Source organism: Devosia sp. GW821-FHT12F11 (assembly GCF_058806655.1).
This window is the reverse complement of the sequence record NZ_JBXAPX010000005.1, coordinates 1-108,646: the sequence shown is the minus strand read 5'-3', so window position 1 is coordinate 108,646 and position 108,646 is coordinate 1. Positions and strand designations below refer to the sequence as shown.

The 108,646-nt window shown below is 64.2% G+C and carries 120 protein-coding genes and 1 tRNA gene; 68 read left to right on the top strand and 53 right to left on the bottom strand.

The features are described from left to right. Positions 1-203 precede the first annotated feature (203 nt). Positions 204-386 carry a DUF3606 domain-containing protein gene (locus AC1ROK_RS15995; RefSeq protein WP_492848622.1) on the top strand — a complete coding sequence of 61 codons (183 nt, stop codon included), beginning with the start codon at positions 204-206 and terminating at the stop codon, positions 384-386. Positions 387-444: 58 nt separating this feature from the next. Here the strand turns inward: AC1ROK_RS15995 and AC1ROK_RS15990 are convergent, their stop codons facing one another. After that, entirely contained in the window at positions 445-672 is a 228-nt protein-coding gene (locus AC1ROK_RS15990) for a DUF2188 domain-containing protein (RefSeq protein WP_492848620.1), read from the bottom strand. Positions 673-848: 176 nt separating this feature from the next. Further along, entirely contained in the window at positions 849-1,109 is a 261-nt protein-coding gene (locus AC1ROK_RS15985) for a hypothetical protein (protein ID WP_492848618.1), read from the bottom strand. A 639-nt stretch (positions 1,110-1,748) separates the two neighbouring features. Here AC1ROK_RS15985 and AC1ROK_RS15980 point away from each other — a divergent pair. After that, positions 1,749-2,411: an outer membrane protein gene (locus AC1ROK_RS15980; RefSeq protein WP_492848616.1), complete on the top strand. Its 663-nt coding sequence runs from the start codon at positions 1,749-1,751 to the stop codon at positions 2,409-2,411. Between the two features lie 410 nt (positions 2,412-2,821). Here AC1ROK_RS15980 and AC1ROK_RS15975 read toward each other — a convergent pair whose 3' ends face one another. Continuing rightward, positions 2,822-2,977 (bottom strand): hypothetical protein, encoded by a 156-nt coding sequence (locus AC1ROK_RS15975; RefSeq protein ID WP_492848614.1) that lies wholly within the window; start codon positions 2,975-2,977, stop codon positions 2,822-2,824. A 317-nt stretch (positions 2,978-3,294) separates the two neighbouring features. On the opposite strand from AC1ROK_RS15975, the gene AC1ROK_RS15970 reads away from it, so the two are divergent. Continuing rightward, entirely contained in the window at positions 3,295-3,612 is a 318-nt protein-coding gene (locus tag AC1ROK_RS15970; RefSeq protein ID WP_492848612.1) for a hypothetical protein, read from the top strand. On the opposite strand, the gene AC1ROK_RS15965 is transcribed toward AC1ROK_RS15970, so the two are convergent. Beyond that, the gene (locus AC1ROK_RS15965) at positions 3,593-3,988 is read right to left on the bottom strand and encodes a low affinity iron permease family protein (protein ID WP_492848610.1); all 396 of its coding nucleotides are present in this window, start codon (positions 3,986-3,988) and stop codon (positions 3,593-3,595) included. The two genes, AC1ROK_RS15970 and AC1ROK_RS15965, sit on opposite strands and share 20 nt — an antisense overlap. A gap of 106 nt (positions 3,989-4,094) precedes the next feature. Between AC1ROK_RS15965 and AC1ROK_RS15960 the strand changes: the two genes are divergently transcribed. The 7 genes from AC1ROK_RS15960 (at position 4,095) to AC1ROK_RS15930 (ending at position 7,389) form a co-directional block, all read left to right on the top strand. Continuing rightward, positions 4,095-4,304, top strand: a complete 210-nt coding sequence (locus tag AC1ROK_RS15960) for a hypothetical protein (protein WP_492848608.1) — start codon at positions 4,095-4,097, stop codon at positions 4,302-4,304. 221 nt (positions 4,305-4,525) lie between these two features. Beyond that, positions 4,526-4,888 (top strand): hypothetical protein, encoded by a 363-nt coding sequence (locus AC1ROK_RS15955; RefSeq protein ID WP_492848606.1) that lies wholly within the window; start codon positions 4,526-4,528, stop codon positions 4,886-4,888. A gap of 145 nt (positions 4,889-5,033) precedes the next feature. Next, positions 5,034-5,219 (top strand): hypothetical protein, encoded by a 186-nt coding sequence (locus AC1ROK_RS15950; RefSeq protein ID WP_492848603.1) that lies wholly within the window; start codon positions 5,034-5,036, stop codon positions 5,217-5,219. 10 nt (positions 5,220-5,229) lie between these two features. Next, positions 5,230-5,490 (top strand): GlsB/YeaQ/YmgE family stress response membrane protein, encoded by a 261-nt coding sequence (locus tag AC1ROK_RS15945; protein WP_492848601.1) that lies wholly within the window; start codon positions 5,230-5,232, stop codon positions 5,488-5,490. A 429-nt stretch (positions 5,491-5,919) separates the two neighbouring features. Continuing rightward, positions 5,920-6,396 (top strand): SH3 domain-containing protein, encoded by a 477-nt coding sequence (locus tag AC1ROK_RS15940; RefSeq protein ID WP_492848599.1) that lies wholly within the window; start codon positions 5,920-5,922, stop codon positions 6,394-6,396. Positions 6,397-6,509: 113 nt separating this feature from the next. Further along, the gene (locus tag AC1ROK_RS15935) at positions 6,510-7,079 is read left to right on the top strand and encodes an SH3 domain-containing protein (RefSeq protein WP_492848597.1); all 570 of its coding nucleotides are present in this window, start codon (positions 6,510-6,512) and stop codon (positions 7,077-7,079) included. Between the two features lie 64 nt (positions 7,080-7,143). Next, a complete protein-coding gene (locus AC1ROK_RS15930) occupies positions 7,144-7,389 on the top strand; it encodes a hypothetical protein (protein ID WP_492848594.1) in 246 nt (81 codons plus the stop codon). A 118-nt stretch (positions 7,390-7,507) separates the two neighbouring features. On the opposite strand, the gene AC1ROK_RS15925 is transcribed toward AC1ROK_RS15930, so the two are convergent. The 6 genes from AC1ROK_RS15925 to AC1ROK_RS15900 form a co-directional block, all read right to left on the bottom strand. Then, positions 7,508-7,717, bottom strand: coding sequence for a hypothetical protein (locus AC1ROK_RS15925; RefSeq protein WP_492848592.1), 210 nt, complete (start codon positions 7,715-7,717; stop codon positions 7,508-7,510). Next, positions 7,717-8,199 (bottom strand): response regulator, encoded by a 483-nt coding sequence (locus tag AC1ROK_RS15920; RefSeq protein WP_492848589.1) that lies wholly within the window; start codon positions 8,197-8,199, stop codon positions 7,717-7,719. Before AC1ROK_RS15920 ends, AC1ROK_RS15925 begins: the two co-directional genes overlap by 1 nt. Before the next feature lie 907 nt (positions 8,200-9,106). Then, complete coding sequence (locus AC1ROK_RS15915; RefSeq protein WP_492848588.1) at positions 9,107-9,424, bottom strand: hypothetical protein; 318 nt, start codon at positions 9,422-9,424, stop codon at positions 9,107-9,109. Between the two features lie 84 nt (positions 9,425-9,508). After that, positions 9,509-9,751 (bottom strand): hypothetical protein, encoded by a 243-nt coding sequence (locus tag AC1ROK_RS15910; protein ID WP_492848586.1) that lies wholly within the window; start codon positions 9,749-9,751, stop codon positions 9,509-9,511. Positions 9,752-9,793: 42 nt separating this feature from the next. Continuing rightward, positions 9,794-10,102: a hypothetical protein gene (locus tag AC1ROK_RS15905; protein ID WP_492848584.1), complete on the bottom strand. Its 309-nt coding sequence runs from the start codon at positions 10,100-10,102 to the stop codon at positions 9,794-9,796. A gap of 83 nt (positions 10,103-10,185) precedes the next feature. Beyond that, complete coding sequence (locus AC1ROK_RS15900; protein WP_492848582.1) at positions 10,186-10,845, bottom strand: DUF6766 family protein; 660 nt, start codon at positions 10,843-10,845, stop codon at positions 10,186-10,188. 209 nt (positions 10,846-11,054) lie between these two features. On the opposite strand from AC1ROK_RS15900, the gene AC1ROK_RS15895 reads away from it, so the two are divergent. Further along, positions 11,055-11,942 (top strand): DUF72 domain-containing protein, encoded by an 888-nt coding sequence (locus AC1ROK_RS15895; RefSeq protein ID WP_492848580.1) that lies wholly within the window; start codon positions 11,055-11,057, stop codon positions 11,940-11,942. Between the two features lie 127 nt (positions 11,943-12,069). Here AC1ROK_RS15895 and AC1ROK_RS15890 read toward each other — a convergent pair whose 3' ends face one another. Beyond that, entirely contained in the window at positions 12,070-12,288 is a 219-nt protein-coding gene (locus AC1ROK_RS15890; RefSeq protein WP_492848579.1) for a hypothetical protein, read from the bottom strand. Between the two features lie 100 nt (positions 12,289-12,388). Beyond that, positions 12,389-12,598 (bottom strand): hypothetical protein, encoded by a 210-nt coding sequence (locus tag AC1ROK_RS15885; RefSeq protein WP_492848577.1) that lies wholly within the window; start codon positions 12,596-12,598, stop codon positions 12,389-12,391. Between the two features lie 301 nt (positions 12,599-12,899). On the opposite strand from AC1ROK_RS15885, the gene AC1ROK_RS15880 reads away from it, so the two are divergent. Beyond that, entirely contained in the window at positions 12,900-13,118 is a 219-nt protein-coding gene (locus tag AC1ROK_RS15880) for a hypothetical protein (protein WP_492848575.1), read from the top strand. Positions 13,119-13,422: 304 nt separating this feature from the next. On the opposite strand, the gene AC1ROK_RS15875 is transcribed toward AC1ROK_RS15880, so the two are convergent. From AC1ROK_RS15875 to AC1ROK_RS15860, 4 genes are all read right to left on the bottom strand, one after another. After that, positions 13,423-13,665, bottom strand: a complete 243-nt coding sequence (locus AC1ROK_RS15875) for a hypothetical protein (protein ID WP_492848573.1) — start codon at positions 13,663-13,665, stop codon at positions 13,423-13,425. Positions 13,666-14,395: 730 nt separating this feature from the next. Further along, on the bottom strand, positions 14,396-14,614 hold the full coding sequence (locus tag AC1ROK_RS15870; RefSeq protein WP_492848572.1) for a hypothetical protein: 219 nt from the start codon (positions 14,612-14,614) through the stop codon (positions 14,396-14,398). Positions 14,615-15,125: 511 nt separating this feature from the next. Continuing rightward, positions 15,126-15,905, bottom strand: a complete 780-nt coding sequence (xth, locus tag AC1ROK_RS15865) for an exodeoxyribonuclease III (protein WP_492848570.1) — start codon at positions 15,903-15,905, stop codon at positions 15,126-15,128. Between the two features lie 45 nt (positions 15,906-15,950). Continuing rightward, positions 15,951-16,355, bottom strand: a complete 405-nt coding sequence (locus tag AC1ROK_RS15860) for a low affinity iron permease family protein (protein ID WP_492848568.1) — start codon at positions 16,353-16,355, stop codon at positions 15,951-15,953. Positions 16,356-16,526: 171 nt separating this feature from the next. Between AC1ROK_RS15860 and AC1ROK_RS15855 the strand changes: the two genes are divergently transcribed. After that, positions 16,527-17,492: an SDR family oxidoreductase gene (locus AC1ROK_RS15855; protein WP_492849245.1), complete on the top strand. Its 966-nt coding sequence runs from the start codon at positions 16,527-16,529 to the stop codon at positions 17,490-17,492. Between the two features lie 17 nt (positions 17,493-17,509). Here AC1ROK_RS15855 and AC1ROK_RS15850 read toward each other — a convergent pair whose 3' ends face one another. Together AC1ROK_RS15850 and AC1ROK_RS15845 are read right to left on the bottom strand one after the other, a co-directional pair. Continuing rightward, positions 17,510-18,367, bottom strand: coding sequence for an alpha/beta fold hydrolase (locus AC1ROK_RS15850; RefSeq protein WP_492848566.1), 858 nt, complete (start codon positions 18,365-18,367; stop codon positions 17,510-17,512). 32 nt (positions 18,368-18,399) lie between these two features. Continuing rightward, on the bottom strand, positions 18,400-18,588 hold the full coding sequence (locus tag AC1ROK_RS15845; RefSeq protein WP_492848564.1) for a hypothetical protein: 189 nt from the start codon (positions 18,586-18,588) through the stop codon (positions 18,400-18,402). Between the two features lie 325 nt (positions 18,589-18,913). On the opposite strand from AC1ROK_RS15845, the gene AC1ROK_RS15840 reads away from it, so the two are divergent. From AC1ROK_RS15840 to ku (AC1ROK_RS15825), 4 genes are all read left to right on the top strand, one after another. Further along, positions 18,914-19,114, top strand: a complete 201-nt coding sequence (locus AC1ROK_RS15840) for a DUF2934 domain-containing protein (RefSeq protein WP_492848562.1) — start codon at positions 18,914-18,916, stop codon at positions 19,112-19,114. Positions 19,115-19,434: 320 nt separating this feature from the next. Further along, complete coding sequence (locus AC1ROK_RS15835; protein WP_492848560.1) at positions 19,435-19,743, top strand: hypothetical protein; 309 nt, start codon at positions 19,435-19,437, stop codon at positions 19,741-19,743. A gap of 276 nt (positions 19,744-20,019) precedes the next feature. Beyond that, entirely contained in the window at positions 20,020-20,208 is a 189-nt protein-coding gene (locus AC1ROK_RS15830) for a hypothetical protein (protein ID WP_492848558.1), read from the top strand. Positions 20,209-20,641: 433 nt separating this feature from the next. Next, positions 20,642-21,466: a non-homologous end joining protein Ku gene (gene ku / locus AC1ROK_RS15825; protein WP_492848556.1), complete on the top strand. Its 825-nt coding sequence runs from the start codon at positions 20,642-20,644 to the stop codon at positions 21,464-21,466. Here ku (AC1ROK_RS15825) and ku (AC1ROK_RS15820) read toward each other — a convergent pair. After that, the gene (gene ku / locus AC1ROK_RS15820; protein WP_492848554.1) at positions 21,463-22,332 is read right to left on the bottom strand and encodes a non-homologous end joining protein Ku; all 870 of its coding nucleotides are present in this window, start codon (positions 22,330-22,332) and stop codon (positions 21,463-21,465) included. The two genes, ku (AC1ROK_RS15825) and ku (AC1ROK_RS15820), sit on opposite strands and share 4 nt — an antisense overlap. Positions 22,333-22,818: 486 nt before the next feature. On the opposite strand from ku (AC1ROK_RS15820), the gene AC1ROK_RS15815 reads away from it, so the two are divergent. Together AC1ROK_RS15815 and AC1ROK_RS15810 are read left to right on the top strand one after the other, a co-directional pair. Next, positions 22,819-23,133: a hypothetical protein gene (locus tag AC1ROK_RS15815; RefSeq protein ID WP_492848552.1), complete on the top strand. Its 315-nt coding sequence runs from the start codon at positions 22,819-22,821 to the stop codon at positions 23,131-23,133. Between the two features lie 294 nt (positions 23,134-23,427). Next, positions 23,428-23,688 (top strand): DUF6894 family protein, encoded by a 261-nt coding sequence (locus tag AC1ROK_RS15810; RefSeq protein WP_492848550.1) that lies wholly within the window; start codon positions 23,428-23,430, stop codon positions 23,686-23,688. A gap of 45 nt (positions 23,689-23,733) precedes the next feature. On the opposite strand, the gene AC1ROK_RS15805 is transcribed toward AC1ROK_RS15810, so the two are convergent. Next, positions 23,734-23,883: a hypothetical protein gene (locus tag AC1ROK_RS15805; RefSeq protein ID WP_492848548.1), complete on the bottom strand. Its 150-nt coding sequence runs from the start codon at positions 23,881-23,883 to the stop codon at positions 23,734-23,736. Between the two features lie 180 nt (positions 23,884-24,063). After that, a complete protein-coding gene (locus AC1ROK_RS15800) occupies positions 24,064-24,384 on the bottom strand; it encodes a hypothetical protein (protein ID WP_492848546.1) in 321 nt (106 codons plus the stop codon). Positions 24,385-25,021: 637 nt separating this feature from the next. On the opposite strand from AC1ROK_RS15800, the gene AC1ROK_RS15795 reads away from it, so the two are divergent. From AC1ROK_RS15795 to AC1ROK_RS15765, 7 genes are all read left to right on the top strand, one after another. Next, a complete protein-coding gene (locus tag AC1ROK_RS15795; protein ID WP_492848544.1) occupies positions 25,022-25,405 on the top strand; it encodes a response regulator in 384 nt (127 codons plus the stop codon). 24 nt (positions 25,406-25,429) lie between these two features. Then, a complete protein-coding gene (locus AC1ROK_RS15790; protein ID WP_492848542.1) occupies positions 25,430-25,831 on the top strand; it encodes a hypothetical protein in 402 nt (133 codons plus the stop codon). Positions 25,832-26,078: 247 nt separating this feature from the next. Continuing rightward, positions 26,079-27,254: an alpha/beta fold hydrolase gene (locus AC1ROK_RS15785; protein ID WP_492848540.1), complete on the top strand. Its 1,176-nt coding sequence runs from the start codon at positions 26,079-26,081 to the stop codon at positions 27,252-27,254. Between the two features lie 279 nt (positions 27,255-27,533). Then, positions 27,534-29,093: a PAS domain-containing sensor histidine kinase gene (locus AC1ROK_RS15780; protein ID WP_492848538.1), complete on the top strand. Its 1,560-nt coding sequence runs from the start codon at positions 27,534-27,536 to the stop codon at positions 29,091-29,093. Between the two features lie 403 nt (positions 29,094-29,496). Continuing rightward, positions 29,497-29,880 (top strand): response regulator, encoded by a 384-nt coding sequence (locus tag AC1ROK_RS15775; protein WP_492848536.1) that lies wholly within the window; start codon positions 29,497-29,499, stop codon positions 29,878-29,880. A 29-nt stretch (positions 29,881-29,909) separates the two neighbouring features. Continuing rightward, a complete protein-coding gene (locus AC1ROK_RS15770) occupies positions 29,910-30,275 on the top strand; it encodes a hypothetical protein (protein ID WP_492848534.1) in 366 nt (121 codons plus the stop codon). 138 nt (positions 30,276-30,413) lie between these two features. Beyond that, positions 30,414-30,560 (top strand): hypothetical protein, encoded by a 147-nt coding sequence (locus AC1ROK_RS15765; RefSeq protein ID WP_492848532.1) that lies wholly within the window; start codon positions 30,414-30,416, stop codon positions 30,558-30,560. 53 nt (positions 30,561-30,613) lie between these two features. Here AC1ROK_RS15765 and AC1ROK_RS15760 read toward each other — a convergent pair whose 3' ends face one another. Beyond that, complete coding sequence (locus AC1ROK_RS15760) at positions 30,614-31,354, bottom strand: Crp/Fnr family transcriptional regulator (protein ID WP_492848530.1); 741 nt, start codon at positions 31,352-31,354, stop codon at positions 30,614-30,616. A 1-nt stretch (position 31,355) separates the two neighbouring features. Continuing rightward, complete coding sequence (locus tag AC1ROK_RS15755; RefSeq protein ID WP_492848527.1) at positions 31,356-31,610, bottom strand: DUF6894 family protein; 255 nt, start codon at positions 31,608-31,610, stop codon at positions 31,356-31,358. Between the two features lie 147 nt (positions 31,611-31,757). On the opposite strand from AC1ROK_RS15755, the gene trhA reads away from it, so the two are divergent. Further along, a complete protein-coding gene (trhA, locus tag AC1ROK_RS15750) occupies positions 31,758-32,432 on the top strand; it encodes a PAQR family membrane homeostasis protein TrhA (protein ID WP_492848525.1) in 675 nt (224 codons plus the stop codon). On the opposite strand, the gene AC1ROK_RS15745 is transcribed toward trhA, so the two are convergent. Next, a complete protein-coding gene (locus AC1ROK_RS15745) occupies positions 32,429-32,803 on the bottom strand; it encodes a response regulator transcription factor (protein ID WP_492848523.1) in 375 nt (124 codons plus the stop codon). The genes trhA and AC1ROK_RS15745 overlap by 4 nt on opposite strands. A 158-nt stretch (positions 32,804-32,961) precedes the next feature. On the opposite strand from AC1ROK_RS15745, the gene AC1ROK_RS15740 reads away from it, so the two are divergent. Both AC1ROK_RS15740 and AC1ROK_RS15735 read left to right on the top strand, forming a co-directional pair. Beyond that, a complete protein-coding gene (locus AC1ROK_RS15740) occupies positions 32,962-33,750 on the top strand; it encodes an alpha/beta fold hydrolase (protein ID WP_492848521.1) in 789 nt (262 codons plus the stop codon). Positions 33,751-33,753: 3 nt separating this feature from the next. Beyond that, positions 33,754-34,887 carry a PAS domain-containing sensor histidine kinase gene (locus AC1ROK_RS15735; protein ID WP_492848519.1) on the top strand — a complete coding sequence of 378 codons (1,134 nt, stop codon included), beginning with the start codon at positions 33,754-33,756 and terminating at the stop codon, positions 34,885-34,887. Between the two features lie 27 nt (positions 34,888-34,914). Here AC1ROK_RS15735 and AC1ROK_RS15730 read toward each other — a convergent pair whose 3' ends face one another. From AC1ROK_RS15730 to AC1ROK_RS15715, 4 genes are all read right to left on the bottom strand, one after another. Further along, positions 34,915-35,409 (bottom strand): YciE/YciF ferroxidase family protein, encoded by a 495-nt coding sequence (locus AC1ROK_RS15730; RefSeq protein WP_492848517.1) that lies wholly within the window; start codon positions 35,407-35,409, stop codon positions 34,915-34,917. Between the two features lie 156 nt (positions 35,410-35,565). Next, entirely contained in the window at positions 35,566-36,534 is a 969-nt protein-coding gene (locus AC1ROK_RS15725; protein ID WP_492848515.1) for a DUF3618 domain-containing protein, read from the bottom strand. Then, a complete protein-coding gene (locus AC1ROK_RS15720; RefSeq protein ID WP_492848513.1) occupies positions 36,534-36,950 on the bottom strand; it encodes a phage holin family protein in 417 nt (138 codons plus the stop codon). Before AC1ROK_RS15720 ends, AC1ROK_RS15725 begins: the two co-directional genes overlap by 1 nt. Beyond that, positions 36,937-37,572, bottom strand: coding sequence for a hypothetical protein (locus AC1ROK_RS15715; protein ID WP_492848511.1), 636 nt, complete (start codon positions 37,570-37,572; stop codon positions 36,937-36,939). The genes AC1ROK_RS15720 and AC1ROK_RS15715 overlap by 14 nt, the downstream gene beginning before the upstream one ends. A gap of 190 nt (positions 37,573-37,762) precedes the next feature. Here AC1ROK_RS15715 and katE point away from each other — a divergent pair, with 190 nt between their 5' ends. Beyond that, a complete protein-coding gene (gene katE / locus AC1ROK_RS15710) occupies positions 37,763-39,859 on the top strand; it encodes a catalase (protein WP_492848509.1) in 2,097 nt (698 codons plus the stop codon). Positions 39,860-40,005: 146 nt separating this feature from the next. Here katE and AC1ROK_RS15705 read toward each other — a convergent pair whose 3' ends face one another. Further along, positions 40,006-40,899 (bottom strand): LysR family transcriptional regulator, encoded by an 894-nt coding sequence (locus tag AC1ROK_RS15705; RefSeq protein ID WP_492848508.1) that lies wholly within the window; start codon positions 40,897-40,899, stop codon positions 40,006-40,008. A 246-nt stretch (positions 40,900-41,145) separates the two neighbouring features. On the opposite strand from AC1ROK_RS15705, the gene AC1ROK_RS15700 reads away from it, so the two are divergent. From AC1ROK_RS15700 to AC1ROK_RS15685, 4 genes are all read left to right on the top strand, one after another. Beyond that, positions 41,146-42,345 (top strand): MFS transporter, encoded by a 1,200-nt coding sequence (locus tag AC1ROK_RS15700; protein WP_492848506.1) that lies wholly within the window; start codon positions 41,146-41,148, stop codon positions 42,343-42,345. A gap of 92 nt (positions 42,346-42,437) precedes the next feature. Then, positions 42,438-42,785 carry a cyclophilin-like fold protein gene (locus AC1ROK_RS15695; RefSeq protein WP_492848505.1) on the top strand — a complete coding sequence of 116 codons (348 nt, stop codon included), beginning with the start codon at positions 42,438-42,440 and terminating at the stop codon, positions 42,783-42,785. A gap of 290 nt (positions 42,786-43,075) precedes the next feature. Then, positions 43,076-43,732: a hypothetical protein gene (locus tag AC1ROK_RS15690; protein ID WP_492848503.1), complete on the top strand. Its 657-nt coding sequence runs from the start codon at positions 43,076-43,078 to the stop codon at positions 43,730-43,732. A gap of 6 nt (positions 43,733-43,738) precedes the next feature. Continuing rightward, entirely contained in the window at positions 43,739-44,464 is a 726-nt protein-coding gene (locus AC1ROK_RS15685) for an iron-containing redox enzyme family protein (RefSeq protein WP_492848502.1), read from the top strand. A 561-nt stretch (positions 44,465-45,025) separates the two neighbouring features. Here AC1ROK_RS15685 and AC1ROK_RS15680 read toward each other — a convergent pair. Next, a complete protein-coding gene (locus AC1ROK_RS15680; RefSeq protein WP_492848500.1) occupies positions 45,026-46,465 on the bottom strand; it encodes a lipopolysaccharide biosynthesis protein in 1,440 nt (479 codons plus the stop codon). 265 nt (positions 46,466-46,730) lie between these two features. On the opposite strand from AC1ROK_RS15680, the gene AC1ROK_RS15675 reads away from it, so the two are divergent. From AC1ROK_RS15675 to AC1ROK_RS15665, 3 genes are all read left to right on the top strand, one after another. After that, a complete protein-coding gene (locus AC1ROK_RS15675; RefSeq protein ID WP_492848498.1) occupies positions 46,731-47,828 on the top strand; it encodes a glycosyltransferase family 4 protein in 1,098 nt (365 codons plus the stop codon). Positions 47,829-47,923: 95 nt separating this feature from the next. Next, complete coding sequence (locus AC1ROK_RS15670; protein WP_492848496.1) at positions 47,924-48,919, top strand: lipid II:glycine glycyltransferase FemX; 996 nt, start codon at positions 47,924-47,926, stop codon at positions 48,917-48,919. Positions 48,920-48,935: 16 nt separating this feature from the next. Continuing rightward, the gene (locus AC1ROK_RS15665) at positions 48,936-50,399 is read left to right on the top strand and encodes a phenylacetate--CoA ligase family protein (protein WP_492848494.1); all 1,464 of its coding nucleotides are present in this window, start codon (positions 48,936-48,938) and stop codon (positions 50,397-50,399) included. Between the two features lie 221 nt (positions 50,400-50,620). On the opposite strand, the gene arsK is transcribed toward AC1ROK_RS15665, so the two are convergent. Genes arsK through AC1ROK_RS15650 form a run of 3 tightly spaced genes read right to left on the bottom strand, consistent with a single transcriptional unit; the run spans position 50,621 to position 53,632 of the window. After that, a complete protein-coding gene (gene arsK / locus AC1ROK_RS15660) occupies positions 50,621-51,835 on the bottom strand; it encodes an arsenite efflux MFS transporter ArsK (RefSeq protein ID WP_492848492.1) in 1,215 nt (404 codons plus the stop codon). 14 nt (positions 51,836-51,849) lie between these two features. Further along, a complete protein-coding gene (locus AC1ROK_RS15655; RefSeq protein ID WP_492848490.1) occupies positions 51,850-53,253 on the bottom strand; it encodes an NAD(P)-binding domain-containing protein in 1,404 nt (467 codons plus the stop codon). A 52-nt stretch (positions 53,254-53,305) separates the two neighbouring features. Continuing rightward, positions 53,306-53,632 (bottom strand): ArsR/SmtB family transcription factor, encoded by a 327-nt coding sequence (locus AC1ROK_RS15650; RefSeq protein WP_492848488.1) that lies wholly within the window; start codon positions 53,630-53,632, stop codon positions 53,306-53,308. A gap of 113 nt (positions 53,633-53,745) precedes the next feature. Between AC1ROK_RS15650 and AC1ROK_RS15645 the strand changes: the two genes are divergently transcribed. The 4 genes from AC1ROK_RS15645 to arsC are packed head-to-tail and all read left to right on the top strand — an operon-like array spanning position 53,746 to position 55,718. Further along, a complete protein-coding gene (locus AC1ROK_RS15645) occupies positions 53,746-54,105 on the top strand; it encodes an ArsR/SmtB family transcription factor (RefSeq protein WP_492848486.1) in 360 nt (119 codons plus the stop codon). Beyond that, positions 54,095-54,625 (top strand): arsenate reductase ArsC, encoded by a 531-nt coding sequence (locus tag AC1ROK_RS15640; RefSeq protein WP_492848483.1) that lies wholly within the window; start codon positions 54,095-54,097, stop codon positions 54,623-54,625. Before AC1ROK_RS15645 ends, AC1ROK_RS15640 begins: the two co-directional genes overlap by 11 nt. Further along, positions 54,622-55,293 carry an aquaporin gene (locus AC1ROK_RS15635; protein WP_492848480.1) on the top strand — a complete coding sequence of 224 codons (672 nt, stop codon included), beginning with the start codon at positions 54,622-54,624 and terminating at the stop codon, positions 55,291-55,293. The genes AC1ROK_RS15640 and AC1ROK_RS15635 overlap by 4 nt, the downstream gene beginning before the upstream one ends. Next, positions 55,290-55,718, top strand: a complete 429-nt coding sequence (gene arsC, locus AC1ROK_RS15630; RefSeq protein ID WP_492848478.1) for an arsenate reductase (glutaredoxin) — start codon at positions 55,290-55,292, stop codon at positions 55,716-55,718. The genes AC1ROK_RS15635 and arsC overlap by 4 nt, the downstream gene beginning before the upstream one ends. A gap of 54 nt (positions 55,719-55,772) precedes the next feature. On the opposite strand, the gene AC1ROK_RS15625 is transcribed toward arsC, so the two are convergent. Beyond that, positions 55,773-57,014: a glycoside hydrolase family 5 protein gene (locus AC1ROK_RS15625; protein ID WP_492848476.1), complete on the bottom strand. Its 1,242-nt coding sequence runs from the start codon at positions 57,012-57,014 to the stop codon at positions 55,773-55,775. Positions 57,015-57,130: 116 nt separating this feature from the next. Between AC1ROK_RS15625 and AC1ROK_RS15620 the strand changes: the two genes are divergently transcribed. Both AC1ROK_RS15620 and AC1ROK_RS15615 read left to right on the top strand, forming a co-directional pair. Beyond that, positions 57,131-59,008: a heparinase II/III family protein gene (locus tag AC1ROK_RS15620; RefSeq protein WP_492848475.1), complete on the top strand. Its 1,878-nt coding sequence runs from the start codon at positions 57,131-57,133 to the stop codon at positions 59,006-59,008. Between the two features lie 224 nt (positions 59,009-59,232). After that, positions 59,233-59,309, top strand: a tRNA-Met gene (locus tag AC1ROK_RS15615). Here the strand turns inward: AC1ROK_RS15615 and AC1ROK_RS15610 are convergent. After that, positions 59,288-59,677 carry a hypothetical protein gene (locus tag AC1ROK_RS15610; RefSeq protein WP_492848473.1) on the bottom strand — a complete coding sequence of 130 codons (390 nt, stop codon included), beginning with the start codon at positions 59,675-59,677 and terminating at the stop codon, positions 59,288-59,290. The genes AC1ROK_RS15615 and AC1ROK_RS15610 overlap by 22 nt on opposite strands. A gap of 25 nt (positions 59,678-59,702) precedes the next feature. Here AC1ROK_RS15610 and AC1ROK_RS15605 point away from each other — a divergent pair, with 25 nt between their 5' ends. From AC1ROK_RS15605 to AC1ROK_RS15595, 3 genes are all read left to right on the top strand, one after another. Continuing rightward, a complete protein-coding gene (locus AC1ROK_RS15605; RefSeq protein WP_492848471.1) occupies positions 59,703-59,855 on the top strand; it encodes a hypothetical protein in 153 nt (50 codons plus the stop codon). An 863-nt stretch (positions 59,856-60,718) separates the two neighbouring features. Beyond that, positions 60,719-60,877: a hypothetical protein gene (locus AC1ROK_RS15600; RefSeq protein WP_492848469.1), complete on the top strand. Its 159-nt coding sequence runs from the start codon at positions 60,719-60,721 to the stop codon at positions 60,875-60,877. A 304-nt stretch (positions 60,878-61,181) separates the two neighbouring features. Further along, a complete protein-coding gene (locus AC1ROK_RS15595) occupies positions 61,182-61,655 on the top strand; it encodes a hypothetical protein (RefSeq protein ID WP_492848467.1) in 474 nt (157 codons plus the stop codon). 332 nt (positions 61,656-61,987) lie between these two features. On the opposite strand, the gene AC1ROK_RS15590 is transcribed toward AC1ROK_RS15595, so the two are convergent. Then, positions 61,988-62,218 carry a hypothetical protein gene (locus tag AC1ROK_RS15590; RefSeq protein WP_492848465.1) on the bottom strand — a complete coding sequence of 77 codons (231 nt, stop codon included), beginning with the start codon at positions 62,216-62,218 and terminating at the stop codon, positions 61,988-61,990. A gap of 1,296 nt (positions 62,219-63,514) precedes the next feature. Between AC1ROK_RS15590 and AC1ROK_RS15585 the strand changes: the two genes are divergently transcribed. Then, entirely contained in the window at positions 63,515-63,712 is a 198-nt protein-coding gene (locus AC1ROK_RS15585) for a hypothetical protein (RefSeq protein WP_492848463.1), read from the top strand. 18 nt (positions 63,713-63,730) lie between these two features. Here AC1ROK_RS15585 and AC1ROK_RS15580 read toward each other — a convergent pair whose 3' ends face one another. Further along, positions 63,731-63,988: a hypothetical protein gene (locus AC1ROK_RS15580; protein WP_492848461.1), complete on the bottom strand. Its 258-nt coding sequence runs from the start codon at positions 63,986-63,988 to the stop codon at positions 63,731-63,733. Between the two features lie 128 nt (positions 63,989-64,116). Here AC1ROK_RS15580 and AC1ROK_RS15575 point away from each other — a divergent pair, with 128 nt between their 5' ends. Beyond that, entirely contained in the window at positions 64,117-64,341 is a 225-nt protein-coding gene (locus tag AC1ROK_RS15575) for a hypothetical protein (RefSeq protein WP_492848459.1), read from the top strand. A gap of 221 nt (positions 64,342-64,562) precedes the next feature. Then, positions 64,563-64,979 carry a hypothetical protein gene (locus AC1ROK_RS15570; protein ID WP_492848457.1) on the top strand — a complete coding sequence of 139 codons (417 nt, stop codon included), beginning with the start codon at positions 64,563-64,565 and terminating at the stop codon, positions 64,977-64,979. Positions 64,980-65,120: 141 nt separating this feature from the next. On the opposite strand, the gene AC1ROK_RS15565 is transcribed toward AC1ROK_RS15570, so the two are convergent. Continuing rightward, the gene (locus AC1ROK_RS15565; protein ID WP_492848455.1) at positions 65,121-65,888 is read right to left on the bottom strand and encodes a hypothetical protein; all 768 of its coding nucleotides are present in this window, start codon (positions 65,886-65,888) and stop codon (positions 65,121-65,123) included. A 437-nt stretch (positions 65,889-66,325) separates the two neighbouring features. On the opposite strand from AC1ROK_RS15565, the gene AC1ROK_RS15560 reads away from it, so the two are divergent. The 5 genes from AC1ROK_RS15560 to AC1ROK_RS15540 all read left to right on the top strand — a co-directional run bounded on the left by AC1ROK_RS15560 (position 66,326) and on the right by AC1ROK_RS15540 (position 72,506). After that, positions 66,326-67,582 carry an ABC transporter substrate-binding protein gene (locus AC1ROK_RS15560; RefSeq protein ID WP_492848453.1) on the top strand — a complete coding sequence of 419 codons (1,257 nt, stop codon included), beginning with the start codon at positions 66,326-66,328 and terminating at the stop codon, positions 67,580-67,582. A gap of 72 nt (positions 67,583-67,654) precedes the next feature. Beyond that, positions 67,655-68,587, top strand: a complete 933-nt coding sequence (locus tag AC1ROK_RS15555; RefSeq protein ID WP_492848451.1) for a carbohydrate ABC transporter permease — start codon at positions 67,655-67,657, stop codon at positions 68,585-68,587. Further along, the gene (locus AC1ROK_RS15550; RefSeq protein ID WP_492848449.1) at positions 68,587-69,423 is read left to right on the top strand and encodes a carbohydrate ABC transporter permease; all 837 of its coding nucleotides are present in this window, start codon (positions 68,587-68,589) and stop codon (positions 69,421-69,423) included. The genes AC1ROK_RS15555 and AC1ROK_RS15550 overlap by 1 nt, the downstream gene beginning before the upstream one ends. Before the next feature lie 12 nt (positions 69,424-69,435). Beyond that, positions 69,436-71,361 (top strand): glycoside hydrolase family 127 protein, encoded by a 1,926-nt coding sequence (locus AC1ROK_RS15545; protein WP_492848447.1) that lies wholly within the window; start codon positions 69,436-69,438, stop codon positions 71,359-71,361. A gap of 122 nt (positions 71,362-71,483) precedes the next feature. Then, entirely contained in the window at positions 71,484-72,506 is a 1,023-nt protein-coding gene (locus tag AC1ROK_RS15540) for a LacI family DNA-binding transcriptional regulator (protein WP_492848445.1), read from the top strand. Positions 72,507-72,833: 327 nt separating this feature from the next. Here the strand turns inward: AC1ROK_RS15540 and AC1ROK_RS15535 are convergent, their stop codons facing one another. The 6 genes from AC1ROK_RS15535 to AC1ROK_RS15510 form a co-directional block, all read right to left on the bottom strand. Further along, positions 72,834-73,547: an outer membrane protein gene (locus tag AC1ROK_RS15535; protein WP_492848444.1), complete on the bottom strand. Its 714-nt coding sequence runs from the start codon at positions 73,545-73,547 to the stop codon at positions 72,834-72,836. Between the two features lie 239 nt (positions 73,548-73,786). Then, on the bottom strand, positions 73,787-74,692 hold the full coding sequence (locus AC1ROK_RS15530; protein ID WP_492848442.1) for an N-acetylglucosamine kinase: 906 nt from the start codon (positions 74,690-74,692) through the stop codon (positions 73,787-73,789). Then, complete coding sequence (locus AC1ROK_RS15525) at positions 74,689-75,798, bottom strand: ABC transporter ATP-binding protein (protein WP_492848440.1); 1,110 nt, start codon at positions 75,796-75,798, stop codon at positions 74,689-74,691. Before AC1ROK_RS15525 ends, AC1ROK_RS15530 begins: the two co-directional genes overlap by 4 nt. A gap of 10 nt (positions 75,799-75,808) precedes the next feature. Continuing rightward, positions 75,809-76,660, bottom strand: a complete 852-nt coding sequence (locus AC1ROK_RS15520; protein ID WP_492848438.1) for a carbohydrate ABC transporter permease — start codon at positions 76,658-76,660, stop codon at positions 75,809-75,811. Continuing rightward, positions 76,657-77,544: a carbohydrate ABC transporter permease gene (locus AC1ROK_RS15515; RefSeq protein WP_492848436.1), complete on the bottom strand. Its 888-nt coding sequence runs from the start codon at positions 77,542-77,544 to the stop codon at positions 76,657-76,659. The genes AC1ROK_RS15520 and AC1ROK_RS15515 overlap by 4 nt, the downstream gene beginning before the upstream one ends. Positions 77,545-77,611: 67 nt before the next feature. Next, the gene (locus AC1ROK_RS15510) at positions 77,612-78,886 is read right to left on the bottom strand and encodes an ABC transporter substrate-binding protein (protein ID WP_492848434.1); all 1,275 of its coding nucleotides are present in this window, start codon (positions 78,884-78,886) and stop codon (positions 77,612-77,614) included. A 218-nt stretch (positions 78,887-79,104) separates the two neighbouring features. Between AC1ROK_RS15510 and AC1ROK_RS15505 the strand changes: the two genes are divergently transcribed. The 4 genes from AC1ROK_RS15505 to ilvD all read left to right on the top strand — a co-directional run bounded on the left by AC1ROK_RS15505 (position 79,105) and on the right by ilvD (position 86,381). After that, entirely contained in the window at positions 79,105-80,115 is a 1,011-nt protein-coding gene (locus AC1ROK_RS15505; protein WP_492848432.1) for an SIS domain-containing protein, read from the top strand. A gap of 339 nt (positions 80,116-80,454) precedes the next feature. Further along, positions 80,455-81,633 (top strand): ROK family protein, encoded by a 1,179-nt coding sequence (locus AC1ROK_RS15500; RefSeq protein ID WP_492848430.1) that lies wholly within the window; start codon positions 80,455-80,457, stop codon positions 81,631-81,633. A gap of 135 nt (positions 81,634-81,768) precedes the next feature. Further along, the gene (locus AC1ROK_RS15495; protein ID WP_492848428.1) at positions 81,769-84,066 is read left to right on the top strand and encodes a Tex family protein; all 2,298 of its coding nucleotides are present in this window, start codon (positions 81,769-81,771) and stop codon (positions 84,064-84,066) included. 467 nt (positions 84,067-84,533) lie between these two features. Next, the gene (gene ilvD, locus AC1ROK_RS15490; RefSeq protein WP_492848426.1) at positions 84,534-86,381 is read left to right on the top strand and encodes a dihydroxy-acid dehydratase; all 1,848 of its coding nucleotides are present in this window, start codon (positions 84,534-84,536) and stop codon (positions 86,379-86,381) included. A 208-nt stretch (positions 86,382-86,589) separates the two neighbouring features. On the opposite strand, the gene AC1ROK_RS15485 is transcribed toward ilvD, so the two are convergent. Continuing rightward, positions 86,590-86,922 (bottom strand): ArsR/SmtB family transcription factor, encoded by a 333-nt coding sequence (locus AC1ROK_RS15485; RefSeq protein ID WP_492848424.1) that lies wholly within the window; start codon positions 86,920-86,922, stop codon positions 86,590-86,592. A 75-nt stretch (positions 86,923-86,997) separates the two neighbouring features. Between AC1ROK_RS15485 and AC1ROK_RS15480 the strand changes: the two genes are divergently transcribed. From AC1ROK_RS15480 to AC1ROK_RS15470, 3 genes are all read left to right on the top strand, one after another. Then, the gene (locus AC1ROK_RS15480) at positions 86,998-87,213 is read left to right on the top strand and encodes a YgaP family membrane protein (protein ID WP_492848422.1); all 216 of its coding nucleotides are present in this window, start codon (positions 86,998-87,000) and stop codon (positions 87,211-87,213) included. Positions 87,214-87,380: 167 nt separating this feature from the next. After that, the gene (locus tag AC1ROK_RS15475) at positions 87,381-87,716 is read left to right on the top strand and encodes a protein tyrosine phosphatase family protein (protein WP_492848420.1); all 336 of its coding nucleotides are present in this window, start codon (positions 87,381-87,383) and stop codon (positions 87,714-87,716) included. Positions 87,717-88,038: 322 nt separating this feature from the next. Continuing rightward, a complete protein-coding gene (locus AC1ROK_RS15470; RefSeq protein WP_492848418.1) occupies positions 88,039-88,740 on the top strand; it encodes a VIT1/CCC1 transporter family protein in 702 nt (233 codons plus the stop codon). 163 nt (positions 88,741-88,903) lie between these two features. On the opposite strand, the gene AC1ROK_RS15465 is transcribed toward AC1ROK_RS15470, so the two are convergent. Beyond that, positions 88,904-89,422, bottom strand: coding sequence for a Dps family protein (locus tag AC1ROK_RS15465; RefSeq protein WP_492848416.1), 519 nt, complete (start codon positions 89,420-89,422; stop codon positions 88,904-88,906). A gap of 26 nt (positions 89,423-89,448) precedes the next feature. Further along, complete coding sequence (locus AC1ROK_RS15460; RefSeq protein WP_492848414.1) at positions 89,449-90,510, bottom strand: cupin domain-containing protein; 1,062 nt, start codon at positions 90,508-90,510, stop codon at positions 89,449-89,451. Between the two features lie 183 nt (positions 90,511-90,693). Here AC1ROK_RS15460 and AC1ROK_RS15455 point away from each other — a divergent pair, with 183 nt between their 5' ends. The 6 genes from AC1ROK_RS15455 (at position 90,694) to AC1ROK_RS15430 (ending at position 95,969) form a co-directional block, all read left to right on the top strand. After that, positions 90,694-91,383: a YoaK family protein gene (locus tag AC1ROK_RS15455; protein WP_492848412.1), complete on the top strand. Its 690-nt coding sequence runs from the start codon at positions 90,694-90,696 to the stop codon at positions 91,381-91,383. A gap of 156 nt (positions 91,384-91,539) precedes the next feature. Beyond that, the gene (locus AC1ROK_RS15450) at positions 91,540-93,069 is read left to right on the top strand and encodes a sensor histidine kinase (protein ID WP_492848409.1); all 1,530 of its coding nucleotides are present in this window, start codon (positions 91,540-91,542) and stop codon (positions 93,067-93,069) included. Further along, on the top strand, positions 93,066-93,719 hold the full coding sequence (locus AC1ROK_RS15445) for a response regulator transcription factor (RefSeq protein WP_492848407.1): 654 nt from the start codon (positions 93,066-93,068) through the stop codon (positions 93,717-93,719). Before AC1ROK_RS15450 ends, AC1ROK_RS15445 begins: the two co-directional genes overlap by 4 nt. A 129-nt stretch (positions 93,720-93,848) precedes the next feature. Further along, a complete protein-coding gene (locus tag AC1ROK_RS15440; protein ID WP_492848405.1) occupies positions 93,849-94,208 on the top strand; it encodes a response regulator transcription factor in 360 nt (119 codons plus the stop codon). Between the two features lie 102 nt (positions 94,209-94,310). Continuing rightward, positions 94,311-95,147 (top strand): alpha/beta fold hydrolase, encoded by an 837-nt coding sequence (locus tag AC1ROK_RS15435; protein ID WP_492848402.1) that lies wholly within the window; start codon positions 94,311-94,313, stop codon positions 95,145-95,147. Positions 95,148-95,513: 366 nt separating this feature from the next. Continuing rightward, positions 95,514-95,969, top strand: coding sequence for a PH domain-containing protein (locus AC1ROK_RS15430; RefSeq protein WP_492848400.1), 456 nt, complete (start codon positions 95,514-95,516; stop codon positions 95,967-95,969). A gap of 73 nt (positions 95,970-96,042) precedes the next feature. Here the strand turns inward: AC1ROK_RS15430 and AC1ROK_RS15425 are convergent, their stop codons facing one another. The 6 genes from AC1ROK_RS15425 to AC1ROK_RS15400 form a co-directional block, all read right to left on the bottom strand. Continuing rightward, a complete protein-coding gene (locus AC1ROK_RS15425) occupies positions 96,043-96,357 on the bottom strand; it encodes a hypothetical protein (protein WP_492848398.1) in 315 nt (104 codons plus the stop codon). A gap of 10 nt (positions 96,358-96,367) precedes the next feature. After that, positions 96,368-98,233 carry a DUF262 domain-containing protein gene (locus AC1ROK_RS15420; RefSeq protein ID WP_492848396.1) on the bottom strand — a complete coding sequence of 622 codons (1,866 nt, stop codon included), beginning with the start codon at positions 98,231-98,233 and terminating at the stop codon, positions 96,368-96,370. Positions 98,234-98,275: 42 nt separating this feature from the next. Continuing rightward, positions 98,276-99,811 (bottom strand): AAA family ATPase, encoded by a 1,536-nt coding sequence (locus AC1ROK_RS15415; RefSeq protein ID WP_492848394.1) that lies wholly within the window; start codon positions 99,809-99,811, stop codon positions 98,276-98,278. Continuing rightward, positions 99,808-103,938, bottom strand: coding sequence for an Eco57I restriction-modification methylase domain-containing protein (locus tag AC1ROK_RS15410; protein WP_492848392.1), 4,131 nt, complete (start codon positions 103,936-103,938; stop codon positions 99,808-99,810). Before AC1ROK_RS15410 ends, AC1ROK_RS15415 begins: the two co-directional genes overlap by 4 nt. Beyond that, positions 103,931-107,245: a helicase-related protein gene (locus tag AC1ROK_RS15405; protein ID WP_492848390.1), complete on the bottom strand. Its 3,315-nt coding sequence runs from the start codon at positions 107,243-107,245 to the stop codon at positions 103,931-103,933. Before AC1ROK_RS15405 ends, AC1ROK_RS15410 begins: the two co-directional genes overlap by 8 nt. A gap of 332 nt (positions 107,246-107,577) precedes the next feature. Beyond that, positions 107,578-107,976 carry a hypothetical protein gene (locus AC1ROK_RS15400; RefSeq protein WP_492848388.1) on the bottom strand — a complete coding sequence of 133 codons (399 nt, stop codon included), beginning with the start codon at positions 107,974-107,976 and terminating at the stop codon, positions 107,578-107,580. A 71-nt stretch (positions 107,977-108,047) separates the two neighbouring features. Here AC1ROK_RS15400 and AC1ROK_RS15395 point away from each other — a divergent pair, with 71 nt between their 5' ends. After that, entirely contained in the window at positions 108,048-108,401 is a 354-nt protein-coding gene (locus AC1ROK_RS15395) for a hypothetical protein (protein WP_492848386.1), read from the top strand. Positions 108,402-108,646 lie beyond the last annotated feature (245 nt).

Here is a 108,646-nt window from a genome sequence, read left to right as displayed (position 1 = left end):
GACCCCGGCCATCGAGGGATGCCGGGGTTAAAGCTCAATGCGTCAGGTTGCCTACCCAAAGACAATCTGGCTTCAGCCGGTTCGTTCCCGAGCCATGAACCCGAGATGCAGAGCCCGCTGCCCCTGCCTTCTTCGACTGGAGTTGGAGAAACTGATCCCCGATCCCGACGTTGTGCGTCCCATCATCAACGAGGGAGGCCGCGATGGCGGACGACAAGAAGAAGGTGGGCCGCTCAGACCGGACGCGTGTGGCGCAGAGCGAAGACTATGAGGTGAACGACTTCGCCCATAGGCACGGGATAAGTGCGCAACGCGCCCTGGAAATCATCGCCGAAGCGGGCGGCAGCCGGGACCGGGCCGATGAGATTGCCCGCCGCTCCAGCTGACGGGGCCTCAAGAGTGGCGACGCGATGCGCCCACCAAGGATAACGCCAAGGCGGCGGCTTAAGCCTGAGGTGCCTGGTCGGCATCCGGCCGCCACACCATCTCCTGCTTCATGTCCGCGTCCTGCACGATCACCTGAACATCCGGCTCGTTGGTGGCGCGAGCAGCTTCGATCGCCGCGTCGATAGCCTCCTGGCGCGAGGTGAAATGCGCGAAGATGCTCCCGCGAAATGTGTACTGCCAGATGTCGTCGCGGTGGTTGACGATGAAGTGGTGCTGGTTGGCCATCTTGGGTTCTCCTCAGCCCACTTGAACGTCGGGAAGCCGACCTTGTTGCTCCAAGGGTGATACATGCGTGGCAACGACATAGCGCGGCGCAGAGCTTCGAGGGCAGGAACGGATGGCCCAGCGCGGGGCCTGCGCCTGTGGATCCTCGATCGGATATGCCGTGATCGCCACGCCAGTCAGGCGACCTGGTGTGAGCCCCATCGCGCGAGGTTGGTCGGTATGCCTGCCAGCTTATCGATGTCGACGGTCTGCGCCTGATCAACCAGCACCCTGCCTGCCAGCGTGAGAAGGGCGCTGCCGTCTGCGGTGATCATGATCCAGCCCTTGGAAATCAGCGGCAGGGTCAAATGCGGCGGCACACCCGACCCGTGCTCGGCCAACCTGACCAAGGCAACTACTTCAGCCGGGGTTGGTCCAGCGAGAACCGCTTCACGCATAGTCAATCTCCTGTTTGCAGGAGACCAGAATGTTCTTGTTGGTGGCGGGTTCCATGAGCCGGGCGACCACCAGCAAGGTTGCATCGGTGCGAACCGGAAGCGGGACAGGCTAACCGAAGAAGACGAGCAAAGGCGGCGACCAGATGGGCTCTCCGAGACACCGCGCGGATCGCAGCGCTATCCTTCTGCACCCCCGATGGGCGGTTTATTCCCAGTCCGCGGCGACAGCGATCTGCCTTCCCTCCGCATCAAAGACTTGCGATATCCGAGGCCGCCAGACGCAGTTCCGTGGTATACGTCCGCATCCTGCAAGCCAAGCAAGCCACCAGGCGATGGATTGCTTGACGGCGGGATCGCGGGGGCCGTGGACGCAGGTGCGACCCCGCCGGCAACCAAGGTTGCCAACTAGATACGACAGCTGGTCGACGCAAGTTTCGTCTCGAGGTGATGGTGCACCCGTCTCCAAGACTCAGCGCCCCGCTGAGGTGTGTCGCACGCTGGTTTGGCCTGTCCTGACTGCATTCAATGTGGCGACATCGCAACAACTCGTCACAGTTGCGGCAGGATCACGACACAATTGATTAGACTTCGTACGATTTGGCACATATGCGATCCACCATTGTTTTTGGGAGTTTATCTATGTGGACCAAGACTATCGCGCTCTCCAGCGTTCTGCTGATCGGCGCCGCCTGTGCCGCAAATGCGGCAGACCTCATCATTGAAGACGCTCCGGCCGCAGACCTCGCAGTGGTTGGCGACTGGACCGGCGCTTACGTCGGCGGGCACCTCGGTTGGGTTTCTGGCAACGTCGACTGGGAGCTGGTTCCCCCGACCGACGAGGGCAGCTACGGTATCGACGGCTGGCTGCTCGGCGCCCAGGCGGGCTACAATTGGCAGATGGACACCTTCGTCCTCGGTCTCGAAGGCGACGTCTCGCTTGGCGACGTGACGAGCGACCTTGACGAAACCGGCTTCATCGAGCGCCAGATCAACTGGGAAGCTTCGCTGCGTGCTCGCGCCGGCGTTTCGCTTGACGCAATTCTGCTGTATGCGACTGCAGGTGTCGCTGTGGCGAACTCGACCACCGAGATCTTCGGATTCGCCGACGACACGCAGACCCACATTGGTTGGACTGTCGGCGTCGGCGCTGAAGCCATGGTTTCCGAAAACGTGTCGGTCAAGGCAGAATACCGCTACAGCGACTTCGGCGCGGCGGACTATGAGCTTCTCCCTACCCCGCTCGTTTCGGATTCGACCATCACCTCGCACAGCATCACTGCCGGCGTGAACTTCCACTTCTAATTGACCGCGTCATTCGTGACGTTCGGAGCCCCCCGATTTCTCGGGGGGCTTTTTGCTGTTCGCCTCAGATGACCGGCTTCGCCGATTGCCTGCAATTTCCCTGAGATGCTCGTCAGGCGGGTATCAGCGCTTGCCTGCTAACGTCCTGCTGCTCGGGCCTTAACCCTCGCCCGATTGGCGGCACCGCATTAGTTCATCTCCGCCCCACGCGGTGCCGCCGCTTTCTCCCCTAAAGACACAAACCTCGCGCCATGCGACGCCCCGGCTCGCGATATGCACGCGCTTCTGTCGCCCGATGGTCGACCGCTCGCCCTACGAGGACCCGGAACTCGGATCCCCCAACGACGTCGACCGACGTCTTAGGACGGGCGGAGACCATCGATGGGCGAACGCAGCGCTGAGCATGAAGATCACGCCGGCATGCCGGTCGGGTTTTCAGCCATGATGACACCCACGTGAGCCAATTGAGACTCGGTGGGCGGTTTCGTCAGCAACTGAGCGGCTTGCAATAACAAAGTGAAATGCAGGCGCCGGAGCGGGGCGGCAAAACCCGCGGCAACGATCACTCGGCCATGGCTTCCGCGCCTGAAGCACGAGCATCCGGTCGATGTGCACGACATCACAACGAGGCGATGATCAACAGAAATGTATGACGACTCTATCCCTCGGCCGTCCGCCTCGGGCAGCCGGTGGTTCGACGGAAAGCTCGATAGCAAGCGGTTGGACCAGCACGCCGGCGCCGCCGCTACGTCCGATGTTCCCCATCCTTGCGGGTTCGGGAAAGACCCTGCCCGCAATCGAGGCCTGACCACAACCTGTCTCCAGCGCTGGCGCGGCCGCACGGAAACACTGCTGCCGATGAGAAACCTCGAGGGCAATGCCCATGCCTGAGACGCGCCGATCTCCTGATGGGGTCGTGCGGCGACGGGCAGAGCGGAAACTGGTTGAGCCATTTACGCGCGACCTGTCCGCCTGGCAGCATCGACTTTCCCTGCTTCGCTCGCGCAAGCACGCCGCCGCTTCCACCGCCGACGATCGGCTCAACGCCACCATCGAACTCAGCAAGCTGCTTGAGGAGGTGCAGTCCACCACGCTGCTCTTTGACAGCACTACTGCGGGTCACCAGCTTGGCGGCGCGCTTCGGGACGTACGGATGGCGCTGCAGCGGCTCGCCGACCAGATCAGCCAGGAACTTCGCTAGATGAATGGAGTGCTTCCGCGGCCTCCGCTTCGACACGCTTGCGCTCCTCTTCGATCTCGCGCGCGTCGAGATGCTCCAGTCCCACCACCTTGTTGGTCGCCTCGGAGTGCTCGATCAGATAGTCGAGCTTGACGTGCAGCGCTGCCTCGCTGCGCGCACCGGCAACGAGGATCACGCCGCTGATCACTATGGCTGCAATCGACAGGAAGATGTTGAAGCCGAACATGAAGCCTTCGTTGAACTGCAATGCAGCGCCGATGCCGATCCCAGCCATGAGGGCGATGAAGGTGGCGATGAAGCCGCGCCAATCCGACAGGAAGTCGGCGAGGCGGTAGATCAGGCCGCTGACGCGGCTGGATTTGTGAGTTGGCTTCATGTTGGCAGCCACAACGTGGCCGAGGCGATTTGGATGCGCGAAAGCCGCCGCGCGATAGGGAACGACGCGGGCCGCGCGAAGTTTGCTCTCCATCAAGGAGGTTCAAATGCCGCAAGATTCCACTCGAGACGGTTTGCCGACCGGCGAAGGAACGTCTGCCACGAACGACGTCAGCGACCCTCACCCTGCCAACGAAGAACGCTACGACCGGCAGAAGCGCCCCGGCGGGGCCCATCCGCCCGAAAGGGACTTCGGCCCCAACGACGCCGTTCACGACGGCAGCCCCAAGCAGCGTCCACGCAATGCCGAGGATTGAGCTACTGGCGGTAGCCCTGGAGCTCGCCGCATCAGACCCTCGCAGTACGATGAGCAAACGAACCAAAAAGCACCGCAAAGACCCACTCCCCGTGGCCGAGGAGTTCGCGGCCCGGCACGGCATCAGCCTCGACACCGCCTGCGCTATCCTCGAGGCATTCAGGCCCCCCAACAAGGGCGAACAAACTGCACCGACCCCCGACTGGAAGCCAACGGAACCCCTTGGGACCGCTGAAGTTTGAGGCGGCAAACTGGAGCCTCGCTATGTATCAAGAACAATCGCCGCGACGCCGCGCTTCCAATCCCGCCATTGCTCGCCGCAAGCTCGCCCGGGAGCGCGTAGCGCCGTATCTCGCCGAGTTGCAGCGCTGGCGGAACAAGCTGCTGCATTTGCGAGCCCTGCAGAATTCCCGGCGCCAATTGCCGGAGGCGCTGCAGGTGAGCAACCTGCAATCGAAAGCCTTGAAGGTAGAGATCGAAATGGCGCGTCAGGCCTTCATCCTCGAGATGGACGACATTCGCGATACGCCGGCCATCATCGACTACCTCGCGGCGCTTGATAACCTGCTCTTGTCCTTCAGGTGAATTGTCCTTTCCGCAGGCCGCTTCCTGCAAAACTGCTGACACGCAGTATCAGCGTCCTGTAAGCTATTTAAATTATTCATCTTTTTGGAACTGAAGGCAAATGGACGACGTTCATTGAGCAGTCCATTTTTGAGGAGTTTCCAGAATGGCTGATCGCGAAACAATCGTCACCGGCGGCGGTGGCAGCGGCGGAGTCATCGCCGGTATCCTGATCGTCGCTCTCGTGGTGATCGTCGCTTACTTCGTCTTCTTCAACGGCAATGGCGGCTCCCGCCCGGTGGATGTCGACGTGCCGGCGGTGAAGGTCGATGTCGTGCCGGACGGACAGTAAGGAGAGGATCATGGAAGGCATTGGATGGATCATGGCGATCATCATCGGCGCACTTGCCGGGTGGATCGCTGAAAAGATGATGGGCTCGAACCAGGGCCTGCTCATGAACATCGTCATGGGCATTGTCGGCGCAGTGGTCGGCAACTTCATCCTGATGCTGGTGTTCGGGGCCACCATGGGTGGCATCGTCGGCCAGCTGATTGTCGCCGTCGTCGGCGCCTGCCTGCTGATTGCGATCTGGCGGGCCATTCGCGGCCGCCGCGCCGCCTAGCCGATACTCTCGCTGTGCGTCGGCGAGCTTCGCCGACGCACGCCCCCCGCAACGCCATGGAGCCCGCGAATGCGCGCGATCAGTTTATTGACCCTCTACGCCTGCTCGATCTCGGTCTTCTTCGCGGCTTACAGCTTTTTCGGTTAGCCCTGTTGGGGCGGACCAAAGTCCCTGCCCCCTTCTTTCCAGGCCTAGGTAAAAGCGCCCCCAAGAACGCGAAGCCGGCCCATAGCCCCGTTCTCACCGCGTGAGACGGGGCTTTTTTCTTAGCCTGTCATAGACATCGGCTGCTGCAGCGAGCTGAAACCAAGCGATCGGTTTCGGCAAAAACGCTGACTTTCGGGATCAGGGGGGTATCAGGCACTGGGTGCTAGGCTTGAGGGGTGGAAAAAGGTGCGCAACGTCGCGCCCAAGAACATGGAGCTGTAAATGGCCCGCTTCATTCTGCCTGCCCTCATGCTGGGCAGCGTTGCTCTGCTTTCCGGCGCGGTGACCTATGCCGGCGCGAGCTTCACCCTGAACAAGATTGCCGAGGTCGCGCAGGCGGCTCCAATCAAATCCGACCTGAAACCAAGCTATGTCGCGGCGCTCGCGGCAGCCGATGCCGAGGCGCTCGATGTCGCTCGGTCAGTGCCCGTGGTGGTACGCGGCGATCCCGCTGAGGCCCTGCAAGCGAGGCATGCGGCCCAGCCTGTGACCCATACGGTGGCGGTGCAATCGCTCCGGGTTCGCAGCGGTCCGCACAAGAGCACGCCACAAGTGTTTGCCCTCAAGGGCGGCTCGCTGGTGACCGTCACCCGTGAGGAGCGCGGCTGGGTGCTGATCGACGCCGGCAACGGCCGCGTCGGCTGGGTCTATTCCAGGCTGCTCCGACCGGCTGAGGCCCGCGTCGCAACACAGGGATAGCGGGCAAGGCCCCGCCAATGCTCGCGAGAGCACGTCACTGGCGGCAGTTGGAACTCATCGGGTGATGGGGCCGGCCGCTGTCGACTGCAGCAGAACAACGAAAAGGATAGAACATGAAACCGCTTCTGCTCTCTGGACTCTTACTGCTGACCGCCTTCGCGGCGGTCCCTGCCGCCAGCGCCGCCGAGGCCGTCGGCTCGGTCAACGTCCGCTCCGGCCCCGGCACCTCCTATCGCGTCGTCGATCGGCTGGCGCGCGGGGAAAACGTCAACGTGCAGCGCTGCCGCTCCAGCGGCTGGTGCTACATCACGCACCCGGGCCCCGATGGCTGGGTATCAGCCCGCTATCTCGTCTCCAACGAATTCGCGGACGATTACCCCTCCAGCCGCCGGATGCGTCCCGACATCAGCTTCAGCATCATCATCGGCGGTGGCGGCTTCGGCGGCGGCAGTGGTGGCGGAGCCGGAGGCGGAGGACCGCGCGGGGAGCTGGTCTGCCTCGTCACCTTCTTTGACCGAGCAGATGTTGAGGCCGGCGCCGACGCAAATGTGGAACGCGCCAGGGTGCTGCCGCGCAGCGAAGCCGAGCGGCGTGACGGGCCCAACGATCGGCAGGCCATCTTCGACTACGGAACGGACCGGCAGACCCGCGAGACCTGCGCGTATCTCGACAAGCTGAACTAGGTCAGGCGTCACCTTCTCGGGTCGGAGCTTCGGTGCCCCGGCCCGCTCTCTTCAGGGACTATCCATGCTCAAAGCGATCACGATCCCACCCGAGCGCGCCGAAGAGACCCTCGCTACCGTTCAGGGCCTCGTGGAACTTTCCACCCAGCAACTGGAAATGTGCACCCAGGTGCTGGAAGAGCTGGAGTTCTCCGGCGAGTTGCAGAAGGATTTCATGAAACGGCTGGTCCGTATCCAAAGCGACATACGCAAGGCACGCGCCCAACTGAAGGAATTGGCGACAGCGCCGCCGGTTGGGGAAGAGTCGTGATGTGGTGATGAAGCTGCTGTTCTGGATTCTGGTCGCGGCAGCGATCCTGACGCCGATCGCATTGCTGCTCGGCTGGAGGTAGGACGATCAGCCGCCAGGCCGATCCAGAAGGACCCTTCTATCCCTGCTCCATCTTGTTGGGCAGCAACTCGTCCGGGGTCCGGTGGCCGTCGAGGTAGCTCCTCAGCACCTTGCCGGCGGCAAGAGCCTCCGCGTCAGCGGGCCCGAGTTCCATCAGTGCGCGCCGTGCCTCGGCCATCGACAGGTGATGGCGCCTCGCAAAATGCGGCACCAGCAGGCGTTGGTCGAAGGTAAGCGTAGCAGACATCAATCGGTCTCGCCTGGTGCAACAGGGAGCGGCCCGGCTCGCATGGCGGTCTGCTGCAGCTTTGACTTGATCTGGTCTATTTCCTCCTGGCGGGTCGCTTCCACGTCGCGCTCGGACCAACGATCCGGCAGTTCCGTATCGGGAGCCTCCAGCACGGCCTCGATGCTCAGAGCGGTCAACGGCTTGCGCAGGAAGGCAGCGCCCGGAAACAGGACCGGGTCGATGCGATCGCCCGATCGGATGATGAAGGCAAAGCGCACCCCTGCCGCCGAGAGCATTTCGGCGATCGGCGTTGCGTCGGTACCGTCGCCCAGGTCACGCTCGAGCAGTGCGAAATCCAGGGCCTCGGGTTTCAGCTTTACTGCGTCCTCAAGGCCATGGGCGACGCCTGCGACCTGGTGGCCGCACTGTTCGATGAGCGATGCAACCGCCCCGGCTTCGACGCGATCGCGTTCCAGGAGGAACACCCTTTTGCTTGCCATCTGACAACCCGGCTCCGTGATACCTGAGAGCTAACTTGCTCGCTCTGCACCAGTTCCGAAGGCTGCCTGATGCGGGGGCGTCATGCGCTCTCGTGCGCCGCTGCATCGTCGCCGCTCGGCACCTGTTCGCATCGGGGAACGGGATGGCCTCTGCCAGCTTCAGAGCGCCGGGTCATCGATTAACAAACTGAGATGCAATGTCGGCCGCGTCGTGACAGGCTCCAGCCAAACGGGAGGATATCAATGAACAGCGAGTGGTGGATTGGCAGGGTACTGCCGGGGTTTGTCGGAGCAGCGATCTTCTTCGTCCTGCTGCTGATCTGGAATAGCATGACCGGTGGCACCATTGTGGACGCCTTCGGCGGTGCCCGCTCGTCGCAGATCGATGCAGTGCAGTTGATCCCCGGCCCCGCTGGGCCAAAGGGTGATACGGGACCCGCGGGGGCCAAGGGTGACGCCGGTGCGCCGGGGCCGGCCGGGCCTGTTGGCGAGGCGGGCCCGGTCGGGCCCGCAGGCAGCACGGGACCTGTTGGTCCTGCCGGACCCAAGGGAGATTCCGGACCAGTCGGCCCCAAAGGCAATACCGGTCCGACCGGGCCTGCAGGTCCGAAAGGCGACGCTGGTCCCATTGGTCCGAAAGGTGATGCCGGCCCGGTTGGACCGGCCGGGCCCAAGGGGGACCCAGGTCTTCCTGGTCCAAAAGGTGATGCGGGCCCCGCTGGCGCCAAGGGTGACCCAGGCCCGATGGGACCTGCCGGTCCGATGGGGGAGATTGTCCCGGCAGCTCCGTCGCCATAAGCGGGGCAAAGCCGACGGTGCAATGCTGCACCGGCGACAGGTCGGTTGGGGGGCGGCCGCAGCTCCCAACCCGGTCCGAAGGGCGGCGTTGTCGGCGCCCCCGCGGAGCTCAGTCGATCTTCAGCCCGTCATAGTCGAGCGGAAACAGGAATTCGCCACGAAGCACCCGGACCGGGCCTGCATCTTCGAAGGCGCCGCTGTCATCCTGCCTGACGGTGTAGAGCTTCTCATTGCGGAAGGCGCTGGCGACCACCTGCGTCGTGGTAGGCGGAACGCCATGCGCCCTGATGCTGGCTTCCTCCAGCGCCGCAACGGCGCGAGCCTCGCCGCTGGAATGCGCGCGCACCACGACTTCTCCGTGGTTGAGGGCAAGCTGCCAACCGGCATCCTCCGGCGGCGCTGACGGTACGAGCCGATAGATGGTCATTTGGTCACCTGGTTTGTTGAGTTGGTACCGCCCGCCCGAGGGCAGCTGCGGCGGCGAGATCGAGCTGCGTCGTGTAAACCGCCATCAATGCCAGCGGTCGACGTCGCGGGGGTTACGTCGTTGCATTTCCCGCTCGTAGATTTCGAGCGCCAGTGGGCTTTCGATGATCTCGAGCAGCCGGTCGATCGCTTCCTTGCGACTGATGCCGCCCTCGGGCGGCAGGTAGTCGTAGAGCACGTCCGATACCATCACGACGATATCGTCGGCGTTGACCGGCAGGTGGCCAAGCCTCCGCTCGGCTTCAGTGTAATGCTGCATGTGGGGCATCCGAGCCTCCTTGCGGTGAACCCTTGTGAACGGTGGGCCAGGTCACCTCTGATCGTTGTACGGCTGCTTGGTCTCGCCAACCATTCGCGCCAGCTCGCTGAAGGGCGGCACCTCGCGCCCGCCGGCCATGTTGTTGGCGAGGCGCAGCAGGCGAACCGGAAAGACGATGGCGTCGCGGTTCGCCGGGGTCAGATCTTCGGCAACGCGATAGTCGCCCAGGGCGCTTTCCTCTGCGATGGCGAGCACCCGATCCACCTCATCTGTGCCGACCAGGCCTTTGCTCACCAGCAACTGGTGCATCAGCGCCATCGCCATGACCAATCCTTCAAGCTGCAGGTTGGCAGTGTTCATTCGGTCACCTCTCGGGCGTTGAGATTGAGCAACGTGCGGGCGCATCGTCAGTTGCTTGCAAGGGGCCGTGTCCCGCGTGGGATTCAACTTCCCGTCTTTCCGTGCGGGGCGGCAACCGGCTTGGACTCCGGCGAATAGCGGAAGCGGAGAAAGATCGAGAGGACGACGATTACTGCGGTCGACAGGAACTCCGACTGCCAGTTCTGGAAAGACTCGAACCACAGTTGCGCGCTGAACAGGTGCTCGATCAGCGAAGCGCGAGCCTGCCCGTGCAGGGCGGCTTCCGCATTTGCCGCTGCCGCGCTGCCCATCCAGTGGGCGACGAACGAGACGAGGAACAGCGCCACGAGCACGATGCCGAGCGAGTAGGAATAGAGCCACAACCACAGCCCGCCGACCCGGACAGGCCAAGGCGCTCGCTTGTCGCGCCGCTTGCCGGCCGGATTCTCATCGACCTCCTCCTCGGCATGAGGATCTTTCGATTCCGACGACCCACGCTGGAACAGAAATGCGGTAAGCACGACGTAGAACGACATCTGGAGAAACTCGCTCTCCCAGTTTTCGAACACCGCCGAGACAAAACTGCCGCTGACAAGGTACGACCACAGGTCGGTTGTCGGAGCGCCGTGCTCAGCCAGGTTGCTGTTCTCCACTTGCAGCCCCGCCAGCGCCATCCCCCACAGCGAAAGCGTGGTGAGCACTAGAAGAACGATAGTCAGGCCGTTGTTTCGTAACCAGCTCATGGCGCGGCGATATCCTCGGGAGGGACCCAACTTGGTCAGCTGATCGAGGTTCCCCGGCACCCGATTGGAGCGGTCGGAACTGGTCGCCCAGGTGCGGCGCGCAATTCACTGCAACTGAATGCGTTGCGAGAGGTTGGGTTCTTCCCCAAGGAGAAACCGATGCTCACGCTGCCGATCACCGCCGTTCGTTTCCGCCGTCGACGCGACGCTTGACCGAGGTCGACATGTCCGTGGCGACAAGTGCCGACGAGCGCCGCGCCAGAAAAGCCGAAAAGCGCCTGAAGCAGCGGGAGATGACGCTGGTGCGGGCAGCAAAGATGCACGAGGCGCGCCTGCGTGCCGAAGCCACCGGCCATGTCCCGAAAGTTGCAACCCCGCCGGCGTTGAATATCGGGTGCTCAGGCTGGTTCTACTGGCACCTCAAGGGCAGCTTCTATCCCAGCCAGATGCCGACCAAGGAGTGGTTTGCCCACTATGCCGAGCACTTCGGCACGGTTGAACTGAATGCACCGTTCTACTCCTGGCCAACGCTGGCGACAGTCGAGACCTGGCGCAGACAGGCCGAAGGCCTGCGGATGATCTACACCGTCAAGGCATCGGAACTCATAACCCATATCAGGAAGTTTGAGGACACTGAGACACTGGTGCGGGACTTCGGCCATATCGCCGATCTGCTCGGCCCGCTGATGGGCTGCCTGCTGTTCCAGCTGCCACCCAGCTACCACTACTCCCGCGAGCGCCTCGACAGCATCCTGCAGCAACTGGAGAAAGCGCGCCGAAACGTCGTGGAATTTCGCCATTCGAGCTGGTGGAACGACGACGTCTATCAGGCATTCCAGGCGGCCGGCGCTATCTTCTGCTCCTCGAGCGCGCCCCGCCTGCCTGACTCCGTCATCAGGACGGCCGATGACATCTATGTCCGCTTTCACGGCGTCGAGAGGTGGTACCGCCACGACTACAGCCAGGCGGAACTGCTCGATTGGGCGCAGCGCATCCGCGCCGTCGGGGCAAAGCGGGTGTGGATCTATTTCAACAACGACTTCGACGGTTACGCGATCAAGAACGCCACCATGTTGTCGAAGCTGCTGTGCGACTGAGGCGGCAAAACCGAAAGACAGAAGGCAGCGGTCCCAATAGCGACCGCCTCCCTCCCATCCTGGGAGCAATCTTCAGGTCCTGAACTCAAGCTCGTGCACCTGCCTGGATTGCGCCGCTGCCCGTTCGTCAGATGTGGCCATGGGCCTGCAGCAGCGTCCGCAATGCCTGCCCCTGCGGGGTGTTCTGTTCGCGCGGCAGGTACTCCTCAAGCGGCATATCTCGAGAGTTGCCGCCCGACGAAGCGTTGGGCTGGTGGCGCACCGTGGAGCCGTCATGCCCCCCGACGAGCAGCCACTGGTCGCCGTTTTCGCTGCTGTAAAAAACTAGGTCATTCTCAATAGACATCAGAGGTCTCCTCGCGAGCGCACTGTCGCATCAGATGCAACGTGCGAGAGTGCAGATGGTGACAGGGGGCTATTTGGAGCGGTGCCTCCCGGGCGAGCGCTCAGTCGAAGCGGTTAGCGGCCGGCGGATCGCTGGCCGGGAACGACTCGTCGGAGGCTTCATCGGTCGGCGTCCACGGGCGCCTGGGGCGATCGCGCATCTCTTCAGGACCAGCCGCGCGCACCTGCACCTCGCTTTCGCGGGTGCCGACGGCCCTGCCGTCGCGAAACGCGGCCTTGGGTTTCTTGGGCGGGGGAGCGTGAAGTCGCATCTTGTCATCCTTGCTGTTGAACATCCCCAATGGCGCGGCCGTGCAAAAGGTTGCCGCCGTCGTTCGATGACTGATGGCAGTGCATGGGCAGTTCTATCGCGGTAGCGGCAGTGTTTCGCTCCAACCGAAATATTTCCAAACTTATCGCTGGTAACAATGGGACATGGGCGTACAGTTCTCCCGTCGGCTTCCCGCCGTTTGGCCCGCACCTCCGGGGTGCTGGCGTCATGCTCGTCGGCACCCTTTGCGGCGTGCGTCGTTCCCGCCCCTGACGTGGGCATCATCGGATCGGACCAACATCATGCTTGATATGCGCTTCGCCGGCCGGCTGCGTTTCATTGCCGGCGCCGGCTCCATGACGTTGCCCGACAACTTTGACGCGCCCATCCAGATCGAAGCGGCAGCGATGGTTGGGTTTGCCACCGCCTCAGCCGACGGTGTCCACTGGACGGGCCATAAGCGCCCGCCCCGGCCCAAGGGACCCGCAAGGTCTCGCAAGCACCTGAAACTGGTAAAGTGACGACCGCCGTCGCCTGCGCGCCCTGGTCGGCCGAAGCTGCTCTGCTGGGGGTAAGAGCCGGACCCGGCCGGGAGGCGCAGCGGGTCCGGCGCTCAGTCGCCTGAGGTTGAGGGAGACTTCCACCCAGGCTCCGTCTCAATCCAGTCTCGCACGGATGGTTCCACGGCCCTTTCGCCAACCCGCTCCTGGCCGCTCCGTCAATATCAAATGACATGTTGGACGTAATATTTCGCCGGGAACGAACACGACTGGCGCAGGTTGCTTCGGCCTAAGGATGTTCTTAGGAGAAGCAATAAATGGCCAATCAACCGAGTTCCGGCACCAGCAAGTCCTCGTCCGGAAACAAGCCGACCTCATCAGGATCGCCCGGCAAATCCGGCTCGGCCAGCGCAAAAAGCGCCAGCTCCAGCAAGAGCGACAGCGGCAACGACAAGTCGGGAGCCACTCGAGGCGGGACCCGCGAACAGCACGCCGAGGCCGGCCGGCAAAGCCACAAGAACGACGACAAGAAGTAAGCGCCGGCAAAGGCGGTCGTGACTTTGTTCACGACCGCCTTCTGCAATCTGGCAAGCCGAATGCCGAATAGGGAGCCGCGCTCGACTCGTGCCCTTCGCTATTTGTGCGACCTTGGACGGCCCGCCACCAGGCCGCGCACCAATGCTCATCGTCGCCAATGAGGCCGCAGTACTACCGCCGCACCCGGAAGGTCACCAGTGGTGCTGGGTGATGACCTCGAGCGAGGAGGCGAGCAAAGCCCTTGTGGGCCGCGGGTTGCTCCGCAGTCTCGCCGCCAGGGGACAGGTGATAACGCCCTTGCCGCTGGAGTCTCTGCTACGCGTCCGCAGCCCGGCTTTTTCTGGTGGCACGCCGGTGCTTAGATAGCCCTGCCTGGGCGGAACACCAGCCCCATGACATCGATGGAGACGACGAGGAAGTAGGACCTCAGACGAGTTCGGGCTTTGTACCGCAGCCAGCGTCGAGGAGGTGTTCGAGCATTTCCCCAACGTGCCGGTGATGCTGAAGCCCTTCAGCGATGAGGAATTGCTCGCTGCGGCTGCCGCCCTGGTGTCCGATACTGGCACTCATTTTGGTGCCTGAGCTTCAAATCGACGGAGAACCACCATGCAAAGCCACGACACCATGCAACATCGCAACACCCAGACGAGCGTGCTGGAGCAGCGGCGGCCTCGGGCCTCGCGCGCGAAATTTCACGACTGTCAGTGAAACCAGGTCAGTCGCGGCGCGCCAATTCGGCGCCCGGCAGGCAGACGAGCGGTTCACTTCGATCGCGCGTCGATTGTGGTCTGCCGCTCCTCCGAATCAAAGACGACGATGTCCGAAGCTCCGGCCAAACGCAGTTCTCGAACCAGTTCGGCAGCCTGCGCCTGGGATTTCACCTCTATTCTGCCCATACCAGTCTGCATTCGGTAGGTTACTACACAGGCAGCCGAACGCTGCTTGGTGGCACGCCCGATCTTTCTGGAAACAAACCACATACGTTCCCACCCTTGTGGCTCGCATCTCGCTGATACCACCGAAATGCTTTCATCGGATTAATCTGGCCGCCGTTGCGGCACCCTTCCGGATGACGAGATGACGGCCGCCTTAAACGCAGTGGCGAGCCTGCCGGCGACGACCGCCGTCCCGATGATCCAGTGATCACCGCGCATTGGTCGAACCTGCAATTTCGCTGAAAGCAACGTCAGTGGCCCGTCACCCATATAGGCTATGACGCTGCTGCTCGGTTGATCAAACCCTCATCCGGCACGACGGCACCGCGACAAACTACTTCGCCCCACAGCGGTGCCGTCACCCCCTCGTTGACGGCCCTGGCTCGGCACGCGATCTCTCACAGGGTGAGGCAATGGGTGGGCTTTTTCCGACATTCCTGTTCCTGATGATCGCCGCTGCCGCCATCGGCGTTGGGCTCGGGGTGCCTATTCAAGGCACCTGATTGCGACGCCGGCGGCGTTCCGGCTGTGCCAGCTTCGGACCTGTCTCCATCGCTCAAGCGGTAAGTTCTATCCAAGCCGGCGCATGGTCACTGGGCTTGTCCCAACTGCGTGTCTCGACGTCGACACCGGCGTCGCGGAGCGAGCCACGCAATGACGGGCTGATCAGCACGTGGTCCATCCGCAGGCCCGAGCTTCGGTCGTAGCCGCCTCGGTATGAAAAATTCCAGTAAGTGTAGATGCCCTTGTCAGGGTGGATGACCCTGAGAGCGTCGATCCAGCCCTGTTCGAGGAGCCTCGCATAAGCTGTTCGCGCTTCCGGGAACATCACCGCGTCCCAAACCCATCGGCCAGGCACGACTGCATCGATGTCCGTTGGCACCACGTTGAAGTCGCCACAAAGCACGCTCGGTGCGCCAGCCGCCAGCAGCGCCCGAGCATGGTCGAGCAGGCGTTCGAACCAGCGCATCTTGTACTCGAATTTCGGTCCGGGGGCGGGGTTGCCATTGGGCAGGTAAAGGCATCCGACGATGAGATCACCGACCTGGGCCTCGAGATAACGGCTGTGAGCATCGTCTGGATCTCCGGGCAAGCCGCGGCGGCGTTCGATGGGCGCGGTCCCGCGAGCCAGGATGGCGACCCCGTTGTAGGATTTTTGTCCGTGCCAGATCGAGTGGAACCCCGCCTCCGTGATGGCAGCTTCGGGGAACTTCTCGTCAGAAGTCTTCAGCTCCTGCAGGCACACTACATCCCTCTTGGTTTCGGCCAGCCACCTCAGCAGCACCGGCAACCGTCCATTGACGCCATTAACGTTAAAGGTGGCGAGTGTAGTCATTGCCGAGGATCCTTCGATTGGCCGGTGGCCCACGCATAGGGACGGTCAGTGTCGCTTCAGGCCAGCGTCTTCCATCGCCTCGTCGATCGCTTCCGCAGCTTCTCGCTCGACGCGCTTTCGCTCTTCCTCGATCTCTCGCGCATCGAGGTGCTCGAGCCCGACGACCTTGTTGGTGGCGGGCGAGTGTTCGATCAGGTAGTCGAGCTTGACGTGCAGGGCCGCCTCGCTGCGCGCGCCGGCGACAAGAATAACGCCGCTGATGACGATAGCCGCGACCGACAGGAAGATATTGAAGGCGAACATGAAGCCTTCATTGAACTGCACTGCGGCCCCAATCCCGATGCCCACCATCAAAGCCACAAACGTGGCGACGAACCCCCGCCAGTCCGACAGGAAGTCGGCGAAGCGGTAAATCAGTCCGCTGATGCGGCTGGAAGGTGCTTGCTTCATGGTGGCATCGATAACGTGCCTGGTGCGATTTGGATGCGGGCCCGCGGGAGGGCGATCAGCCCGGCGCGATTGCCAGTGATCGCGATCTTGACGCGACGACGTCGGTTTATGTCGCGTGGCAACCTTGCCCTGCTCGCCGAAGTTGACCTCCTCAGCATCAAGGAGAGCACCATGGCATCCAAAGCTACAGCTCGGCGGCAGCGGGACATTCAGGCAGAGGTCGCGACAGCCGATGCCGCCACCCCAAAAAAACGGGAAGTGGCCATGCAGGCGGGCGCCCGCCCCTACCCTGAACCGCCATTTCCGAAGCAGCATCAGCCCAAGCCGGGAGCCGAGTTCAAACTGGATCCCGCCCCGCTCTATGACGCGCCGTTCTATCTTGGCTCGAAGAAGCTCGCCGGAAAGGTAGCGTTGATCACCGGCGGCGACTCCGGCATCGGTCGGGCGGTTGCCGTGCTATTTGCCCGCGAGGGCGCCGACGTGGTGATCGCACATCTCTCCGAGGACCGAGATGCGGCGGAAACCAAGGCCGCAGTCGAAAATGAGGGCCGCAGCGCCATCGTGATCAAAGGTGATGTGCGCAATCGCGCCTTCTGCGAGGATGCAGTCGAGCAGACCATCGCGGCGTTCGGCCACCTCGACGTCTTGGTCAACAACGCCGCCTTTCAGGTCCACACCAAGCGTATCGAGGACCTGAGCGAAGAGCATTTCGACGAAACGCTGAAGACCAACCTCTACGGCTATTTCTTCATGGCGCAGGCGGCAGCCAGGGTGATGGAGGCGGGCTCAGCCATCATCAATACGGGCTCGGTCACCGGCATCGAGGGTAGCCCGGCGCTACTGGATTATTCCATGACCAAGGGCGGCATCCACGCCTTCACCCGGTCACTGGCGGGTCAATTGTTGGAGCGGCATATCCGGGTTAACTGCGTCGCGCCGGGGCCGGTATGGACCCCGCTCAATCCCTCCGACAAGGAGGCCGATGACGTCAGCAAGTTCGGCTCAAAGGTGCCGATGAAGCGTCCGGCGCAACCGGAGGAAATCGCGCCGGCCTATGTCTTTCTCGCCAGCCCGCAGATGTCGAGCTACATCACCGGAGAAATTCTGCCGATCATCGGCGGCTATGGCGGCGGCTAAGCCGAACCGAAGCCGGCTCAGTCCCGGAGGAACCTCTGGAGAGCCCTCGCCAGTTCGTCCGGCGCTTCTTCGGCCATGTGGTGCCCACTGTCGATAGCGTAGCCGGTCACGGCAGGCGCCCAGCGTCGCCAGATCGTGAGAGGATCGCCGTATAGCAGTTCCATGTCGTCGCGTTTGGACCACAGGTGCAGCGTCGGACAAGCTATGGTTCTCCCCGCGGCGCGATCGGCCTCATCGTGGCTTCGATCGATCCCCAGGCCGGCACGATAATCTTCGACCATGCCGTGCACAGTGGCCGGATCCGACGTGGCAGACCGGAAGTCGCGGTAGGCTTCTTCACCCATGAACTCGGGCGTTGCCGCGTACCACGCAACGGGATCTGCGAGGATGGCGCGCTCCGGCTTTTCCGGCTGCGCGAAGAAGAACCAATGCCACCACAGCTCGGCAAACCGGGCGTCGCACCGTTCCAGTGCCTCGACGATCGGGACGCCGTCCAGCACGGCCAGCTTTGTGATCTTGTCGGGGTGATCCAGGGCCGCGCGAAAAGCGACATAGCTGCCTCGGTCATGGCCGACGATGGCAAACTTGTCATGGCCCAGCCGCGCCATCAGCTCGATACAGTCACGCGCCTTCGCCCGCTTCGACGATCCGGCGTGATCCGGCGCATCGGCGGGGTGGCTCGATTGGCCGAAACCCCTGAGGTCGGGGCACACCACGCTGAAGGATGGAGCAAGACGATCCGCCACCTGCCCCCAGGTCATGTGGGTGCGCGGGTGGCCATGCAACAGCAGAACCGGCGGCCCCTTTCCACCATGACGTACCCTCAAGCGGGCCTCAGATAGATCAACGAAATCGAGCTCGAATCCTTCGAACATCCCTCGGACCTCTTGCACCTGACCGAGAGCTTCTAGCTGGTCGCAGTAATCGCGACGCGGATCGCAACGCTGCTGCCGAACAACAGCAGGCCGAGATAACCCATGAGCGGATCTGCGTCATGGCGACCGACGAACGGTACTTCCCGGGCAAGACCGTACTTCACCATGATCGCCGCACCGGAAACATTCAACGCCAACAACACCCATGCCGCAACTTGCACGCTACCCCTCGCGGACTGAAATCATCCCTCCCCACCATAACGGCTTCAGCGACCCCGTCGACAAGTGCTGAACCAGCCCGCTCTTTGTGCGTTCGCAACGCAAAGCAAACAGAGGAGACGATGATGCCCGCCACTCAATCAAGCCGAGGTCGTTCGCTGGATCGCGCCATGGTCGCCGGCGGCCAGGACCTCGAAGTTCGCTACGACAGCAAGAAGACTGGCGCCACGAGGTCAAGCCGGCGGTGACGTCCGCTGGCATCAGCCGTACGAAGGTGGGGCAAGCTTGGCAACTGATGTCCCCACGCTATCAATGATAGAGATTTCCATGTCTGCACTGACCACCCACGAACAGATCAAGGACCGCGCCTACGCCCTCTGGGAGGCCGACGGCCGACCGGAAGGGCGAGACAAACATTACTGGGAGAGCGCCGAACGGCAGCTTTCCGAAGAGCTCGGCCTGGACCTTTCAGCCGAGCAGACCGAGGTAGAACAGCCCCCGCTGGTCGCGGGGTTTCCAAGCCACTGATGCGCCAGCGCTGACCTAGAGTGTTGTGTGAACCAACGTCCGTTGCCGACGTTCTCAAGCTCCCGACCACGAGAGATCAAACCATGGCAATTACGAGCCATGTACGAGCCCAGGACTAGGCCAGGGTGAGCATTGCCACAGCAATATTCTTGATGCGTGCTTCGTCGGGAAGCCTCTGCGCAGGATCGCACCATCGACGGCAAAGCGGTCCCAGACGATCAGGTGGCGGCAGTCGTTAGCGCGGCAATTGCCCGCAAACTTGATCAAATGCAACCAACTCGACTCTAGTGGGTGGGGTAGTGTCTGCCGCGGGGGCCGACATGCACGAGAACCATTTTCGGGAATCGTTATTCGCCTCGACGTCGATCAAACCCTTTGCCACCCGCCTACGCAGTCTTCGTCTCGATTTTCTTGAAGTTCTCCGCACCCTGGGCGACACAAACCTCCACATCCTCCATCGGTCCCGCGCCATAAGCCGGCTAGACGACTTGGAATCCCAGGCGGCAACCCTGCTCGAGGACTTCCAGAAGACGGCACCGTCAGAGGACCCAACGGGCAAGTTTGGCGATTTCAGGCTTCGGCTTGAATCCTTCCTTGCCGAGTTTGCCGCTCGACGCGGGCTCGACTGAACAGTCGCCGCATCGCCTGCGGGCCCGATCATCAGTGATCTGCCTGGGACCTGTACATCGATTCAAACCGGATCGACGCCAGAACGCGGCACTCACGAGAGTTCGTGTTCCGCTCCTTTGGAGCGACATCAACTGAGGCACAAAGATACCCCTCGGCGAGAAAGTTCGTTTCGGTCGTCAATATCAAATGACAATCTTCCGAGTAATTTGATCCGGAACGAAGCTCAAACGGCAAGGTTGGTTTGCCCTAGGGATGATCCTTAGAGGAGAAACAAAATGGCCAACCCGCAGAATTCAAGCGGCAACAAGTCATCGGGCAACGGCAACTCGTCCAGTAACGGAAACAAGTCTGGCAGCTCCCAGTCCAAAGGCTCCGGCAGCGAGAAATCGTCGTCCGGCACGCAGGGCGGCACCCGGGAGCAGCACGCGGAAGCCGGGCGCCAGAGCCACAAGAACGACAAGTAAACACCCGCCGGCCCGCTCCTTTTTAGGGGGCGGGCCTTTCCTTGGGAGGACACCATGTCCAAGGCATACTCGGAGGACCGTTTCCCGTCCCCGCGGATTCCACCGAAGCTGACGAATACTGCACGAACCCCGCCCGTGCATGAGAAGCTGCCACGTATGACGAAGGAACCGACCTTCGATGAGGACCGCGAACGCTCGGCAACGTATGGGGTGCATCAGCAGGACGAGCAGAACTAGCGCTGGGCATCGCTTCGCTTTGTGCAGGGAGTGCCCTTGTTCCCCCAGCTTGCGACCCGCTACGACAAGTCGTCGGGCTCTCCTGCTCAGCCGTCGCTGCCCTAACGCGTTTCGGAAGTGGTGAGGCTCTACGACCGCTCCCATCGGAACAACCGTGCGCATAAGGCGTTGCCCTCGTTAATCGACGGAGGTGATCGTGGCAGTTCGACCATACTGGAAAGGTTACCTGAAGCTGTCGTTGGTGACGTGTGCAGTGACGCTCTCGCCGGCGACCACAGAGGGCAACCGCGTTCGCTTCCACACTCTCAACCGCACCACCGGTGACCGGATCTACACCCGGTACGTCGACGCCGAGACCGGGCGGACGGTGGATGACGATCACCAGGTGAAGGCGTACGAGAAGGCCGAAGACGAGTTCGTGATCCTGGAGGATGAGGAACTGGACGCCGTGAAACTCGACAGCGTCCGCACCATCGACATCGACGAATTTGTCGAGGCCGATACCGTGGAGTGGACCTATTTCGACACGCCCTATTTCGTGGTGCCGGCCGACGAGGTCGGTGAAGAGGCTTTTTCCGTCATTCGCGAGGCGATGGCCGAACAGAACGTGGTGGGTATCTCTCGCCTCGTCCTCGGCAATCGCGAGCGCGCAGTGATGCTGCAGCCCTGGGATACCGGCATATTGCTCTGGACGCTCCGCTTCGGCGACGAAGTGCGGGATGAAGACGAGTATTTCGAGAAGGTCGACGAGGCAAAGCCCGACAAGGAAATGCTCAGCATGGTCGAGAAGATCATCGAGGAGCGCACAACCGCCTGGAACAAGGACATGGTCAAAGACCCCGTGCAGGCCAAGCTCAAAGAGATCATCAAGGCCAAGGAGTCGCCTAAGCGGAAATCGAAGCCTGCAAAGGCCGAGGCCCAGGCCGAGCCCGAAGCTCCCACCAATGTCATCAATCTCATGGCCGCTTTGAAGAAGAGCCTGGAGAACAGGCCCGGTCGGCAAGCCAAAGGCGGGCGCTAACCCGCCTTTCGCTGTGCGGGAGCAATTTTCTTAGCTGGCGCAGCCTTGTTCGTTTTCGACTTGCTGGCAGAACGACGCGGCGCCGACTCGCCCTTGGCGCCGGCGCTGAGCCGTAGCGCCTCAAGCAGGTCGTTCTTCTTCGTTGGCTTGGGAGGACGAAGTGGCACAATCTTCTTGCCGTTGATCTTGGCCTGCACCAGATCGGCAAGAGCCTCCTCGTAGCGATCGTCGAACTTGCTCGGGTCGAACTCGCCGGCCTTGGTCTTGAGAATATGCTTGGCCAGATCGAGCATTTCCGGCTCGATCTTGCTCTTCTTGATCCCTTTGAAGGCGTCGGACGCGGAACGGACCTCGTAGTCGAAGTTCAGCGTAGTTGCGATCAACCCGTCATGGTGTGCACGGATCAGAACCGGCCTCAGCCGCCGGAACAACACGGCGTGCGCGATTGCAGCCGCCTTTCGCTCTCGCAACGCCTCGCGGATCAGGACGAAGGTCTCGTTCCCAATGTCGGTGGTCGGCAGCAGGTAGTAGGGTTTGTCAAAGTAGGTGGGTTCGATTTTGTTGCAGGCAATGAATTGGTCGACCGTGAGAGCCTTGTCACTGTTCGGCACCGCGGCTGCGATCTCCTCGGGCTCGAGCACCACGTATTGGCCATCGCTGGTCTCGTAGCCCTTCACTTGGTCCTCGTGCTCGACTGGCTTGTCCGTTTTCTCATCTACATAGAGACGCTTGAGGCGGTTTCCGGTGCTGCGATTGACCATGTGGAGCGAGATGCGTTCCGACTGCGACGCGGCTGCGTACATCGACACCGGGCACACGATCTCCGCGATCTTTATGACACCCTTCCAGATTGCTCGAGCTGCCAATTTGCGCGACCTCCGTTGAGACCTCACAACGGTTGGAGAGCCAGCCTGTTCCCTCTCCGGAGCGGGGAAGGGCCGGCGGTCCGGCGCACACCCTCGCCCCGCCCCTCTCTATCCTTGCCGACCGATGACGGCTGGGGCTGCAGGCCCCGGAGGCGATCCTTGAGGGTGCCCGCAGCGCCGGCCGTAAGTCCAGCTTGGTGAGCATCCAGCGGTGCAATGGAGGGAGTTCCACTATTAGCTCGAAGGGTCGAGCTTGAGGAAGACTACATACCCTATTCGATGGACGGCGGGTCTGGCTGTAACTGTGTAAGCCGGACCCGGCTGGGAGGGACAGCGGGGCCGGCGGCTCACAGGGCCCGAGGCCAGGCAACCTCAGGCCAGCTTTCCCACCTCAGGAATGCGATTTGGTTCCGACGCTGTCGGCCCTCGACACGGACGGAACCTGCTGACCCTAAGGAAGTTTGAGGCTGCAACGGGAGCTTCAAAATGTACGAAGAAAACTCGTCACCCTCGCGCGTCATGAGTCCGCTGATCACTCGGCGGAAACTGGCAAGGGAGAGGGTGGCACCTTACCTGCCTGACCTGAAGCGCTGGCGGAGCAAGTCGCTGCAGTTGCGCGCCATGCACAACTCTCGCCATCAAACGGCTGACGCACTGGCTGCCGGCGCAATGCAGCTGGCCGCTTTGCGAAGAGAGATGGAGATGGCCCGTCAGACGTTCATTCTTGAGATGGATGACGTCCGTGAAATGCCTGCTGTCGTCGACTTTCTTGCGGCCCTCGATAACCTAATACAGGGCTGAGGGACCGGACCTTAGCCGCCAAACAGGTGGGTAAGGTTGCCGACCAGATAGATACCGGCTGCGATGAGCGCGACGGTCACAAGCCATGCGACGATCATCCATCTAGTGCCGTACCGCTCCCTAAGCACGATGCTCCTCCCCAGGCCGGATCATCCGCCGTCTGCTATGGGCCCATGCATCGAGCTGCACCATACCGCCCTTTTCCTTGGCTGCAACAGTTCGTGTTCAAACGCGGAGGGCAAGATTGCAACCAAGCTTGTCGTGCCACGTATTCCGTTACTGGTGGAGGCTATCATGCGGTATTACTTCGACATTTTCGATGGCGCGGGCTGGGCCCGAGACGACGTTGGCGTGGAATGCGCTAGCGACCGAAGGGCCCGTCACCAGGCGGTGCTGGCACTGACCGAGCTTGCCCGTGAACTGCTGCCGTCCGATGGCCCGTCGAAAGAACTCGTCATCCGGGTGAGGCACGGCAACGACGCAGCCTTCTCAGTTCGGCTGGCCTTCGATACATCGGCGGGACCGGCACTGGCCGATCCCTCACTTGTCGTCTGAACGATCAGCCTCTCAAGGGCCAGTGCCCGGTCAACAGGGCATAGATCAGCCCGCCAAGGTTGCGCCGATAGCCACACCGCCAATTTCTGCCCACCGGGGCAGCCCCTTCTTGAACATTAGCGGTGCATAGATGGCGAGAGCCAGCAGTGCTGTCGCGACGGCGACATGGACCAGCAACTGATAGGCAGCGACCACTCCCACCTCCCATTCCGCGTCATAAACCGCGCGCTTGTGCGGCGGTTCCGTCCGGGGCTGCGGAACTGCAATTTCGCTGACGCTCGCACTCAGTCGGGCGTCAGACAGTGTCTGATAGTGTCGGCAAACTGCACCGATACGCCGCGTCACGGTGCAGAAAATAAGACCAGTCGGCGCCCCCTATGGTGTGCCGCCCATTGGGGTGGCGCCGACACCTCCCAAGAGGTGCAAAATGGCAAGCGCATTGATTTCCGCGGGTACCTTCCCATCCGTCGTCGCCATCTCCGGAACGATGGCAGTCATCGGGATCGGTTTCGCAGCAGATACGGCCACTAAGGTTGCGGCGGCAACGTCGGTGAAGACCATCCGGAAGACCAGCTGCATCTTCCGCTTGCCTGGCATGCGGGCCGAAAATCTGAATATCGCCAGATCGGTGGCGTTGCGAGCCCCCAGAACGCCAGGTCCGCTGGCCGCGCCGCCGGCGCCGACCTTTGCCCACATATTGGCAGTGGCATCCCTCAGAGTGAGAAGCGGTCCGCGGGTCAGCTACCCGAAGGATTTCTTGCTTAAGCGCGGCATGCACGTGACGCCCAGGCAGCAGGGCAATTGGATCATGGTTGACGCCGGCCAGGGTCGTGTTGGCGGGTCGCCGCCAGGCTGCTTCGAACCATCGTTGCGCGGTAGGCGCGCGCGCTCAAGTATCGGGCACAGTCCCGACCGCTTCCGGCCCCTTGGTCCGGGAGCCAGATCCGACGGGCATCGCTGCATGCAGGATGCCTGTCGGGTCGCCACCAGCGAAATGGGTGTCATCGGGCAAACCGCTGCGCCTAGCCTTGGCCGATGACGCTCAGGTGCCGGTGGGTCCGCCGCAAACGCCACCGGCACTTTACGTCCATGAGGTTGGGCACCGGGCATCGACGGAGAGAGCGCGTCAATCATGGGCACCGCCCCGTTCTCTCGAGTATCGCCGACATGTCATTTGTAAATGTCCGGCCTAGCGGACGCGGCTAGGGTGCTTGCAGGCCGAACGAGCAAGCGCTTCATCGGCACTCTCGCTGCCTCCGGGCGTTCTGGCAAAGCGCATCGAGCCTGCCGTCACACCAAGGGGTGGACGGTCCTCCTGCGTCGGCGAAGTAGCATGATCCCCCACCCGACCATTCCCACGGCCCTCGTCGTGGAGACGAACTATCTGATTGCTTCGGTCATGGAGGCGCCACTGCTCCACGCCGGGTACCGGGTGGCAATTGCTGCCCATCCCGATGAAGCGTTCGCGCTGCTCGATGCGCGCGACATTCGTCTGGCACTCATCGACTTCCGCCTGCAGCACGGCGAGCCGGAGGGACTGGTGGCCCGGCTGCGACAACGGGGCATTCCCTTCATTTTCTGCACCGCAGCCAGCGTCGAGGAGGTGTTCGAGCACTTCCCCAACGCGCGGGTGATGCTGAAGCCCTTCAGCGATCAGGAACTGCTCGCAGCGGTAGCCGCCCTGGTGTCCGACAGCGGCTCACATGTAGGCGCCTGAGCTTCAAATCGACGGAGAACCACCATGCAAAGCCACGACACCATGCAACATCGCAACACCCAGACGAGCGTGCTGGAGCAGCGGCAGGCCAACGGCACGCTGAAGCCGTTCATCGGTGCTTTGCAGGGGTGGAACGGCAAGGTGGCGCGCCTCCGCGCGCTGGCGGACTCGGTCTATAGCACCGAAGAGGACAAGGCTCTCGCCCGCTTCGAAAGCAGCGCACTCGTCGCCGAAATCCGGCGCGGCCACACCCAACTCCATGCCGCGATCAAGGGCGAGCCGCCGCACAGCCGGCTCGACCATGTCGACGCGGCGTTCCGGCGGCTGATCGATCAGTTGCGGATGATGTCGGCGGGCGCCCCGTCGGAAGCCACGCCCCCACCACCGGCGGGCTGGGGTGTCCATCAGCAGGACGAGCAAAGCTGAAGCCGCTCCGCGTCGCCGACGCCATGATGACGTTGCTGTTCTGGATCCTGGTGCTTGCGGCGATCCTGACCCCGATCGGCCTGTTGCTGGGCTGGAGATAGCGAACGGACGACAACCGCAAGCCGGACGATGCCCTGCGCTGCGGCGTACCTGGCCATCAAGCGGCCTCGCCGTTGCAGCAACGGAACCTCCTTGACCCAGTCAGGTTGGACACCGGCGGAGAGGCCTCCGCTCTCAAGGGGATTGCATGCCACTGGTTCTCATTCTGCGCTGGGTGTTCAGCCTGCTGTCGCTCGCCGTCCTAGGTGCGGCGGGCTATTTTCTGTGGCGATGGTACGATGGAACGGTACTGGTCGACGCCGATGGCGTGACCCACCGCATCCGCGAAGATTGGCCGCTATGGGTTGGGGTCGGCGCGCTGGCATGGTCGTTCCTGGGGGGACTGCTGCTGAGGCCTTTGCTTGCCAGGCGAGACGTGAGGCTGCTGAAGCCGGCGCGAATGCCGGAGGCTCGCACGCTCGAAAGCCCCACGGGGTCTAGCCTCTACGTCGAGACTGATGGCCTTGCAGGAGCCCCGACCATCATCCTGACCCACGGGTGGGGCCTTGACAGCACCATTTGGGGCTATGCCGTCGAGGATCTCAGGGCGCGCTTCCGCATCATTGCCTGGGACCTTCCAGGCCTTGGCCGCTCAAAGGGCAAGATTGCACTCGAAACGTTTGCCGCCGACCTGCGGTCGGTCATAGCGGAGACCTCCGGCAAGGTGGTGCTTGTCGGCCACAGCATCGGGGGCATGACCATCCAGACCCTGGTACGCGACGATCCCCAGTTCGTCGAACGACGCGTCGCCGGCATCGTGCTGCTCAACACCACGCATACCAATCCGTTGCGCACCATGATCTTCAGCCCGCTCTGGCGCCTGCTTCGCTGGCCGTTGATCGAGCCGTTGATGTGGCTGGTAATTCCGCTGCAGCCGCTTGCATGGCTTGCCGCATGGCAGAGCTACCTCAGCGGCTCGGCTCACCTCGCCAACCGCATCGGCTTCGGCAGGCACGTCACGCGGAGCCAACTCAACGCAGTTACATTGCTCACCACCCGCAACTCCCCTGCGGCCCAGGCCCGTGGCAACCTTGCCATGTTCCGCTGGGACGCCACGGGGGCATTATCCAACGTCTCGGTTCCGGTGCTGGTCGTCGGCGGTGCCCTGGACATTGTCACCAAGCCTGAAGCAAGCCGCGTCATCGCGCAGAGTTCGGCCGCTGCACGTACAATGATCGTCGACGACGTAAATCACATGGGCTTTCTCGAGCGCTGCGACACATACAATGGGGCGATTGGCAAATTCGCCGCCGAGGTGCTGGCGGCTGCGAGCCCTGAGGGCACCCCGCAGAGCGATCAGGATCTGACGCGCTCCTCAGTGTGAACGAGGATGTTCAGACAGCCGTACTCGCATGCGGTCTGACAAGTTTAATCGATCAGGGAACCGAAGCTTGTTCGCGGCATTATTAGCGTATCCGCACCATGCGGACGATGAACCCCTCCCCCGGGTTTCATCGCGACACCGGGATACGCCCCTATCCTTGTGCACTAGTGAGACCTCGGCCCTCCAGGGTCGAGGTCCCTTTTGTTCCCGGAGGGGCAACCAAAGCGCTGCTCGCAAGTTCCTGCGTACCCGGCACACTTGTCGGGCGGACAGGGCCGGATGAACAATTCCCACAATTTCGACGCGTCGCTCACTGATGACGGGCGGTATCGCCTTTTGGTCGAGGCGATCAGCGACTATGCCATCTACATGCTCGACCCCACGGGGATCGTGGCCAACTGGAACGCCGGCGCGCAGCGGTTCAAGGGCTATCGGCCCAGCGAGATCATCGGCCAGAACTTTGCGGTCTTCTATACCGACGAGGATCGGGCCCTTGGACGGCCGGCCATCAATCTCAATCGCGCCGCCAAGGAGGGCCGGTTCGAAGACGAGGGCTGGCGCGTCCGCAAGGATGGCAGCCAGTTCTGGGCCCATGTCGTCATCGACCGCATCCTTGATCCCAACGGCAATCTTGTCGGTTTCGCCAAGATCACGCGCGACCTTACGGAGCGCCATCAGACTCAGCAGGAACTCGAGCGCGCCCGGGAGGCGCTGTTCCAGTCACAGAAGATGGAGTCGATCGGGCAGCTTACCGGCGGCATAGCGCATGATTTCAATAATCTGCTGATGGCCATTATCGGCAGCCTCGAGATCGTGCAGCGCCGCATGACGGCCGACCCCGCCATAAGTCCGTTCATCGACAACGCGCTGAAGGGCGCGCGCCGCGGGGCGGCGCTGACCCAGCGCATGCTGGCCTTTGCCCGCCGGCAGGAGCTCAAGATGGGCTCGGTCGACCTCAAGGCAACAGTCGAGGGGATGAGTGACCTGCTCGACCGCTCGCTGGGCCCGAGCATCCTGATCCGCACCGAGTTTCCCGAGAACCTGCCGGCTGTTCGCACCGATATCTCGCAGCTCGAGGCGGCGATCCTCAATCTGGCGGTCAACGCACGCGATGCCATGCCCGAAGGCGGCACGGTGCGCCTCACCGCCCAGCACAAGGCAGGCGACCGCCCGGGAAATTATGTCGTGTTCAGTGTCACCGACGAGGGTGAAGGCATGGACAGCGACACCCTCGCCAAGGCGACCGAGCCATTCTTCACCACCAAGGGGGTCGGCAAGGGCACCGGTCTCGGCCTGTCGATGGTGCATGGCCTCGCCCAACAGTCGGGCGGCTATCTGGAACTGCAGAGCCAGCCGGGCGTCGGCACCACCGCCTCGATCTGGCTGCCGGTGACCGATGCAGATGCCGATGCAGCTGTCGCCCCTCCGCCCTGCCAGCCCATGGACGGCCGAAAGGTGCTGTGTGTGCTCGCAGTCGACGACGATGCGCTGGTGTTGATGAACACCGTGGCAATGCTGGAAGAGCTTGGTCATGAGGTGGTGGAGGCTCATTCGGGCCGCGAGGCCCTCGAGGCGCTGGAGCGGCAGGAGGTGGACCTGCTGATCACCGATCAAGGCATGCCGAAAATGACCGGCGCGGAACTGGCCCAGAAGGTACAGGCCGCCTGGCCGCACATCCCCATCCTTGTCGCCACGGGCTATGCCGAGCTCAGCGACAGCACGGCGCGCGACCTGCCCCGGCTGTCCAAACCTTTCAGCCAGCAGGATCTTGCTGCTGCCATCACCACCGCCGTCGGGGCCGCGTCGGCCGCCCGACCAGTGGCAGTTCCTGCGCTCTGATCGCCAGCCGGGCCACGCGGTCGTGGCGACCGCTCAACCCTTTGGCCTTGCCGCCGGCGGCCAGTCGGTGGGCCGCGCCCTCGCTGGCTTTTCGAGATCGCTGATGTCTGGTGATTGCCGCTGGGGCTTGCGATCAGCCTTGTCGGGCGGGCTTTTCGGCGGTTTTGCCACGAGTGTGGTCCCTCCTGAAAAATGGGAAGGTAACCCGAACGTGCAGTGATCGTTCCCAGGACATGTCTTTTGTTAATGCGCCCGGCCACGCTTAGGCCTAGTGTTCATCGACCGGTCGAGCCGGTCTCCTGCGGGCACCCCTAGTATTGCTGCAACCGGGCGTCCTGGCGAAGCGCATCGAGCCTGCCGATCCACCACCGGGTGGATGGGTCCTCCTGCGTTTGGCGCATGCATGACATACCAATCAGCCGGCCTCAGGGCCATGGTCGTCGAGACCAATTACCTCATCGCCTCGGTCATCGAAGCGCCGCTGGTCAGTGCGGGCTACCGGGTGACCATCGCCACCGATATCGATGAGGCGTTCGCGCTACTGGCGGGGCAGCGGATTCACCTGGCAGTGATCGATTTCCGCCTGCAGCATGCCGAACCGGAAGGACTGGTGGCAAGGCTGCGGCAGGAGGGCGTCCCTTTCATCTTCTGCACTGCTGCCAGCGTCGAGGAAGTGTTCGAGCACTTCCCGGATGCAAGGGTCATGCCCAAGCCGTTCAGCGATCAGGATCTGCTCACCGCCGTGGCGGCGCTGGTTCCCGCGCCGGGCGCCTATCAGGCCGAATGACTTAACGCCCACTCGACGGAGAACCATCCATGCCAGCTACCGCAACAGCACAGCACCGCAACGCGCAGACCAGCGTGGTGGAGAGAAGACGCGCCGATGGCACCCTCAAACCTTTCATCGGGGAGCTGCAGCGCTGGAACGGCAAGGCGGCGCGGCTGCGCGGCCTCGCCGAGTCATTCTACGGTACCGATGACGATCGCGGCCTGGCCCGGCTCGAGGCCGGCGCCCTGCTCGCCGAAATCCGTCGTCGCCACAGCGAGTTCCGCACGGCGATCAAGGGTGAGCCCGACCATAGCCGTCTGCTGGATGTGGATGCCGCGTTTCGGCGAATGATCGACCAGTTGGAAGCAATATCGTGCAGCGGCCCCGCAATGGGGCAACGGGCCGCGAAGTGAAGCGGAACGAACCGCCCTCCATTGACGTTGGGACTTGAGGCTCAGCACCAGCAAGAGCGCCAAGCCGGTGAGATTGTCGCCGCATCCATTCGGGTGCGGCGAATGTTTTAGGCTGCACCCCAACCCCAAGGAGCTGACATGAGCAAGGACAAGCCCAAGCCGAAGCCGGAACCGATCGAGAGCGGCACGGGCAAGCAGATGGACGACAATATCGACGATCTGGGTCGGCGCCCCGACGGCTCCAGGCAGGAGCAGCCCGGGCTCACCAAGCCTTCGAAGGACTGAGCCTCGGGCGCTCGTCGCCCTCCCCGGCGCAGGCGCGCCTACCTCGCACGCAGCTAGCGCCGCAGTTTTTCCAGATGCAGGTAAGTCGGGTCGAACTGGCCCAGTTCGCGCAACAGCGGCCAGTCGAAAACCTCGACCACGCCGTCTTCCCATTCGATCGCCCCGGTTCGCCGCAGCCGCTGCAAGGTGCGATTGGTGTGGACGATCGACAGCCCCAACGCATCACCGAACTGCATCTGGGTCAGCGGAAACGGATAGCGCTGCGCCTCGGCCAGCCCCGCCATCTGGGCGCGCACGAACTGCTCGCAGAACAGGTGCGCCATCTGTTCGTCGGCGGTGAGCCGGCCCTTCGTCACCATCCACTGACGGTGGATGGCGCCATCGAGCAGAGTCAGCAGCCACAGCACCCGCGTCAAATGCGGGTAGTTTTCGGTAATGTCGAGCAGCCCCCGGTGTGGAAATGCCACCACCTCGCACGGCGTGATGGCGGTGACCGAGTGGTCCATCAGTTGCAGCGGGAACGAGTGGAGGTCGACGAAATCCCCCGCGATGTGAAGACCGGTGATCTGCCGCCCGCCGTCCTCGACGGTCGAGTATCGCGCCGTCATACCCTTGACCACCAGCGTGCTGAAGCTGGGGCGATCGCCCTGGGTGACGATGTCGGCGCCCGCCGCAAACGAGCGCGCTGTGCCGGCGGCACTAAGGATGGCGTTGTGCTCGGCATCGGACAGGTCGTCCCTGACCGACACCATGGAGAAGAAGGGCGTAAAGGCGTCGGGCTGTATTCTGGACATGTTATTCCTCGTGCCCCGCCTGGCCGCTCGTCACCTGGAGTTCGTAGTCCAGCGACACGTCGAACTGCGGCCCCTCGGCGGTGCGCACATGAATGGAGAGTCTCCGCTCGTCGCCATTGGACGGCAGGTGGTCTCGCGCCATCTCGGTAAGAGCAAGCGTCGCCTGCAGCCGGGCGGCCGCGGGATCGGGAAGGTCGATACCGGTATCGTCCTGCGAAAGGTCGGCCCCATCGCGTACATCGAAGAAGTAGATCATTCCAATCTCGCGTGAAGCCCACCTGGCTGGTGCCTGGGACAAACGGGGTTCGTCGGCATGCGTTCCTCCGCCCGCTGCAATAGATCCAGCCGACAGTGGATCAGTTGGGGCCCTGGCACGTTGAGGTTGCTGTAGCGAGGCTTGTCCATGATTTCTTTGAAACCGTATCCCGACCGTACCTGGTGGCATCGGGGCAAGCCCTACTCCCGCATGGAGCTGATCGGCGACGGGGTGATCCATGTCATCGGCCTGCTCGTTGCCCTGGGGCTTGGCGGAGTCCTCGTCGCCAGCAGCGGATTGCAGGCCGGCCTTGCGGTTTCGATCTATGTCGCCTCGCTGCTGCTGGTGCTTAGCGTCTCCCTCGCCTTCAACCTCGCGCCGGTCGCCCCGCTGAAACGGCTGCTTGCCCGCTTCGACCAGGCCGCCATCTTCCTCCTGATTGCCGGCACCTACACGCCGTTGCTGGCGCTATTGGGCGATACCCCCGCGGCTACACTGATGCTGATCGCGGTATGGAGCGCGGCGCTGATCGGCATTGCGCTGAAGCTGATCGTGCCGCAGCATTTCGGCCGGCTGGCGTTGGTGCTCTATCTCGGCATCGGTTGGAGCGGCGTGCTGATCTTCCAGTCACTGGCTAGCGTCCTGCCGCCGAGCACGCTGCTGCTGATCATCGCAGGTGGCGTTGCATATTGCTCCGGCATCATCTTCCACCTGTGGGAGCGTCTGCATTTTCACAACGTGATCTGGCACTGCTTCGTGGTGCTGGGCGCCACGATCCACCTGTGGGCGGTGCTCGATTGCATGGTGCTGCAGCGGCTTTAGCCCGGCGGCGCGGCGAGCATTTGGCGCATCGACGCCATCACCGCGGCATGCTGATAAGGCTTGCTGAAGAACACGCTACCGGCGGGCATTTCGCTAAGCTCGACGCTCCGGTGCCCCGAAGTGACGATGATCTGCACCGGCGGAAAGCGGTCCCTGACCGCGGCAGCGAGCTTCAGGCCATCCATGCTGCCGGGCATGTCGATATCGGTGAACATGATGCGCACGCTCGGCTCGGCATTGAGCACGACAATGGCCTGGTCGGCATTGGCCGCCTCGAACACGAAAAACCCGTCGCGCTCCAGCTGATCGGCAATATCCATGCGGATCAGCGCTTCGTCTTCGACTACCAGCACTGAAACAGCATGCGTCACGTCATGACCTCAAGGTGGGTGAGCATCAACTCCCAGAGGCCCCGATCGATCCGTCTCGGACGTAAACGCGTGAACACAATGACTCGCGGCAGGCCGTGATCCTTTCGCCTTCCGCCGCGTTAAGATGCAGCGTCCAGTTCGCCCCAGTCGGAGCCTCGATGACCGTCATCTCCCGCAACCACGTTGTCACCGCCGGCGCGGGACTTAAGCCGATGATATTTGCCCATGGTTTTGGCTGCGACCAGAACATGTGGCGTTTCGTTGCCCCAGCCTTCGAGGTCGACCATCTCACCGTGCTGTTCGATCATGTCGGCGCCGGCCAGTCCGACCTTTCGACCTATGATGCCGGCAAGTATTCCACACTCGAGGGCTACGCCGACGACCTCGTGGAGATCAGCCGAGCCCTCGGCGTCACCGGCGGCGTCTTCGTCGGCCACTCGGTCAGCGCCATGATTGGCGTGCTCGCCTCACTCAAGGCGCCCGAGATGTTCGAGAGCCTGGTACTGGTCGGCCCGTCGCCGCGCTACATCGACGATGTCGGCTATCATGGCGGCTTCACCGCCCAACAGATCGAGGAACTGCTGGCCTCGCTCGCCGACAACCATATGGGCTGGTCGGCGGCCATGGCCCCTGCGATCATGGGCAATGCCGACCGCCCGGAACTGGGCGAGGAACTGACCAATAGTTTCTGCCGCACCGACCCGGCCATCGCGCGGCAGTTCGCCCGCACCACCTTCACCGCCGACAACCGCGCCGACCTCGCCAAGGTGACCGCCCGCACGCTGATCCTGCAATGCAGCGACGACATCATCGCGTCCGAGGCGGTCGGCGCCTATGTGCGCGACAATATTCCCGGGAGCGAAATGAAGGTCCTGCAGGCGACGGGCCACTGCCCCAATCTCAGCGCCCCCGCCGAAGTGATCGCGGCGATCCGGGATTTCATCTGAACGATGCCCGGGCCGGCTGCCGAAGACCTCGAAGATCTCTACGAGAATGCCCCCTGCGGCTATCTCTCGCTCAACCCCGACGGGCGGATCGTCAAGTCCAACCACACCCTGACGCGCTGGCTGGGCATGGCGCCCGACGCCCTTCTCGGCAAGCGGCTGCGCGACGTGCTCAGCATTGCGGGCCAGATCTTTTACGAAACGCATTTCGCCCCGCTGCTGCGCATGCAGGGGTTCTTCGACGAGGTGGCGCTCGACCTGATCCGGGCCGACGGCACGCCGCTGCATGTCCTCGCCAACGCGGCCGAGCGCCGTGACCCCGAGGGTGGACTGCTGTTCACCCGGGTGACGGTGTTTCGGGCCACCGAGCGGCGCCGCTATGAGCGTGAGCTGGTCGATGCCACCGAGACGGCGCAAGCCGAATCCCGCCTGTCGAAAGGCCAGTTGCTCGCCGAGCACGAGGCGGTGGAGCTGCGCGAGCAGTTCATTGCCGTGCTCGGGCACGACCTGCGCAACCCGCTGGCCGCCATCGATGGTGGCACCAACCTGTTGATGCGTGAACCGCAGAGCGAGAAATCACAGCGGGTGATCGGGCTTATCCGCGGCAGCGTGCTGCGGATGAGCGGGCTGATCGACAATGTGATGGATTTTGCCCGCGGCCGACTGGGCGGCGGACTCCAGCTCAACCGCAGCCTGAAGCCGCTGCTGCCCACCCTGGAGCAGGTCGTGGGTGAACTGAGGACCAGCTATCCCGAGCGCTTGATCGAGCTGCACCTCGATGCGACAATCGAGGTCGAGGCCGACCATGCCCGGCTGGCGCAGATGTTCTCCAACCTGTTGGCCAATGCCATCACCCACGGGGAGATGGATCAGCCGGTGCGGGTCGATGCCGTGCTGGGCGTCGACGAGCTGGAACTCTCAGTGGCCAATGCCGGCCCCCCGATCCCGCCAGAGGCGATGCAGCAGCTGTTTCAGCCGTTCTATCGCTCCAACCCGCACTCGCGGGTGCAGGGGCTTGGGCTGGGACTCTACATCGCCTCACAGATTGCCCAGGCGCATGAGGGGCGGATCGACGTGACGTCGGACGCGACCGAAACGCGCTTCACCTTCCGCATGCCCCATGCAGAAAGGCGGGACTGATGCCGAGCACCAGACCCGCCGAACGTCTCACGCCGCCTTGAGGTTGGCGTCGCCGATCGCCACCTTGGACAGCTTTTTGTCAGTCGCGATCTCTTCCTGCAGCGTTGCATCGAGCAGCGCCACGGCATCCTTCATGCCGAGCGTCGACGCCCAGCTCTTGAGCGTGCCGTAACGGGCGATCTCATAGTGCTCGACCGCCTGCGCCGCCGAGACGAGGCCCGCATCGAGCGCCATCGTGCCCTTGAAATCTTCCATGATCGACTTGCCTTCCTCGAGAATGCCGAGAATGGCGTCGCAGGTCTTGCCGCGGGCCGGCTTGCCGATCAGCTCGAACACCTGCTCGAGCCGTTCGATATGGCCTTCGGTCTCCTGCATATGCTGTTCGAAGCCGGCCTTGAGTTCGGGCGATACCGCCGCCTTGGCCATCTTGGGCAGCGCTTTCACGATCTGCTTTTCGGCATAGTAGATGTCCTTGAGCGTATCGAGGAACAGGTCGTCGAGGGTCTTTTCGTCGGTGGCCATTTTGGCTCTCCAGGTGGTGGTAAAATGAGATGGGTGCGAACGGACGAGACATACAGCTCGACTGCCGTTCGTTGGTCGAGCTGACAGGCCGGACGGACAAGCTGGCTTACGAAGCCTCGCCCGTCCGGCCTGCGGTTCGGCAGAAATCCCCGCCCGCTAATGCAGCTCGGGGGTGCCGTTGACGCTGTCGCTCACGGCCTTGACGGTTTCGTCGTAGACCTTGGCGGCACCATCCTTGCTCTTCTCGTAGAGGTCGGCGACGCGGGTCTTGCCCTCCTCGTAGACCTCCGAGGCGACATCGATAGCCTTGCTCCTGACCTCGTCGGCCAGTTCGCCCACGGCTTTGTCTTCCTGCTCGGTATGCGGTAGCGCAGCGCCTAGGGCGGCGCCGGCGGCAAAGGCCAGCGCCCCCGCAACCAGCGGCTGGTTCTGGAACGAATCCATCACCACCCTGGCGGCGCGATCGGTCTGGTGCTGGGCGCTGCTGCCCACATGCCGGGCCTGCTGCTGCACGTTGTCGAACATGTCGCCAACCTGGTGCCGCAAGTCCTGCCAGGCATGCGAGGCCCAGCCTGCCGCCTCATCGATGCGATTACCGGCTTCGTCCTGGAAGTCCTGCAGACGATGGCCGGCCTCATCGAGAAAGCCGCCGAACTTCCTGCCGGCTTCGTCGACGAACTCCCCGGCCCGATGGCCCAGCTCGTTGGATTCAGCCTTGAAGCGCCTGCCGCCGGCATCCTCGAACTCGCTGTACCACGTGCCCGACTCGTCGGCGGCATGGCCCACCCGGCGCAGGCCACCCGAAACGGTGGCATAGGGATAGTCGGACCGGTAGCGGCTGGGCTGCGGCGCGGCGGGGGGCGCCGAGAGTTTGGGGCCCTGGCCGGTCATCAGCCAGACGAGGCTGATGCCGAGCAGCGCCGCCGGCAGCGGATTGTTGGAAACCGTGTGGCCGAGATTGGCGGCAAAGTGCTGGCCGCCATCCTTGGTGTAGCTCAGCAGCTCATCCACCAGTTGCCCGGGAGACAAACGATCCTTGATCTCGCCGATCCGGTCTTCGACACGCTGGCGCTGCTGTTCGACTTCGCGCTCCAGCTGGGCAGAATCTTTTCCGTAGCTGCTCATCACAGGCTCTCCTTAACGACCTCGGCATCGCGCGCGAGGGAATGGGTGGTGCGGTCGAGCTCGAAGGTGGTCGCCTTCCAGGCCTCGAGGCTCTTCGAAATGAAGCTCCAGGCGATGATGCCGACGACGCCGGCCACGACGATGGAGGCAACGAAACCCGCGGCCTGCTCGGACATGCCGATGGCGACGAGGCCCCAGGAGAGCCCGATCACCAGCGCCGAGAGAAAGACGCCGACGGCGCCGATGGCGAGGACGCCGCCAATGGCGAGGCCCTTGGAGGCGGCAAGCACATCGCCAAGCTTTTCCGACGCCTCGGTCTTGGCGAGCTGGATTTCCTTGCGGAACAGCCCGGAAATGTCACCGGCCAGCCCGCCGAGCAGATCGGTAAGGGTATGGGGGCGCTCAGTATCCGCCATTTCGGCCTCCCTCGTTGAATACCTCAGCCGAGGGGTTCGAGCCGGACTGCATCGAGCCCTGGCCTGGGCCAGAGCGGCCGGAACCGTAGTTCGAGCCGTAGTTCGAGCTGTAGCCCGATCCGGCAGGGGTGGCCGTCGCATCAGGCTTGCGCGAAGCGGAGGCGAGGACGAAGCGCGAGGCGACGAAGCCGAGCAAGGCGGCGGCGCCCATGAAGGCGACCGGTTGCTTCCGGCCGAAATCCTGGGCGATGCCGATGATCTGGTCGACATCGTTGTCGCGCACCGTGGAGGTGAGTTTTTCGGCCCCGTCCGCCAGCATGCGGACATAGCGGCTGCCGGCCTCGCCACTGCTGTCGAGCTCTCCGGCCACCTTCTGCAGGGCGCCGCTGACGCCGCCCAGCTGGGCAACGAGCAGGTCCTTCTGATCGGCGGCCATGCCCTTGGCCTTCTCGGTGACACCCTCGAGCTGGGTCATAGCCTCGTCGCCGATGGCCGCGGCCTGCTGCTTGACCTCGTCGCCGAGATGGCTGAGGTCGGCCTGGGCGGTCTCGGTGAGCGCGGCGGCATCGGACCGGATGCGGTCGGGGCTGAGGTCGGTGTCGGAGGGATAATCGGGGGCCATTGTGCTGCTCCTATGAACTCCACGGGAGCGCTCGAAAGGCGGCGCTCTTCGGTGGCTGCTGACAACTCAACTTGGCGAAGGGGACAATGTTCCGGCGCAACCCGAACTCAATTTCGCCACCGCGACGGAACGATCGCGCGCGAGCCACGCTAAGCTCGGAAGGCGCGCATCCGCGGGCCAAGGAGCACCCATGGCCAGAACTTCAAAGTCGACGATTGCCTATGGCGACCAGCCCATCGTGCGCGGCGCAGGCGGCGAAACGCATCAGCGCGCCGAGGAAGGCTATGACGTCCTCACCACCCAGCAGGGGATGCCCGTTGCCGACGACCAGAACACCCTGAAGCAGGGGGCGCGCGGCCCGACGCTGATCGAGGACGCGCATTTCCGCGAGAAGATCTTTCACTTCGATCACGAGCGCATCCCCGAGCGCGTGGTGCACGCTCGCGGTTACGGCGCGCATGGGTTCTTCGAGAGCTACAAGCCGCTGCCCGAGCTGACACGCGCCGACCTGTTCCAGCGCGCCGGCGAAAAGACGCCGGTCTTCGTGCGCTTCTCCACCGTCGCCGGCAACAAGGGCTCGTTCGACCTGGCGCGCGACGTACGCGGCTTCGCCGTGAAGTTTTATACGCAGGAGGGCAACTGGGATCTGGTGGGCAACAATATCCCGGTGTTCTTCATCCAGGATGCCATCAAGTTTCCCGACATCATCCATTCGGTGAAAGACGAGCCCGACAAGGCGTTTCCGCAGGCGGCGAGCGCGCACGACAATTTCTGGGATTTCATCTCGCTCACCCCTGAATCGATGCACATGATCATGTGGGTGATGTCCGACCGCGCCATCCCCCGCTCGTTCCGTTTCATGGAGGGCTTTGGCGTCCACACCTTCCGGCTCGTCAACGCCAAAGGGAAATCCACCTTCGTCAAGTTTCACTGGAAGCCGAAACTGGGGATGCAGTCGGTGGTGTGGAACGAGGCGGTGAAGATCAATGGCGCCGACCCCGACTTCCACCGCCGCGACCTGTGGAACGCCATCCAGGCGGGCGATTTCCCCGAATGGGAACTGTGCCTCCAGACTTTCGACCAGAAATTCGCCGACAGCTTCGATTTCGACGTGCTCGACCCCACCAAGCTGATCCCCGAAGAATTGCTGCCGGCAACGCCGGTCGGCCGGCTGGTGCTCGACCGCATGCCCGAGAATTTCTTCGCCGAGACCGAGCAAGTAGCGTTCATGACGCAGAACATCGTGCCGGGCATCGATTTCTCCAATGACCCGCTGCTGCAGGGCCGCAACTTCTCCTATCTCGATACGCAGCTGAAGCGGCTGGGCGGGCCCAACTTCACCCACCTGCCGATCAACGCGCCGAAATGCCCGTTCCACAATTTCCAGCAGGATGGCCACATGGCCTTCCACAACCCCAAGGGACGAGCCAACTACGAGCCCAATTCGTGGGGCACGGAAATCGGCGGGCCGCGCGAAACCGCGGCGGGCTTCGAGAGCTTCGCCGAGGAGGCAGAGGGCGCCAAACAACGCCTCAGGCCCGAGAGCTTTGCCGATCACTACAGCCAGGCCCGGCAGTTCTTCATCAGCCAGTCGCTGATCGAGCAGCGCCATATCGGCGATGCGCTGGTGTTCGAGCTGAGCAAGGTCGAGGTGCCGGCCATCCGCGAGCGCGTCGTCTCGCATCTCCTCAACATCGACGAGGCCCTGGCGCAGACGGTCGCCGACGGGCTTGGCCTCAAGCAGTTGCCGGCCGCCGCTCCGCCCGCCGTCACCCCGCGCCTCGACCTGCCCGCATCCGACGCGCTCTCGATCCTGAAGAACCCGCCGGCCACCTTCAAAGGCCGGAAGCTCGGGGTGCTGATCACCGACGGCGTCGATGCCGCGCTGCTCGATGCGCTGCAGGCCGCCGTGACGGCAGCGGGCGGCACGATGGAGCTCATTGCCCCCAGTGTGGCGGGGATCACCGCCAAGGACGGCACGCTGCTCGCGGCCCACCACAAGATCGATGGTGGCCCCTCTGTGCTGTTCGACGCCGTGGCGGTGTTGCCCGGCGACGAAGGGGTGCTGTCGCTGCTGAAACTCCCGGCCGCCCGCGATTTCGTCGCCGATGCCTACGCCCACTACAAGTTCATCGGCTTTGCCGAGGCGGCGAAGAAACTCTTCGCCAAGGTCGGGCTACCCGACGATCTCGATGACGGCTTCATCGACCTCGCCACCACCGACGCCGCAGCCTTCATCGAGACCTGCACTGCCCTGCGCTTCTGGGATCGCCCCGACGGGGCGTGAACGGTCGAGAGCACTGCTGCCGCTATCGAACCGCTCCGGGCAGGAGCGGCGGCAGCAGCGATGCTCGGCCCAGGGCGTGGAGGATTTGGGGGCCGGCAGAGTCGAGGCTGCGGCGCGATCGTGCCCCAGCCCACCAGGGAGACGCACTACCCCCGCACCCGCAGCGCCTCGACGATCACCGAGAAGGCCGGCGAGTTCTGACGGCGGCTGGGGTAGTAGAGGTAGTAGCCGGCGAACATTGGGGACCAGTCGTCGAGCACCTGGATCAACTGGCCCGAGGCAATCTGCGCCGCGACGATATTTTCCGGCAGGTAGGCGATGCCGTAACCGCCGATCGCCGCATCGATCTGCGCGTAGGACGTGTTGAAGATAAACTGCCCATCCACCCGGACCCGCAGCTCGCGGCCGTCCTTGGCGAATTCCCAGGCATAGAGCCCGCCCGAGCGGATCTGCCGCTGGTTGATGCAGGTGTGGTTGACCAGCTCCTGCGGGTGCTGCGGTCGAGTGTGGCGGGCGAAGTAATCCGGCGAGCCGACCGCGACCAGCCGCCAGTCCGGCCCGATCCGCACCGCGATCATGTCCTTGTCGAGGCTTTCGCCCAGCCGCACGCCCGCGTCGAACCGCTCCTCGACGATGTTGCGGAAGCCGTTGTCGCTGTTGAGCTCGAGCCGGATATCGGGGTAGTCGCGCATCACAGGCCTGAGCTTCGGCCATACCACGCTTTCGAGCGCATGATCGGAGAGGGTGATGCGGATCGTCCCCGAGGGCTTGTCGCGGATGGCCATAAGGGCATCGATATCGGTTTCGAGCCCGGCGATGCGCGGCGCCAGCGCCTGCAGCAACCGCTCGCCCGCTTCGGTGGGTGCAACCGAGCGCGTGGTGCGGGTCAGCAGCCGCAGGCCGAGCCGCGCCTCGAGCTGCTTGATCGCCTGGCTCAGGGTCGGCTGCGAAGTGCCGAGCCGCGCGGCCGCCCGCGTGAAACTGCGTTCTTCGGCCACCGCCAGGAACCACAGCATATCGGTCAGGTCGCGTCGCTGCATCGGATCGTCTCAGCTGATTAATATCAATTCCCGATAAGTCCATGCGAATTACCAGGGGTAATCGGAATAGTCACGCAGGACTATCTTCCCGGCATGGCGAAACCATCCGCGCAACACGACCCCTGCCCCGATCGGCAAACCATGACGCCCCAGGCGTTCTGGGAGCGCGCCCTCACGGGCGGAATCGGCGCCCAGTTCGACTGGCTGGCATCGGCCGCAGTGCGCGCCCCCACCCGGAATAGCTCCATGCCTCTGCCAACCGACGATCCCACCAATCCTCCGACCCGTACGTCCTGGGGCGCCGTGGTCTGCATGTCGCTGCTGACCTTCGTGCTCATTGCCTCGGAATTCATGCCGGTGAGCCTGCTCACCCCGATCGCCGGGGACCTGACGATCACCGAGGGACAGGCCGGCCAGGCCATTGCCGTTTCCGGCTTCTTCGCCGTGCTGACCAGCCTGTTCGGCAACACGTTGCTGGCACGGCTCGATCGCCGAACCGTCGTCCTCGGTTACACCGTGGTGCTGATCGTTTCCGGGTTGGCCGTGACGTTCGCGCCGAACGGGCTGGTGTTCATGCTCGGGCGCGCCCTGGTCGGGGTGGCGATCGGCGGCTTCTGGTCGCTCTCGACCGCCATCCTCGCCCGGCTGTCGACCCCGGCCGACCTGCCCAAGGCGCTTGCCATGCTGCAGGGCGGCACCGCCTTTGCCGCGGTGATCGCCGCTCCGCTCGGCAGCTTTCTCGGTGGGCTGGTGGGCTGGCGCGCAGCCTTTGCCATCGTCGTGCCGATCGGACTGCTGGGTCTCGTCTGGCAATGGCTGGTGCTGCCGCGCCTCGCCCCTGACCGGCAGGTTTCGGCCCGAAACATGCTGGGCCTGCTGCGCAGCCCGGTAGTTGCCGTCGGCATGGCCGCCACGGCGCTGGCCTTCATGGGCCAGTTCGCACTCTCTACCTATCTGCGGCCCTTTCTCGAACTGGTGACCGGCCTCGACGTCAACGCCCTGTCGCTGGTGCTGCTCGGGCTTGGCCTCGGCGGCCTTCTCGGCACGGCCGTCGCCGGTTTCCTGATGCGGTCGCACCTGAAGCGTGTGCTCGTCATGCTGCCGGGGCTGCTGGCGGTGCTGGCCGTGCTGCTGATCCCGCTCGGCCACAGCGCGTTCCTGACTGCGGCGGTGCTCATCCTCTGGGGCGTGCTGACCACTCCGATCCCTGTCGCCTGGGGCACCTGGATGACGCGGGTCATGCCGCGCGACCTCGAGGCCGGCGGCGGCCTGCAGGTGGCGCTGATCCAGGTGGCGATTACCCTGGGGGCGTTTGGCGGCGGGCTGCTGTTCGATGCTGCAGGCTGGTGGGCGCCATTCCTCCTCGCGGCCCTGCTCCTCGCACTCGCGACGCTTCTGGCAGCAAGCGCCGCGTCCAGCCCGCAGATCGGCGGAGACCCGGCATGATCAGGCGGCGCAGTGTCATTGGCGGGCTCATGATCGGCCCGCTTCTGTCCGGCATGGGGCTGGGGCAAGATGCAAACGATGGAGCGATGGCGATGAGAGTTCGGGTTGTCTTCGGCAAGCAGAGTTTCACCGCAACGCTCGAGGACAATGCCTCGGCCCGCGAATTCGCCGCCATGCTGCCGCTGGAGCTGACGATCAGCGATTTCGGCGGCAACGAGAAGATCGCCTACCTGCCCCGTAAGCTCACCGAACTGATGCGCGGCCCGGTTCCTGACGCCAGCGCCGGAGACCTCTGCTACTACGTACCATGGGGCAACCTGGCGTTCTTTCACGGCAGCTACGAGAGCACCGGCGACCTGGTACGGCTTGGACGGCTAGATGACGGAGTGGAGCCACTGCTGGTGCGTGGAGAATTTCCGGTGCGGATCGGGGGGCTGTGAGGGCGACGGAAAGCCTTACGTCTGGGAGAACTTGCGACCAGCCAGACATACCGGCCGTCATCCCGACGAAAGTCGCGACCCAGTGCCCCGGCCGCTCGGCCGGCGCTGACTTGTCCGACCTTGCCGTGAACAGACCGGATGGGGTCGACGCCCATTGGGCCATCCCCGGCTTCGCCCGCCAGCTCCCTCGGTTGCCGGCCCGCGGACACCTTGGTTGGCGTCACCCAGTTGGGTGAAGACGGCACCGCGCCGCGTGATTGTATCGGCCGCACCTGATGGGGTGTTCGCCGATGCTCGAACTGCTTGAACCTGACGACCTGGACACGCACCCGCACGGCTGGTCCGGCGAGGCGCTGCGCGACCAGGCCATCGCGCCGCTGTTGTTGGCCGGTGATGACCTCAGGGCGCTGGCACGGCTTCGATACGACTTCTTCGTCGCGCGCGATGGAAAAGCCTATCCTCACGCCGACCACCAGAACCGCCTGCTGCTCGAGCCGATCGACCGCGACAGCCTCAATTTCGGCATTGTCCGCGACGGGCAATGCCTCGTCGGCGTCCGGCTCACCCGGGCGGCAAAGGCGACCACCGACCCGCAACTGGCGGCTGCCCTCAGGCACCATTCTGACCTCGACCCGAGCCGGGTCGGACTCAATTCCCGCCTGACCGTTGCGCCCACCGGGCAGATCTACATCCCGGCAGTCTTCCGTCAGATCTACAGAACCGGGCTGCTGTCAGGGGCAGACTATGGGCTCGTTGCGGCCCGACCGGTCATTGCGCCGCTGTTTCAGAGGTTTGGCTACATCCTCAGCGACGGTCTGATCCACGATCCCATCGCCGGGCCGCTGGTCACTCTCCGTCTGCCGTTGCGCGACGTGAACCACATGCGCAGCACGCGCTCACCGCTGCTTCGCCCGCTGCTTGAATATCTCGCATCCCTTGAAAGGTAACGCCGCATGGACAGACCGCGCCAAGACCAAGCTTATTCTCATGAAGCCCAGGCGGTATTTCGCGAGCTCGACGAACGGGTTTCGTCGATCTTCCAGGAGGTGATGGCCTGGCGCGGTTGGCAGATGATCACCGATCCGGCTGTGCCGCGCGAGGACATCATGGCCCTGGTCCGGGAGATCTTCCGTTCCGTCACCTGGTACCAGGCGCACACCACCGAGGCCGGCTTCAGGTGGTTCGGCCGCCTGCCCAAGGCGGATGTCAGGCTGATCCAGGCGCTGTCGCACCACAAGGCCGAAGAAGCCGAGCATGGCGTATGGGCAAGGGAGGACCTTGCCAAAACAGGCGGCCGCGACGTCGGGACGCCGCCCTCGCCCGCAACCTTCGCCGTGGCGGCGATCTGGTGGCGCATGGCCGAGGCGGAAGACCCGCTGGGCTATTGCGGTCCCGAATATCTTTTCGAACAGCTGACAGCGCTGGTGACGCAGGCGGCCCTGCCCATCATCGAGGGGCGCGACCTGCCGCGCGAAAGTCTGCGGTTCATCATCGAGCACGCGACGGAGGACGTGAAGCACGCCACCTTCTTCAAGCACACCATCATGGACGTGGTGACCCGCTACCCGGGCAGCGGCGCGGCGATGCTCCGCTGCTTCGACTACTTCCACCAGGTCTATCCACTGCCGGTGTGGGACGAAGCGCTCTCGCGCGCCATGGCGTTCAGGGCCGCAGCCTAGAGCGTTTCACTGGCGAACTGGCCCGCCCAGCTGCAATGATATCCGGTGGGGAGGTCGGAGGCCGACCCCGGATGCAACGAGATCCCTCTGAGCTTGCGCTACCGGCCGCGAAGGCGCGTCCACGCCCCTCAGAACATCTCCAGCCCAAGCTTAATAATCGCCACCCAAATAATTGCACTGAAGGCTATGCATCCAAGCCAGGTCCAGGCCTTCTGCGTCAGCTGCAGTTGTGGCCGTGGCGGATCGCTCAAGGCGTAGCGATTTAGCGGTCTACTAGGTGTTGCCATGCCACCCGTATAGCCGGCCTGGCGTCGTGCAAGCGTTATTCACTTCGGCGTGATTCCAAGGTTCGGCTGAAGGGCAGCCATATTTCCCATGGCCAGCCGTTGCTTGACCGTTCCTTGGCTGACCTTATCAACGCAGAGTGTACTGGGCGGTCGGGTGCCGCGTCACTGCAGCTGCAGTGAATGCTCAGGGGCCGAAAGCGAAGGAGCTGCACCACCAGGTGTTGCTCGTGGTCACCCCCCGCCTTCGCTGCGACCTCGCCCACAACCGGGGTGTCTAGGCCATCCCCAGCCTGGCGCGCACCTTGCCGGCCAGGGCCCGCGTCTCCTCGGGGTGCAGCAGCGACTGCAGGCCGAGGAACACCAGCCCGCCGGCCGTTCCGCCGGCCATGAGTTTGAACAGCGGCCAGCTGTCGCCGAGGAGCGCGCTGGCGATCCAGGCGGCAAGGCCGGTGGCAGCGGCCACGGCGACGGAAATCCCCAGATCCCTATAGGGGATCGGCACCGGAGTGAGCCGGTGGCTGACCGCCCAGGCGGCGATGAGCCCGACCAGCGTGCCGCCGGCGAGCGCCAGCGCTGCGCCGATCTCGGCATAGGCGGGGATCAGCAGCAGCGACAGCACGATGGTTGCGGCCGAACCAGGGGCCAGCGCCACCATCTGCAGCCAGGGCTTCTTGTGGGCGTGAAAGACGTTCTCGAACACGAAGCTGGTGAAGTTGGCGAAGAGCACGCTGAGCGCGATGATCGGGAACAGCGCGCCGAGATTCTGGTGATAGTCGGCCGGCAGCAGCAGGCCGCCGATCTCGGTGGAGAGCGCCACCAGCAAGGCGACCACCGGGAAGGTCAGCCGCCCCATCAGCGCCATTTGGTGCGTGAGGAACCGGCCGGCCGCCGCCGAGCCTTCGCTGTCGAACTTGCTGACGAACTCGGGGAAGGCCCCCATGTTGATAGCGTTAGAAATGGTATCGATCGGCTGCCGCGCCAGCGCATAGACCGCGGCGAACACGGCGACGGCGCCGGCATCGTAATAGAGCTTCAGCAGCACGCGTTCGGCGCTGTTGAGCCCGAAGCTGATGGTGGCGACGGCGATCAGCGGGATGCCGAGCGCGAACAGCTCACGATGGGTGAAGCGCGACGGGCCGATGACGACGCGGCGGCTGGCCAGCACCAGCGCGACGCTGCCGGCGATCAGCACCGCGAGGCTCGAGGCCAGCGACACCGCGAGGAACGAGCCGTGGATCAATAGTATCGCCGCGATCGGCAGCGCCAGCTGCAGCACCGCGCGGAAGAACTCGAGCAGCGAATAGGCGGTGTGCCGCTGCTGCATCTGCAACAGGGTGAGCGCGAAGCGGCCAAGGGCGCCAACGGCGAGGTAAGTCCCCACCGCGAGGGCGAACTCGACCCAGCGCTCGGGCGCCACCAGCACTGAGCCGGCGACCGAGACCACGAGCCCCAGCAGCGTCGTGACCACCAGCACCCGCGCCGCCAGCCTGACGCTGCCCTTGCTGATCTCGCCCTTGCCGCCGAGCCGCAGCAGCGCGATGCGCAGCCAGCTGCTCACGGCGGAATCCGTGAGCTCCCCCACCGTGACGACGAGGGTCAGCAGGCCATACTCGGTCTGGTCGATCAGCCGCGTCGCGATGACCAGCATCAGCAGCGCCGAGAGGCGCGTCAGCAGGATCGCCGGGGCATAGATCAGGGTCGAGCGGAGCAGCACGGGTGGTCACCTTCCCCCCAGGTGTCACTACCCCGGGGATGTTCTTCACTTTCGCTTAACCCTTTCAGGGCCGACCCGACAGCGCTTTGGCCGATGGTGGTGAACGGCGGCAATTGTATTGAATGCGAGGCGGTCGCCGACCTCTCATCTTCCTCCGCCGCCACGCGGGGGAGGATCACTGAGAGTCCGGTGCCCTCACCCCCGCCGTAAACCTTGACCCGAGCCTTTGCTTCCCCCCGCTTCCGGCGGGCGCTATGGCTCGCTCATGCTGCAGCGGAACACCCAGACCAAACCCCTCGACGTCCTGGTCGCCACCCCCTCGGGCGGCACCGGCCAGGGTGGCATCGACCGGGTGATGGGCGGCTTGCGCGACGAGCTCGAACGGCAGGGCACTGCCGGCCTCAAGGTGCGCTTCGCCGCCACCCGTGGCCCCGGCCATATCGCGCTGTCGCCATTCTACCTCGTCGGCTTCCTGCTGCGCATGCTTGGCTTGAAGGCCATGGGCCGGCTCGACGTGGTCCATATCAACCTCGCCAGCGAAGGCAGCACCTATCGCAAGCTGCAGATCGCCCGGCTCGCCCGGCTGCTCGGCGTTCCCTATGTGCTGCATCTGCATGGCGCCGAGTACCGGGATTTCTGGAAGGACGACCAGAGCAGCCTGAGCCGGAATATCCGGACAATGTTCGAAGGCGCCGCGCACACCATGGTGCTCGGCAAGGTCTGGCGCGATTTCGTCGCGGCGCGGGCGCCGTTGGCCGCCGATCGCATCGTGATCGTGCCCAACGCCACGGCGCGGCCCAGCCTGCCGCATGTCGGTGGCGGCGAACGGGTGCACATCCTGTTTCTCGGCCGCATCGGCGATCGCAAGGGCGTGCCGCAACTGGGCGACGCCCTGGCGCGGATGCAGCACCTCGATAGCTGGCGCGCCACCATCGGCGGCGACGGCCATGTCGAGGCGGCGCGCAGCAAGGCGGCCGAACTGGGCCTCGCCGACCGCGTCGATCTCCCCGGCTGGGTCGGCCCGCAACGCGTCGCCGAACTGATCGCTTCGGCCGATATCATGGTGCTGCCCTCGTTTGCCGAGAACCTGCCGATGTCGATCATCGAGGCCATGGCGTCCGGCCTCGCCGTGGTGGCGACGCCGGTCGGCGCGGTGTCCGACATCGTCATCGATGGGGAAACCGGCCTCCTGGTGCCGGTGGGCGATGTCGATGCCCTGACCACGGCGCTGACCCGGCTGGTCGAGGACAAGCCGCTGCGTGATCGGCTGGGCGCTGCGGCCTTGCAGTTGCACCGCGAAAAGCTCGATCTCACCCCCTATGCCCGGGCCGTGGGCGAGGTGTGGAGAAGCGCCGCGCGTTAACACTAAGGTAACCTTTTGGTTTCCAGTTTTCCTGCCCGGGACTACCACGTTCCAGCGCGCCGCAAACGGTAGGTCGACGCGTTTGGGAATGCGGAATGACCTACGACGTCTTGAGCACCGCTACACCAGTTTCCCCGGCGAAAACCGGGGACGCGAGGGAGGCGATCACCACAGAGCTCGTGGCCGACAAGGCCCGGTGGGACAGCCTGATCGCCTCATGCCCCGACCCGCACTTGCCACAGGGCTTCGCCTATGGCGAAGGCAAGGCGGCGAAGGGGTGGACCGTCAGGCGCGTAGTGTTTCTCGAGGCCGACCGGCCGGTGGCGATTGCCACCGTGCTCGAGTTCCGCCGCTTCGGCCTGCGCCTCCTCAACCGCGTCAATCGTGGCCCGTTGTTCCTCGACGCCGCCCCTGATGCAGCCCGGATCGTCGGCGTCTATGCCGCGCTCCGCCGCCGCTGGGGCCGCATCTGGACGGCGCCGCTGCTGATCGCCCCTGCCCTGCCGCTCGGGGCGCCAAGCGACGCGCTGCTGCGCCGCGCCGGCTACCGGCTGCGCCACCGCCGCTCCTGGCAATCGGGCCGCATCGATCTGACCGTCGGCGAAGACGCGCTCTGGGCCGGGCTCGCCTCCACCTTCCGTAACCGCGTGCGCAATGCTGAAAAGGCCGGCGCCGAGCTCCGCATCGCTCAGGACGACGAAACCTACGAATGGATGCTGGCGCGCCATGCCGAGAACATGGCCGAACGCGGCTTCACCGCCGCCGACCCGGCCCTGCTGCGCGCCCTGCGCTTGACCGCACCCGAGGATGTCTCGGTGTTCCAGCTGCTGCACCAGGGCGAGCCGGTGGCCGGCATGTCGGTGGTCCGCTTCGGCACGCATGCCGAATACCACGTCGGCTGGTTCGGCCCCGCGGGCCGCAAGCTCAATGCCGGCAATTTCCTGATGTGGCAGGTGCTGCGCGACATGCACCGCCGCGGCGTCAGAACTTTCGATGTCGGCGGGCTGAAGCCCGGCGACGGCTATACGCGCTTCAAGCAGACGATGAAGCCGGTCGAGTATCAGCTCGCCGGCGAATGGATGAGTTTCTAGGGGTTGGTGATCTGCGATGAGCCGGGTGAAAACGGCGCGTGGCGCCGAAGTGGGGGACCTGAAAATGAGCCTGATGGATGTGGCGCGCGGCGCCTATGTGCGAAGTCCCGAAGTGGTGCGGCGCTCGCTGGCGCCGCTGATTTCGCTGGTGCCGACCAGGCTGAAATTCGGCGGCAGCTACCGCAAGTGGCGCGAACGCATCGCGCTGGCCAGCGCCGACCCTGCCTATGCCGATGCGCAGCACCTGGCTTCGCTGCGCGCCATTGTCGGCCGCGCCCATGCGCTGAGCCCGTTCTATCGCGAGCTGATCGAGCGCACCTTCGGCAGCAATTTCGATGCGACGACGTTCGAGCTCAGCGATCTCCAGCGCCTGCCGATCCTGCGCAAAGAGGAGTTGCGGCAGGCCGGCGAGGCAGTGCTGACCGTGCCGCGCGGCGAGGCCGATCGCGGCGACACCAGCGGCTCGAACGGCGAGCGGCCGTTCACCTTCTACCTCGACAAGGACCGCAGCGCCCGCGAGATGGCCTTTGTCTACGACAACTGGAGCCGCATCGGCTTTACCGAACAGACCGGCAAGATCGTCCTGCGCGGCTTCGGGCTCCACCCCAGGGGCACCAGCATTTCGCAATGGGAACCGGCCCTGCGCGAGCTGCGCCTCTCGGTGTTCCCGATGACGCATGACGATGTGCGCACCTATCTCGATCTGATCGACCGGCACGAGCTCGAATATCTCTACGGTTATCCCTCGGCGATCGAACTGATGTGCCGGCACATGTGCCGCATCGGCCGCATGCCCAAGCGCCCGCTCAAAGGCATCCTGCCGATCTCCGAGCCGCTCTATCCGCACCAGCGCCGCATCATCAGCGCAGTGTTCGGTGAGGTGCCGATCGCCAATTTCTATGGGCTCAGCGAAAAGGTGCTGTTCGCCAAGGAGATCAGCAGCGACGGCTTCTACCAGTTCGACCCGCTCTATGGCCTTGCGGAACTGGTGGATGAAGCCGGCCGGCCGATCACCGAGATCGGCCGCGAGGGCCGGCTGGTCGGCACCGGCTTCACCGGCATCAGCATGCCGTTCCTGCGCTACGATACCGAGGACCGCGCGACGCTGGTCGAACCGGCCACCGCCGGCAATGGCCAGCGCCTCACCGTCGAGCGGCTGACCCCGCGCCGCAAGCCCGATTTCCTGATCTCGTCCGATGGCAACCGCGTCGTCACCATCGACTTCACCCCGGAAAACCCGCGCTATTTCGAGGGCATCGAGGAATACCAGTTCTTCCAGGATCGGCCGGGCCACAGCACCATCCGCTACATCCCCACCGCCGACGGCAGCGAGGCCGACGCACTGCGCGTCGCCAACGGCCTGACCCAGCGCACCCACGGCAAGATCGTCTTCGCCGTCGAACAGGTGGAACGGCTGGCCGGCGGCAGGGCGGGCAAACGCGCGTTTATCGACCAGCGGCTGGATATTTCGAAGTATTAGGACGGGCTGATCCTATCGGCATAACCCCGCCGCAGACCCACCGCAGCCACCCCAAACTCGGTGTCATCCCAGCGAAAGCTGGGACCCATCTCGCCGCAGCGCAAGTGGGTGTCGGACGAGGACAAGGCCCTCGCCGTGGGGGTCCCAGCTTTCGCTGGGATGACGGCCGGTGGGTGGGGTAGCTTAAGTGCCCTGCTGCACCTGGGCAGAGGCCCCCTACCCTACCCCTCAACAGCCGCCGCCACCGGTCGCGGTACCATAGCCTCCACCGCAACGAACACGCCGACCGCCACCAGCCCCAGCCCGATCGATACCCACAGCGCCCCGCCGATGCCGAACGAACCCATCGCCACGGCGAGGAGGAAAGGGGCAATGGCGGAGGCAACCTGGCGGGCTGAGGAGAGCCAGCCGAGACGGGCGCCGTAGCGGTCGCGGCCGAGCAGATAGAGCGGCAGCGCCCCGGAGACGATGCTGGTGAGGCCGGAGCCGAGCCCGAACAGGATGGCGAACACCACCGCGCCGGGCAACGATGGCGCGGTGAGCGCCAGCACGGCGAGGCCGGCCGGCAGCAGCGCCGCGGCGATGACGGCGAGCCAGGTGGCCTTGAGGTCGCGGCCGAGCAGCATGTTGACCAGCCGGCTCAGCACCTGTGCCGGACCGAACAGCGTCGTGACCACCAGCGCGCTCGCCCCGAGGCTGAGCCCATTGAGGATCGGCATGATCTGCAGCAACACGCCCGACAGCATGAACCCCACGATGGCGAAGCCGGCCATCATCAGTCCCAAAGCCAGGCTGCGCCGCCCCAGCGGCAGCACCCCCGTCTCGGCGACGCTCTGCTGCGGCTTGCCGGCCGCCGGCCCGGCTCCCGCCGAGGCGCCACGCGCCAGCCAGAAATGCAGCGGCGCACAGACGAGGAGGTTGAGCCCGGCGAAGACGAAATAGGTGCCCCGCCAGCCCAGCTGCTCGAGCAGCACCGCTGTCAGTGGCCAGAACAGCGTCGAGGCAAAGCCGGCGATCAGCGTCAGGTAGGTAATGCGCCGCTGCGCCTGCCCGGCGCCCGCCTGCACCAAGGCCGCAAAGGCCGTGGCGTAGAGCACGAGGCTCGAGGCGATCTCCATGCCGATCAGCGCCGCCGCAAAACTATAGCCATCGACGGCGAAGCCGGCCGCGCCGAGCAACAGCGACGCCGCTACCGAACCCGCCACCATGGTGCGCGCGGCGCCGAACCGATCGGCCAGGTGCCCGGCCACGGGGGCGAGGAAGCCCCCCGCCAGCAGGGCCACACTCAGTGCTCCGAACACCCATTCCGGCGGCCAGCCGAACTCGGCGCCGATCGCCGGAGCCAGCACGCTGAAGGCGTAATAGAGCGTGCCGTAACCGATGACCTGGGTGGCGCCGAGCGCCCAGATCATCGCGGCGGAATTGCGAGACGACATCGGAGCTCCGAGGTTCAGGCGAGTTCGACGAGCGGCTTGGCGGCCGATGACGTTCCGCAGCCGCAGCCGGCCTCGCCTTCGGCCTTGGCGACCTCGTCGGCGACGCAGCACGAGCTGGCATCGAGCGCCGGGCCACCGCAGCAGGCAGCGCCGCCGAGCGCGGCCGGCGTGACGCTGCACACCCCGGTTTCGGGCAGCACCAGCTGCACCTCCCGGGCGGCGACCGGATCGCCGGCGAGTTCGGCGACCACCGATCGCGCCTGCTCGTAGCCGGTGGCCATCAGGAAGGTCGGGGCGCGGCCATAGGACTTGGCGCCGACGATGTAGAAATCGGCTTCCGGGTGCGTGAGTTCGACCACCCCATGCGGCGGTACCGTGCCGCAGGAATGAAAATTGGGGTCGATCAGCGGCGACAGCGCCGGCGGCGCCTCGGTCGCCGGATCGATGCCGACGCGCAGCTCGCTGAGCATCTGCAGGTCGGGCCGGAAACCGGTGGCGACGATGACGCGATCGACCTCGAGGGTCAGGGGCGCCAGCCCGAGGTTGCCGCTGACCGTCACGCCCTCGGCCGAACGGGCAAGCCCGGTCGCGGCGAACGGCGCGAGGATCTGCAGCCGCCCGGCATCGATCGCCGCCCGCGCCCTGAGGCCCAGCGCCCCGCGCTCGGGCAACTGATCGTTGAGTCCGCCGCCGAGCAGCCGATCGAGCCGGTTGCGCCTGAGCGCCCAGAGGATCTTTGTATCGGGTGCCGCGTCCTGCAAAGCGAGCAGCGCCAGCGCCGCATTGATGGCCGAGTGCCCGCCGCCCACCACCAGCGTGGTGCGCCCGGCATAATCGGCCCGCTGCGCCCCCGTGACATCGGGGATGCCATAGGCGATGCGGTCGCCGAGCGAGCGTTCGCCGGGGACAGCCAGTCCATCGATGCCCATCGGGTTGGGCCGCGTCCAGGTGCCGGAAGCATCGATCACCGCCCGCGCTGCCGTGGCCCGCTCGACGCCATCGGCATCGGTCCAGCGGATCTCGAACGGCGTCGTGTCGCGGTTGCCGTTCGACACCTTGTCGAGGCCCCGCCGGGTGATCGCCGTCACCGTCGCGCCGAGCCGCAGCGCCGTGCCGATGGCGGGCAGCTCAGCCAGCGGCTGCAGGTAACGCGCCACGATCTCGCCACCGGTCGGCAGCTCGGTCGGCTCGGGCGCCTCCCACCCCGCAGCCTCGAGCAACGCCTTGGCTGCACTGTCGATATTGTATTCCCACGGCGAGAACACCCGCACATGCGCCCATTCGAGCAGCGAAGCACCGGCCGTCGCGCCGCGCTCGAAAACGATAGGCGTCAGCCCCCGCGACACCAGTTGCGCCGCCGCGGCAAGACCCACAGGACCGGCGCCGATGACCGCAACCGGAAGATGCATGTTCCTCATTGATTTCGATCCTTCTAGAAAGTTAGAATTACTGGGCAAAAAAGGGGAGGCCTCAGGCCGCCGCCTCGCTGGCTGCCGGCGCGCAGGCACCGGCCTCGTCGGCGCAGCACTCATCGGCGAGATAGCCGAGCAACCCATTCATGCTGGCATAGTTGGCCCGGCAGATCAGCGTCGTCGCCTGCCGCTCCTGGCTGACGAGGTTGACCTCGACCAGCTTCCTGATGTGATGCGACAGCGTCGACGCCGCGATATCGAGCTTCAGCTGGAGCTTGCCCACCGGCAAACCGCTGCCGCCGGCCCTGACCAGGGTGCGGTAGATGTTGAGCCGGGTCGGGTTGCCCAGGGCTTCGAGCTGCGCGGCTGCTGTTTCGATGTTCATGGGAGTAGGATACCCCGTCGTCCGGGCCTGTCAAGGCTATTTCGATGATTGTGGAAATACCGTCATAAAACCTTCACTTGCCCGGCGCCCGTCATATCGGTAAATCCCGATATATGGAAAATACCGATGCCATTGACGTCTTCACTGCCCTCGCCCAGGCGACCCGGCTCGACGCCTTCCGCCTGCTCATGGCGCATGAGCCGCATGGCCTGCCGGCCGGCGAGGTGGCGCGCCGGCTCGAGGTGCCGCAGAACACCATGTCGAACCACCTCGGGGTGCTGACCCGCGCCGGGCTGATCACCGCAGAGCGGCACAGCCGCTCGATCATCTACCGCGCCGAGCTCGACCGGGTGCGCGAGGTGGCCAGTTTCCTCGTTTCCGATTGCTGCGGCGGCCGCCCCGAGCTCTGCCAGCCGCTCGTCGCCGAATTCACCCCCTGCTGCACACCGGGAGCCAGCAACCATGCCTGCTGATCGCGTCTACAATGTCCTGTTCCTCTGCACCGGCAACTCGGCCCGCTCGATCCTCGGCGAAGCCGTGCTCAACCACGTCGCCGGCGACCGTTTCCACGCCTATTCGGCCGGCAGCACGCCCAAGGGGCAGGTCCACCCGATGAGCCTCGCGGTGCTCAAGGAAGCCGGCATCTCCACCGAGGGCCTGCGTTCAAAGGCCTGGGACGAGTTCGCCGTGCCGGGCGCTCCGAAGATGGATTTCGTCTTCACCGTCTGCGACAACGCGGCCGGCGAGGCCTGCCCGGTCTGGCCGGGCCAGCCGATGACGGCGCATTGGGGCATCGAAGACCCCGCCGCCGTCAGTGGCCCGGAATTCGCCCGCCGCGCCGCCTTCGAGGATGCGCTGCGCTTCATGCGCAACCGCATCGCCGCCTTCGTCAACCTGCCGCTCGAGAGCATCGACCGCATGGCGCTGGGCAGCAAGCTGCGCGGCATCGGCGCCATGGATGGCAGCACCACCAAGGCCTCGGGCGCCGCATGACCGACACTCTCCGGCCGCTCGCGGCCGAAGCGCTGGGCACCGCGCTCTTGGTCGCGACCGTGGTCGGCTCGGGCATCATGGCCGACCGGCTGACCGACGACGTGGCGCTGGCCCTGCTCGGCAACACCCTCCCCACCGGCGCCATGCTGGTGGTGCTGATCATGATGCTCGGTCCGATCTCGGGGGCACATTTCAACCCCGTGGTGTCGCTGGTCGCGGCGCTCGCTGGCCGGCTGCCATGGCCAAGGCTCGCGCCTTACGTGCTGGCACAACTGGCCGGCGGGGTCGCCGGCACCATTCTCGCCAACCTGATGTTCGACCTCGCGCCCATCGCCCTCTCGAGCACCCCGCGTTCGGGGGTGGGCCAGTGGCTCTCCGAGATCGTCGCCAGCTTCGGGCTCCTGCTGGTGATCCTCCTCGGCCAGCGCCGCCCCGCCGACATCCCCTGGGCCGTCGGCCTCTACATCACCGCCGCCTACTGGTTCACCGCCTCGACCTCCTTCGCCAACCCGGCCGTGACCCTGGCCCGGGCCTTGACCGATACGTTCAGCGGCATTCGCCCGGTCGATGTTCTGCCGTTCGTCGCGGTGCAACTCGTCGGTGGTTTGCTGGCCTATGGCCTGGTGCGGTGGTTGCTGCCCCCTGCCCCCGAAAGGGCTTCGCCATGACCGTCACGATTTACCACAACCCGGACTGCGCGACGTCGCGGAACACGCTGGCGATGATCCGGCAGAGTGGCGTGGAGCCGGAAGTGGTCGCCTACCTGCAGCACCCGCCTACCCGCGAGCGGTTGCTCTGGCTGATCCAGGCGGCCGGACTGACCGTGCGCCAGGCCCTGCGGCGAAAGGATACGCCCTACGACGCCCTGGGGCTGGATCGGGACGAGTTGACCGACGCGGAATTGCTGGAGGCGATGGGCGCACACCCCATCCTGATCAATCGCCCCTTCGTCGTGACCCCGCTCGGGGTGCGCCTCTGCCGCCCCTCCGAGCTGGTGCTCGATATCCTCGAGAACCCCGAGATCGGCCCGTTCGTCAAGGAGGACGGAGAGGTGGTCATTGATGCTGACGGCCGCCGGGTCGCTACCGGCTGAAGGCGTTGCAGTCGGGCTTCCCTTACATGCTGGGGCGGCCGCCGACTGCCATCCCTACAACCCCAACGCTCCCAGCATCTCCCGGTCCGGCACCGCCGGCCCCGTCGGCTCGATCACGCTCATCCCGTAGGGGTTGGCATATTCCCAGATCGCCCAGGGGATGCCATTGGCCTCCGCGGTCTGGCGCAGCGTCGTGAGGTAGCGCAGCCGGTCGGAATTGAAGGCGCCCATGCGGCCGTCCGGGGTCATCAGGATCACCCCGAACTCCCCCATGAACAGCCGCTCGGGCGGGATGGCGTTGGCCCTGGCCCAGTCGACCGCCTCGCCGACCCGCGCCACCATCCGCGCTTCGTCCCAGCCCTCGGCGAAATACTCATCGATCGCCCCGCCCACCGCTGCGAGGTTGCGCGCCTGCTCCGCTTCGCTGAGCCCCGCCGCCATCATATGCGCCTTCAGCATTTCGACCGTCAGCTCGGCCGAGCCCGATCTCGCCGGCCAGGGCAGCCCCGAGGCGAAATCGCCTTCATTATCAGAGCGCTGGTGGGTGAAGCTGTGGGGCTCGTACATGTGGAAGCTGTAGAGAATGTTGGGGTCGTCGAACCCGGGGCGGATATCGGTCAGCCCGGTAATGCTGCCGCCGCACCCGCCGGTGGCGACAATGGTGAGCTCGGCGCTGACGGCACGCACCGCCGCCACCGTCGCCGTCATGATCTGCTGCCAATCCTCGCTGCCCGAGGCATCGCAGGGGTAATGCGCCGGCTCGTTATAGGGCTCGAACGCCACCCGGTCGTGTCCGAACGGCGCCAGCATGCGCGCCACATCGGCCGTCATGGCGATGTAGCCGGCAATGGCGTCGGAGCCGGCTGGCCCGTTGACCACGTCCATGCCGTATTGCGGCACCTGCGACACCGAGTGGAGGTTGAGCACCACCCTGAGATCAGCGCCCAGCAGCTTCGTCACCGCATCGGCCAGCACCGCCAGCGCTTCCTGGCGCCGCTCGCCCTCGGTCGCCAGCAGCGGACCCGGATCGACCGTCAGCCGCACATAATCGAAGCCCAGCGCGCGGATATCGGTAAAGGGATCGGAGGCCGGCCAGTCGCCGGCCGAGCGCCCGCCGGCCAGCCATTCGGCCACCGATTGGTAGGGCGGCCAGCGATAGCTGCCATCTGCGGCAAGCGGCGACCAGTTGAGCCACTGGTGGATGTTGACCCCGCGGTGCAGCGGCAGCGGCGCGGCGACCGCACTGCCGGCCACGAGCGCCAACAGCAGCACCATCATCCTCCACATCGTGGTCATCGCATCCCTCCGCATCGCGCCCGCGCCGATGTTAACCGCACGATGCGATGCCGAGGTTTCACCCGCGCCGAAATCGCCCTCTATGGTGTATCAGACGTCAAACGCTGGGGGCGCCGATGAAGCTCGGCTGGTACATCAACCGACTGCGCAGCATGGCGCCGGCCGAGGTGCTGCACCGCCTCGGCGAGGCGGCAAAGCAGCGCATTTCGAAGGGCCGGCATGAAGGCTGGGCCCGCTACCCCGCATCAGACACCCTCCCTACCCTGCCCGGCCTGCGTGACCGCCTCGCCGATGCCGACGAGGCCACCCGCGCCGCCATCGCCGCCGCTGCCGCGAACACGCTGGCCGGCCGCTTCAGCGCGCTCGGGCGCGACTGGCCCGAGCGCAACCCGGCGGAGCTGTTCCCCCAAACTCTCTGGCGCTTCGATCCGGTCACCTCCGGCGCCTGGCCCGGCCCCGAGGCCTATGCGCTGGAGATCGATTTCCGCCACGATGGCAGCCGCGGCGATGTCAAATATGTCTGGGAGCTTAACCGGCTGCAGTTCCTCGTGCCGCTCGCCGCCGACCTGCTGCTCACCGACAATGCCGGGGCGCTTGCTGCCCTCGAGGCCGCCATTGCCAGCTGGCACGCCGCCAACCCGCCGTTCCGCGGGGTCGGCTGGGCCTCGGGCATCGAGGTGGCGCTGCGCGCCATCAGCCTCATCGTCGTCGCGAGCCTCGCCGGCGACAGCCTGAGTCCCGGCGCACGGCGGATGATCGGCGAGATCCTCGCCGCCAGCCGCTTCTGGCTGCCGCGTTTCCCCTCGAGATTCTCCTCGGCCAATAACCACCTCGTGGCGGAGCTGGCAGGCGAATACCTCATCGACCTCGCCTATGGCACTGAGCCGCCGGCGACCCGCGCGATGCTGATCGCCGAGATCGACCGGCAGATTCTCGCCGATGGCAGCGGCGCCGAGCAGACCCCGACCTATGCCGCCTTCACCGTCGAGCTGGCCCTGCTCTGCGCTTTCGCAGCACGGGCCGCCGGCGTGCCCTTCTCCGAGAGTTTCGACAACCGGGTCAGCGCCTTCGCCGGCTTTATTGATTCACTTGGCGAGCCACCTCCAGCATTGGGTGATGATGACGAAGGCCGGGTGCTGACGCTGGGTGGCGACGAGCCCGGCTATGTCAGGTCCATCGCCAGCGCCATTGCCGGCTTCCTCGGCGCCCCCGGCATCGCCCCGGCGCCGGGCGACCTGCGCAGCGCCATTTTCGGCCAGCCATCGGCGGTTTCCACCCCGCCCGAGGGCCTCACTACCTTCTCCGATGGCGGCCTCAGCATCTGGCGCGGCGTGCTCGCCGGGCACGCCGCGACGCTCAGCTTCGACCACGGTCCGCTCGGCTATCTGTCGATCGCCGCCCATGGCCACGCCGACGCGCTCAGTGTCACCCTCGCGCTCGACGGCCGGCCGGTGCTGGTCGATCCCGGCACCTGGCTCTATGGCTCGGGCGGCGCCTGGCGCGACTGGTTCCGCGGCACGCCCGCGCACAACACGCTCACCCTTTACGGCCACAACCAGAGCCGCATCTCCGGCGCCTTCAACTGGTCGGACAAGGCAAGAGCCACATGGCTCGGCCCGCTGCACGCCAGCCATGACGGCTACGCAAGAGCCTTCGGCGTCACCCACGAGCGCCGCATCGCCCTCGGCCCCGATGGCTTCGCCATCATCGACAGGCTCAACGGCGGCACCGAGGAAGCCGAGCTGGTGTTCCAGCTGGCGCCAGACCTCGACACCCGGATCGACGGCGACACGGTCACGGTACAACGCGCCGGCACCCCGGTGCTGACCCTCCGTTTCCCCTCCCCCGCCATCGCCATCGCTCGCGGCGGCGACACCCCCGGCCCCGGCGGCTGGGTCGCCCCGCGCTTCGGCGAAAAGCTCCCCGCCGACCGCATCGTCTGGCGCGGCAATGTCGGGCCGGATGGGGTGGCGACGCATGTTCGGGTGGTCTAGCTGAGGGTCGAGGCGTCTTTCACCGGCCGTGCCACGGCGCCCCCTCCCCCTCCTAGCGGACGCGAGACGACGCCCGGTGGCATGCTGCTAAGACGAGGCGTGTTCCGCCCGTCCCCAGCATCCGCGTTGCACACCCCACCAACGCTTGACACCCACCCCCGCCAAACCTAAGAAGGCGCCGCGCATAGCGCCCCGCCGGTGGTCCTTGACCGCCCGCACCTTGGGGCGGAGTAGCTCAGTTGGTTAGAGCAGCGGAATCATAATCCGTGTGTCGGGGGTTCAAATCCCTCCTCCGCTACCATCAATCCCCCCAAGCGACATGGCGGGGTATTGGCCACCACCGATCAGCGAATTCAGCTTTCCCTCGACTCGGATGTGAAGCGGCCCATTCGCGGCCGGCGTCAGGATCACGCGATCGATAAGCTTCCGGATCGGTTCGACGGCCGGGTGCTCGTCGCCGGCCTCGGTTCTCAGCGCCGCCTCGAGCTGGTCGACAGTCGCCAGGTATTCCTTGATCGCCGTCGGGTGGAGCTCCACCACCTTGACCGGCTCACCGACCGTTTTCAGTTTGGCTTCCAGCTCTGCCTTTTCGGCACGCAGCGGCGGCAACTGAGCTGCGGCCTCGTCTTCCGAGACGATCCCCTGCCGCATCATGTCCCAGCCGCCCATGGCTCCGCGCTGCGAGACACGCTTGTTGTCGGGAGCTCTTCAGGCGCTGGTGACGCTCCACAAAGAGCAGTTCCATGAATACCAGTTGCAGGTGGCGCGGGACTACGTCACCCAGGCCGGCGTCATCGAGTTGAAGCGCACATCATCACCGAACGCGGCAGGGTCAGCCACGCCTTGATCGCATCCCATGCGCCACCGATCAGCGCCAGTCCGGTGCCGACCGAGGTGATGCCAGCGATGCCGAGCAGCCAGGATATTCGGCGTCGGTCTCCGTTGGTTCCCGTTGCCAAGGCTCTAGCTATTCAGGGCTGGATTTTCCTTGCTCCCCCGAGGGTCGCGAAGCTGGAGCCCACAGGGCAGGGGTCGTGAGGAGTCGAGTGACGCGGGGCGCGGACTGACGCATTCAGGTTCTGACGCTTTCTGTCACTTCCTGACAGAAACCGACACCTTCGGCCCAGTCGCTCGGAAGTCGCTGACGCCTCGCCTCGAAAGGACTGGGACTTTGCTGCGCGGCTGGGTGGGGGTGGCGGCACCGCCGTGGGGCAGGGATGTGCATGGGATGCGGTGCCGCGTAGTCGGGCGAGGGTTGATCAGCCGACGAGCGGTTGTACCCCACGAGGGGTGACAGGGTCCTGACTCCAGTTTCAGCGAAATTGCAGGTGCGACCAGGACCACAGCGATCGCAGCGGGCGACCCGGCCACAAGGCGCCCGCTGCTAGGGTCGCGTCGAAAGAAGGCTGGATAGCGACCCGATCGATACAGCACCATCACGTCAGCGAGCACTCGGAACAAAAGCTACTCGTGCTGGTTGTCTAGCTGCCGAGACCCCAAGCCTCGGCGATAGAGGACTGCTCTACGGACCCCGGTGCCGCCATGCGCCGGGGTCTAGTATTTATCAGGCCGTTCCAGCAATTTTGCTGACAGACAAGCGCTTTCCCCGCTCCTCAAGGAACCGAGGCTTTTTGCGTTTCGGGAATCTGCTGCGCCACGGCCATGCAGGACTATGACCTTCCCCAAATCGCGATCGACGAGCTCATCCGGTTGTCCAAGGAGGTCGGCACGCCGATCAAGGATCGGCCGGAGTTTCAGATCCTGTGGGACGAGCGCCTGGTGATGGGAGGGGACAAGAAGCGCCGCCACATCACGCAGCGCGGCAAGAGCTGGCTGCAGCGGCGCGGCCTTATTCCCGCAGGGAAGTGAACCGGCACCCTGAGCGTCATCGACCAAGGCGGTTGACAGCACTGGTGCGGCGTTGCTTCGAGCGGCGCGGCGCTTTGGAAGCCGCTCGTCAACGCGGGCGCGTGACAAGCAACCCCTACCTTTTGTGGAGCGCGCAACGGTCGCGACTGGACGTACCAGTTTGACCCCGTGCCGCCGGTGAGGGCCAGGAGCGCTTCGGCGTCAGATTGCTTGAACCTGCAGGAGGCAGATTCCAGCTGCCACGAGGAGCAAGGTCCTATTCATTCAGTAACAGTTCAGCGTCGTCGCCGTACCGGGCCACCCCATGACCCCAACCGCCGAACAACGTCACAGAATCGCCGAGCAGCTAGCGCGCAAAAACCGTGGCCTGCTTACTTGGCTAGGCTTTGGCTTCGTGGCGATACTCGCCATCACCTTCATGGCCTTTGAGCGAACGACAGTTCCCTCGGGTGATGCCGCCAATGCGGCATTCGAACAGCTGCTACAGCCAGCCGGAGAGAACAGGGTCTACAACCTTGACGGTAAGGCGCGGATGGAGCGGAATATAGCGCCGACGGGCGATGTTAAGTGTCGAGTACACACCGACCGGCGAGGTGACCGCGCCTATGACTACGACTGCGTTGCCACGGTGACGGACGCCAAGGGTTGCCGAGGCTTCGTCCCCTTTTACATCGAGACATCCTCTATCGGGCGCATCAGCCGCCCTGTATCGGACTCCTCGGCCGCTGCAATCCTGCAAAGCACCCAGCTCCCTACCGTTACCGACTGCAGTACTTGAGCGAGTCATTGCATGCAATTTTCGATGAGTTCGGCGATCCACTTCGCGCAGCGCAGCGTGAGCTGGCAGCATCGGCGCGGCCTCATTCCGGAGAGCGGGAAGCGCAAGTAGCGCCTATTGAATCTCGCCGCGCTGGCGATAATCTCCCCCTCGATGCTGAAGGGCCGCGGCAGGAGTTGCGCAAGCCGGCCCTATGGGAGGAGCATCATGCTCAGGGGGCGCTACGGTGCCGGCTGGATGCTGGTCGGGTGGCTCGTGATTGTCGCGCTAATCGGAGCGGGCATCTATCTCGTGGGGAACATCGCGCACGTGTTCGGCGGTTGAGCGCGATCTTACTTAGGTGAGCGTCGCTCTCGACGCACCAGCCACACCCGCCCCTCGATCGAGTGTGGCTCATCCTCTTCCTCGAAGCCGAACCAGCCGCGCCAGTAGTTGAACTGCACGCGCTGCAGGGCGGGATCGTCGGTCGGGAACGTCCACCTGGCGAAATCAGGCTCCAAGAACTCGACGTGGGGCTGATCCGGTTCGGGCATACCCGGGTCGGGCAACTTAGCGGTGACCATCGCCGGTCCTGATCTGTCGGCGCACTTCACTCCCCCGGGCTGGTGGAAAAGAATTCGCATAGGAAACAGCGGGGCCCCCTGCGGTAGGCCGCAGTGGGCACCCGCCGTTTGATGCCCCGGGGGCGAAGAGTTACGAGGGGCATCAACGACCCGACCCATCAGCGGGCCGGTTACCGAAGCTGCGCGGTACAGCTTTCTGACACCCGTTTATCCCGCGGCCGCTGTTACGATACTGAGGCCGCTTGTCAGCGAGTTTGCAGGATCGCAGGAACCGCTGGCACCAGAGGGCGTTGTGGCGGGCCAGCGGGTAGAGGAGCCTGCCCTTTCATGCTTTCAGGAGTCCCCGCCTATCAGTTGGGTGCGCACGTCGCCTTGGGCGTGATCCTCTTCCTAGCGATAATCTATGCCCCACTCCTGATGAAGCGATCACCGCCTGCATGGGCGCTAATGGTGGCCGCCGCCTTGGCCGCGCTCCTTATGGGAGCAGCACTGTTCGCCATGTTTGCTGGTCATTGGCCCTTGGCCGGAGGAGCGCTGAAAGCAGGGCTATAGGCCGCCTCACCGAGCGCACTCCTTCGGTGTCAAGCAAATGAAGACGACAACACCGCGCCGGTGCTGTCTCCGGCGCGGTGCTTTGGAAGCCGCTCGTCAAGTGGGGCAATGAAAACGAGCAAGGCGATGTTACGCCGATCGCCTGCCCATGCCAGCCCCAGAATTCAAGCAAATGCGGTAGATCACGGCAATGGCGCCGGCTCGATCTCGACTAGGTCGAACCGCCGGGCCTCTTTACTCCACCACACCTGCTGCCGCCGCGCATATTCCACTGCCAACCCGGCGTGTCGCGCAGCGAACGCGGCCTCCCGATGGTGCCAAAGGTTTACCTCCCGAAGCGCCAGAAAAGAGCCTGACTTGCAGTTGGGATGGGACCAAATGGGAGGCGACGGAGAGTGTTGCATGTCGGAGCAACCTCGCCACTTCTGTTTTGTTCCCGATCCTCCGTTAGTCTGGCACTCCTAGTACATTCCTGTTCGCGTACTGGGAACCGGACAGCGTCGAACGGGTTGAGTCGCCTCCGCAGTAGTGAGGCGCGTCCCATGCCGAAGTTCCCTCCCAAGCCACCGGCATCTAGTGTGCGCACGACTATTGGCGAGGCGATCGGCCGGGCACGAGCCCTTTCGAAAGAAGAGCGGCCCATGTCGCAGCAAGAGGTGGTCCGGGACGTGATCGCCAAGCTCGATCTCCCGACAGCCCTCAAAAAGCGCCTCCGCGAGCGCCATGGTTTGAAGGATAGGTAGGATGGAACGGCTGCTTCAGTTTCCAGCGCGCCCAGTCACCAAGGCCGAGAGCGTGCTTGCACAGGCTATCGCAGTCGTGCAGGCGGCCACGCCCCCGGACAGCGGCATCAGCCGAGAGGAGTTGCTCGACCTGTTGCTGGAGGTCCTCGACGGTCCGGAAGCGCTGGAGGTCTATAATCGGGTTATGCAGACCTACTGACCGGGCCCGATCAACGGGTCACTCCATGTCGGGGATTGCGCCCCACTGAAAGATCACCTCGGGGTCGCCGAACACACCATTGGTGAGATCAGCCGAGCGCGACCAGGCGATCGCGCCGGCATACTGCCCGCTGCCGGCCCATATACGCGCTTCGCGGCCCGCGCGCTCTTCACTCTGCATCTCGCGCGGCTCGAAGGCGGGGCGCAGTTCGCCCTCCTCGTCGCGCACGAAGGCCATGGCCACAATCAGCTTGGTTGGTTTGATCTGGGGTTCCAATGGTCGCTCTCTTCACGCTTTACAGAATGGTAGCGCCGCGTCTGCGAGACCCACAATCCCTCGTGGCTTGCATGCGCGTCAGACCGGGGCATAGCGTTCTGAACTCCACTCACAACGGAGTTTCCATCATGTCCGACAAACCCTACGGCGCCCCAGGCGGTGCCCACAGCTTCAGCGTCGTCACCACCACCGTTGAAGAAGCGACCCAGCACGCTCTCGAGATTCGTGCTCGTGACCGCTCCATCGAGGGCTCCAATGCCTGGCGAGAGCAGCAGCGAGTTCAAGCCGCGATTGAGAAAATGAGGAAAGCCAAGGAGCGAAAGCGGGCACGCAACCCGTACGACTTCCGCTAAAAGGCAAGCGCTTGACAGGCCCCCTGCCCTGTCGTCCATTGCCAACGCGGCGTGATATCAACTCTGGGGCGACGGAGATGATGCGTGGCCCTCAAGGTTGTCAGCAGCCAAACCTCAACCCAGATCGAACGCAATCGCGCGGAGGGTGACCTAGAGTTCCCCTTCGGAACCTGGCCGCCAATGTGATACGCACGGTTCGCGGCGCCGGCCGGCCAGAGGACATGGTCGCGCAGATGTTGGCCTGCCTCGACGCCGCCGAGGCGTACCGGAAGCTCACCGGCCACTATCCGAAGGCCAAGATCTACCGCCGCTTCTTGAACCTCGCCGAGTTCTACTTCGACCCGACGACCTGGGCCGACGAGAGGGAGAAAGAGGCCATTAAGCAACTCGCAATGTCCGGGTATCCGGAACGGATCGAAGGCGAGCGGATGATCCATCGCGGCGCCCTGCAGGTGGCCGCCTCTCGGCTACTCGGGCAGCACGCGCAGGAAGTACTCGGCGACCACGAGATGTATGCCGGCGTGCATCTCCTCAAGGACAGCCTAGTCGTGCAGAACGTCTATTGGCGGCGGCGGATGTCGAGCGAGAAGGCCAACCTGCCTGTAGACGAGGTGCCCGAGGCAGATCCTAACCAATGATGCTACGGCAATTGCAGGTTCATTGAGACGGCGGCCGCGTGAACGAAGTCCTTAAGGGACTTCGCCACAAGGGCAGCCGGGAAGAGGCGATGAAGCGCCGCGCAGCCTAACGACACGCGGGGCTGGGGTTCGCTGCCAGCCCTACTCAGCCGAAACGGCAAGGGGCGCAAGGCTTCTCAGGAACACCTTTACGGCGTCCATCACCTCACGAGCCTCAGCGTCCGTGTACTTGTCGCCGGGGTGCATTGTGTCGTTTCGCCAAGTCTCTTTGACATGCCAGAGATTGCTACGCACCAATGACCATCGTGCGCGATCTTCATCGTCAGGCATTCGCTTAACGGCGTTATCGATGTCCGTCAGCAAGAAGCCCCACCGCTTGTCCACATTCACCACGCCAAGCTGGAGGCATAAGGCTTGCAGGGCGGTCTCCATAGCCCGCATGAGGTGAAAGACGCTGGCAGTATTCCTGGCAACGGCTAGGCACTTCCCGGCTTCCTCTAGGTCGTACTCAGCAGCTGGGAAGGCAGCCACAGATGCATCGCCAAACACCTCTGCCGCTCGCCCGTAATAGGCCGCCGCGCCATTGTCCAACGCGAACAATTTGGCACCCGCAATCTCCTTAGAGAACACGCGGATCACTCCGTCGAGCAGCGGCTCAGCCTCGCGCCAAGTGGTCTTTGAAAGGCGATAGAGAATGTGCTCAACCTCGCCTTGAGTGACCGCTACCTGAAATGCGTCGGCAGCTTTCCTCAGGTCTTTGAGCTGGCTTCTAAATGATCGCGCCGCAGCAGCGCCGATTACCTCGTCCATGCCCGCTCGGTCTCCGAGCCTCGACTCCCGGATAAGCGTCGACAGAGAAGCCAGCACAGTCACCGCCTTTAGGAACGGCTTAGCCTCAATCTGCAGCATGTCCCACAAGCTCCACAGCTTGCCGGGCTCAAACGGCGATTCCCGGTCAGCGCTCACTTCATAGCACTCGCAAGCTTGGATGGCTTTCTAAGACCAGCCCTGCCTTCGAACGCGAACGGCAGGTGAACGCTGGGGGGGATCGCCGGTATCGCGCCTCCGCTACCAGATCCCCAGCATCGCCGAAATTGGCCGCTGCCGCGACGCAGGGTTGTGCAATCGGGATTCCCTTGCGGACACCACCTTGGACTCTTGTCTGCTGCCCCCTCCAAGCCGAGCGCAGAGCCCACAGTTGCGAAAACATGCGAAATACACGGCAAAAGATTTCTCAAATTCGCGAAAAAGATGACGCAGGTTCATCGACTCGACGTTCGAGCGGTTGCTAGCCTCTGGTCACGCCGGCATCACAGGGGATGGCGGCGCGCTGAGGGAGTGCGAAAATGGGAAAACGATACCTGGCCAGCCTTTCGCTGGGTCTGTTGCTGGCGGGGGCCGCGATCGGCCAGGCGGCAGCGGAAGAAATCAACCTTTGGGTGCGGACGTCGTCGGGAGCGGTGCTCCAGGCGTTGGCGGACCAGTTCAATTCCAGCCATGACGACAAGGTCGTCATCACGCAGATCACCGCCGAGCAGATGGTCACCAAGCTCGGCGCATCGATTGCCGCCGGCGCGCCGCCCGACGGCGCAGTGCTCGATCTGATCTACCTGCCGACCTTCGCCGCGACCGACAGCCTCGAGGACATCACCGATTTCATCGATGGGCTGCCTTATGCCAGCAGCATGAGCCCGTCGCACCTGCGCCTGGGCACCTATAACGGCCGCAAATACGCCGTGCCGACGCTGCCCGACGCCTCAGTTATCGCCTACAACAAGGATCTGTTCGCCAAGGCCGGGCTCGATCCCGAGAAGGGACCTGCTTCGTTGAAGGAAGTCGCTGATGCCGCGGCCAAGGTCCGCGCCCTCGGCGACGACATCTACGGCTTCTTCTTCGTCGCCCCGTCGGGCAGCTGGCAGGTCTATACCTTTACGCCGCACGTCTGGGCCGCCGGGGCGGATATCCTCTCCGAGGATGGCCGTACGGCAACGATCGATACGCCCGAACTGCGCAGCGTGCTCGGGCTCTACAACCAGATGTGGAAAGATGGCTCGATCCACCCGACCTCGCGCTCGGGCAATGGCAGCGATGCCGTCGCCGCTTTCGCATCGGGCAAGGTCGGCGTGCTGATGACGGGCTCGTACATCGTCAACCTGCTGACCAGCCAGTATCCGGACGTGAACTTCGGCATCGTGCCGATCTCCGGCCCCGATGGCGGCAAGTCGAGCTTTGCCGGCGGCGATGCCCTGACACTGATGAAGGGGATTTCGGCTGAGAAGAAGGCGGTCGCCGAGGCCTTCGTCGATTTCTACATGCAGCCGGCCCAGCAGGTGTTCATCACCAAGGAATCGGGCATGCCGCCGCGCACCGACGTGGCCGACGAGGCCTATGCGCAGTTCGATCCGCGCAACCTCATCGCCTACAATATGCTGGCCGATGCCAAGACGCCCTACACCTTCGCGTCGGACGAGCTCTTCGTCAGCCGCACGGGGCCGTGGCTCAACCTGCTCAATCGCGCGATCTTCGATGGCGACATCGACGGTGCCATCGCGGCCGGCCAGGCCGAGTTCACCAAGATCCTCGACCGGACCAACCCGCAATAAGTCCTCCCGGACGGGGTCGGCGCTTCGGCGCCGGCCCTCGTTGTTTCCACCGAGTCCAGCGATGCCCCAGCGATGACCGACACCACCGTATCCAGGACCATCCCGCGCGCCGGCCGCAAGCCCATCTCGCGCGTTGAACGCCAGCAGTGGCTCGGCCTCGCCTTCATCGCGCCGAGCGTCGCGATGATCACCGTCTTCTTCCTCCTGCCGCTCGGCATGACGGTGTGGATGAGCTTCTACAACTGGCCTCTGCTCGGCAAAGCCAGCTTCATCGGCGGCGACAACTACCTCGAGCTGATAGGCGACCAGCAGCTCTGGCGCAGCCTGGGCTTCACCGCGCTCTACACAGTGCTCGTTACCGTCGCGCTGTTCGCCGTGGCCATGCCGCTGGCCCTGCTGGTGGACAGGCCGCTGCGCGCTGCCGGCCTGTTCCGCACCATCTACTTCATGCCGGTGGTCATCGGCTTCGGAGCCGCCTCGACGCTGTGGATCTGGCTGCTGAACCCCGATAGCGGCGTGTTCGCCAAGCTCCTGCTCGGTCTCGGGCTGATCGACGCTGCACCGCGGCCGCTGGAGCAGTTCTGGCCCGCGATGGGCGTCATCATCCTGATGGTCGTCTGGAAGAGCGCCGGCTTTTCCATGGTGATCCTGCTCACCGGACTGCAGAGCGTGCCCAACGAACTCATCGAAGCCGCCAAGATCGACGGCGCGAGCCCGTGGAGCCGGTTTCGCCTGATCACGCTGCCGCTGATCCGCAACTCGATCCTCCTGGTCCTCGTGCTCAACATCACTTCGTCCATGCTGGCCTTCGACCAGTTCTTCATCATCACCCAGGGCGGACCGCAGAACTCGACCATCTCGGCGGTGTTCTCGATCTTCCTGGCGTCCTTCACCTCCTATCGGCTCGGCTATGGATCGGCCCTGTCGCTGGTGCTGCTGGTGGTGCTCGTAGCCATCAGCTCGATCCAGCTCGCGTTCCTCCGCGGCCGCCCGGAGGAAAGCTGATGCCCATGACGTTATGGCAGCGCCGGGGCCTCTATCTGGCCTGGGTCCTTCTCGCGGTGTTCTTCCTCGGACCAATGGTCTGGTCGATCGCCAACTCGTTCAAGCCCGCCGCGGCGGCTCTGGCGGACCCGGTCTCGCTGTTCTCGGACCGGTTCTCGCTCGAAAACTACGGGCGGCTCCAGACCGTGGGCGCCGGTTGGCACGTCTATGCCACCAACTCGGTGCTGATTGCCTTCGGGACGGTGGCACTCACGCTGCTGATCGCCGTGCCTGCGGGATACGGGTTCTCGAAGTTCAAGTTCCCGGGCCAGCTGGCGCTCTTCGTCGTCGTGATGGCGACGCTGATGATCCCGTTCCAGTCGATCCTGACGCCGCTGTTCCTGGTGCTGAAGTTCCTCAAGCTGCAGAACAGCCAGCTCGGCCTCGTGCTGATCTACACCACGTTTCAGCTGCCATTCTCGATCTTCATGATGCGCAACGCCTTCGACGCCGTACCCAAGGCGCTGGTGGAGGCCGCGCGGATCGACGGGGCTTCGCAATGGACGCTGCTGATCGGCATCATGGTGCCGATCGCCTTCCCGGGTGTCGCCACGGTGGCGCTGTTCGCGTTCCTCAACTCCTGGAACGAGTTCCTCGCCGCGCTGATTTTCCTTTCCGACCAGAACAAGTTCACCCTGCCCATCATGCTCGTGAACGTCTCGTCGGGCCTTTACGGCATCATCGACTGGGGCGCCCTGCAGGCGGGCGTCACCATCACCATGCTTCCCTGCCTCGTCCTCTTCCTGCTGCTGCAGCGCTACTATGTGCGCGGCATGACAGCAGGCGCCGTGAAATAACCCAGAGCCATCATGTCAGACCTATCCAACCCGCCCCGCATCGAACGCTACCTGCCGGCCGACCACACCAAGGTCGATTTCGCCGGCGGCTTCTGGGAAAGCTGGTCCGAAACCGTGCGCAAGGTGACGGTGCCGTCCCAGCACCGGCGGCTCGACGAGGAAGGCTTCCTCGAGGTGCTCAACTTCCGCGATCCGCCGGCGCCCCTCGTGCGGCCGATCCAGCCGAGCGGACTGTCGATGCAGCACTTTTTCGACAGCGATTTCGGCAAATGGATCGAAGCTGCGAGCTACACGCTGCGCAACCACCCCAACCCGGAGCTGGAGCAGAAGATCGACGACATCGTCGACAAGCTTGCTGCCGGGCAACTGCCGGATGGCTATCTCAACTCCTGGTTCATCCGGCGCGAGCCGGACAAGCGCTGGACCAACCTGCGCGACCTGCACGAGATGTACTCGATGGGGCACCTGCTCGAGGGAGCGGTGACCTATTTCGAGGCGACGGGGAAGCGACGCTTCCTCGATGTGATGCTCAAGCTGGTCGACCACATCATCGACACGTTCGGCCCTGAGCCGGGCAAGCGGCAAGGCTACGATGCGCATGAGGAGATCGAGATCGCGCTGATCAGGCTCTACCGCCTGACCAGGGATCCGCGGCACCTCGAGCTGGCGAAGTTCTTCATCGATGCCCGCGGCCAGATGCCGTCCTACTATGACGACGAGGCCCGCCGCCGCGGCGACGATCCCCAGGACTACATCTTCAAGGACTACTCCTACAGCCAGGCCCACATGCCGGTGCGCGAACAGACCGAGGTGACCGGTCACGCCGTGCGGGCGATGTACCTGTTCTCGGCCATGGCCGATGTCGCGGTGGAGACCGGCGACATGTCGTTGCTGGCGGCGTGCAACCGGCTGTTCGACAACCTGACCACCCGCCAGCTCTATGTGACCGGCGGCCTTGGCCCCGCGCATTCCAACGAGGGCTTTACCCGCGAATACGACCTACCCAACGATACGGCCTATGCCGAGACCTGCGCGGCCGTGGCGCTAGCCTTCTGGGGCCACCGCATGGCGCAGATCGACCTCGACGGGCGCTTTACCGACCATGTCGAACTCGTGCTGTTCAACGGCGCTCTCTCGGGCATCTCGCGCGACGGCGAGCACTATTTCTACGACAACGTGCTCGAGAGCCACGGTGAGAACCGGCGCTGGAAATGGCACTATTGCCCGTGCTGCCCGACCAACATCGCGCGCCTGCTCGCATCGCTGGGCAGCTACTTCTACACGACGCGCGGTACTGACCTCGCGATCCACCTCTATGGCGCCAACAAGGCCGAGCTGACCGTCGACGGGCAGAGCGTCGTCGTGACCCAGGCGACGCACTATCCCTGGGACGGCGACGTGCGGATCACCGTCTCGCCCGCTTCCCCCAGGCGCCTGGCGCTCAAGCTCCGGGTGCCGGGCTGGTGCCGCGGTGCGCGGTTCGAGGTCAACGGCGAGCCGGTGCAGCCGGTCGTCACCAAAGGCTATGCGACGATAGAACGCGAGTGGCGGGCGGGCGACGAGATCCGGCTGCATCTGGAGATGCCTGTCGAACGGCTGAGCGCTCACCCGGCGGTGACGCAGGACACCGGCCGCGTCGCGTTGAAGCGCGGCCCGGTCGTCTACTGCCTCGAAGAGGTGGACAACGGGATTGCGCCGCAACGCTTCATCCTGAAGGACGATCCGATCGAAAGCGAGTTCGTGCCAGACCTGCTGGGCGGGGCAGTCGTCCTCACCGGCGAGGCCGAGGTGACGTCCGCCGCCGGCTGGGGCGGTGCGCTCTACCGGTCGGGCCCGCCGTCGCGTGAACCGCGGCGCTTCCGAGCGATTCCATATCACCTTTGGGCCAATCGCGAGGCCGGGGGAATGCAGGTCTGGATCCGTGCGGACGGCGCCTGAGCGCGAAGCAGGTGGATAAGTTCGCCACATGCGCCTGACGCGAGAATTCGGCTCCCCGCGACAGCGCCGCTCGGATAAACAACCAGGGCCGGGCAGCGCGCGGCGATGTTTAGGCAACCACAATGAGCAGCTCGGACCGTCCCAAGACAGCCAGATCGCCGACCCTGGCCGACGTCTCGAAGCGGGCCGGGGTGTCGATGGCGACTGCCTCCAAGGCCCTGAATGGCCGCGACCGCGTCAGCGAGGCGACCCGCCGGCGCGTCGAGCAAGCGGCGCGCGACCTGACCTACACGCACGCCGGCAACGTCCGCCCGTTCCACGGTAAATCAGGAACCGTCGGCCTGTTGACCTCCGATCTGGAGGGGCGCTTCAGCCTGCCGATCCTGATGGCGGCCGAGGATACGTTCGGCGGGGGGCAGGTCTCGGTGTTTCTCTGCGACGCGCGCGGCGACGTGATCCGCGAGAAGCACTACATCAACGAACTGCTCAGCCGAAACGTCGACGCGATCATGGTGGTGGGCAGCAAGACCGACCATCGGCTGCCAATCGCACCCGATCTGCCGGTGCCGGTGGTCTACGTCTACACGCCTTCCGCCGACCCCCGCGATCTGTCGATCACGCCAGACAATGTCGGCGGCGGGCGGCTTGCGATCCAGCATCTGCTGGAGACGGGACGCAGGCGGATCGCGCACATCACGGGCCCGCAGAACGAGCGCGCCAGCATCGACCGCGCCGAAGGCATCCGCAGCGTGCTCAAGGCGCAGAATCTCGAACTCGTTTACGAGACCTCGCATGGCGAATGGACCGAGCGGTGGGGCCGCTCCGCTTGCGCGATGATCCTCGATCAGGGGCTCGAGGTCGACGCGATCATCTGCGACTCCGACCAGATCGCGCGCGGCGCCATCGACGCCCTGCGCGAGCGCGGCAAATCGATCCCGCGCGATGTCGCGATCATGGGTTTTGACAACTGGGACGTGATCGTCGATGGCACCCATCCGACGCTGACCAGCATCGACATGAACCTGACGGTGCTCGGTCAGTTGGCGGCAACGCGGCTCTATGAAGCCATCGATGGCAAGCCGTTGCCGACCGGCATCGTCTACCAGCCCTGCAGGCTGACCATCCGCGCGTCCACCGTCGGGTAGATTTGCCCGCATTCGGGCCGCATGCGGAATGGCGCAAAACCCGGCCTCGGGCTGGTGGATGACGGCCGGCTGTTATCGGGCGACGCGGGGCGCATCGCCGCTCGCACAAAGCCGGGATATCGTCCCGCCCTCGTTGCCGGTGTCCGCGCCGCGGGATCGGTCGCCTCTACCGGCAAACGGGATCTTGCGCTCCTGCACCGCAGGGCAAAATAGAAGTCATTGATCTCCGCGCCGACGCGTCGCGCACTTGCGCCGGGCTCCAAACGACAGGGGCCCGGCAACGCGCCGGGCCCCGTCAGCCGATCCAGGGTCAGGATAGTCCGCGGATCAGAAGTGGTAATTCAGGCCCACCTTGATCTGGTGGAAGGTCGGATGAAGTTCCAGCGTCCCCAAGGTCAGCGGCGCGCTATAGGAATAGTCTTGAGCGCCGAGGTCATAGTACGCGTACTCGGCAAACAGGCCCCAGTTCTCATCGAGCATCTGTTCAACGCCGACACCGGCGACCCAGCCGACATGCGAGTTGGACACCGTCTCGCCGGCCGGAAAAGTCGTGGTGGAGACATTGTTTTCGACCTGTGCCACCGCCACGCCTGCCGTCAGGTAGAACAATGTGTGCTCAACACTGAGCCCGACTCGGCCACGCAAAGTTCCGAACCACGGAATGTTGCTGTTGGAGAACGCATCGATCCCCGGCGCCACATCTTCAATCGGATCGGACTCTCCTGAGGGGCCATTGCCGAAGACATCCGCGACGATGCCAAGCAGCAATGGGCTGCTCGTATCCGTCTTGAAGTCACACCCCGCCTGCAGTCCCACGGGGAACCCCTCGAGCGGCGAGCTGTAATCACTCAATGGCGCCGTTGAAGGCGTGTCTCCGGTCGTCCAACTCACCGGTATGCCGACGTAACAGCCGCTCCATGGCGTGCTCTCCGGCAGAGCCACCTCTTCAGGCAAGGGAACGTAAAGATCAGCTGCCACCGCCGATCCCGCCATCCACAGCCCCGCGCCGACAACCAGCGCACCCAGAACAATACCGCGCATCCAACAAATCTCCTGATCAAGCCCTACCGCAGCTGGGCATGAGACTACGGAAGCTCGGGTTTGCGTCGCATCATTCATCTGGATGAGGTGACCACAGAACGCTCCCTGGCGTTGCGCGTTGGCCACAACCCTCGGGATCCCTCACATTGCCGAGTACTGGTTGTTGCGTTCGCATGACAGACGCACGGCAGTAAGCTGATGGCGCCCTCCCGGCCCCCGACTGATGGTGCAGTGCGCGCCTACCCTTGCAACCGCGCCAGCGAGCAGGCCCCTTCCACCGGCTTGCCGGTGAACAGATGCGGGGTGAGGTGCGGCGCGGTTTCGCTCAGGCCCGTAACGAACGCCGCCCACAAGCTCGGCTGTTCGACGATCACGCTGCCGCCGGCAACCACATGCGATGCCCCGGCGCCGCGCGCGTCGAGCAGGGCGGCGAGTTCGGCCAGCATGCGGCCGCCTTCGCGGATTACCGCCTCTGCCAACTGCGAGCCGCGTTCGGCGGCGGCGAATACCGCCACGGCGTGGACGCCGACCTCGGCAGCCGAGCCGAGCTGGCCCAGCGTGCTGCCGAGCCGCGGGATGGCTTTGACCTCGAGCGAGGCGAGAATGGCTGCGGCCAGCGGCTCGCTGGCATCGCCACCGCGGTCGAAATGCAGCGCCACGGCGCGCACCGCCTGGCGGACCAGGGCGGCGGCGCTGCCCTCGTCGCCGACGATCCAGCCCCAGCCGCCGGCCACCAGCATCCGGTCCGGTGAGGGGCGGCAGACGGCGATCGAGCCGGTGCCGGCCACCACGCCGATCTGCCCGGGGAAACCGAGGGCCAGCGGCATCAGCTCAGCATCGTTCACCACCGCGACCCTGGCAGTCGTTCGCGCGGCGACGGCTTGCTCGAATGCCTTGCACTCCTCGGCGTCGTCGCAGCCATGCGCGCCGATGCCGATGGCGCGGACCGGCGCGCCGCCGGCCAGTTGCGTCACGAGGCCGAGCAGCCCCTCGGCGTCCTCGTTCCAATCGCGCCGGCGCCAGCTCGAACTCGAAACAATCAGGTCGCGATCCCCGCCGGCAGTCGCCGCACGCAAGTGAGTCTTGGTGCCGCCGATATCGATGCCGATCGACAGCGGGGCCGTTTGAGCGCTGGCAAAACTCATGGCTGACCGGCGCTCCCGCGGATGCGCAGGCCATCGCGCTCGAACAGCAGGGCCCGGTCGGCATCGATCCTGAGGCGCACCATGCTGCCGGCCTGCGCCGCATCGCGACGCGCCCGAACCACTACCGGCGTTCCGTCATTGAGGGTGAGGTGCACGAAACTCTCGGCCCCCAGTTCCTCGACCAGGGTGACGCGCGCCTGAAGCTCCAGCTCGCCCTGCGGCGCGCCGTCGGCGACGATGCCGAGATGTTCGGGGCGAACCCCAAGCGTCACCGGCCGCGCAGCGCCCCCGACCCCGCCGATCGGCAGGCTGGCGCTCGCCATCTGCCCGAGCCCGGTGAGCTTGACCGAGTTTGCGTCAGCCCAAGCGAGCTCGGCCGGCAGGAAGTTCATCTTCGGCGAGCCGACAAAGCCGGCGACGAACTGGTTGTCGGGGTCGTCGTAGAGGGTCAGGGGTGGCCCTGCCTGCTGGATGTGGCCGCCGTTCATCACCACCATCTTGTCGGCCAGCGTCATCGCCTCGATCTGGTCGTGCGTCACATAGATCATCGTGGTGCCGAGCCGCTTGTGCAGTTCCGTCAGCTCGGCCCGCATCTGCACCCGCAGTTCCGCATCGAGGTTCGACAGCGGCTCATCGAACAGGAACACCCTGGGCTCGCGCACGATGGCGCGGCCGATGGCGACGCGCTGCTTCTGCCCGCCGGAAAGCTGCCCGGGCTTCCGCCCCAGCAGCTTCTCGAGCTGCAGGATGGTCGCGGCTTCGCTGACCCGCGCGGCGATGAAATCACGCGCCTTGTGCGCCATGCGCAGCCCGAACGAGACGTTCTGGAATGTCGTCATATGCGGATAGAGCGCATAGGACTGGAACACCATCGCCGCGCCGCGATCGGCGGGCTCGACCTCGTTCATCACCTCGCCTTCGATCGAGATGGTGCCGGCGCTGATCTCCTCGAGGCCGGAGATCATGCGCAGCAAGGTGGATTTGCCGCAGCCCGAGGGGCCGACGAACACCACGAACTCGCCCTGTTCGATCTTGAGGTCGACATCTTTGAGGATGCTGACCGAGCCGAAGGATTTCGAGACCGATGAAATATCGAGGAAAGCCATAATTGCTCCTTCAGCCCTTGCTTCCCGACATGGCGATGCCCTGGACGATCTGGCGCTGGAATATGAGAAAGAAGATCAGCGGCGGCACGGCCGCCAAGAGGTTCGCCGTCATCACCGTATCCACCGTGTGGTGCGACAGCGGCGAGTTGAACAGGCCGACGACCTGACCGACCGTGTAGAGCTCTTCCTTGGTGCCCACGATCAGCGGCCACATGTAATTGCCCCAGGTCTGGATGAAGGTGAGGATCGCCAGCGTCACCAGCGCATTGCGGCAGAGCGGCAGCACCACGTGCCAGTAGATCTGGAAGTGCCCTGCCCCATCGAGCCGCGCCGCTTCGATCATGTCCTTGGGGATGGCGCGCATGAACTGCACCAGCATGAAGAGGCCGAATGCCGAAGCGAGCCCCGGCACCACGAGCCCCTCCATGGTGTTGAGCCAGCCCAGCCGCGAGGTCAGCACATAGGTCGGGATGATGGTCACCGCGGTCGGCACCATCAGCGCCAGCAGCACCACGCCGAACAGGAGCTTACGGCCCGGAAAATCGAACAGCGAGAACTCGAACGCCGCGAGCGAGCCGACCAGCAGCACGCCGGCAATCGTAAGCAGTGCATAGAGGATCGAGATGCCGTAGGCCCTGAGGTAGCCGGTTTGGGCAAAGATGGTCTGGATCTTGTCGATGCCGGCGCTGAGCGAGGTCGGCCACAACCGCGGGTTGAGCGACACCGGCTCGCCGGCCTGGGCGAACACCACGTTGATCATCCACCAGATCGGAAACACCGCTAGGAGCGCGATGGCGATGGCGAGCACCCATTTGAGCGCGGTCCACACGGTGAAGCGGCGCAGCTTGCGCATCGTGCTCATCGGCGTTCACTCCAGGCGCGCAGGCCAAACATCACGCCGGTGACGACGACGATGGCGATGGTGAGCAGGAACCCATAGGCGGCGGCTTCGCCGAACTTCACCCCGCCAAAGGCCCGCCCCATCATGTCCATGACCGGGAACAGCAGCGCATTGCGCCGGCCGCCATAGGAGGTGAAGGACGAGCCGGTCAGCAGCCAGGGCTTGTCGAACACCTGCATGGCCGAGATCAGCCCATAGGTGAGCACGAAGAACAGCACCGGCCACAGCATCGGGATGGTGATGTGTGTGAGCTGCTGGCGCTTGCTCGCCCCATCGAGCCGCGCCGCCTCGTAGAGCTCGGTGGGGATGTTCTTCAGCCCGGCGAGGATGATGACCATGTTGAAACCGGCCGACACCCAGATATCCACGGCGATCAGCGCGTAGAGCATGGTGTCGGTATCGTTGAGGAAATTGACCGAGGGGATGCCGAACCAGCCCAGGACGATGTTCAGCAGGCCAAAGTTCGGCGCGTAGATCCAGCGCCAGATGGTCGCCGCGAGGAAGGCCGGCAGCACCACCGGCATGAAATAGGCGTTGCGGAAGAAGTTCGACCAGCGCCCGGTGAAACTGTCGACGAGGAGCGCAAGACCCAGCGCCACGAGGATGCCGAGCGGCACGGTGATAGCGATATAGGCAGCGAGGTTCCCCATGGCGCGGGAGAAATCGCGCGAGGCGAGGATCTTGGTATAGTTGGCGGCGCCGACGAACTCGGGCGCCTTGACGCCGTTCCAATCGTGGAAGCTGTAATAGAGGCCGCTGAGGATCGGATAGAGGAAGAACACCGCGAACAGCACCATGAATGGTGCAATCATCAGGTAATGCGGCAGGTAGCGGCGGAACGGCATTAACGGCCCCCTCGGTGGGCCGCGGCTGACGAGGGCCAGCCGCGGCACAATGGCGTGACGTGGCGGCTTACTGCGCCATGCACTCGTTGAGGGCGGCGATCATTTCCCTGGCGCCCTCGGCCGGCGTGTAATCGCCATCCGCGGTGGCCGAGGCATAGTCGATCACCGTCGAGTTGTAGCAGCTGGGGATCGAGCCGACGAAATACGGCGCCGCGACTTCCATCGCGCCATGCGCGGCATCCACCGAGACCTTGATCAGCGGCAGGGCCGAGACATCGGGGTCGGCCATGGCGGCGGCGTTGGCGTTGTAGCGGGCAAGGAGCTTCGCCCAGCGTGCCATCTGCGCCTTTTCGGTGATGAAGGCGGCGAACTGGAAGGCGATCTCCTGGTTCTTGCCCGGCGCCACAGCGACGATCTCATAGCTGCGGATGCCGCCGGTCTTGCCGGCCGTATCGCCCGGGATCAGCACGAAATCGTATTTGAGCCCGCTGGCCTTGGCCGCTTCGTCATAGGTGGGGTTCACCCATGGGCCGATGGTGTGGAAGGCCAGCTGGTTGGAAATGAACAGGTCCTTGGTCGCCTGGTCGTTGCGGCTGGTGCCGGTATTGAGCGGCACCATGTCGACAAACTTCTGCAGCACGGTGGTCATGGTGGCTTCGTCGATCCGCGTCTTGCGGTTGGCCCAGTCGAAGCCCCAGGTCTCGGTGCTGCCGGTGGTCGCATAGATCTCAGCGATCGAGTTGAACACCAGCGTTTCGTCCGGGATGGCATACATGCCGGCAGCCTTGACCTTCTGCATCTGCTCGAACCACTCGGCCCAGGTGGCGGGCGGCGTCGCGGGGTCGATGCCGGCTTTCTCGAGCACGGTCAGGTTGCGGAACAGGAGCGAACCGAACCCGGTATAGGGCAGGCAGTAAAGCTCGTCCGGCTTGGGCATGCAGCTCGCCAGCGCATCCTTGTCGAACTGGGCGCGCTGCGCTTCCGGCAGCGCCATGAACTGGCTGTAGATATTGGCCATGGCGCCGACATCGACCAGCTGCGCGCCGACCGACTGGGCGTTCATATAGACATCGGGAACCGTGCCGCTGGCGGCGCCCGCCACCTGCCCGGCCGTCAGGTCGTCATCGCCCTTGCCGCTGATATTGATCGTGACGCCCGGGTGCGCGTCGGTGAATTCCTTGATGAACTCCTGCTGCATCGCCAAGGCATCGCCCTGCGCGAAATCGGAGTAGACCCAGTATTCCAGCGTTACGTCCTCTGCCATTGCCGCGCCGGCGAACCCGACGGCGATCAAGGCGCTCGCTGCCGTCAGGGCAGCCCGAAATGCTTTGCTCGTCTTCATGATACCTCCTGTGCCGTCACCCTGCGGCGCCACGCGCCCCTCCAGAGTTAGCGGTTAGGCAGGTTAACTAATAAAACGGCGGGATCAAGCCCCGGCTCCGCGAAATCAGGCGCAAATTTGCGCTTGCCAGAAAGTAAGGCTGCTATACTAATGCGCACCCATCTGGCGCGATCTCCTTCGTTACGCGCCCTTATACCAAGCCCTTTATGGAGACGACGATGCCGGCACGCGTGCCCTTCCGCGACGCAATCGACCTGGAACCGCAGGCGCTGCGCAATGTCCTGGGCAGCACCAGCGCGGCGCTTGACGCGGCCGATCTCACGGCGCTGAAGAGCGGCACGATCGGGCTGATCGGCATCGGCGCCAGCCTCTATGCCGGCATCGCTGCTGCCGCGCAGCTCCGCGCCCAGGGCCGCCGCGCCATCGCGCTGGCCGGCGGTGAGCTCTATGACCCCGGCGTCGACGCCGCCGACGCCTATGTGGCGATCTCCGCCTCCGGCCGTAGCGTCGAGCCGGCCAAAGCAGCCGCGCTCCGCCCCAGGGCCATCACCTTCGGCATCGCCCAATCGGCCGATACGCCGATGCGGGCCTCGGTCGGCCAGATGCTCGGCACCGGCAGCGGCATCGATAGCGGCCCCAACACCACCAGCTATCTGGGCTCGCTCATGGCGCTCGGGCTCATCGCCGAACGCGTCGGCACGCCGTCGGGCTTTGACTGGACGACGATCGGCGACCTGCTCGAGACGACCCGCGCCTCGACCGCCGCGGCCGTGGCGCGGGCAGGCAAGCTGCTCGCCGGCAAGCGCGCGCTCGATTGCGTCGGCGCCAATGTCGCCTGCGGCACGGCGGGCTATGCCGCCCTCCTGCTGCGCGAAGCGGTGCGCGTGCCCGCGCAGAACTGGGACACCCTCAACTTCCTCCACGGCCCGATGGAGCCCAACGATGCCGGCACCGGCGTCATCGTTTATGGCGACGGGCGCGAAGTGCAGCTGGCCCAGGACCTCGCCGGCTTCGGCATCGCCACGGTGCTGATCACCAGCAGCGCCATCGCCGAGCGCGACAACCTCGTGGTGATCCGCATCCCCAGCACATCCAATGGCCTCGCCACCGCCATCCTCGCATCGCTGCCAACCCAGCTGATCATCGCCGACCTCGCCGAAGCCGCCGGCCTGCCGGTCTGCGTGTTCCGCTATCGGCAGACGGATACGAAGCTGCCTGAACCCGCCTGAGATGCAGGTGAGCCACTGGCCGCAGAGTGAGCGCCTTCTCCCCTTGTGGGAGAAGGTGGCCGACAGGCCGGATAAGGGGGTCCGCGCAACGAAGTGTAGCGCGCTCCGAGCGGAGCGAGGAGCGATCCAGTACGTGGAGAGATACCCCTCATCCGCCCTTCGGGCACCTTCTCCCACAAGGGAGAAGGTAAGGGGGTGGCAGTTGCGGCAGACATGTCCCGCCCCAGAACCTGTTACTCCCCGCCCTAACCCCCCTTCTGCCCCAACCCCCGTTCGTGACATGACAACATGGAACGGACTAGGCTTGATCCAAATGGCTCTGCTGACGGTGTGTCGGTCTTGAACGTAGCTTTCACCACGCCCCCTGCCCCTTTGACCGAAAGCGCCCGCGCGGTGTTTCGGCGGATCATCCTGCTCGGCCGCGCCACCCGGCCGATGCTCGGGAGCCTCCTCGATTTTTCAAAGCCCACCATGTCGGCGGCCATCCTCGAGCTCAGCGAGCTCGGGCTGGTGCAGCCGGTCGGCACCACGCAGGGCGCCAGCGGCCGCAAGGCGACGGTCTATGGGCTCGGGCGCGAGGCCGGCTACGTCATCGGCGTCGACGCCGGCGCGACGCAGGTGCGTGCCGTGGCCCAGACGCTCGATGGCACCGTCTTGGCCGAGATCGAGCAGACCCCTTCCGCCGAAGCCGTGCACCTCAACGCCGAGACCGGCAAGGCGATCCGCACCATCCTGAAGCGCCTGCGCCAGAACACCAGCGCGCACGGCCCGCTCCGCGCCGTCTCGGTGGCCGTGCCGGTGATCGTCTCGAAGAACCGCCCCGAGCTCGCCTATCGCGCCGATCTCGATGTGGTCCGCGACGCGATCGGCGATTTCGGCGATGCGCCGGTGGTGTTCGAGAACAACGTCAACTGCGCCACCATTGCCGAGCTCGATCGCGGCGGCGCCCAGGGCCGGCGCTCCTTTGCTTACCTGCAGGTCGGCGTGAAACTCGGCCTCGGGCTGGTGCATGACGGGCGGCTGTTCCGTGGCGCCAACGGCGCTGCCGGCGAAGTCGCCCGCCTGCCCTTCCCCTGGTCCGAGACCAGCGCGCCGCAGCGCAGCGGCCTCGAGGATTATCTCGGCTCGCACGCCCTGATGCAGCGCGTCCGCGACGATTGGACCGACCGGAGCGAGCCGCCCCAGACGGCGCGCGAACTGTTCGAACTGGCCGCCAACGGCTCCAGGGCCGCCCGCCGCCACGTCGAGAAACACGCCATCGACATCGGCCGCATCGCCGCCTCGGTGGTCAGCATTTTCGACCCCGGCCTCATCGTCATGGGCGGCGGCGTCGGCCAGAACGAACTGCTGCTGCCATGGGTCCGCGACGTCATCGCCGAACTCACCTGGCAAACCGAAGTCACCACCAGCCAGCTCCCCGCCCGCGGTACGGTGCTGGGCGCATCGCAACTGGCGGTGCGCGAGGCGGTGCAGCTACTGACCGGGACCGAGCACCTGCCGGTTTACGGCGAGGAGTAGGCTGCGAGCCCGGCTGTTACCGCGCGAAGCGCGGCGCATCGCCGCTCTCACAAATCAGGGAAATCGTCCCGCACTGGGTGTGACCGCTGGCCGGAGGCGACTATGGTCGCGCCAGCCAAACCAACAAGTAGCCTCATGTCCCAACTCGCCACCCGCATTGCCGCCCAGATCGCCACCGAGATCGCCGCCCGCCCCGACCAGGTCCGGGCTGCCGTGGAACTGCTCGATGGCGGCGCCACGGTGCCGTTCGTCGCGCGCTACCGCAAGGAAGTGACCGGTGGCCTTGATGACACCCAGTTGCGCCTCTTGGCCGAGCGGCTGACTTATCTCCGCGAACTGGAAGCCCGCCGCGCCGCGATCCTCAAATCGATCGACGAACAGGGCAAGCTCACGGTCGAGCTGACCGCCGCCATCACTGGCGCGGCAACCAAGGCCGAGCTCGAGGACCTGTATCTGCCGTTCAAGCCCAAGCGCCGCACCAAGGCCGAGATCGCCAGGGAACGCGGCCTTGGTCCGCTCGCCGAGGCCATCCTCGCCAATCGCAGCGCCGATCCCCAATTGCTCGCCGAAGGGTACATCACTGACGAGGTGCCGGGCAGCAAGGAAGCGCTCGAGGGGGCCCGCGACATCGTCATCGAGGGCCTGTCGGAAAACGCCGCCCTGCTCGGCCAGCTGCGTGCCTATATGCGCGACAAGGCCATGCTCAGCGCCAAGGTGCTCAAGGGCAAGGAAGAGGCCGGGGCCAAGTTCTCCGACTACTTCGACCATTCCGAACGCTGGAGCAAGGTCGCCGGCCACCGGGCCCTCGCCATGATGCGCGGCCGCGACGAGGAGTTCCTCAGCCTCGAGATCGAGGTGGATGCCGACGTTACCGACCCGATCAAGCCCGCCGAGCGCTTCGTTGCTGCCGCGCTCAATGCACAGGGTCATGGCGCGGGCGACAAATGGCTCCGTGAAGTGGCGGGCTGGGCCTGGCGCACCCGCCTGCGCATCACGCTTTCCATCGACCTGATGGTCGAGCTGCGCGAGCGCGCCGAACTCGAGGCCATCGGCGTCTTCGCTCGCAACCTCAAGGACCTGCTGCTGGCGGCCCCGGCCGGCGCCCGCGCCACCATGGGGCTCGACCCCGGCATCCGCACCGGCGTCAAGGTCGCGGTCATCGACCCCACCGGCAAGCTGCTCGACACCGAGACCATCTACCCCTTCCCGCCCCGCAACGACGCGCTGGGCGCGCAGGCCGCCATCAAGCGGCTGATCGAGAAGCACGGCGTCGAGCTCATCGCCATCGGCAATGGCACTGGCAGCCGCGAGACCGAGAAGCTGGTCGCCGACCTGATCGAGCGCCTGCCGGCGCCGAAGCCGACCAAGGTCATCGTTTCGGAGGCCGGGGCGTCGGTTTATTCCGCCTCCGAGCTGGCCGCCGCCGAGTTCCCCAACCTCGACGTGTCGCTGCGCGGCGCCGTGTCCATCGCCCGCCGTCTGCAGGACCCGCTGGCCGAACTGGTCAAGATCGAACCCAAGGCGATCGGCGTTGGCCAGTATCAGCACGATGTCGACCAGTACCGCCTCGGCCGCTCGCTCGACGCCGTGGTCGAAGACGCCGTGAACGCCGTCGGCGTCGACCTCAACACCGCCTCGGCGCCGCTGCTGTCGCGGATTTCCGGGCTTGGCCCGTCGGTCGCCGAAGCCATCGTCACCCACCGCGACGCCAATGGCCCGTTCCGCTCGCGCAAGGCGCTGCTCGAAGTGCCGCGCCTCGGCCAGCGCACCTTCGAGCAGAGCGCCGGGTTCCTCCGCATCACCGGCGGCTCCGAGCCGCTCGATGCGTCCTCGGTGCACCCTGAAGCCTATGGCGTGGCCCGCAAGATCGTCGCCGCCTGCGGCCGCGACCTCACGCGCATCATGGGCGACAAGTCGGCCCTCTCGGGGCTCGACCCGCAGCGCTTCGTCGATGACCGCTTCGGCCTGCCGACCGTGCGCGACATCCTCGCGGAACTGGAAAAGCCCGGCCGCGACCCCCGCCCCGCCTTCAAGACCGCGACCTTTGCCGACGGCGTCGACGATATCAAACACCTCAAGCCCGGCATGCTGCTGGAAGGCACCGTCACCAACGTCGCCGCCTTTGGGGCGTTCGTCGATATCGGCGTGCATCAGGATGGGCTGGTGCACGTCTCCCAACTGGCCGACAAATTCGTCAAGGATCCCCACGAGGTGGTCAAGGCCGGCGACGTGGTCAAGGTCCGCGTCGTCGAAGTCGACGTGCCGCGCAAACGCATTGGCCTCAGCATGCGCAAGGAGATCGACCCCTCCGCCCCGCGCGACCGCCCCCGCGACCAGCCGCTTCGCCCCAACCAGCGCGTCCCCCAGGAGGCCCCTCGCAGCACCGGCTCCCTGGGCGACATGCTCAACGAAGCCATGCGCAAGAAGAAGTAAAGTGAGGCGGCGACTGTGCTGCAGACGCCGCTGTCGAATCCGGCGGCGGCACTGCGCCCTTCAGCGCGATCGAATAGATCGCGTCGGCCATCGACACGTCAGCGGCCGCCTCGTGGCGTTATATGTTCTGACATGTGCATTTGATGAACACATATGCAGATGCATATCTACCGTGCTCGGCATCGAAACCGGCGATCTGAGGCAGCTACTCCGGTGCACGGCCTGCCCCCCTGCCGCTGCCGGATAGCCACCTCGACGCTGAGCCTCAGGAAAAATGCGGGGCCATCGACCAGGCAAACGGCAGTTGCTTCTCCTGGCGCACCAGCCACACCCGGCCTTGCAGCCCCGAGATCGCGCAGCGGTGAGCAGGTCGGCGCTTGAACTAGACGATTCGCCGGCTCGCAGCCTTGTGCTTCGCCCGCCCGTGTGGAATTTGCTCTGCAGTCCTACCAGACGGAAATGACACCATGCCCCAGTACCGTTCCCGCACCACCACTCACGGCCGCAACATGGCGGGCGCCCGCGGGCTCTGGCGGGCCACCGGCATGAAGGACAGCGACTTCGGCAAGCCGATTATCGCGGTGGTCAACTCGTTCACCCAGTTCGTTCCCGGGCACGTCCATCTGAAGGACCTCGGCCAGCTGGTGGCGCGCGAGATCGAGGCGGCCGGCGGCGTCGCCAAGGAGTTCAATACCATCGCGGTCGATGACGGCATCGCCATGGGCCACGATGGCATGCTCTATTCGCTGCCCTCGCGCGAGCTGATTGCCGACAGCGTCGAGTACATGGTCAACGCCCATTGCGCCGACGCCATGGTCTGCATCTCGAACTGCGACAAGATCACGCCGGGCATGCTGATGGCCGCCATGCGCATCAACATCCCCGTCGTCTTCGTCTCGGGCGGCCCGATGGAAGCCGGCAAGGTCGTGCTCGCCGGCCAGCTCCAGGCGCTCGACCTCGTCGATGCCATGGTCGCCGCCGCCGACGACAAGATCTCCGACGGTGACCTCAAGGCCATCGAGGAAGCCGCCTGCCCCACCTGCGGGTCGTGCTCGGGCATGTTCACCGCCAACTCGATGAACTGCCTCACCGAGGCGCTCGGCCTGTCGCTGCCCGGCAATGGTTCGACGCTCGCCACCCATTCCGATCGCAAGCGCCTGTTCCAGGAAGCCGGCCACCTGATCGTCGACCTCGCCCGCCGCTATTACGAGGAGGACGATGCCGCGGTGCTGCCGCGCTCGATCGCCACCAAGGCGGCCTTCGAGAACGCCATGGCGCTCGATATCGCCATGGGCGGCTCGACCAATACGGTCCTCCACATCCTCGCGGCCGCGCAGGAAGCGGAAGTCGATTTCACCATGGACGACATCGACGCCCTGTCGCGCAAGGTGCCGGTGCTCTGCAAGGTCGCCCCGGCCAAGGCCGACGTCCACATGGAAGACGTGCACCGCGCCGGCGGCATCATGTCGATCCTCGGCCAGCTCGATCGCGCCGACCTGCTCAACCGCTCCGAGCCCACCGTCCACACCGCTACCCTCGGCGATGCACTCGATCGCTGGGATATCTCGCGCACCAATTCCGATGGCGTGCGCAACTTCTACATGGCCGCCCCCGGCGGCGTGCGCACCACCGAGGCCTTCAGCCAGAGCGCCCGCTGGAAGGACCTCGACCTCGACCGCGCAACGGGTGTCATCCGCTCGGCCGAGCACGCCTTCTCCAAGGATGGCGGCCTCGCCGTGCTCAAGGGCAACGTCGCGCTCGACGGCTGCATCGTCAAGACCGCCGGCGTCGACGAGTCGATCCTCAAGTTCACCGGCCCGGCCCGGGTGTTCGAAAGCCAGGACGCGACCGTCAAGGCGATCCTCTCCAACGAGATCAAGGCCGGCGATGTCGTCGTGATCCGCTACGAAGGCCCGCGTGGCGGCCCCGGCATGCAGGAGATGCTCTATCCGACGAGCTACCTGAAATCGAAGGGCCTCGGCAAAGCCTGCGCGCTGCTCACCGATGGGCGCTTTTCCGGCGGCACCTCGGGGCTCTCGATCGGCCACGTCTCGCCCGAGGCGGCGGAAGGTGGCGCCATCGGGCTGGTGCGCGAAGGCGACATCATCGAGATCGACATCCCCGGCCGCACCATCAACCTCAAGATCTCGGACGCCGAGCTGGCGAAGCGCCGCGCCGAGCAGGACAAGCTGGGCTGGAAGCCGGCCGCTCCGCGCAAGCGCAACGTCTCCACGGCGCTGAAGGTCTACGCCCAGTTCGCCACCAGCGCCGCCAAGGGCGCGGTGCGCGATCTGAGCCGCCTGCCGGAACTCTGAGTGGGCCGGGGGCCTGCGACACCGCTCGTCGCGGTGCGGGGCCCCTGTTCAGGGCGTGACCGCCGGGCGTTCGCCGTGACGCGACCGGTCACGGACCCGGGGCCGTCGATCCGAAACTAAATCGCGAAGTCAGGCGGCATACACACGCCGCGCGGATCACCGCGGTGCCGCTGCCACGACTGCGCTGCCCCGGCGGCAGGCGCAAGACCTATGAAACGCGGTCCTGCAGTTCGGCAGACGCCTCGCCCGGCATGCAATAGATGCTGTAGAGCGTGGTCAGGATGCTGGCCACGCCGGCCGAGGCGAGGCGGTATCTGATCATCTGGCCGTCGCGCCGGGTCGCCACCAGCCGCAGGGCGCGCAGTTTCGACAGATGTTGCGACAGCGGCGATTGCGCCAGTTGCACGCGCTCGGATAGCTCGCCGACGCTGAGCTCCTCATCCAGTAAATTGCACAGGATCAGCAGCCGCTTGGGATTGGCCATGGCGGCAAGCAGTTCGGCCGCCTCATCGGCGCGGGGTTCGAGTTCTGCGATATTCATGTTGACATATTAGAATATTCGAATATATGTGTCAATGAGAATGTACCCGCAGATGGCCACACTGAAAGGCCCGTCATGTCGAACCTTGGAAACCTGGACCGCATCATCCGTTTCATCCTCGGCGCCGTTCTCGTCGGCGCCCCGTTTCTCACCGCCTGGCCGATCTGGTCGGAGGGGCTGGCGTTCTGGGGCGCCCTCATCGTCGGGGTGGTTCTGATCGCCACCTCCGCCCTGAGCTTCTGCCCGATCTATGCAGCATTGCGCCTCAGCAGCAAGCGCCGGCCCACCTGACCATCGGGAGAGACGGGATGACCGTCAAGCCAATTCCGCTGGCCCGAACCTGCCGTCCAACCCGAAGATGCCGTTCAGCGCAGCTAACGGTGCCCGTGAACGCCGTCTGACTGCCAAAACCCCACACGAACCATCTCCCCCTCCCCCAGCCCCAAAAAGGCAAGATCATGAACCACCGTAAGCTCGACGCCGACTTTGCCATTGCCGGCCAGATCACCCCCGAACAGGTGCAGGCCATCGCCGATGCCGGCTTCAAGTCGATCCTGTGCGCCCGCCCCGACGAGGAAGAACCCGGCCAGCCGAGCTTTGCCTCGATTGCCGGCGCGGCCGAACGGGCCGGCCTCGCCGCCGTGCATATCCCCGTTTCCGGCAGCCTCACCGAAGGGGCGCTGATCCGGGCCGAGCAGGCGTTCAAGGACCTGCCCAAGCCGATCTTCGGCTATTGCCGATCCGGCGCGCGCGCCGGCTCGCTCCACAGCGCCATCAAGGACGCCGTGCGCTGATCGCCTCATAAGGCCAGGCCCCTGCCGGGCCCTCTCGAGAGGGCCGGTGCGGCTGGGCCTGGCCTCCTCGGCGGCGGCTCCAACCTCCCCCGTGCCATTGCCGGCCTCGTCGAGCGCTCACCGGCTGGCGTGTTCGTCGCCGGCGGCGTGCTCGGGGCCTTTGCGGCAAATCAAATCTCGAGGGCTCGCGGACTGCTAAACACCCTGTTCGCGACGCTCATCTTCAGCGTGGCTGCGTATATGCTGTGCCGCCTTCGGCGCTGCGGCATAAGGCAGGCATCGTCGAATTGCGGTGTCGGCTGGCACGACGGAGGACCTTTCCATGAGCAGGCTGAAGACCCACACCGAAGATCACCAGGTCGGCCGCATCGGCTGGCTCAGGGCCGCGGTGCTCGGCGCCAATGACGGCATCGTTTCGACGGCCAGCCTGATCATCGGCGTGGCGGCGGCCTCGGGCGACAAGGGCGCCATCCTGGTCGCCGGGGTGGCCGGGCTTGTCGCCGGCGCCATGTCGATGGCAGCGGGCGAGTATGTCTCGGTGAGCTCACAATCCGATACCGAAGCGGCGAGCCTTGCCAAGGAGACCTGGGAGCTGGCCAACCAGCCCGACGCGGAGCACGCCGAGCTCACCGCCATCTATGTGGCGCGCGGCCTCGATGAAGGGCTCGCCGCCCAGGTTGCCACGCAGCTGATGGCGAGCGATGCGCTGGGCGCTCATGCGCGCGACGAGCTCGGCCTGTCGGAGGTTTCCACCGCCCGCCCGGTGCAGGCAGCGCTCACCTCGGCCGTGACCTTCGCCGTCGGAGCGGCGTTGCCGCTGCTTGCCGTTCTAATTGCGCCCGGCGCCTGGCTCATCTGGGCCGTCGCGCTCGCCTCGCTGGTATTCCTCGGCGCGCTTGGCGCCGTCGGCGCCGCCGCGGGCGGCGCTTCGCCGTGGAAGCCGACCGTCCGCGTGGTGTTCTGGGGCGCTCTCGCAATGCTGATCACCGCCGCCATCGGCGCCCTGTTCGGCACCGTCGTCTAGAGCGAGATCAGGAAAGGTTGCAGACCTTTCCGGTTCGATCTCGCGACAACACACTTGGAGCAGGAGTGCGATTCAACGAAACGCAATCCTGCTCCAGCGCGTTTGAGGCCGGGCACGGCCGGGGCCGGCGGCACAGGTGCCGCCGCCGGACCGCTGGACTGGACTAGACGCTGACTCGCCCCGTCTCGAACAGGAACCAGGTGCGGCGTTCGGCCTCGTCGATCCACACTTCCACCAGGCTGGTCGTGGCCGAGTCATTGTGGCCGGCGGCCAGTTCGTGCACGGCGCGCAGCAGGCTGACGAAGCGCGAGTTGTCGTCGGCCAGTTCGGCCAGCATGTCGGCCGGGGTGACGAACTCGGCGTCGTTGTCGCTGAGGCGCTGCAGGCGGCTGATCTGGCCGATCGAGCGCAGCGTGCTGCCGCCGATCTTGCGGGCCCGCTCGGCAATGTCGTCGGTGATGGCGAAGATCTGGTCGGCCTGCTCGTCGAGCAGCAGGTGATAATCGCGGAAATGCGGGCCCGACATGTGCCAGTGGAAATTCTTGGTCTTGAGGTAGAGCGCGAAGGTATCCGCCAGCAGAGCGGTCAGCGCGGCGGCGATGTCCTTGACGGCGGCTTCGCCGAGATCGGTGGGGGTGTGGAGCGGCGCGGCGCGCAGTTCACGGATGCGGGTGGTGTCCATTTGGTTTCTCCTTGGAGGTTTTTCGGTCAGGCGACCGGGTCGATCGGGTTGATGCGGTTGACGAGCAGGGGATCCTGTTCGGTGAAGGGAAAATCGGGGAGTTCGGCGCGCGATACCCTCAGCGTTGCGGCCAGCACCTCGCGCGGAAAACTGCCGACCAGGGTGCGAAAGCCGATATCGCCAGGGTCGGCGCGATCAAAGAAGATCAGGAAGTGGGCGTCGCCGGCGCCGATATTCTCGATGTGGTGCGGATAGGCCGGCGGGATGAAGTAGACGTCGCCGCTGTGCAGCTCGTAGGTATCCATCGTCCCGTCAGGGTCGAGGATGGTCATCCGCGCCTGCCCTTCCAGCACATAGCCCATCTCGGCGGTTGCCGGGTGCCAGTGCGGCTCGCGCATGCCGGTATCGGAGATGCGCACCGAATACATCGCGATATCCTCGAGCACCGGCCAGAGCCCCGCCTTGGTCTGACGGGCGGAGCCGGCGGCGGAGTCGATCTGCGGCAGGTTGGTCTCGACCCGGTATTTCATCGCATCGACATGCAGCGCCTGCGGCTCGATCTCGGCCTCGCCCGCCACATGGACGATTTCGGGCTCGATGGGGAGCGTCGCGATGCCGCCGATCTCGCTGAAGAACGCGGCCGGCGCGTCGAAGGTGTTGCCGAGCACCGCGGGGCTCATTGCCGCGAAGCTGCCGCCGAGGCCGAAATCCTCGGGCTTTTCATGCGTGAAGGCGAGGATGAACTCGGCCTCGGCCGGGCCGATGTTGCGGATCGAGTGGAGGCTGCCGCTCGGCGCGAAGAACATATCGCCCGGCCGGACGACGAAGCTGTCGCGAACCGCATGATTGCGCACGATGGTGACCAGCGCCTCGCCACGGACGCAGTAGCCGAGCTCGTGGGCATTGGCGTGCCAATGCGGCTCGCGCAGCCCTTCAGGCGCCAGCAGCAGCCGGCGCAGCGACAGCCGCTTCAGCAGCGACAGCGCCGTGCTGTCGATATGCACGGTCGATCCCGACGCGTTCGAGTAGCTGGGCGGCTGCAGGCCGATCGAAGCGACATGCCGCGAGGAATTGGGTTTGAAGTCCATGTCTCGTCTCCTCAGGTCTCGTTGACCATCGGAAGGTGGACCGAACGCCGCGCCGGCTGAATCGTCGGCAGGTTTGCCTGGCTCATACCTGAGTACAGGGTCGGGCCAACCAGCGCACGATGGGTTCCCGATCCGGGCGGGGGTTAGCTCCAATCGCAGCAGCCCAGCGAACGGAGACATCCCATGGAGCGCTCGATCAACGCCGGCAACCGCACCGGCACCAGCTATGAAGGCCTCGCGCCATTGCTGGCCTTCGTTGCGGGCTATGTGGACGCCACGACATTTCTCGCCTTCGGCGGCTTGTTCGTCGCCCAGGCCACCGGCAGCCTGGTGGTCGCGGGCTCCGCCTTCGAAGTCGGCGGCGCCGATGTGCTGAAGCTCGCCGCCATCCCCGCCTTCGTCCTCGCCGGCGTGCTGACCACCGCGGTGGTGCGCAGCTTCGGGACCGAGCGGGAGCACGCTCTGGCCGCGGCCCTCTTCATGGAGGCGGCGCTGGTCGCCGGGCTGGCGCTTTCGGCGCTGCTCACCCCCGGCGATCCGCTGCTGCCGGGGCTGTTCGGCCTCGGCGCCATGGGCGTGCAGAGCGCGCTGGTCCGGCTGCTGCTGAGCAGCGGATCGACCAACGTGATGACCACCAACCTGACGCAGCTGTCGATCGATCTCGAGGGCGCCCTTGCCGGCTTCGCCCGCCGCCGCACCGATCGCGCCGCGTTGGCATCGCTGCGCCGGGTGGCGCTGCTGGTGCTCGGCTTTCTCGCCGGGGTGCTGGTCGGCAGCGTCGGCTTTCACATTGCCGGCAGCGCCGGGGTGGTGCTGATGGTGGCCGTGCTCGCCGCGCTCTCGCTATGCGCCTGGATCCACGCCCTGCCCTGACCCGATCCAAGACCCAAACTTCTGTATGATGGCAAATCTCCTCCGCCGCGACACATTGCCGGCGGTCGGCCCGCCGCACTATCGGAGTGCATTCGGTCAGGGCATGATCGAACGGCGGGCCGACCGGTAGCCCGGCATTGGAGGACGTGAGCGTCGATGTCGTCTCGAGCAGCCGCACCAGGTCGGGCAGCACCAGGTGGCAAGCGCGCGCGCCCACTGATCGGGGCCAACGGCTATCGCCTCAGCGCCGCGGCGCTGGCGCTCGCCATCTTCCTCTTCGATACCCTGTCGCCGCTCGAGGGCGCCGTGGCCGTGCTCTACGTGCTCGTGGTGTTCATGGTGGCGCGCACCGGCAGGCGGACCGAGATCATCGTCGCCGCCGGCGCCTCTATCGGGCTTACGCTGCTGGCCTATGTCATCTCGCACGGCATCAGCCACGCCGGTTCGCCCACCCTGCGCGCCCTGGTCAGCATCGCCGCCATCGGCGTTGCAGCTCTCCTGGCGCTGCAGAACCAATCGGCCACCGCCACCCTGGTGCGGAGCGAACGGCGCTACCGCCGGATGTTCGACGCCACCCGGATGGGCGTGATGGAGGAGGATTGGTCGCGCGTCCGCGCCGAGCTGGCCACCGCGACGCCGGCCGATCTCGAGGCGCGGGCGCCGGGGCTGATCCGCATCGTCGACGCCAACCCGGCCTTTCTCGCCATGGTCGGGGCCGACGCGGGCACCTTCGGCGGCACCGTCGGCGATATCCTGAGCGCCGGCGACCGCACCTTTGCCGGAGCTCTCGCCGCCTTCGCCCGCGGCGACACGCATTACGAGGGCGAGACCGAGATCATCGGCGCCGATGGCCGGCGCGTGCCGGTCCTGTTCGCCATCACCTTTCCCGCGACGCCCGAGGACGACGGCAACGCGCTGGTCTTTTTGGTCGACATCACCGAACGGCGCGAAGCGCATGACGCCCTGCACCTGGCCCAGAGCGAGCTGGCGCACGCCGCCCGGGTGGCGACACTGGGTGAACTGACGGCCTCGATCGCCCACGAGGTCAACCAGCCGCTGATGGCGGTGGTGACCAATGGCGAGGCCGGCATGCGCTGGCTGCGCCGCGACCCGCCCGACCTCGAGGAGGTCGAGACGGCGATGGGCCGGGTGATCTCGGAAGGCCGGCGCGCCAGCGATATCGTCAAGCGCATCCGCGCCTTCCTCAGCAAGGCGCCGGCCGAGCCGGCCGAGCTGAGCGTTGCCTCACTAGTCGAGGAGGCATCGGCGCTGGTCGACCGCGAGCTGGCCCGGGCCGGCGTGCAGCTCAGCATCAAGGCGCCGGATGGCTTGCCCACGATCCTCGGCGACCGGGTGCAGCTGCAGCAGGTGCTGGTCAACCTGATGGTCAATGCCAGCCAGGCCATGGCCGACCAGCCCGGCGACCGCCGCCTCGCCGTCGAGGCCTCGGCCGGCGGCGGCCGGGTCGAGATCACCGTCTCCGACACCGGCCCCGGCATCGCGCCCGAGAACCTGCAACGCCTGTTCGATCCGTTCTTCACCACCAAGGCAGACGGCATGGGCATGGGCCTCGCCATCTGCCGGACCACCGTCGAGGCGCATGGTGGCACCCTCACCGTCGAAAGCACGCCGCCCCATGGCGCGACCTTTCGGCTGTCGCTGCCGGCAAAGGAGGCCAGCACATGATCCGCCACACATCTGGGCAAGGCGGTTCGGCGCCGCCGGCCACGGCGCCGTTCGTCGCGGTGGTCGATGACGATCCCGCAGTGCTCGAGGCGCTCGACAGCCTGCTGCGCTCCATCTCGCTCGCCACCCGGCTTTTCGCCTCGCCGGCCGAGCTGCTGGCCGCACAACTGCCCGATGCGCCCGGCTGCATCGTGCTCGACGTGCGGCTGCCGGGCGTCAGCGGGCTGGATTTCCAGGGGCAACTGGCCGAACGCGGCATCGGTCGGCCGATCGTGTTCATGACCGGCCATGGCGATATCCCGATGAGCGTCCGCGCCATGAAGGCGGGCGCGGTGGATTTCCTGTCCAAACCCTTCCGCGACCAGGACATGCTGGATGCCATCACCGCCGCCATCGAACGCGACCGGCAGCAGCGGGCGGCCGCCGCGAGCCGCAGCGACCTCACGGCGGAGTTCGAAACCCTGACGGCGCGCGAGCGCGAGGTGATGACCCACGTGGTGGCGGGCCTGATGAACAAGCAGGTGGCCGGCATTCTCGGGCTCAGCGAGATCACCGTGAAAATCCATCGCGGCAACGTCATGCGGAAGATGGGCGTTCGGACGCTCGCCGACCTGGTGCGCAAGGCCGAGGCGCTCGGCATCAAACCATGAGGGGCAAGGAGCAAACCTGCGTATGATTCCGCCGTGCCCGCCACTCCGCCATAAGCGATAGGCACGCAAGGCTCGGCCACATGGTCGCGCCGCCGCGGCACGAGAAGTTTGTCATGCCCGAAGTTTGTCATGCCCAGTGAAAAGACCATCGCCATCGTCGACGACGACGAGGGTGTCCGCGTTTCCCTGGCGAGCCTGCTGCGCTCATCCGGCTACCGGGTCAGCACCTATGGCTCGGCCATCGAATTCCTTGCCGGCGGCGAACGGCCCGACTGCATGGTGGTCGATATCCAGATGCCGGCCATGCCGGGCGACGAGCTGCAGGCCGCGCTGATCGCCGCCGGTCGCTTCATCCCGATGATCTTCATGACGGCGTTTCCGACCGCCGCGGTCCGCGATCGCGTGCTCGCCGCCGGTGGCCGGGCCTTCCTCGAAAAGCCCGCCGATGCCGATACCCTCGTCCACGCGGTCGAGCAGGCGGTGGCCTGACATACCTTGGTATGAGTGCGCCACCAGAGCGTAGAATTCGGCCGCCGACGAACTGGCACTAGGCTTCCTCCCGTTGCATCAACTCAACGCAAGGAGCAGCAGATGAGCAGCGGCTACATCACCACCAAGGACGGAACCGAGATCTTCTACAAGGACTGGGGCAGCAAGACCGCCCAGCCCATCGTCTTCCATCACGGCTGGCCGCTATCGGCCGATGACTGGGACGCGCAGATGCTGTTCTTCTTCCTCAAGGGCTATCGCGTCATCGCGCATGATCGGCGCGGCCACGGGCGCTCGAGCCAGACCGACACCGGCAACGAGATGGATACCTATGCCGCCGACGTCGCCGAACTGGCCGCCGCGCTCGACCTCCGCAACGCCATCCATATCGGCCATTCCACCGGCGGCGGCGAGGTGGCCCGCTATGTCGCGCGCCACGGCAAGGGCCGGGTGGCCAAGGCCGTGCTGATCGGCGCGGTGCCGCCGATCATGGTTCAATCCGCCGCCAATCCGGGCGGCCTGCCGCTCTCGGTGTTCGACGGCTTCCGCACGGCGCTGGCCGCCAACCGCTCGCAGTTCTACCTCGATGTGGCGTCCGGCCCGTTCTACGGCTTCAACCGGCCCGGCGCGACCGTCATCGATGGCGCCATCCGCAACTGGTGGCGGCAAGGCATGATGGGCGGCGCCCAGGCGCATTACGAGTGCATAGCGGTGTTCTCGGAAACCGACTTCACCGAAGACCTCAAGGCCATCGACGTGCCGGTGCTGGTGTTGCACGGCGAGGACGACCAGGTGGTGCCGATCGCCGATTCCGCCCTGCTGTCGATCAAGCTGCTGCAGCACGGCACGCTCAAGACCTATCCGGGCTTCCCGCACGGCATGGCGACCACCCACGCCGACACGATCAACGCCGACCTCCTGGCGTTCATCGCCGGCTGAAGCAGCGCGGCGGTCACCAACCCCGGTGACCGCCGCGATAGTCTCGAGTTCACGGGGACGGCCGGCGCCGGGGTGGGTGCCCTGCCCCAGCCCTGCTGCGCCCCTCGCGGCCGATCCATCAGGCTGCACGTCCCACCGGCGGCCAGCGGCAACCCATGCGTTGATGCGGGTCGAGCCTGCGCCCTTCGACCTCCCCCAACCCGCTCTCGACACCTCATCGCGCCAGGGGCATGCGACTTGCCCTTGCCCATCTATTAGGGAACAGCACGTATCGTCGCCGAAAGCCCGGCGAAGGTTGAGTCGAGCACCTGCCCCGACAAGCGCGGGCGCGCGGCGGTGGGCGTTGATAGCGGAAGGGCCTCTGAGATGGGCTATGTCGAAAGCGTTCTCAAACCCGACGAGCAGGTGCTGGCCATCGGCCGCATGCACTGGATCGTCTACCTGCGCGGCCTGATCCTCGCCGCCATCGGGCTGATCCTCATCCTCGCGCCGATCGGGTCGAGCCTCGCCATCGCCTTTGCCATCCTGGGCGCGATTGTCCTGCTGTTCGGCCTCTGGAGCCTCACCGGCGCCTGGATCGAACAGGCCACCACCGAAATCGCCGTCACCACCCGCCGCGTCATCCAGAAACGCGGCCTGATCCGCCGGCAGACCGGCGAGATGAACATGGAAAAGGTCGAGTCGGTCATCGTCGACCAATCCATCCTCGGGCGCTTGCTGGGCTATGGCTCGATTGTGGTGCGGGGCACGGGGTCGGGGATCGAGGGGCTGCACTTTATCGCGGACCCGATTGGGCTGAGGAGTTCGATTGTGGTGCGGTAGGCGACTGCAGCTCGAGTTCCTGAGCTTATGTCGGGTCGTCGCCGATCCGCGGCCTGCCCGACAACAAAATTCTCTACGGCCTGGCTTCGTAGCCATACTCACGCAGCCTTTTCCTGGCCCGGGCGAGTTCATCAGCTGTGAATAGCGAATGCCACTTCTCATTCTCCACCACGAGCGCCTCAACGGTCAGGTCGAGCCTGCCGCGCTCGTAAAGCGCTGTGTAGCCGTCCGACGGCTTGCTTCCATTGATGAGCTGCTTCGCTGTCAGTAGGCCGCCCTGTCGGCCCAGCATGCCGAGGAATACCGATGCCGTGTAGCCAGCCTCTGTCTTTGCAGTCTCATAGATGCGGAACATCGCATCGTCGAACGGCGCACGGTCAATGCTCACCTTAACCTCTTCATCTTGGCCAGATGGTCAAGGCGCGGTCGAACAGCAACCGGCCCCGCGCATCGATGCTTGTTTCGTCCCACGTTGCCTGGCTCTGGAGAGCCTGGTTGATCGGCAAGAGCGAATGAAGCATCAGCTCCGGCCGCTTGTCGTTCCAGCCAAGGTTCGACTGAGCGGCATTTAGGGCGGTGCTGAGGATCGTCAAGTTACCGATGGTCTGGAGCTTCGCATGGCGCGAGCGCGTCAGAGATGCTCGAAAATCGCCCTCTTCTGCCTCCGACAAACCCTGCCAATTCAGACCTTCCGAACCGTCGGCTAACGGCCAGTGCTCCTGCCAGCTTTGTGGGAGGATGTGCTCGATAGAGGGCTGAGTGGAGAAGGTCAGTGCCTCAGCCTTCGACGACGAAAATGTGTCGTTCAATCGCGACAGGAGAAACACGAGCCTGGCGTTACCCTGTTGGTTGTAGATCGGAGTATTCAGCCACGCTTCTTTGAACTTGCCGTCGTCAGGCCATTCACTCGACTCCCCACCTTGTCCAAGAAGCTGAGCTTTGACGTTCTCCGCCGTGAAGCCATCGCGGCGAAGATTGCGGGTGAGCGCGAGAAATATCTTATTGTAGTTCTTGGTGCTGAGTGCGCAGACAGCACGCCGGAGCAGGTAGGACTGGATGATCGTCGAAATCTCTAGCCATGCCGCATCTCCCACCTTGGCCTCAAGGAGTGCCAACAGGAAGGGATAGCCGGTGCGGATATCGTACGCATCCATGAACACGGCCAGGTCGAACAGGGGATCGCCGGCCTTCGGCTCTAGGATCCGGCGGAAGTGGTCGCGCTGCCGAGCCAATGTCGCCAGCTCCTCCTCGACATTCGCGAACGGGCGAACGCGCTCCACCCAATGCCGATACTCCACATAGAGGTGCTTGATGGGAATGTCCTGGCCCTGCATGCTGGCGAGGAAATGCTGCATGAACAGATCACTGCGCGGGCGCGTTAGGCGCCCCTGTTTGACCTCTTCCCGCCAGAATTCGTCATCGAACCGCTGCCAGTAGTTCCGGTATAGCGCCTCGGCATCGCCGCCATCCCTCGACGCCCGAAGGAAGATGTAATTTCGAAGCAAGTCCGCAGGCAGCAATGGCTCACCGCGTGCGTTCAATGTCTCAAAGATCACTTGGGGATCATCGCTGGCCTGCAGATCGATAATAACGACCATCAGCGCATTTTTCAGGGTCCCGAAGCACTCCTCCAAACGGTCTGCTAGTGCGAACTCAGCAGCTGCCGGCGCCTCGTCATTCTCCCCCAAAAAGAAAATCTCGAGCTGGCGGTGAAAAAATAGGTAGGCCTCGACCATACGCGGCCGGGGATCGTACTTCTGCGCGTACTTTTTTCGAACCAGTGGATGCAGCGCAACCAGTGCGGACTTTGATCCGGCAGTGATCACGTCGGCAAACTGGCTTCGATCAAGCTGGGTCGGCCAAACCTTGAACTTGTCGATCTGAGGGTCGCTCATCATCCCGCTGTTGAGGGTGAACTTCGAGCACTCATCCGCGAGTTCGTTGCAGTCGTGCTCTCGGCAAAAATCCCGGAACGCTGAGAGGAATATCTGCAGCGTAGTCAGTCGCTGCTGGCCATCAATGACTTGGCGGCGGACCACATGGCCGGTTGGTGTCTGCTTCTGGTCAAGCACCATCGCGCCCAGGAAATGGACCGGTCCGTCCTTCCTGCCGGCAAGGGTTTCCGCAAACTTCCGTTCGATATCCTCCCAGAGCGGGAGCCATTGGTGCTCCTCGTTCCAAACGTACTGACGCTGGAAGAGCGGAACTTCGAGACGCTGCTTTGTATCGAAAACATCAAGTAGTGATGACTTGTGTACGTCCATCTGCCCCTCGCTTCGATGGTTGCTGCAAGTGTCGGCCGAGCCCTACTGTATCGAATTGTCCCTACGCGCAGCTTCCAGCGCGAGGATCGACGCGACCGCCCCTTCCACCTCTTGTCGCGATGGATTTGGCGCATTGGCGTGGGTCTGCGGATTCAGAACTCCTGCCCTGTACAACCGCAAGTCCGCAAGGATCGGATTGAGACGGGCAGCGCGATTGTTGCTGGGCAAGGCAGCCCAAGCGGCAATCGCATTCATCAGAACCTCGGAATCGTTGTCTTTCGGGTTCATTGTGAAGGCGACATGCACCCGGCGCTTTTCGCAGAATCGCTTGAGCGCCCACTCAAATGCCCGACGCGCCGATGTGGCGGCCGATGGGATTGAGTTCGCTGCGAGTTGGGCGGCGCATTCATCCAGCGCGGCGATAACAATGTCGCCATTTGGCCTCTTGATCGTCGGAGTCGCGCGCCCGCCATCGCCGTCGGCGTAGATCTCGGCCCAGGTCCAGGCACTGGATCCATCGTGATACTGGCGGGCCATATCGAACCAGACCCGGTCATGTGTCAGCACGACGATCTGCCAATCGGCAAAATGCTGCTGGAGCACGCGCAACACAGGAATTCGGTTGTCGTGGTCGAGGCCGATCAGGACATCGTCGAGGACAAGCAGCTTCAGGCGATCGCCACCGGTTGGCACACAGGCGAGCCGGCCACCAAGATACATCGCCAGCGCGAATGCGGAAAGGCGTGCCTCGTTCAGGAACGTCTGCGGCGTGGGCAAGTCTCTGCCGTTGAAGGCGATCTCCGGAAAGAGATACTTGCCCTTGAAAATGCGGTCCCGCTTGAACCACTCATGCTGGTAGGTCACCCCACCGAACTGGAATGGCTTCACTTCGATCGCCGCACCGAGCATTGCCTGGATCAGCGCTACAAGGCGCGGATGAAGTGCTTCAAGAGCGAGCCGGAGGCCCCCGTTAAACGCGACGCACGCCTGCTGCACTGGGTCGAGCGAGAGGTTGTAGTTCCAAGGCTTTGCCCGCTCGACGTCGGCCCAAAGTTGGCCGACTGTCTTCGGGATGCCCCCTTCCGTCGCTACCGGAAAATCGGCAAGAAGGGTTGAAATAGAGATATCGAAAAGATTGGGACGCTTCGAGCCGTGAATATAGTTGGTGTCAAGCAGCGCCCGATAATCGAGGCATGACCTGCGCAGGGCTGCTTCGACTACCCGGGCATCGGTCGGCGCGCGGGTTGGATGCCGGGCCTTTGACCAAGACACAGCTTGGGTGCCGTCATTGAACGTGACCTCGACCTTGAAGTCGGTGTCAGGCCGATCAGAAAAAATGTTCTCGACAGTCGCAATCTGCGGTGGGCGTAGCGAGAAAAAGTGACGGAGCGCCTCAAAAATTGACGACTTACCGGCGCCGTTTTCGCCAAAGACCAGCAGATTCTTCGCGTTCAGATCAAAGGTCACCGGGTTTGGGAACGCCCGAAAGTCGCAGAGCGACAGCGTGTTAATGCGCAATGGATTGGGCGCAGGTGGCGCTGCAGCGGCAGGTTGCGGGGCGAGAGCAGCGTCACTCATTCCTTGCCTTCGATGATACGGACGACATCGAGCGCCTGAAGATCAAACAACATGCCATAGAGCGGGTGCGATGGCTGGAAAACGCGATCTGCGAATTCCTCGGCCCCTTTTACCAGCCGTGAGCCCTCGAGGCCGGCGAGTGTGCCTAGCCCTGAGCGTTCGGCCTCGTCGAACAGGGTCAGGCCGCGAGCGTGGAGATCGTTTTGGAAGAAGAGTTCATAGACGAAGCCGTTGAGGAGCTGTTCGAGGCGGTTGTCAGATGCGGCCTCAACAGCCTTCGCCAGTACGGAAAGCCGTCGCTCATCTTCGCCGGATGCCCGCGGGATGGGAAATGTCCCGGAGTAGCGCGGTTCGAAATCGAAGAACCCACCTTGCTTTGTGGCGAAGGTCTGCCTCGCAAACCAAAGTCCGACTGGACTGTTCAAGGTGGACAATGCCAGCCAGGGCGATTTGGCTACGAAGATGGTGGCTTTATTATTCGTGCAATGATTGCCAGTGTCGAAGGCAGCGTTCGGCTGATCGGAAATTGCCGGAACAACTATCTTCGGCTGCTCGAACTCCTGCCAATAGGCACAAGAGCGTAGCTCCCAAAAATACTTGCCTTGATCGTATCGCTTCACGAGCTCCGTGCGATACGCGCTCATGAACCGATGAATGGCGGGCAGCGCTGTGGCAAAGGCAGCTTCTGCTTCGTCATCCGGCAAGCCTGTCCAAGGGTGTACGACGTTCTCGGATGACTCAATGCGGATCAACCACAAGTCCTGTGGCTCCACGCGCCAGCGTTTGATGTCGCGTCCGCGCAGGAAGGGCTTGATGATCTCAGCGGAACTAGTGTGCTCAGTGATCAACCGGTCCTTGGTCGGCCCGTCGATGACGAAGGCGTCGTTGAAGCCCGTCAGGATACCGCGATAGAAGCGCCCCTCGACATACTGGCCGAGTGGCATGCCCGCCACGCGGATGCGCTCCAGGAGCCCGCGCCGCGCCTGCGGCTCCAGCTGCCAGCCATCGATGGCGAGCGCCTTTTGCGGCATGTCGAAGCCGATCTCGTCCACCAGCTTCGGGAAGCCGGGAATATCCTCCCGGTCCAAAGCCTGCGGCCAGTTCATCACGCGCAGGATGTCCTTCTCACCCGGCGCGGGCACCGGCGTATCGCGCCGTGTAGCAATGATAATGGTGGGATAGGCGATGGCGTCGAACACCTCGGCATCGCCAAAATCGACGATACGGCGCAGTTCCGTCTGCCGGTTCAGCCAGCCGCGAAGGTTTTGGCCGTATTTGGCGCGATACCATTTGTTCGAGGTGATGTAGGCGAAGGCTCCGCCGGGGTTCAGCAGCTCGATGCCACGCTGGATGAAATAGACAAACAGATCCGCCGTGCCGGCATATGCGCCGGGTGCAACCTTCGTGCCTGAATAGAATTTTTGCAGCGCAGGTTTCTGATCTTTGATCGCTTCCTGCCGCACATAGGGCGGATTGCCTATGACCAGATCAAACGGCCCGATCCGATGAATGTCCTTTTCCGTGTTCTTGGTTTCGGGCGTCGGTAATGCGAACATCCATTCAGGATCGAAGAAAGGTGCGGCGGCGTTCTGGTCGAACGGGTCCCAAGAGGCCATGAGATGGGCATCGTTTCCGGAAACGCCGAAGTCACGGCTGAGAAGTTCACCAAGCTCGAGACGTAGGCGAGCGATATCTTCACGCCGCTTCTGCTTGGTTCGGGCAGAGCGAGCACTGAAATAGCGCGCGTTCATGGCCTGAATTTCTGCTTCCTTCTCCTTGATACTCCGATCAGAAAACAGGTCGCCCTGCGCCTTGTGTTCAATGGGGATAAGGCTGTTGGCAGCGACGAGCTTGGTCTCGAGGTTTGGGAGCGCCGTGATGTTGGCGTTGTCCTGATTGCGATCGATCTTCTGGCTCACCACCAGCGAGATGAAGAAGCGCAGCTTGGCGATCTGCACCGCGATTGGCTGAATATCGACACCGAACAAGCATCTATCGATGAGATAGAGCTTACGGGCGTAATCCGGCTTGTTGGCGTCGGAGAAATCGCGGTCAAGTTTGGCGAGGGCTCCCTCTGCATCCTCCAGTTCCACCTCACGACGGTCCGGATCGAGCGACGCTGCCCGCCTGACTCGTTCCCGATAGGGCCGCTCCAATTGGGCGCGCCAGAGGCTGTTGTCCGGATCCAGACGGTGCAGAACGTGAATGAGCTTCTGCAACAGGCCCATGGGGAACGCACCCGAGCCGCAGGCCGGATCCAAAGCCTTCAGATTGTCGATGGCTTCGATCAGCCCGTCTGTCTCGGCATTCGAGAACGGATTGCCGCTTTCCTTAAAAGACAAGAGATTGCGCAGGCGCATGTCGAGGTCGCTGGCAAGCGCGTCCTCAGCACCGATCGGCTGCTGGTTGACGGCGAGGTCGAACTCGCCTGGCATCACCATGTCTAGCACATGCTGGCGTGGCTTGCCCGGCGCGGGCGCTCCGGGCGTTGCTGCCAGACGCCGCTCGAAATAGGCGACCAGGGCCTCGTCAACCATGTAGTCGACCACCTCGCGCGGGGTGTAGAACGAACCGGACTTCTTGCGCGCCGTGGTGCGCGTATCTGTGTTGTAGCTGGCGAGAAGGTTCTCAAACACTTTGCCCAGCAGTTCGGGATCTAGAGCGACCTCCTCCTCCACCGGCGTGTTTTCCTCAACCGTGAACTTGTAGCGGGAAAAGAGTTCGATTAGGCCGTCGGCCTCATAGGTCTTGCCCTGGGTGTCGTATTCCGCATTCAGATCCACCTTCTCCCTGGTGGCGAAGAAGATCTTGTTAGGCACTTTCAGCGGGTTGTCGGGGCGCTCGGAAAAGCCATCGATGCGGATGACATCGTGTGAGCCTTCCTTGACGAGGCGCTTCTTCAGGTCCGGGTTGCGTTCGAGATCGCTGGGGGCGACCTCGCGATCCAGACATTCGAACAGGCCGCCATTGAGGAACGGCACCTGCTTGAACATGCCCAGCGCCTTGTCGGGATCACGGAAGGCGTCACGAAAGCGATAGACCGTGTGGATGAGATATTGCCCATTCAGCCCGCCGCCACCGCCCTTGGTCCGCCATTTGCGATCTTCGGACATCTCGGTATTGAGTGTGGCGAAGAACAGATTTTGCAGCACGGCCTTGTAGTATGTGCTGCCGTCACGTTGGGCGGCCACGTCTTCGTTCAGAAGCGCCGTCAATTCCACCGGATCAAACAGCGCATCAGGGACGAGCCCTTTTTCCTTTATGAACCAGACGAAGATCAGTCGGGTGAGCAGCCGGATGACGGCGATTTGGTTCTGAGCATCGAATGCTTCGCGCTTCGCCTTCTCTGTCATCTCGTTGTGGCGCGCGCGAACAGCGGCTGGAAACTCAACAACCTTAGTCGACCAGAAGAACCAATTAGCAAGCTCTCCATAAAACCGCTTGTTCAACGTCTGAGCGGAGAGGGCCTCTATCCAGCCATTATAGAGATCGCGAAAATTGGTCGGTTTGCCGCGACCGCGCACCTTCACCTCGGACAATGCTACATCGCAAAGGATATCGACGTGGGCTCGGTGAGGTGCGGTGAGCTTGATATCCTTCACGATGGAGATGCGCCTCTCCACCACATCGCGCGATCCATCCTTCTTGTTCGGCCGGCGATCGATGACAGCGAGCGAAGCGAGATCTCCGTGCCTGAACAGGATCAGTGCCGGCATGGGGAACAGCCGGTTGATCTCGCGAGTAATGCCGGCAAGGGCCCGGCGCGTCCATTCCTCGTCGGCAAGCTCAATGGCGAGGAACACGAAGGATTCTATGATCGAGGTTCGATAATCCTGCCGGCTCGCGAATAGATCGCGGTTGCCCTCGGCGAGAATTGGAATCTCGTCGTTGGTAAGCTGAAACAGGAAATCGACGCGCTGCCACTTTTCGACTTGCGCCTCTCTCTTTGCCGACAGCCTTCCATCCCGGTCGACAAAACCCAAGAAGGATGAAGGCGTACCGTCAAGATCGACCGTCTTGTTGCTGGTATACCCCAGGGCGCCTAACAGCTCGATCGCACCTGCCTTCATGGTAGTGCTCGCAAGCGCCTTCAGGGCCGATTGCACTTTGAGCCTCGTGTCAGCCACCCACTGCCTCCTCAGGCTGCATGATGACCAGCCACGTGATCAGATCAAAGTCAGTCGCCGTTTTCGGTAGCTTGGTGTCGTCCACGAGTTTGCCGCCACGTCCCACGAACAGATTGCCAAGGTTCTTCTTGTCGGACTGGGAGGCGATTGCGCTGATCGCAGCGTCCAGGAGGATGCTGAACCGGCTCATGTCCTTGCCGTCGGACGTCTCCGTATCGAAGAGTTCGCACAGCTTAGCGTAGGGTTCGCCTTTGCCTTGGCACACCGCCCGGAAAATCTCCAGGACCTGCTTTGGCGCTGTAAAATTGTAGCGAACTTCCCCGGTTTCGCGGACATAGACGAGGAAATACGGTTGCAACGGATTGACCGTCTCGGCGCCAGGCGAAGCGTTTCGCTGTTTCAGGCAATAGATCGTTCCGGGCTGGATGGTTGGATAGTCCGAGTGAGGCGGGACAATGGCGTAGAGACCCAGTGGAGCACCCTCTAGCCGCTCTCGGTTCGCCTCGATGTAGCCCAGTAGCTCGATCCTAAAGTCGTCGAGAGTGAACTCGTTCAGGGCGACTGACTCATTGAAGTCTTCCAGATCGAGCACTTCGTCCTTAAGGCGCAATAGCTGCTTATCTCGATAACGAAGGTCGTCTTGGATCAGCTCTTCGATATCCTTCGTCTCAAGGATATTATCCTCCGCGGTAGCTGAGATGTCGACTAGTGCCATACGTGCTTCGACACGGTTCTTAAGATTGATGTACTTGTTTAGGTCCGGCGTGGGCCAGAAATTCACAAGCTGGATTTCACGATTAAGACTGCCGATGCGATCGATGCGGCCGAATCGCTGAATGATGCGCACCGGATTCCAGTGAATGTCGTAGTTGATTAAGTAGTCGCAGTCTTGGAGGTTCTGGCCTTCGGCGATGCAGTCCGTCGCAATCAGAATGTCGATCTCGCCGCTTTGCGGCATCGACCTAATCTTCTCACGTTGCTTTGCGCGAGGGGAGAAGTTGGTCAGAATCTGCGAGAACTCAGCTCTACCAAAGGTCGTTCGGTTGGGCTTTGAACCCCCGGACACTAGGGCGATGTGAACGCCAAGCTCCTTCTGAGCCCACTGCTCCAGAGCCTCGTACAGGTACGAGGCGGTGTCCGCGAAAGCGCAGAAAACAATAACTTTCCCGATCTCTTCTCCTTTGCTATTGGCCTGCGGATTGCGCACTTTTCGCTCAATAAGCTTCTTCAACTCTGCCAGCTTCGCGTCCCGGGACGCATCTACGGCTTTCGCGGAATCCGAGAGCAGCGAGAGCTGCTGTTTGTCGGTTGCAAGGTCATTGAGCCAACGAGTGATATCTAGATGCGCCATCTCGAACTTGAGCTTTGCACCGACTTGAAATGCCTGCGTCAGATCCTCGTCGTCGTCGTCCTCGACCGCAAAGAAGTCGGGTTGGATGACAGCCTCCATTGCCTGAGCGTGACGTTGATAGTCGCGTAGCCGCTTCTCCAGTTCCTCAATTTTTGCGACCGTGCGCTCCATCGTAATCGCAAAGGCATGGACCGAACTCTCGAGTCGTTTAAGGAAATTCACCTTGATCATTCCGATCAGGAATTTCTCCCGGTTGGCTTGAGAGAAGTTCCTGACTTTTCGCTCCTCATACTGTGCCTTGTAGGCCGGCCGCACATACCGCGAGGGATTAAAGAGCGAGAGTTCGTATTTCGAAATCTCGTCGTTCAGCCTATCGTACGATAGGAATCGACCCTTGAGATCGATCTCCGAAAACATCGAAAGAGGTTTAAGCCGTCTTGGAAAATTGCCGATCGCCTCGAGCGATGCGCGGTAGTACTTCTTGATGTGATTTCGTGATCTTGCGATCGTCAGCTCGTCCAGCAACGTGAAAAATGCCGCTGGAAGGCGGTCCATCAGGTCGCGTGCATCGCGCTCTCCGCTCCGACGCGCCCACTCCATGAAGGTTTTCTGTGCCGTCGCAAGAGTGTCCCTAATACTATTGATGGCGAGGGCGGGCGCGAAAGCCGCATCGCGCCCCTCCGTAACGAAATAGATCTGGTTCCGAAGGTCGCGAAGGTCATTGTTGACGGGCGTGGCGGACAGTAGCAGAACCTTTGTTTTAACGCCCTTCTTGATGACGTCGTCCATAAGCCGCTCGTACCGGCTCTTTGAAATGACGTTGCCGTCCTCATCCCTCCTTCCTTTCGTATCGTTCCTAAAATTGTGCGACTCGTCGATCACGATGAGATCGAAGTTGCCCCAGTTGATCGTCGAGAGGTCCACGCCGTCTACCCTTCCGCTCTCGCGAGAAAGGTCCGTGTGCGAGAGCACCGTGTAGCTGAAGCGATCTCGCAAGAACGGGTTCAGCTCGCTGTTGTTCTGCGCGAGAAACACGGTCCAGTTGTCGCGAAGCTTCTTGGGGCAGAGAACAAGCACCCGGTGATTTCTAAGCTCAAAGTACTTTATGACTGCGAGCGCCGTGTAGGTTTTTCCCAGGCCGACGCTGTCCGCGAGAATGCAGCCATTGTGCGCGTTGATTTTGTGGATAGCGCCTTTGACGCCATCCTTCTGGAAATCGAAAAGTGCGTTCCAGACATCGGTGTCGACAATGGCGGTTTGTTCGAAGAGCGCGGAGTCGGCCTCCTGGCCGGAAATGAAACGCTCAAATAGATGATAAAGGGTTTTGAAGTAGATGAACTCTGGCGCGTGGTTGACGTACAGTTGTTCCAGGTACCGGAGCACGTCGACCTTTACGTCTGAAACAAGCTGCTGATCATCCCAAATTGCGTCAAACCACTCCTTCAGGTCGGCGCGGTCACGATCGCTATCGACTATCAAGTTGAGTTCGATGTTGGGGGTTCTCGACAGCCCCAGTCCACGGCGGGTGAAGTTGGAGCTTCCAACAATGGCGTGTTCTCGGCGACCATCATCAATGTGGTACATCTTGCCATGCACTAAATTGGCGTCGACCACTGATCGGATTTGAACTTTGTCCGCTAGCCAACGGGCGCACTCAAAAGCCACCTGCCTCTGCTGCAGGCGATTCGCTAACTCGATACTGTCATCCTCTATCTTGAATCGTTTGCGTTCGATTTTCTCAGGGTCCAGCGCGCCGATGAATTGCGGCTCCCCGAAAAGAAATCGCATGCCGGCGATCTCTTCCAGCTTTGACTGAAGCGCTTGATAGGCGTGGATGGTGAAGTAGGCCGACACAACCGAGAGTGAGCTTCCCTCTGCAACCCGCGAGCAGAGGAATTCCGCAACAGTTCCCCGAGTATGATTGTCGCGAATGCCATGGGGTAGCGGTTGCGTCATTCGTGGTCCCTCCGCGGCTTCCTGCGCGCTATGACCATGACTATCTTCCCGTTGATTGGCTCGTCCAGTGGCGCAAGGCGAATTGCCTGAAGTGACGTGCCAGAACTCGACTCGTCGGGGGCAGCGGCAGCGTGATCGTTAGTGCTGCCGCAATGGATGTTGCACTTGAGCGGGTGAGCCGCTCGCGCGGGGTTGCCTTTGGCGTCGAAGAGATGGCGCATTGCCCCGATCAGACCGGCATGGTTGAGGCCATGCGATGATCAACAAGTAGGTCCCAAGCAGTGTGGCGCCGTGCTTATGAACCCTACGGCCAAGCTGGTGGGCAGCCCCCTCTAGGCCACCTCCGCCAGCTCCGCCGCCCCCTGCCCCTCCCGCTCCGCCAGCAGAGCCAGCGCCACCTCATGCTGGTTGCGGCACCAGCGCTCCACCCGCTCCCGCGCCTTCGCCACGGCGAAATCATCCGCCACATACTCGACCCGCCGCACCAGCCGGCGGTCGGCGGCGCTTTCGCGGGGGGCGCCGATCGAGAGCGGAACGCCGAAGGTGGCGGGGTCATCGTCGATGGTGACATCCCAGACTTCGCGGGTGACGGGGCGGACGCTCATTGCGCAGATCGAGGTGATGCCGGCGGTGATGAGGAGATCGAGGGCGGTGGTTTTGAGGCCGAGGGCCGTGCGGATGGTTTCGGCGTCGATGGGGTAAGGGCCGCGCTCGATCAGGTAGGAGGTCATTGCCAGCTCCAGGTGCGATGCTGCCATCAATGCATTAATGCATATCATCGGTCAAGCTGTGCAATGCACGAATGCACATCACGCTGCTGTCACGAGACCGACTCGACTCCGTCGCGGAGCTGGTGTTTGAATGCGAACAAATAGTGAACAACAGGACAGTTCGGGGGCCGCGGGGGATGATCACCTACTATGTCGTGCAGGGGTTTGTGCGGGGGAAGAACGGCTACCCGATCCCCGAGGAAAGCCGCGAAGTGCCTAGTGCGCGCTATGCCCGGGCGCTGTGCGAGCGGCTGATGGCCGACCGCATGGCTGCGGTGGCGTTTTCGCGCAGCGGCGATCCGGCGACCGGGGAGTGGCAGGATGCGGAGATCATCTGTCGGCTGGGGGCGGTGTCGGATGAGCTGTTGGCTGAGGCGGCGGCTTGAGGGGCCGGGGCACCGTGGGTGACCGCAGTTTTTGCCCCACCCAGGGTGTCACCCCGGCGAAGGCCGGGGCCCATCCTGAGATGCCGCGGTTGGGTCCGTTGCGAGGCCTTCCGCGGATGCTGCATTGCATGGCTCGCCCCTGGATGGACGGCCATCGGCACCGTGGCTCCGCGCCCCCTCTCTGGCGAAAACTAAGGACTTAGCTGCGCTAAGCCCAAGTTTTCGCTTTCTCCCCCGCCAAGGGG

Excerpts from the sequence above, each read along its gene's own strand:
- AC1ROK_RS15995 (WP_492848622.1), top strand. The coding sequence starts at position 204 with ATGGCGGACGACAAGAAGAAGGTGGGCCGCTCAGACCGGACGCGTGTG.
- AC1ROK_RS15990 (WP_492848620.1), bottom strand. The coding sequence starts at position 672 with ATGGCCAACCAGCACCACTTCATCGTCAACCACCGCGACGACATCTGG.
- AC1ROK_RS15985 (WP_492848618.1), bottom strand. The coding sequence starts at position 1,109 with ATGCGTGAAGCGGTTCTCGCTGGACCAACCCCGGCTGAAGTAGTTGCC.
- AC1ROK_RS15980 (WP_492848616.1), top strand. The coding sequence starts at position 1,749 with ATGTGGACCAAGACTATCGCGCTCTCCAGCGTTCTGCTGATCGGCGCC.
- AC1ROK_RS15970 (WP_492848612.1), top strand. The coding sequence starts at position 3,295 with ATGCCTGAGACGCGCCGATCTCCTGATGGGGTCGTGCGGCGACGGGCA.
- AC1ROK_RS15965 (WP_492848610.1), bottom strand. The coding sequence starts at position 3,988 with ATGAAGCCAACTCACAAATCCAGCCGCGTCAGCGGCCTGATCTACCGC.
- AC1ROK_RS15960 (WP_492848608.1), top strand. The coding sequence starts at position 4,095 with ATGCCGCAAGATTCCACTCGAGACGGTTTGCCGACCGGCGAAGGAACG.
- AC1ROK_RS15950 (WP_492848603.1), top strand. The coding sequence starts at position 5,034 with ATGGCTGATCGCGAAACAATCGTCACCGGCGGCGGTGGCAGCGGCGGA.
- AC1ROK_RS15945 (WP_492848601.1), top strand. The coding sequence starts at position 5,230 with ATGGAAGGCATTGGATGGATCATGGCGATCATCATCGGCGCACTTGCC.
- AC1ROK_RS15940 (WP_492848599.1), top strand. The coding sequence starts at position 5,920 with ATGGCCCGCTTCATTCTGCCTGCCCTCATGCTGGGCAGCGTTGCTCTG.
- AC1ROK_RS15935 (WP_492848597.1), top strand. The coding sequence starts at position 6,510 with ATGAAACCGCTTCTGCTCTCTGGACTCTTACTGCTGACCGCCTTCGCG.
- AC1ROK_RS15930 (WP_492848594.1), top strand. The coding sequence starts at position 7,144 with ATGCTCAAAGCGATCACGATCCCACCCGAGCGCGCCGAAGAGACCCTC.
- AC1ROK_RS15925 (WP_492848592.1), bottom strand. The coding sequence starts at position 7,717 with ATGTCTGCTACGCTTACCTTCGACCAACGCCTGCTGGTGCCGCATTTT.
- AC1ROK_RS15920 (WP_492848589.1), bottom strand. The coding sequence starts at position 8,199 with ATGGCAAGCAAAAGGGTGTTCCTCCTGGAACGCGATCGCGTCGAAGCC.
- AC1ROK_RS15915 (WP_492848588.1), bottom strand. The coding sequence starts at position 9,424 with ATGACCATCTATCGGCTCGTACCGTCAGCGCCGCCGGAGGATGCCGGT.
- AC1ROK_RS15910 (WP_492848586.1), bottom strand. The coding sequence starts at position 9,751 with ATGCCCCACATGCAGCATTACACTGAAGCCGAGCGGAGGCTTGGCCAC.
- AC1ROK_RS15905 (WP_492848584.1), bottom strand. The coding sequence starts at position 10,102 with ATGAACACTGCCAACCTGCAGCTTGAAGGATTGGTCATGGCGATGGCG.
- AC1ROK_RS15900 (WP_492848582.1), bottom strand. The coding sequence starts at position 10,845 with ATGAGCTGGTTACGAAACAACGGCCTGACTATCGTTCTTCTAGTGCTC.
- AC1ROK_RS15890 (WP_492848579.1), bottom strand. The coding sequence starts at position 12,288 with ATGTCTATTGAGAATGACCTAGTTTTTTACAGCAGCGAAAACGGCGAC.
- AC1ROK_RS15885 (WP_492848577.1), bottom strand. The coding sequence starts at position 12,598 with ATGCGACTTCACGCTCCCCCGCCCAAGAAACCCAAGGCCGCGTTTCGC.
- AC1ROK_RS15880 (WP_492848575.1), top strand. The coding sequence starts at position 12,900 with ATGCTTGATATGCGCTTCGCCGGCCGGCTGCGTTTCATTGCCGGCGCC.
- AC1ROK_RS15870 (WP_492848572.1), bottom strand. The coding sequence starts at position 14,614 with ATGTGGTTTGTTTCCAGAAAGATCGGGCGTGCCACCAAGCAGCGTTCG.
- xth (WP_492848570.1), bottom strand. The coding sequence starts at position 15,905 with ATGACTACACTCGCCACCTTTAACGTTAATGGCGTCAATGGACGGTTG.
- AC1ROK_RS15860 (WP_492848568.1), bottom strand. The coding sequence starts at position 16,355 with ATGAAGCAAGCACCTTCCAGCCGCATCAGCGGACTGATTTACCGCTTC.
- AC1ROK_RS15855 (WP_492849245.1), top strand. The coding sequence starts at position 16,527 with ATGGCATCCAAAGCTACAGCTCGGCGGCAGCGGGACATTCAGGCAGAG.
- AC1ROK_RS15850 (WP_492848566.1), bottom strand. The coding sequence starts at position 18,367 with ATGTTCGAAGGATTCGAGCTCGATTTCGTTGATCTATCTGAGGCCCGC.
- AC1ROK_RS15840 (WP_492848562.1), top strand. The coding sequence starts at position 18,914 with ATGTCTGCACTGACCACCCACGAACAGATCAAGGACCGCGCCTACGCC.
- AC1ROK_RS15835 (WP_492848560.1), top strand. The coding sequence starts at position 19,435 with ATGCACGAGAACCATTTTCGGGAATCGTTATTCGCCTCGACGTCGATC.
- AC1ROK_RS15830 (WP_492848558.1), top strand. The coding sequence starts at position 20,020 with ATGGCCAACCCGCAGAATTCAAGCGGCAACAAGTCATCGGGCAACGGC.
- AC1ROK_RS15815 (WP_492848552.1), top strand. The coding sequence starts at position 22,819 with ATGTACGAAGAAAACTCGTCACCCTCGCGCGTCATGAGTCCGCTGATC.
- AC1ROK_RS15810 (WP_492848550.1), top strand. The coding sequence starts at position 23,428 with ATGCGGTATTACTTCGACATTTTCGATGGCGCGGGCTGGGCCCGAGAC.
- AC1ROK_RS15800 (WP_492848546.1), bottom strand. The coding sequence starts at position 24,384 with ATGTGGGCAAAGGTCGGCGCCGGCGGCGCGGCCAGCGGACCTGGCGTT.
- AC1ROK_RS15795 (WP_492848544.1), top strand. The coding sequence starts at position 25,022 with ATGATCCCCCACCCGACCATTCCCACGGCCCTCGTCGTGGAGACGAAC.
- AC1ROK_RS15790 (WP_492848542.1), top strand. The coding sequence starts at position 25,430 with ATGCAAAGCCACGACACCATGCAACATCGCAACACCCAGACGAGCGTG.
- AC1ROK_RS15785 (WP_492848540.1), top strand. The coding sequence starts at position 26,079 with ATGCCACTGGTTCTCATTCTGCGCTGGGTGTTCAGCCTGCTGTCGCTC.
- AC1ROK_RS15780 (WP_492848538.1), top strand. The coding sequence starts at position 27,534 with ATGAACAATTCCCACAATTTCGACGCGTCGCTCACTGATGACGGGCGG.
- AC1ROK_RS15775 (WP_492848536.1), top strand. The coding sequence starts at position 29,497 with ATGACATACCAATCAGCCGGCCTCAGGGCCATGGTCGTCGAGACCAAT.
- AC1ROK_RS15770 (WP_492848534.1), top strand. The coding sequence starts at position 29,910 with ATGCCAGCTACCGCAACAGCACAGCACCGCAACGCGCAGACCAGCGTG.
- AC1ROK_RS15765 (WP_492848532.1), top strand. The coding sequence starts at position 30,414 with ATGAGCAAGGACAAGCCCAAGCCGAAGCCGGAACCGATCGAGAGCGGC.
- AC1ROK_RS15760 (WP_492848530.1), bottom strand. The coding sequence starts at position 31,354 with ATGTCCAGAATACAGCCCGACGCCTTTACGCCCTTCTTCTCCATGGTG.
- AC1ROK_RS15755 (WP_492848527.1), bottom strand. The coding sequence starts at position 31,610 with ATGATCTACTTCTTCGATGTACGCGATGGGGCCGACCTTTCGCAGGAC.
- trhA (WP_492848525.1), top strand. The coding sequence starts at position 31,758 with ATGATTTCTTTGAAACCGTATCCCGACCGTACCTGGTGGCATCGGGGC.
- AC1ROK_RS15740 (WP_492848521.1), top strand. The coding sequence starts at position 32,962 with ATGACCGTCATCTCCCGCAACCACGTTGTCACCGCCGGCGCGGGACTT.
- AC1ROK_RS15735 (WP_492848519.1), top strand. The coding sequence starts at position 33,754 with ATGCCCGGGCCGGCTGCCGAAGACCTCGAAGATCTCTACGAGAATGCC.
- AC1ROK_RS15730 (WP_492848517.1), bottom strand. The coding sequence starts at position 35,409 with ATGGCCACCGACGAAAAGACCCTCGACGACCTGTTCCTCGATACGCTC.
- AC1ROK_RS15725 (WP_492848515.1), bottom strand. The coding sequence starts at position 36,534 with ATGAGCAGCTACGGAAAAGATTCTGCCCAGCTGGAGCGCGAAGTCGAA.
- AC1ROK_RS15720 (WP_492848513.1), bottom strand. The coding sequence starts at position 36,950 with ATGGCGGATACTGAGCGCCCCCATACCCTTACCGATCTGCTCGGCGGG.
- AC1ROK_RS15715 (WP_492848511.1), bottom strand. The coding sequence starts at position 37,572 with ATGGCCCCCGATTATCCCTCCGACACCGACCTCAGCCCCGACCGCATC.
- katE (WP_492848509.1), top strand. The coding sequence starts at position 37,763 with ATGGCCAGAACTTCAAAGTCGACGATTGCCTATGGCGACCAGCCCATC.
- AC1ROK_RS15705 (WP_492848508.1), bottom strand. The coding sequence starts at position 40,899 with ATGCAGCGACGCGACCTGACCGATATGCTGTGGTTCCTGGCGGTGGCC.
- AC1ROK_RS15700 (WP_492848506.1), top strand. The coding sequence starts at position 41,146 with ATGCCTCTGCCAACCGACGATCCCACCAATCCTCCGACCCGTACGTCC.
- AC1ROK_RS15695 (WP_492848505.1), top strand. The coding sequence starts at position 42,438 with ATGAGAGTTCGGGTTGTCTTCGGCAAGCAGAGTTTCACCGCAACGCTC.
- AC1ROK_RS15690 (WP_492848503.1), top strand. The coding sequence starts at position 43,076 with ATGCTCGAACTGCTTGAACCTGACGACCTGGACACGCACCCGCACGGC.
- AC1ROK_RS15685 (WP_492848502.1), top strand. The coding sequence starts at position 43,739 with ATGGACAGACCGCGCCAAGACCAAGCTTATTCTCATGAAGCCCAGGCG.
- AC1ROK_RS15675 (WP_492848498.1), top strand. The coding sequence starts at position 46,731 with ATGCTGCAGCGGAACACCCAGACCAAACCCCTCGACGTCCTGGTCGCC.
- AC1ROK_RS15670 (WP_492848496.1), top strand. The coding sequence starts at position 47,924 with ATGACCTACGACGTCTTGAGCACCGCTACACCAGTTTCCCCGGCGAAA.
- AC1ROK_RS15665 (WP_492848494.1), top strand. The coding sequence starts at position 48,936 with ATGAGCCGGGTGAAAACGGCGCGTGGCGCCGAAGTGGGGGACCTGAAA.
- arsK (WP_492848492.1), bottom strand. The coding sequence starts at position 51,835 with ATGTCGTCTCGCAATTCCGCCGCGATGATCTGGGCGCTCGGCGCCACC.
- AC1ROK_RS15655 (WP_492848490.1), bottom strand. The coding sequence starts at position 53,253 with ATGAGGAACATGCATCTTCCGGTTGCGGTCATCGGCGCCGGTCCTGTG.
- AC1ROK_RS15650 (WP_492848488.1), bottom strand. The coding sequence starts at position 53,632 with ATGAACATCGAAACAGCAGCCGCGCAGCTCGAAGCCCTGGGCAACCCG.
- AC1ROK_RS15645 (WP_492848486.1), top strand. The coding sequence starts at position 53,746 with ATGGAAAATACCGATGCCATTGACGTCTTCACTGCCCTCGCCCAGGCG.
- AC1ROK_RS15640 (WP_492848483.1), top strand. The coding sequence starts at position 54,095 with ATGCCTGCTGATCGCGTCTACAATGTCCTGTTCCTCTGCACCGGCAAC.
- AC1ROK_RS15635 (WP_492848480.1), top strand. The coding sequence starts at position 54,622 with ATGACCGACACTCTCCGGCCGCTCGCGGCCGAAGCGCTGGGCACCGCG.
- arsC (WP_492848478.1), top strand. The coding sequence starts at position 55,290 with ATGACCGTCACGATTTACCACAACCCGGACTGCGCGACGTCGCGGAAC.
- AC1ROK_RS15625 (WP_492848476.1), bottom strand. The coding sequence starts at position 57,014 with ATGACCACGATGTGGAGGATGATGGTGCTGCTGTTGGCGCTCGTGGCC.
- AC1ROK_RS15620 (WP_492848475.1), top strand. The coding sequence starts at position 57,131 with ATGAAGCTCGGCTGGTACATCAACCGACTGCGCAGCATGGCGCCGGCC.
- AC1ROK_RS15610 (WP_492848473.1), bottom strand. The coding sequence starts at position 59,677 with ATGGGCGGCTGGGACATGATGCGGCAGGGGATCGTCTCGGAAGACGAG.
- AC1ROK_RS15595 (WP_492848467.1), top strand. The coding sequence starts at position 61,182 with ATGACCCCAACCGCCGAACAACGTCACAGAATCGCCGAGCAGCTAGCG.
- AC1ROK_RS15590 (WP_492848465.1), bottom strand. The coding sequence starts at position 62,218 with ATGGTCACCGCTAAGTTGCCCGACCCGGGTATGCCCGAACCGGATCAG.
- AC1ROK_RS15585 (WP_492848463.1), top strand. The coding sequence starts at position 63,515 with ATGGAACGGCTGCTTCAGTTTCCAGCGCGCCCAGTCACCAAGGCCGAG.
- AC1ROK_RS15575 (WP_492848459.1), top strand. The coding sequence starts at position 64,117 with ATGTCCGACAAACCCTACGGCGCCCCAGGCGGTGCCCACAGCTTCAGC.
- AC1ROK_RS15570 (WP_492848457.1), top strand. The coding sequence starts at position 64,563 with ATGGTCGCGCAGATGTTGGCCTGCCTCGACGCCGCCGAGGCGTACCGG.
- AC1ROK_RS15565 (WP_492848455.1), bottom strand. The coding sequence starts at position 65,888 with ATGCTGCAGATTGAGGCTAAGCCGTTCCTAAAGGCGGTGACTGTGCTG.
- AC1ROK_RS15560 (WP_492848453.1), top strand. The coding sequence starts at position 66,326 with ATGGGAAAACGATACCTGGCCAGCCTTTCGCTGGGTCTGTTGCTGGCG.
- AC1ROK_RS15555 (WP_492848451.1), top strand. The coding sequence starts at position 67,655 with ATGACCGACACCACCGTATCCAGGACCATCCCGCGCGCCGGCCGCAAG.
- AC1ROK_RS15550 (WP_492848449.1), top strand. The coding sequence starts at position 68,587 with ATGCCCATGACGTTATGGCAGCGCCGGGGCCTCTATCTGGCCTGGGTC.
- AC1ROK_RS15545 (WP_492848447.1), top strand. The coding sequence starts at position 69,436 with ATGTCAGACCTATCCAACCCGCCCCGCATCGAACGCTACCTGCCGGCC.
- AC1ROK_RS15540 (WP_492848445.1), top strand. The coding sequence starts at position 71,484 with ATGAGCAGCTCGGACCGTCCCAAGACAGCCAGATCGCCGACCCTGGCC.
- AC1ROK_RS15535 (WP_492848444.1), bottom strand. The coding sequence starts at position 73,547 with ATGCGCGGTATTGTTCTGGGTGCGCTGGTTGTCGGCGCGGGGCTGTGG.
- AC1ROK_RS15530 (WP_492848442.1), bottom strand. The coding sequence starts at position 74,692 with ATGAGTTTTGCCAGCGCTCAAACGGCCCCGCTGTCGATCGGCATCGAT.
- AC1ROK_RS15525 (WP_492848440.1), bottom strand. The coding sequence starts at position 75,798 with ATGGCTTTCCTCGATATTTCATCGGTCTCGAAATCCTTCGGCTCGGTC.
- AC1ROK_RS15520 (WP_492848438.1), bottom strand. The coding sequence starts at position 76,660 with ATGAGCACGATGCGCAAGCTGCGCCGCTTCACCGTGTGGACCGCGCTC.
- AC1ROK_RS15515 (WP_492848436.1), bottom strand. The coding sequence starts at position 77,544 with ATGCCGTTCCGCCGCTACCTGCCGCATTACCTGATGATTGCACCATTC.
- AC1ROK_RS15510 (WP_492848434.1), bottom strand. The coding sequence starts at position 78,886 with ATGAAGACGAGCAAAGCATTTCGGGCTGCCCTGACGGCAGCGAGCGCC.
- AC1ROK_RS15505 (WP_492848432.1), top strand. The coding sequence starts at position 79,105 with ATGCCGGCACGCGTGCCCTTCCGCGACGCAATCGACCTGGAACCGCAG.
- AC1ROK_RS15495 (WP_492848428.1), top strand. The coding sequence starts at position 81,769 with ATGTCCCAACTCGCCACCCGCATTGCCGCCCAGATCGCCACCGAGATC.
- ilvD (WP_492848426.1), top strand. The coding sequence starts at position 84,534 with ATGCCCCAGTACCGTTCCCGCACCACCACTCACGGCCGCAACATGGCG.
- AC1ROK_RS15485 (WP_492848424.1), bottom strand. The coding sequence starts at position 86,922 with ATGAATATCGCAGAACTCGAACCCCGCGCCGATGAGGCGGCCGAACTG.
- AC1ROK_RS15480 (WP_492848422.1), top strand. The coding sequence starts at position 86,998 with ATGTCGAACCTTGGAAACCTGGACCGCATCATCCGTTTCATCCTCGGC.
- AC1ROK_RS15475 (WP_492848420.1), top strand. The coding sequence starts at position 87,381 with ATGAACCACCGTAAGCTCGACGCCGACTTTGCCATTGCCGGCCAGATC.
- AC1ROK_RS15470 (WP_492848418.1), top strand. The coding sequence starts at position 88,039 with ATGAGCAGGCTGAAGACCCACACCGAAGATCACCAGGTCGGCCGCATC.
- AC1ROK_RS15465 (WP_492848416.1), bottom strand. The coding sequence starts at position 89,422 with ATGGACACCACCCGCATCCGTGAACTGCGCGCCGCGCCGCTCCACACC.
- AC1ROK_RS15460 (WP_492848414.1), bottom strand. The coding sequence starts at position 90,510 with ATGGACTTCAAACCCAATTCCTCGCGGCATGTCGCTTCGATCGGCCTG.
- AC1ROK_RS15455 (WP_492848412.1), top strand. The coding sequence starts at position 90,694 with ATGGAGCGCTCGATCAACGCCGGCAACCGCACCGGCACCAGCTATGAA.
- AC1ROK_RS15450 (WP_492848409.1), top strand. The coding sequence starts at position 91,540 with ATGTCGTCTCGAGCAGCCGCACCAGGTCGGGCAGCACCAGGTGGCAAG.
- AC1ROK_RS15445 (WP_492848407.1), top strand. The coding sequence starts at position 93,066 with ATGATCCGCCACACATCTGGGCAAGGCGGTTCGGCGCCGCCGGCCACG.
- AC1ROK_RS15440 (WP_492848405.1), top strand. The coding sequence starts at position 93,849 with ATGCCCAGTGAAAAGACCATCGCCATCGTCGACGACGACGAGGGTGTC.
- AC1ROK_RS15435 (WP_492848402.1), top strand. The coding sequence starts at position 94,311 with ATGAGCAGCGGCTACATCACCACCAAGGACGGAACCGAGATCTTCTAC.
- AC1ROK_RS15430 (WP_492848400.1), top strand. The coding sequence starts at position 95,514 with ATGGGCTATGTCGAAAGCGTTCTCAAACCCGACGAGCAGGTGCTGGCC.
- AC1ROK_RS15420 (WP_492848396.1), bottom strand. The coding sequence starts at position 98,233 with ATGGACGTACACAAGTCATCACTACTTGATGTTTTCGATACAAAGCAG.
- AC1ROK_RS15415 (WP_492848394.1), bottom strand. The coding sequence starts at position 99,811 with ATGAGTGACGCTGCTCTCGCCCCGCAACCTGCCGCTGCAGCGCCACCT.
- AC1ROK_RS15405 (WP_492848390.1), bottom strand. The coding sequence starts at position 107,245 with ATGACGCAACCGCTACCCCATGGCATTCGCGACAATCATACTCGGGGA.
- AC1ROK_RS15400 (WP_492848388.1), bottom strand. The coding sequence starts at position 107,976 with ATGACCTCCTACCTGATCGAGCGCGGCCCTTACCCCATCGACGCCGAA.
- AC1ROK_RS15395 (WP_492848386.1), top strand. The coding sequence starts at position 108,048 with ATGCACATCACGCTGCTGTCACGAGACCGACTCGACTCCGTCGCGGAG.